Here is a 115343-nt window from a genome sequence, read left to right as displayed (position 1 = left end):
CATCGGCGTGCTCCCCGAGGGGCTGCGGCTGTTCGAGCGGCTGTCCGGCCGCGAGCTGCTCCTCTACAACGGCCGCCTGCGCGGCATCCCCAAGGCCGAGGTCGAGCGCCGCGCCGACGAGCTCCTCCAGGTGATGGACCTGACCGCCGCCGCGGGCAAGCTCGTCGTCGACTATTCCACCGGCATGCGCAAGAAGATCGGCCTGGCCGCCGCGCTGCTGCACAACCCGTCGGTGCTCTTCCTGGACGAGCCGTTCGAGGGGGTCGACCCGGTCAGTGCCAACACGCTCACCGAGGTGCTGCGCCGCTTCACCGCCTCCGGTTCCACCGTCATCTTCTCCAGCCACGTGATGGACCTGGTCGAGCGGCTGTGCGACTGGGTGTCGGTGATGAGCGGCGGCCACATCGTCGCCCAGGGCCCGATCGGCGACGTGCGCGCCGGGCGCAGCCTCAACCAGGCGTTCCTCGACCTGGTCGGCGGGCCGCAGGCGGCCGCGGGCGAGGGCCTGGGCTGGCTCGGCTCAGGAGAGCGCCGGTGAGCCTCACCCGCACCGTCGCGCTGTTCGCCGGGCTCAAGCTGCGCCTCATCACCGGCAACCTGCGCGGCGACACCGCCCGCCAGGTCGGCTTCGCGTTCACGCTCATCCTCGCCCTGGGGACCGCGGCGGGTGGCTTCGCCCTGGTCAGCCTGCTGCGGCTGGCCCCTCCTGACGTCGCGGTCGCGGTCGTCACGCTGCTCTTCACCGCGCTGCTCTTCGGCTGGATGGTCGTGCCGCTGCTGGCGTTCGGGCTGGACGACACGCTCGACCCGGCACGGCTGTCGCTGTTCCCGCTGCGCACCCGCGAGCTGGCCGTGGGCATGTTCACCGCCTCGGCGACCGGCGTGTGGCCGGCCGCCACGCTGATCGTGACCGCCGGGGCGCTGGTGGGGCTGGCCGGCGGCGTCGGCGGGGTGCTCGTCGGCCTGCTCGCGGTGCTCGCCCACTTCGCGCTCTGCCTGGTCGCCTCCCGGCTGGTCACCACCGCGCTGTCGGGCGCGCTGCGCTCCCGGCGCGGCCGTGACGCGCTCGCCGTCGCCGCCATCGCCGTCGTCCTGCTCTTCCAGCTCCCCAACCTGTTGATGAACCGCGGCTTCGGCGACCCGCAGGGGATGCTCCTCGACATGGCGGGCGCGCTGCGGTGGACCCCGTCGGGGCTGGCCGCCCACGCCATCGCCGGCGGCGGGCTCGCCGGGCTCGCCGAGGTGGCCGTCCTGGCCGCCCTGACCGTGGCCGCCGGCTGGCTGTGGATCAAGGCGCTGGGCCGCGCGCTCGTCACCGCCGACTCCTCGACCCAGGCCGCCTCGGTGCGCCGCGACAGCGGGCTCGCCGACCGGTTCCTGCCCGACGGGCCGCTCGCCGCCGTCGTGACCAAGGAGCTGAAGTACGTCCGCCGCGACCCGCGCTACCGCATCCTCTGGTTCGCCGCCGTCGCGGTCGTGCTGGTGATGGCGTTCTCCTTCACCGGCCAGGGCATGAGCGGCCCCGCGCTGCCCATCGGCATGACCGCGTTCTGCGGCATGATGATCGCCGTCCAGCTCGGCAACGCCTACGGGATCGACGGCCGCTCGCTGTGGATGAACACGGTGGCCTTCGGCGCGCAACGCCAGTTCGACCTCGACCTGGCGGGCCGTCACCTGGCCAACGCGCTGATAGCGGTCCCGGTGCTGGCGCTCGTCGCCGTCGCCTCCGCGCTGTTCGCCGGGGAGCCGGGGACGATCGGCTGGGCGCTGGCGGCAGGCACCGGCGTGCTCGGCGTCGGGTTCGGCGTCGGCTCGGTGACCAGCGTGCTCATCCCCTACACGGTGCCCGAGCGGATGAACGCCTTCACCGGCGCCGCGCCCGGGCAGGGCGGCCAGGCGTTCGGCTGCGCCCTGCTCGCCTTCGCCGGCGTGGGCCTGCTGTCGGCGCCGTTCGCCGTCGCCGTCGCGTTCGCCGGCCCGTGGGTGCTCGCCTTCGCCCCGCCGTACGGGCTCGCGATCGAGACGCTCGGCCGCCGCCTCGGCGCCAAGATCGGGTTCGCCCGGATGCCCGAGCTGCTGGCCGCCGTGTCCCGTCCCACGTGAGCAGTGGTCTAGTCCATTAAGTGAGACCGGTCTGCGCGTGTTCAGAGCGACTCGATACCCTTCGAAGCATGATTGACCAGGGGCTTGAGCACCGCAGCGCCGCCGTGACCGAGATGCCGGACGAGCTGCGCCGCGATGTGCGGCTGCTCGGCAAGCTGCTCGGCCAGGTGATCGCCGAGCAGGGCGGCGAGGACCTGCTGGCCGACGTCGAACGCCTGCGCAAGGCCGTCATCGCCGCCCGCCGCGGCGAGGTGTCCGGCGACGAGATCGCCGCCTTGGCGGCCGGATGGGAGATCGACCGCGCGGTCCAGGTCGCCCGCGCCTTCACCTGCTACTTCCACCTGGCCAACCTGGCCGAGGAGCACTACCGCATCCGCATCCTGCGCCAGCGCGACACCGAGGACGCGGTGCAGCGCGAATCGCTGGCCCAGGCCGTGGCCGAGCTCGGCCGCGACCGGGTCGCCGAGCTGGTCGAGGGCCTGGAGCTGCATCCTGTCCTGACCGCTCACCCGACCGAGGCGCGCCGCCGCGCCGTCGTCACCGCCATCCAGCGCGTCAGCGGCCAGCTCACCGAGTACAACGCGCCCGGCCGCGGCGCCTCCGAGCGCGCGGAGCTGGAGCGCCGCCTGCTGGAGGAGATCGACCTGCTGTGGCGCACCGCCCAGCTCCGCAACACCAAGCTCGACCCGCTCGACGAGGTGCGCACCGCGATGGCTGCCTTCGACGAGACCCTGTTCCGCATGGTGCCGCAGGTCTACCGCTCGCTCGACGCCGCGCTGAGCGACGCCACCGGCACCGAGCCGCCGCTGGCCAGGCCGTTCATCCGCTACGGGAGCTGGATCGGCGGCGACCGCGACGGCAACCCGAACGTCACCTCCAAGGTCACCCGCGACACCATCCAGATCCAGTCGGAGCACGTGCTCAACGCGCTGGAGACGGCCTGCACCCGCATCGCGCGCACGCTGACCGCCTCCGCCCAGTTCGCCCCGGCCTCGGCCGGGTTGCGCGCCGGGCTGGCCGCCGCCGTCGACGCGCACCCCGAGCTCGTCTCCGAGCTGGCGACCCGGTCGCCGTCGGAGCCGCACCGGCAGTGGCTGCTGTTCGTCGCCGCGCGCATCGCCGCGACCCGCCGCCGTGACCTGGACCTGGCCTACCGCACCCCCGACGAGCTGCTGGCCGACCTCCGGCTGGCCCAGGAGTCGCTGGCCGAGCACGCCGTACGGCAGGCGTACGGGGAGTTGCAGCATCTGATCTGGCAGGTCGAGACGTTCGGCTTCCACCTGGCCGAGCTGGAGGTGCGCCAGCACTCCCAGGTGCACGCGGCCGCGCTGGAGGAGCTGCGCGCGGGCGGCGAGCTGTCGGAGCGCACCGAGGAGGTGCTGGCCACGATCCGGGTCATCGCCTGGATCCAGGAGCGGTTCGGCGTCACGGCGTGCTCGCGCTACGTCGTGTCGTTCACTCGCTCGGCCGACGACATCGCCGCCGTGCACGAGCTCGCCTCCTACGCGCTGGGCGGGCGGTCCGTGGTGCTGGACGTGGTGCCGCTGTTCGAGTCGGGCCAGGACCTGGCCAACTCGCCTGCCGTGCTGGCGGGCATGCTGGAGATCCCGCAGGTCCAGGAGCGGCTGGCGGCCACCGGGCGGCGCATGGAGATCATGCTCGGCTACTCCGACTCGGCCAAGGAGCTCGGCCCGGCCGCCGCGACCCTGCGCCTGTACGAGGCGCAGGAGCAGCTCACCGCGTGGGCGGCGGCCAACGACGTCAAGCTGCGCATGTTCCACGGAAGGGGCGGCGCGCTCGGCCGGGGCGGCGGCCCCGCCAACCGGGCGGTGCTGGCCCAGGCGCCGGGCTCGGTCGCGGGCCGGTTCAAGGTGACGGAGCAGGGCGAGGTCATCTTCGCCCGCTACGGCCACATCGCGATCGCCCGCCGCCACATGGAGCAGGTCGCCAACGCCGTCATCATGGCCTCCTCGCCGTCGGTCGGCTCGCGCACCGCCGCCGCGGCCGACCGGTTCCGGCCGCTCGCCGAGCGGGTCGCCACCGCCTCCGAGCAGGCCTACCGCGCGCTCACCGAGGCGCCGGGCTTCCCCGAGTGGTTCGCGCTGGTCAGCCCGCTGGAGGAGATCGGCTCGCTGCGGCTCGGCTCGCGCCCGGCCCGCCGGGGGCTGGGCGCCCCGCGCTCGCTCGACGACCTGCGGGCCATCCCGTGGGTGTTCGCCTGGGCGCAGACGCGGGTCAACCTGCCCGGCTGGTACGGGCTCGGCACCGGCCTGGCCGCGGCCGACTCCCTGTCCGACCTCCAGGCCGCCTACGCCGAATGGCCGCTGTTCAACGCGATGCTGGACAACGCCGAGATGTCGCTGGCCAAGACCGACAGGTCCATCGCCGCCCGCTACCTGGCCCTGGGCGGGCGCAAGGACTTCGCCGACCAGGTCCTGGAGGAGTACGACCGGACCAGGGAGCTGGTGCTGAAGGTCACCGGCCACACCCGGCTGCTGGAGAACCGCAAGGTGCTCTCCCGGGCCGTGCAGCTCCGCGACCCGTACGTGGACGCCCTGTCGCACCTGCAGTTGCGGGCGCTGACGGCGCTGCGCACCGGCAACCCGACCGACCGCGAGCGCGAGCGGCTGTCAACGCTGCTGCTGCTCTCGGTCAACGGCGTCGCCGCCGGGCTGCAGAACACGGGCTGACCCCAGCACGCCCAGCACGATGAGGAGCTGGCCCAGGATGTAGGTGGTCATCAGCACGGTGCTCCGGCCGGGAAAGCCCATCCCGGCCACGCCGAGCCCGACGAGGAAGTCGGAGAAGGCGAACAGGGCCCCGCCGAGCCCGGCGACGAGGCCGAGCCCGCCGGCGAAGGCCGCCATCGTCATCAGGGCCAGCCCGTAGCCGAGCACGGGCGCGGCCAGGGCGCCCAGCGGCTCCCACAGCACCATCGCGGCGGCCACCCACACCAGCAGGTAGGCCGCCGCTCCCCAGCGCGGGCGCGACCCCTCGCGGACGAACACCACGATGTAGCAGATCTGCATCACCAGGAACGACGTCATCCCGGCGATGAAGGCGGCCTGCCCCTCGATGAGCAGGGCCACGTCGCCGGCCGCGGCGAACAGCAGCCCGACGGCAAGCAGCCGGCGTCCCGGCGCCCGCCGGATGACGTACGCGGCCAGCACCGGGCAGAGCAGCGGCTTGGTCGCCCACTCCAGCCATTCGATCCCCAGGGCCACGGAGAACACGTTGGCCACGGCCAGCCCGCCGAAGATAATGAGCACGCCTCACCTTAGCGCTCGGCGCAACGCCTGGTCAGGCGGCGATCGGGGCGGGCGGCTCGAAGGCCACGGCGTCGCGCACCGCGGCGTACAGGCGCCAGTTGAGCGATCCCCGGCGGGACACCACGGTGACCCCGACCCCCTGCGTGAGCAGCCAGACCGCCAGCTCGGTGAAGAACCCGTCGCCCGAGCCGATCACCACCCGGTCGAAGCGCTGCCCGAGGCGGTCCACGTACGCGGTCTCGACGAGGGCCCGGTCGGCGCCGTCGGGGCCGGATCTGACGAGCAGTTGCACGCCGCGGAACGCGATCCCGGCCTGGACCAGCGCCTTGTGGTTGACCGCCACGATGAACTGGTCCATCGGCCCGATCGGCACGATCGACCGGTACAGCGCCATCACGGCGGCGACCTCGGCGGTGGTCGGCAGGCTCGTCGCGGTCAGGTTCTCTATGTCCAGCAGGTGCACCGCCCTGCCTCGACACCACGTGGTGGGCTTCACGGCATCTGGCCCTTCCGTTACGTATGTCCAGTGAAGCATGTGTTGATGGAATCGACCAGCATTGGTTCTGTCGTTGTGTGACATGGGTAGGTTTTTGCCACGTCGTCGTTGAGGAGAGCTTGTGGACAGGGACGTCCAGGTGACCGCGGCGGACATCGCCAGGCTGGGCGACGTCGGCCGCGCCGCCGTGAGCAACTGGCGCCGCCGCCACGACGACTTCCCGCAGCCCGTCGGCGGCACCACCGCCAGCCCCACCTTCTCCCTGAAGGAGATCAAGGACTGGCTGCGCGCCCACACCGAGGCCAGGCCGCTGCCCAGGCGCGAGTGGTTCTGGCAGGAGCTGCGCGCCGGCGTCGCCGAGGACGAGCTGCCCGCCCTGATCGCCGACCTCGGCTCGTTCCTGCTGCGCGCCCGCCGGGGCGAGGCCCGCCCCGAGAACGACGCCCAGCGCGGGCTGGCCGAGCTCGCCGCCGTGACCGGCCCCGAGGAGACCTTCCAGTTCCTGTACGAGCGCTACGCCGAGTCGCAGCGCGCCAGCCTCACGCCCAAACCGGTCGCCGATCTGATCGCGGCGCTCCTGCCCGCCTCCGCCCGCCGCGTCCTCGATCCGGCCTGCGGCTGGGGCATGCTGCTGCGCGCCGTGCGCGAGCGGTCCGCCGGGCAGCTTCTCGGCCAGGACCTGAGCGAGGCAACGGCCCGCCTGACGGCGATCTCGCTGGCCTTCGGCCCCGGCGACGCCGACATCCGGGCGGGCGACTCGCTGCGGGCCGACGCGTTCCCCGGCGCCGCCATCGACGCCGTCGTCTGCAACCCGCCCTTCAACGACCGCAACTGGGGCTACGAGGAGCTCACCGCCGACGCCCGCTGGGAGTACGGCCTGCCGCCGCGCACCGAGCCCGAGCTCGCCTGGGTCCAGCACGCGCTGGCCCACCTGGTGCCGGGCGGGTTCGCGGTGCTGCTCATGCCGCCCGCGGCGGCCGGTCGCCGGTCGGGCCGGCGCATCAGGGCGCAGCTCCTGCGCCGGGGCGCGCTGCGCGCGGTGATCGCCCTGCCCGTGGGCAGCGTGCCGAACATGTCCGTAGGCCTCACGCTCTGGGTGCTGTGCCGGCCCGGCGGATCGGCGGCGCCCGGGGCCGTCCTGATGGTCGACACCTCCGCCCGGCAGGGCGACTTCGCCGCGACGGCGCTGGCCGCCTGGGAACGCTTCCGCCACGGCGACGGCGGCGACGAGCCGGGCGTGAGCCGCGCCGTGCCCGTCATCGACCTGCTCAACGACGAGGTCGACCTGCTGCCCGGCCGCTACCTGCCCGCCACGCCGTCCGGCCTGTCGCCGGAGCGGATCGTGCGCAGCCGCGACCGCCTGCACGAGACGCTCGCCGACACGCTCGCGCTGCTCCCCGGCATCGAACCGGCCCCCTCAGGCCGCGACCGCCCGCTCGTCCCGGTGGCCGAGCTCGAACGCCGCAACCTGCTCACCGTCCACCAGCAGGCCCCCGCCCGCCCCGGCGAGACCCCCGCCGTCCCCGCCGAGGCCCCCGTCCTCACGGCCGAGGACGTCGTACGCCGCCGCGCCGCCACCGGGCCGCCCGGCTCGGTGCGCAAGGAGCTCCGCACCCGCCCCGGCGACGTGCTCGTGCCACAGGTCGTCAGGACGCCGGTGGCGGTCGTGGTCTCCGGCGGCGGAGACGTCATCGGCACCCAGCTCCACCTGCTGCGCCCCGACCCGGAGCGGCTGGACCCGCACTTCCTGGCCGGGTTCCTCACCGCCCAGGGCAACCTGCGCCACTACGCCTCGATGTCCTCGACCCACCGGGTGGACGTCCGGCGCGCCGAGATCCCGCTGCTCCCCATCGAGGAGCAGCGGGCGTACGGCAGGGCGTTCCGGCACCTGCAGACGCTGACCGCGTCGCTCAGGCAGCTCGCCGAGCACGGCGCCGACCTCGTGCAGGACACCCTCGACGGGCTGACCGGCGGCCTGGTGCTGCTGTCGGCCGACGACCCGGCCTGGCGCGAGCCGGACTGATCACAGGGCCTCGAAGAACGCCCGGATGTCGTCCGTCAGGGCCTCGGTCGCGGTGTGAGCCGTGTAGTGGCCGTGCGCGGGGGCGGGCAGCGTCTTCCAGGAGACGATGTTCGCGTGGTCGCGCTCGGCGAAGCGCCGGATCGACTTGAAGTCGCCCTCGGCCATGGCCAGGCCGAGCGGCACGGTGGTGGGCTCCGTGACGGGCTCCATGCGGGCGTTCTCCCAGTACAGGCGCAGGGCGGAGGCCGCGGTGCCGGTGAACCAGTGGATGGCGGCGTTCGTCAGCACGAAGTCGTCGTCCAGGTCCTCGTCGAAGAGCTGGGCGAGCCAGCCGACCAGGCCGGCGGGGGAGTCGGTGACGGCGTGGGCCAGCGTCTGCGGCTGCTGCGACTGCAGGACGTTGAAGGCGCCCTTCTCCTTCCAGAACCAGTCGAGGACGGCCAGCCCGGCCTGGTCCTCCTCCGACAGGTCGGCGAACTCGGCGGGGTCGCCGGACGGGAAGGAGAAGACCTGCGTGACGTGCACGCCGACGACGTGCTCCGGGTCGACGCGGCCGACCTCGGGGGAGATCATCGAGCCGGCGTCGTTGCCGGCCGAGCCGTAGCGGGTGTAGCCGAGGCGGGCCATCAGCTCGGCCCAGGCGGCGGCGATGCGCCGGTTGTTCCAGCCGAGCTCCTTGGTCGGGCCGGAGAAGCCGTAGCCGGGCAGCGACGGGATGACCAGGTGGAAGTGACGCGACAGCGGCTCGACGGCGTCGAGGTACTCGGCGATCGAGCCCGGCCAGCCGTGGGTGAGGATCAGCGGCAGCGCGTCGGGGTTGCCGGAGCGCACGTGCAGGAAGTGGATGTCCTGGCCGTCGATCTCGGTGACGTACTGGGGGAGGGCGTTGAGCCTGGCCTCGACGGCGCGCCAGTCGAAGCCGTCGCGCCAGCGGGTGACCAGGCGCCGGACGCGCTCGACGGCGACGCCCTGCTCGGCGCCGGGGATCTCGTCGGCGAAGCGGGTCAGCCGCAGCCGGGCGGCCAGGTCGTCGAGGTCGGCCTGGGGGATCTCGACGCGGTAGGGGTGGATCACGGCGACCTCCGATGAGCTGGAACGGTTCGTTCTGTTCCGACTATAGCAGAACGGAACAGTTCATTCCACTCTGTTGGCGTCCGCGTAGACGTTGCACCGCTCGCCGCGCAGGAACCCGACCAGCGTCATGCCGAACTCCCTGGCCAGGTCCACCGCCAGCGACGAGGGCGCCGACACCGCGCACACCGCAGGCAGGCCCGCCGCCAGGGCCTTCTGCATGATCTCGTAGCTGGCCCGGCCGCTCACCATGAGGACGTGGCCGGACAGCGGCAGCCGCCCGTTCATCGCCGCCCAGCCCACCAGCTTGTCCACCGCGTTGTGCCGGCCCACGTCCTCGCGCACCACGACCGTCTCGCCCTCGGCGGTGAACAGCCCGGCCGCGTGCAGGCCGCCCGTCTTGCCGAACACCCCCTGCCCGGCCCGCAACGCGCCCGGCAACCCGTACAGGACCTCGGGGGTGAGCCGCAGGTCGCCGGGCGGGAGCGGGCGGCAACGGCCGCGCAGCGCGTCGAGGCTCGCCGAGCCGCACACGCCGCACGCGCTGGAGGTGAGGAAGTGGCGCTCCAGCGCGGGCAGCTCGGGCATCGGGCCGCGCAGCCGCACGGTGACCGTGTTGTAGCGGGCCTCGGGCGGCAGGTCCTCGTCGGTGCAGTAGGCGATCGAGGCGATGCCGTCGTCGTGCGCCAGCCCCTCGCCGTGCAGGAACCCGGCGGCCAGCTCGAAGTCGTGGCCCGGCGTGCGCATGGTGATGGCGATCGTCCGGCGCACGCCCCCCGCGGCCGTCAGGCGGATCTCCAGCGGCTCCTCGGTCGCCAGGTCGTCGCGCCGCTCCACCGCCGAGCCGCCCGTCAGCTCGCGCACGCGCACCCGCCTGCTCGGGCCCGGCCGGGTCACAGCGGCCGCACCGTGACGAGCGCGTTGTAGTCGGGGATGCGGGCCTGCGGGGAGCGCCGCGCCTCGTCCAGCAGCACGTTGCCCTCCGGCCAGTGGACCTGGAGGTTGCCCGGCATCAGCGGCGCCCGCAGCACCTTGCCCCGGTAGGCGCGCTCGCCCGAGCGCAGCTCGACGGGGGCGCCGTCGGGCAGGCCGAGCCGGTCGGCGTCGTACTCGCTCATCAGCACAGCTTCGCGCATCGCGCCGTTGAAGCCGTCGAGGCGCTCGTGGACCATGCTGTTGAACTGCTTGCCGCGCCGCGTCGCCACCATGAACGCGCCGTCGGGGCGCTCCAGCGCGGGCGGCTCGACGGGGGAGAAGCGGGCCAGGCCGTCGGGCGTGGGGAAGCGGCCGCCGGGGCACAGGTGGGCGCCGCCGTACTGGACGCTGTCGCCGAAGCGCTTGAGGCCGGCGATGCCCTCGTAGAACGGGACGGCCCGCTCGATCTCGGCGCGGATCTGCGGGGTGCCGGTGAAGCGCACGTTCGCCGCGATGCCGGGCCGGGTGCGGGCGGCCAGCTCGGTGAAGATCTTCCACTCCGGCCACGCCTCGCCGATCCGCGGCCCCTCCACCTCCGGCGAGAAGATGATCCGCCGCTCGGTCGAGGTCTCGGTCACGCCGCCGGTCATCTCGTAGCGGGTCTGCGCGGGCAGCAGCAGCACGTCGCCCTCGGCGGGCACCAGCATCTGCGACGACAGCACGATGTCGACGTGCACCCGCAGCTTGAGCCGCGCCAGGGCCTCCCGGCAGTAGGCGGGGTCGGGCAGCACCTCCAGGAAGTTGCCGCCGGAGGAGACGAGTGCGTCGAGCTCGCCCGCGTGGGCCGCGTCGATCATGTCGGTCGCGGTCAGCCCCGGCGTGGCGGGCACCTCGAACCCCCACATGCCGGTGAACTTCGCGGCGTTGGCCTCGGTGATCGGCAGCCCGCCCGGCAGCCCGGTCGCGTACGCCCCCATCTCGGCCCCGCCCTGCACCCCGCTGTGGCCGCGGATCGGCATCAGCCCGCACCCCTCACGCCCGACGAACCCGCGCGCCAGCGCCAGGTTGACGATCGCGCGCACGTTGTCCTCGCCGTAGGAGTGCTGCGTGATGCCCATCGACCACACCAGCACCGCCGACCTGGCCTCGGCCAGCAGCTCGGCCATGCGCCGCATGTCGGCGCGGGTCGAGCCGGACAGCGCCTCCAGCGTCTCCCACGACTGCCCGGCCACCGCCTCGCGCACGGCCTCGAACCCGGTGGTGTGCCGCGCCACGAACTCCTCGTCCACCGCGCCGGCCTCGATCAGATGCTTGAGCACCCCGTTGAGGAACCCGATGTCGCCGCCCACGTTCACGCCGAAGAATTCGTCGGTGATCTTCGTCCCGAACACCGCCGACTCGGCGTTGGACGGCACCCAGTAGCGTTCCATCCCCGGCTCGCGGTAGGCGTTGACCATCGCGATCCGGGTGCCGGCCTTCTTGGCGTGGTAGAGGTACTTCATCGCCACCGGCTGGTTGTTCGACGGGTTGGAGCCGATGAAGACGATCAGGTCGGAGCCGATCCAGTCCGTGTAGGAGCAGGTCGTGGCCGCCGCCCCGATCGCCTCCTTGAGCGCCACGGTCGAGGGCGAGTGGCAGATGCGGGCGGCGTTGTCGATGTTGTTGGTGCCCAGCGCCCGCACCGCCTTCTGGGCCGCGTAGTAGTTCTCGTTCGGCATGCCGCGGCTGGTCAGATAGGCGCCGAAGCGGGTGTCGCGCAGCCCGCCTGCGGCCACGCGCAGCGCCTCGTCCCAGGAGACGCGGGTGAAGCCGGGCTCGCCGGCACGCCGCAGCATCGGGTAGGGGAGCCGGCCCAGCTCGCGCAGCTCGGCGCTCTTCCTGCCGCTCAGCCCCGAGACGTCGCGCAGGAGCGACACGTCCAGCGCGGGCATCGTGTTGAGCGGCAGCAGCCGCAGCCTGATGTTGCACAGGTGGATCTCCGGCATGGTCCAGTCGCGCATGCCCTTGGTGCCCAGGGCGCAGCCGTCGCAGGTGCCCTGGTTGAGGATCCGCCACGCGTAGCGCCGGTTGCCCTTGACCGCCCGGAACGCCTCGACCAGCTCAAGGTAGTTGTTCGGCTTGCGCAGCCCCAGCCCGAACGGCCGCCACGAGGCCCAGTTGCGCGGATCCAGTCTCCTCATGTCCCCATCTTCTCCCCGGCACGGCCATGCCCCCGACCACGGCAAGATGGACGGGTGTCTCGTTACTCCGACCTCGACCGGCCGCCGCTCTCCGAGCAGGCGCTCAACCGAGCCCTGCTGCGGCCCGGCTCCCTGTGGACCGGCGTCACCGTCGTCGACAGCACCGGCTCCACCAACGCCGACCTGGCCAGGGCCGCCCGGGATGGCGCCGAGGAGGGGCGGGTGCTGGTCGCCGAGGAGCAGACCGCCGGGCGGGGCAGGCTCGGCCGCGCCTGGGGCGCCCCGGCCCGCGCGGGGCTGACCTTCTCCATCCTGCTCAGGCCCACCGTGCCGGTCGCCGCCTTCGGCTGGCTGCCGCTGCTGTTCGGGGTGGCCGCCGCGTCGGCGGTGCGCCGCCTGGCCGAGGTCGACGTACGCCTGAAGTGGCCCAACGACCTGCTCATCGGCGAGCGCAAGCTGGCCGGGGTGCTCGCCGAGCGGTCCGGTGACGCCGTCGTCATCGGCATGGGCCTGAACGTGCTGCTCACGCGGGACGAGCTGCCCGTGGAGACGGGCACGTCGCTGGTCGTCGAGGAGGCCGCCTGCCTCGACCGCGACCCGCTGCTGCGGGCGACGCTCCGGGAGATCGACGTCCACTACCGCGAGTGGACCGAGGCGGGCGGCGACGCCGACGCGTGCGGGCTGCGCGCCGCCTACCAGGCGTCCTGCGCGACGATCGGCCGCCGCGTGCGCGTCGAGCTGCCCGGCGGCGGCGCGCTCACCGGCCTGGCCACCGGCGTCGACACCGCCGGGCAGCTCCAGGTCGACACCGGCGCCGAGACCGCCGCGCTGAGCGCCGGCGACGTCGTGCACGTTCGGCCCGCGGCATAGCCGCCGGGGGCGGGGTGGTGGCAGCATGTCCGCATGACCATCCCCGACCATCACCTGACACAGGGTGAGCGGCGCGTGCGGTCCTTCCACCCTCACTGGAAGCGGCTGATCGTGCCTTTCGTCGCGCTCGTGCTCATCGCCGCGGCCACGGGCGCGGCGCTGTACTTCATCCCGGGCACCTGGGAGTACGCCTTCCACGCCCGCGTCGCGGTCGGCGTCATCGCCCTCCTCCTGCTGGTGATCTGGTCGTTCGTGCCCTACCTGCAGTGGAAGAACACCGGTTACGTGCTCACCACGCACCGCTTCTCGATCAGCACCGGCGTGCTGAACAAGTCGACGGACGAGATCCCCATGGCCAAGGTCAACACGGTCAGCTCCGACCAGACGTTCGCCGAGCGGCTGCTCGGCTGCGGCACGCTGGTCGTCGAGTCGGCCGGCGACCGGGGCCAGATCGTGCTGCGCGACATCCCACGCATCCAGGACGTCCGCATGGATCTGTTCCGCCTGGTGGAGGACGCTTCCGACGGCGAGGTCGACGAGCGCTAGCCTCCTGGGCGCGCATCCCTTGCGGAGATCATCCTCCTGACACAAGATGGCTGGCATGCCGTACGAAGTGCAGGGCGTCATCGCCACAGGCAAGGGCCGGGAAGTGGCCATCGAAACGGTGCTGGTGCCGGACCCGGGGCCCGGCGAGGCGGTGGTGAACGTGCAGGCGTGCGGCGTCTGCCACACCGACCTCCACTACCGGGAGGGCGGCATCAGCGACGACTTCCCGTTCCTGCTGGGCCACGAGGCGGCGGGCGTGGTCGAGGCCGTCGGCGAGGGCGTCACCGGACTGGAGCCGGGCGACTTCGTGATCCTCAACTGGCGTGCCGTGTGCGGCCAGTGCCGGGCGTGCCTGCGCGGCAGGCCGTGGTACTGCTTCAACACGCACAACGCCGCTCAGAAGATGACGCTCACCGACGGCACCGAGTTGTCCCCCGCGCTGGGCATCGGCGCGTTCCTGGAGAAGACGCTGGTGGCCGCCGGGCAGTGCACCAAGGTCTCCGCCGAGGCGCCCGCGTCGGTGGCCGGGCTGCTGGGCTGCGGCGTGATGGCCGGCATCGGCGCGGCGATCAACACCGGCGGCGTGACCCGCGGCGACAGCGTGGCCGTGATCGGCTGCGGCGGGGTCGGCGACGCGGCCGTGCTCGGCGCCTCGCTGGCCGGCGCCGCCAAGATCATCGCGGTGGACGTGGACGACCGCAAGCTGGAGTGGGCGCGCGGCTTCGGCGCCACCGACACGGTCAACTCGCGCGAGAGCGACCCGGTCGAGGCCATCCGCGACCTGACCGGCGGGTTCGGCGCCGACGTGGTGATCGAGGCGGTCGGCCGCCCCGAGACCTACAAGCAGGCGTTCTACGCCCGCGACCTGGCCGGCACCGTGGTGCTCGTCGGCGTGCCGACGCCGGAGATGACGCTGGAGCTGCCGCTGCTCGACGTGTTCGGCCGGGGCGGGGCGCTGAAGTCCTCCTGGTACGGCGACTGCCTGCCGAGCCGCGACTTCCCGATGCTCATCGACCTGTTCCTGCAGCACCGGCTGCCGCTCGACAGGTTCGTCACCGAGACCATCGGCCTCGACCAGGTCGAGGAGGCGTTCGCCAAGATGCACCGCGGCGACGTGCTGCGCTCGGTGGTGATCCTCTAGATGCTCGACAGGGTCATCACCTCAGGCACGTTCTCGCTCGACGGCGGCACCTGGGACGTCGACAACAACGTCTGGCTGGTCGGCGACGCCCGCGAGGTCGTCGTCATCGACGCCGCCCACGACGCCAGGGCCATCGCCGACCGGGTCGGCGACCGCACGGTCCGGGCCATCGTCTGCACCCACGCGCACAACGACCACGTCAACGCCGCCAAGGAGCTGAGCGACCTCACCGGCGCGCCGATCCGGCTGCACCCGGCCGACCAGGTCCTGTGGTCGCAGGTCTACGGGGACGAGGTCACGTACACGCCGCTGGGCGACGGCGAGAAGATCGAGGCCGGCGGGATCGCGCTGCAGGTCCTTCACACGCCGGGGCACGCGCCCGGCGCGGTCTGCCTGTACGCGCCCGAGCTGTGCGTGCTGTTCAGCGGCGACACGCTGTTCAAGGGCGGGCCGGGGGCGACCGGGCGTTCGCACTCGTCGTTCGGCACGATCATCGAGTCGATCCGCGACCGCCTGCTGACGCTGCCGCCCGAGACCGTCGTCCACACCGGGCACGGCGACTCCACCTCGATCGGCGCCGAGGCCCCTCACCTGGAGGAATGGATCACGCGGGGCCACTGAGGTGTGGCTTACCTAACATAGGCAAGCCTTACCGCGGTGGGCTATCTTAGGTGTGCCTTACCTACCCCACCCCTGAGAGGCTCCCCGCGGATGTACGTGTGTGTTTGTCGTGCTGTGACCGAAAACGAGGTCCACGACTGCATCGCCGCGGGCGCGCGGAGTGCGAAACAGGTTCGCGACACCACGGGCGCCGGGGGCGACTGTGCCTCTTGCGTACGGAAGATCTGTGCGATCCTGAAGCGGTCTGAGGAACTGACCACCGCATAGCACAAGGGGCCCGTTCATGCAGGGCGACAAGCAGATCATCGAGCTGCTCAACGAGCAGCTCACGGCGGAGCTCACGGCGATCAACCAGTATTTCCTGCACGCCAAGATGCAGGAGAACTGGGGATACACCAAGCTCGCCGAGCACACCCGCGAAGAGTCGATCGACGAGATGCGCCACGCCGAGCGCCTCACCGACCGCATCCTCTTCCTCGAAGGACTGCCCAACTACCAGCGGCTCGGCACCCTGCACATCGGGCAGACCGTCCGCGAGCAGTTGCAGGCGGACCTGGAGGTCGAGCTCTCGGTGGTGCAGCGGCTGCGGCCGGCCATCCAGCTCATGCGCGAGAAGGGCGACATCACCTCGGCGCGGATCTTCGAGGACATCCTCGCCGACGAGGAGCAGCACATCGACTACCTCGAAACCGAGCTCGGCCTGATGCAGACCCTGGGCGACCAGCTCTACCTGGCCCGCTACGCCGAGCCGCCGTCCGTCGACGACTGAGCCCGCCGCGTCCGATCGCCCGCCGCGCCGACGGCGGGCGCGCGCGTTTCTGGCGCCAACTTTCGCCGCGGGGAACCACGGGGGCGTAACCCTTTTACCCACGGCAATCGCGGTAATTTAATCATGACTAACCGATATTTAGCCGCGTTTGCCCAGGTCAATGGATAGGTCAACGACGAGTCAAACCGCGCGCTGTGCCCGGGAAACGATCGCTTAAGGTCCTACGATCGCTCCATGACCTGCGTACTTCTCGCCGAGGATGACACCTCGATTTCCGAGCCGCTCGCGCGCGCCCTGCGCCGCGAGGGCTATCAGGTTGAGGTGAGCCCCGACGGCCCGCAGGCCCTGGAGAGGGCTCTGTCGGGGGGCATCGACCTCATCGTTCTCGACCTTGGCCTGCCCGAGATGGACGGCCTGGAGGTGGCCCGGCGGATCCGTGCCGAAGGGCACGGCACCCCGGTGCTGATCCTCACCGCCCGCGTCGACGAGGTCGACACCGTCGTCGGCCTCGACGCCGGCGCCGACGACTACGTCACCAAGCCGTTCCGGCTCGCCGAGCTGCTCGCCCGGGTGCGGGCGCTGCTGCGCCGCGGCACCTCCGAGACCCCGGTCGTGCAGGGCGTCCGCATCGACGCCGACTCCCGCCGCGCCTGGATGGGCGAGAAGGAGCTGCACCTGACCACGAAGGAGTTCGACCTGCTCAGGGTTCTGGTCCGCGACGCCGGAAAGGTGGTGACGCGCGAGCAGATCATGCGCGAGGTATGGGACACCAACTGGTGGGGCTCCACCAAGACACTCGACATGCACATCTCGTGGCTGCGCCGCAAGCTCGGCGACGACGCGGCCAAGCCCCGCTACATCACCACCGTCCGGGGAGTCGGCTTCCGCTTCGAACGCGAGTAGGCATGCGCCGACGCCTGCTCACCTCAACCCTGGTGGTGGCGGTCATCGCCGTCCTGCTGCTAGGGGTTCCCCTCGGCATCGTGGTCAGCCGGCTGATCGTCGACGACGCGGCCCAGCAGCTCAGGTCGGAGGCGACCCGTCTGGTCGGGGAGGTCGAATACGCCCGTATCCAAGAGACCCCGCTCGACCCCAAGCAGCTGGAGCAGAAATACCCCGACCGCTACATCCAGATATTCGAGCGCGGAAACCCGCCCAAGGCCACGGTCGTCGGCTCGCAGCCGTCGTCCGGGGAGCAGATGACCGAGGACGCGGAGTCCGACAGCGGCATCTTCGTCCGGGTGAGCCGCGACCGGGCCCAGGTCGAGCAGGACGTCTACGCCCGCCTGCTGCTGATCGTGGCGCTGGCCGTCGCGGCTCTCGCCGTGGCCGTGGGCCTGGCCATCGTGCAGTCACGCCGCCTCACGCTGCCGCTGCAGGACCTGGCCAAGATCGCCGAACGGCTCGGCTCGGGTGACGCCCGGCCGAGCAAGCACCGCTACGGCATCCCCGAGCTCGACCAGGTGGCCCAGGTGCTCGACCGCAGTGCCACGCGCATCTCCGACCTGCTCACCCGCGAACGCGAGTTCGCCACCGACGCCTCCCACCAGCTCCGCACCCCCCTCACCGGCCTCACCATGCGCCTGGAGGAGATCGTCGCCGCCTCCGACCAGCCCGAGGTGGTGCGCGAGGAGGGTGAGGCCGCCATCGTGCAGGCCGAGCGCCTCACGGCGGTCATCGACGAGCTGCTGGCAGCCGCGCGCCGCCAGCGGCACGCCCAGGCCGAGCCGATCTCCATCGACGAGGTGCTCATCCAGCAGGTGACCGAGTGGCAGCCGGTCTTCCGCGGCGTGGGCCGCACGCTCGTCCTCGCCGGCTCGCGCGACCTCAAGGCGCTGGCCACGACCGGCGGCTTCGGCCAGGTCATCGCGACCCTGCTGGAGAACTCCCTGCGCCACGGCGGCGGCACCGTAACGGTCACCACGACCAGTGGTGACAGCTCCGTGGTGGTCGAGGTGGCCGACGAGGGCCCGGGCATCTCCGACGAGATCGCGCCCAAGATCTTCGAGCGCAACGTGAGCGGCGGCGGGGGCACCGGCCTCGGCCTGACGCTCGCCCGCGCGCTGGCCGCCGCCGACGGCGGCCGGCTGGAGCTGGTGCGGCGTCGCCCGGCGGCCTTCGCCGTCTTCCTGCGGCTGGCCGAGGACAACGGCCGCAACCGCGTCGTCAGCGGTCCCGCTTGAGCCGGCGGTCCCGCCCAGAGTCGGCGGTCCCGCCCTGAGTCAGCGGTCCTGCCTGATCCCCGTGTCGGGCAGCTCCGCGGGGATCGGCTCGGTGGCCTCCAGGAACACCCACTTCTTGTACGACCAGTAGCGGAACAGCGTGCCCAGGCCGACGCCGATGATGTTGGCGATGTTGGCGCTGACCGGGTCGTCCAGGTGCAGCGTGTAGGTGGTGAAGCCGATCACCAGCACGCCGAACAGCAGCGCGATGCCGTTGAGCAGGAAGAACAGGAAGTATTCGCGCCCCAGCCCGCTCTGCTCGCGGTGGCGGAACGTCCAGAACCGGTTGCCCAGGTAGGCGAACGAGGTGGAGATCGCCGTGGCGAACACCTTGGACGTCATCGGCCCGAGGTCGATCGCCAGCAGGAACAGGTTGTACATGCCCGTGTCGATCACGAAGGCGGCGGCACCGACGGTGCCGAACTTGGTCAGCTCATGGACCAGGGCGGCGAAACGCTGGTACAGGCCTTTGGCGAACTGCAGCACGCTCCTGCTCGCCCTTCCTTTTCGGCAGGCATGACGACTTCAGCGTACCGGTTGTCACAACGCCGGACGCGCCGCCCGGCAGGCGAGCTGGAGCGCCAACCTTTGCTGGGGATCGTCCAGGTCCGCGTGGAGCAGGGCTTCTATGCGGCGGATGTTGCGGCTCACGGCGTTTCGGTGCATGTGCAATTCCTCGGCGGCGCGGGCCGGGGAGCCGTGATGGTCCAGGTAGGCGCGCAGGATGCCGATCAGGTGGGCCGGGCGGTCGCCCTTGAGGTCGAGGATGGGCTGCAGCAGCTCCCTGACGGCCTGGTGGGCGGCGTCGGAGGCGTACCACTCCTCCAGCATGCGGTCCAGCCCGGCCAGGTCGTACACGGCGAGCGGGGCCGGGCTGCGCCTGAGCGCCGTGCGCGCCTCGGCGGCCGAGGTGCGCAGGCCGAGCAGGCCCCGGTGCGCGGTGCTCACGCCGCAGCGCAGCTCGGCGCCCGCCGGGCGGACCCGCTCCAGCAGGCGGGCCGCGTCGCGGACGGCCTCGCGCAGGCCGGCCCGGCCCTGGTCGCGGGGGAGCGAGCGGACGACGACCAGCGCGTCACCGGCCAGCGCGCCGTTCCACTCCGGGCCGACGATCTCGCGGGCCGCCCGGACCGCCCTGGCCGCCACCGCGTCGAGCAGGGCGTAGCGTTGCGGGCCCTCTTCCATCACCGGTTCGAGGCGCAGCACCACGTGCCAGTCGTCGACCGGCAGCCCCAGCGCGCGGGCGCGCGGGGCCAGCTCCTGGGCCTGCTTCTCCGGCGCGACCAGCAGCTCGGTGAGCAGCTGCGCCCGCGACCTGCCCGCCGGCTCGTCGGCCGGTCCGGCGGCGGCCGCCAGCTCGGCGAAGCGCGCCACGACCTCCACCGCCGTGCCCAGGTGGCCGCCGGGGGCGTCGGCGCCCTCCTCGGGGAGCGGGACGCCGAGGGCCCCGGTCGCCGCCTCGGCGATGCGCTCCGGGGTGCCGCCCGCCCGCAGGACGGCGCGTACGGCGGCGACGGTCCTGGCCAGGGCGTCGGAGGCGTCGCCCGCGACGGCGCGCTCCAGGCCGACGACCAGCGCGGCCAGGTCGCCTCCGGCGGCGTACACCCCGATCCCGCTCCGCTCGGCCAGCGTGGCGGCGCTGCGGCCGGCCTCCGCGAGGTCCGGCCCGGTGAGCACCAGCGCTGCGGCGCGGGCGGCGGCGGCGTCGCGCAGCGCGACGTCGAGGCGGTAGGAGCCCGCCGCGCGGGAGGCAGCGGCGGTGAGGACGGCGATCGACCCGGCGGGCAGGCGGGCCACCTCGCGCAGGTCCTCCACGAGCCGCACCCCGGAGAAGGGACCGGCCGGGACAGGCCCGGCCAACCTCTGCAAATCCTCCAGTATGTGTGCCACCCGCACACGATAGCCCCATAAAGGTGCCCCCAGCACACCACTGCTGACCTGCGATTTCGTACCGTGAACAGGTGGACATCGGAACCGGGCTGCTGCCCGCGTTCGCCAGAGGGTGCGCCGTGCTCGGCTCGGGCGGCGGCGGCCCCGTCGCGATCGCGCGCGCGGCGGCCATGCAGGCGCTGGAGGACCACGGCCCCGTCGCCGTCGTGCGGCCCGGCGACCTCGCCCCGGACACGCTCGTCATGCCCGTCGGCACGGCCGGCTCCTCGGCGGTGATGTCGGAGCGGATCTGCGGCGTTAACGAGCCCGTCCACCTGCGGGCCAAGGTCGAGGAGCTGTTCGGCGCGCCCGTCGGCGCCGTCATGGCCAGCGAGATCGGCGGCGCCAACGGCTGCCTGGCCGTCGCCTGGGCCGCCGTCACCGGGCTGCCGCTGGTCGACGCCGACGGCATGAGCCGCGCCTTCCCCGGCATGGACCAGACGGTCATGGAGCTGCACGGCGTCCCGCCCACGCCCGCCGTGGTGTGCGACGAGCGCGGGCGCACCCTCGTCATCGAGAACGTGACAGGCCGCTGGCTGGAACGGCTGGTCAGGGCCTCGCTGGAGGCGTTCGGCGGCCAGGTCGCCACCAGCGAGTACATCCTGCGCGGCGGCCAGGTCGCCGCCTGCACGGCCGTCGGCTCCGTCACCCGCGCGCTGCGGCTCGGGACCTCCCTCCCCGAGCCGCTCATCACCGGCAAGGTGGCGGAGACGTCCGGGACCATCCTCATCGAGGGCCTGGGCCGCGACCTGGGCCGGCTCGCCAGGATCGAGGCGGGCAGCGAGTTCCACGCGGTCATCGAGGACGGCGCGCCGCTGGCCCTGGTCCCCGACGTGATCGCGCTGCTCGACACCCGCACCGAGGAGGTGCTGCGGGTCGAGCAGATCCGCTACGGCCTGCGCGTCAGCGTCGTCACCGTTCCCTGCGACCCGATCTGGCACACCCCCGCCGGTCTGCGCCTCGCGGGCCCCGCGGCCTTCGGCCTGGCGGGGCTGACCGGCGAGGGGAGGCCGTCATGAGCCCCGGGGTCGAGCGGCGGCAGGTCGGCATGGTGCGGGCCGGGGTGGACGTCGGGCCGACCAACACCGACGCCGCCCTGCTCGACGACGCCGGGCGCGTGCTCGCCACCGTCAAGGTCGCCTCCGTCCCCGACGACCCGGTGGCCTGTGTACGCGCCGCGCTCGGGGCGCTGCCTCCGCACGAGTCCGCCCAGGTCGCGGTGGGCCTGCGCGGCGCGGCCACCGCCGTGACCCGGCGGCGCGGCCTGCGCCGGGTGGCGGTGCTGCGCATCAGCGGCGAGTCCGGCCGCGCCGTACGCCCCCTGTCGGGCTGGCCGGAGGACCTGCGCGCGGCCGTCAGCGCCGGGACGGCCACCGTCGCCGGAGGCGGCGGCCTGGACCGGGAGGACTGGACCCCGCTGGACCGCGACGCCGTGGCCCGCTTCGCCGCCTCGGCGGCGGGCGCCGCCGAGGCCGTCGCCGTCACTGGGCTGTTCTCCCCGCTGGACGGCCGCCAGGAGCGGGAGGCCGCCGAGATCATCCGGGCCGAGGCCGGCGACCTGCCGATCTCGCTCTCCGCCGAGCTCGGCTCGATCGGCCTGCTGGAACGCGAGAACGCCACCGTGCTGGACGCCGCCCTCTCGGGCTTCGCCGGAGCCGTCGCCGAAGGGCTGGCCGAGGCGCTGTCGGGCCTGTGCCCCGGCGCGGCGGTGTTCGTGACGCGCGGCGACGGCACGCTGATGAGCCTGGAGCACCTGGCCAGGCATCCCGGGCTGAGCCTGGGCAGCGGCCCCGCCAGCGTGCTGCGCGGCGCGGGCGTGCTCGCCGGCCTGCATGACGCCGTGGTCGCCGACGTGGGCGCGGCCCGCGTCCGCGTCGGCGTGCTGGCCGGCGGCTTCCCCGAGGAGGCGGTGCGCGGGGCCGGGATCGGCGGCGTGCCCGTGGGCCTGCGCATCCCCGGCCTGATCCGGGTGCCGCGCCCGATCGACCCCGCCGAGCTGGCCGAGGCCGTCGACCGGCTGCAGCCCGGCCCGGCGCGGCTCCCGCTCGTCGTGGTCGGCGGCGGCGCGCACGCCGTCCCCGGCGGCCTGCACCCCGCGCACGGGTTGTGCGCCGGCGCCATCGGCGCGGCCGTCAGCCCCGTCGGCGGCCAGTACGAGCGGATCGTCCGGCTGCCCGGCGCCGCCGCGCGTGAGGCCGTCGCCGAGGAGGCCAGGGCCGCCGCCGTGCGCGCCGGGGCCGACCCGCGCGACGTGGCGCTGGTCGAGGTGGCCGAGACCCCGCTCGACTACCTGCCCGGCTCCTTCGTCAGGCTCCGCGCCCGCGCGGCCGGCCGCCCCTCGCATCTGTGAACCCCCCTGAGAAAGGCGAGCACGTGACCACCGACTCCGACTATCCCCTTGAGCGGGTGCCGCAGAGCGCGCGGTACCCGTGGTTCAACGTGGCCGTGCAGCGGTTCGGCCAGCTCTCCGACCTGACGCAGTTCCTGCTCGGCGCGACCCTCGGCGCCGGCCTGTCGTTCTGGGGGGCGTTCTGGGCGTTCACCCTCGGGTCGGTCATCCTGGAGGTCGTCTGCATCTTCGTCGGCATCGCCGGCATGCGCGAGGGCCTGTCGACGTCCATGCTGGCCCGGTGGACCGGCTTCGGCCGCTACGGGTCCACGCTGATCGGGATCGTCATCACGCTGAGCCTGTTCGGCTGGTTCGGCGTGCAGACCGCGGTGTTCGCGGCCGGGCTGCACTCGATCATGTCGTGGCTGCCGCTGTGGGCGTGGTCGCTGATCGCCGGGATCGGCGTGACGCTGCTGGTCATCCGCGGGTTCAAGGCCATGGGGATGACCGCGTTCATCACCGTGCCGGCGTTCCTCGGGCTGGCCGGGTGGGCGATGTGGGTGGAGATCTCCCGCCACGACCTGGGCACGCTGGTGGCCTCGCCGCCGTTCGGCGAGCCCATCAGCATCGCCACCGGCGCCACCATCGTGGCCGGCTCGTACATCGTCGGCGCCGTCACCACGCCCGACATGACCAGGTTCAACCGCAACACCGGCGACGTGGTCAAGCAGACGCTCGTCGGCATCTCGCTCGGCGAGTACGTGCTCGGCCTCGCGGGCGTGCTGCTGGCCTACGCGGTCAAGACGTCGGACGTGATCGCGATCATCACGGCGTCGTCCGGCGTGGTCGGCGTCATCGTGCTCATCTCCGCCACCGTCAAGATCAACAACTGGAACCTGTACTCCTCCACGCTCGGCCTGCTCAACGCCGTCGAGACCACGACCGGCGTGCGGCTGAACCGGGTCACGGTCACGATCGGCGTCGGCGTCCTCGGCAGCGTGCTCGCCGCCCTCGGCATCCTGGAGCGGTTCACCGACTTCCTGCTGATCCTCGGCGTCGTCACGCCGCCGATCGCCGGGATCATGGTCGCCGAGTACTTCGTGGTGCGCCGCTGGCGGCCGGTGCTCGACGCCTCACGCGCCGCCGGGCGGCTGCCCGACACCGAGCCCGCCTGGGTGCCCGCCACGCTCGTCATCTGGGCTGCCGCCGCCCTGTTCGGCTGGCTCAGCGAGCACTACCAGTGGATCGGCATCCCCGCGCTCAACTCCCTCCTGCTCGCCGGACTGGCCTACGTCGTCGCCGGCCGGCTCGGCCTGGTCCGCGCCAGCCGTGAACAGCCCGTCCTCGCCTAGAAAGTCCCGTACATGCGCATCGGCATCGACGTCGGCGGCACCAACACCGACGCCGCCCTCATCGGCGACGGCGGCCAGGTGCTCGCCACCGTCAAGTCCCCCACCACCGAAGACGTCACCGGCGGCGTCGCCGCGGCCATCGCCGGGCTCGGCGCCACCGAGGCGTCGGCCGTGATGATCGGCACCACCCACTTCGTCAACGCCCTCATCGAGGCCGCCCGGCTGGAGCCCGTCGCCGCCGTCCGGCTCGGCCTGCCCGCCACGGCCGCGCTCCCGCCCCTGGTCGACTGGCCCGACCGGCTGCGCGAGGCCGTCGAGGGCGCCGTCTACCTGTGCCACGGCGGCCACGAGTACGACGGCACGCCCATCTCCGCCCTCGACCCCGGCGAGCTCCGGCGGGTCGCCGCCGACATCCGGGCCCGCGGCCTGCGGACGGTCGCGATCTCCTCGGTGTTCTCCCCGGTCAGCGCCGACTCCGAGCGCCAGGCCGCCGACATCCTGGCCGCCGAGCTGGGCCCCGAGGTCCACCTGTCGCTGTCCCACGAGATCGGCAGGGTCGGCCTGCTGGCCAGGGAGAACGCCACCATCGTGAACGCCGCCCTGCGCCCGCTCGCCGGCCGTACGGTCGCGGCGTTCGCCGAGGCGCTGGCGGTGGCGGGCATCCGGGCGCCGCTGTTCCTGTCGCAGAACGACGGCACGCTCATGGACGTGGACCACGCCCGCCGCTACCCGGTGGCCACGTTCGCCTCCGGGCCGACGAACTCCATGCGCGGAGCCGCGTACCTCTCGGGGCTGACCGACTGCGCGGTCGTCGACATCGGCGGCACCACCACGGACGTCGGCATCCTGAACGGCGGCTTCCCGCGCGAGGCCGCGGGCGAGGCGCTGGTCGCCGAGGTGCGCACCAACTTCCGCATCCCGGACGTGCTGTCCATCGGCATCGGCGGCGGCTCGATCGTCGCCCCCGACGGCAGCGTGGGCCCGCGCAGCGTCGGCTACCGGCTCACCGCCGAGGCGCTGGTGTTCGGCGGCGGCACGCTGACCGCGACCGACCTGGCCGTGGCCGCCGGGCAGGCCGTCGTCGGCGACCCCGCCCGCGTCACCGGCGTGGACCACGAACGCCCGCTGAAGATCATCGCCGAGCGCGTCGCCGAAGCGGTGGACCGCATGCGCACCAGCGCCGCCCCGCTGCCCGTCGTCCTCGTGGGCGGCGGCAGCATCCTCGTCGGCGAGCTGCCCGGCTTCGCCGACGTGCGCCGCCCCGACCACTACGAGGTGGCCAACGCCGTCGGCGCGGCCATCGCCCAGGTCGGCGGCGAGGTCGACCGGGTGTTCTCGGGCCCGCGCGAGAGCGTGCTGGCCGAGGCCAAGAACGAGGCGGTCGCGCGGGCCGAGCGCGCCGGGGCACGCGCGGGCAGCGTGCGGATCGTGGACGTGGAAGAGCTGCCGCTCGCCTACCTGCCGGGTGACGCCACCCGGGTCAGGATCAAGGCCGTCGGCGACCTGGACCTGGAGAAGATCGATGCGTGAGATCGGGATCGACCGGCTCGACGACCTGGCGCGCGGCGCCGGCATCCTCGGCACCGGCGGCGGCGGCGACCCGTACGTGGGCAAGCTGCTGGCCCGCGAGGCCATCCGCAGGCACGGCCCGGTGACCGTGTACGACATCGACGAGGTGCCCGCCGACGCCACCGTCGTCGCCGTGTCCGGGATGGGCGCGCCGACCGTGCTGCTGGAGAAGCTGCCCGCCGGCACCGAGGAGCTGACCGCGCTGCGCGCACTCGAAGCCGTGCTCGGCCGCCCCGCCACGCACATCGTGCCCATCGAGATCGGCGGCGTGAACTCGATGATCCCCATCGCGGCCGCCGCCCAGGCCGGGCTGCCGCTCGTCGACGGTGACGCGATGGGCCGGGCCTTCCCCGAGGCCCAGATGGTGCTGCCCACCCTCATGGGCGTGCCCAACACGCCGATGGCCGTCGCCGACGACAAGGGCAACACGCTCGTCGTCGACACCGTGTCCAACCAGTGGGCCGAACGCATCACCCGGGCCGCCTGCGTGCAGATGGGCTGCCAGGTCTCCTGCGCCGACACCGTGCTGCGCGGCGACCAGCTCCGCGACGGCCTGGTCCCCGCCACGCTGACGCTCGCCGAGAACCTCGGCAAGGCCGTGCGGCGGGCCCGCGCCGCCAACGCCGACCCGGTGCGCGCCGCCCTGGACGTGCTCGGCGGCGTCAAGCTGTTCACCGGCAAGGTCGTCGACGTCGAACGCCGCACCACCGGCGGCTTCGCCCGGGGCAACGCCCGACTGGAGGGCACGGGCACGCTGGAGCTCAGCTTCCAGAACGAGCACCTGCTCGCCCGCCGCGACGGCGAGATCGTGGCGACCACCCCGGACCTGATCTGCGTCCTCGACACCGACTCCGGCGAGCCCGTCACGACCGAGGCCATGCGCTACGGGCTGCGCGTCACCGTCATCGCCGCGCCGTGCGACCCGCGCTGGGCCTCGCCCGCCGGGCTGGAGCTCGCGGGGCCCCGCTACTTCGGCTACGACTGCGACTACCTGCCCCTTCGGGGTAGGTATGCTCAAGTCACGTGAACGCATACAGTCCCATCGGCCCCGTGGTCGGCATCGTCGGCGCGGGACAGCTCGCCAGGATGACCCAGCAGGCCGCCATCGCGCTCGGGGTGGAGCTCCGGGTGCTGGCCAACGCCCCCGGAGAGAGCGCCGCCCGGGTCATCGTCGACACCCGCATCGGCGACTACCGTGACCTGGCCGACCTGCGGGAGTTCGGCAAGGGCTGCGACGCGATCACGTTCGACCACGAGCACGTGCCCACCGAGCACATCCGGGCGCTGGCCGCCGGCGGCCTCCAGGTCCACCCCGGCGCCGACGCGCTCGTCCACGCCCAGGACAAGGCCGTCATGCGCGAGCGGCTGACCGCCATCGGCGCGCCCTGCCCGGCGTGGGCCCGCGTGTCCGACGCCGCCGAGGCCGTCGCGTTCGCCCAGGAGCACGGGTGGCCGTTCGTGCTCAAGGCGATCCGGGGCGGCTACGACGGGCGCGGTGTGTGGGTGTGCCGCACCGAGGCCGACGTGACCGAGGCGTTCGCGGCCGGGGTGCCGCTGATGGCCGAGGCGTTCGTCCCGTTCGAGCGGGAGCTGGCCGTGCTCGTCGCCCGCTCCCCGCACGGGCAGGGCGTCAGCTACCCGGTCGTCGAGACCGTGCAGCAGGACGGCATCTGCGTCGAGGTGCTCGCCCCCGCCCCCGGGCTCGACCCGGAGGAGGCCGCCCAGGCGCAGCGGGTCGCGCTCAACATCGCCCACGAGCTCGGCGTGACCGGGCTGCTGGCCGTCGAGATGTTCCGGACGGCCGGCGGGCTGGTCGTCAACGAGCTGGCCATGCGGCCGCACAACAGCGGCCACTGGACCATCGAGGGCGCCCGCACGTCGCAGTTCGAGCAGCACCTGCGGGCGGTGCTCGACCTGCCGCTCGGCTCGCCGTCGATGACCGCGCCCGTGGTCGTGATGGCCAACCTGCTCGGCGGCGACGACCCCGACCTGTTCAAGCGGTACGAGCACGTCATGGCGCACGACCCCGGCGTGAAGGTGCACTTCTACGGCAAGGAAGTGCGTCCCGGGCGCAAGATCGGGCACGTCACGGTGACGGGCGACGACCTCGACTCCTGCCGCGCCCGCGCCCGCCACGCCGCCGTCCACCTCACCACCGGGGAGTACGCATGATCGGCATCGTCATGGGAAGCGACTCCGACTGGCCGGTGATGAAGCTGGCCGCGGAGGCCGTCGCCGAGTTCGGGGTGCCGTTCGAGGCCGACGTCGTGTCGGCCCACCGGATGCCCGCGGAGATGATCGACTACGGCACGCAGGCGGCGTCCCGCGGCATCCAGGTGATCATCGCCGGGGCCGGCGGGGCCGCCCACCTGCCCGGCATGCTCGCCTCCGTGACGCCGCTGCCCGTCATCGGGGTGCCGGTGCCGCTGAAGTACCTCGACGGGATGGACTCGCTGCTGTCCATCGTGCAGATGCCCGCCGGGGTGCCCGTCGCCACCGTGGCGGTAGGCGGCGCCCGCAACGCCGGGCTGCTGGCCGTACGCATCCTGGCCGCCTCCGACGCGGGGCTGCGGGAGCGGATGGTGACCTTCCAGGAGACGCTGAAGGAGCAGGCGCACGCCAAGGGCGCGCGGCTGCGCGCCGAGGCGGCGTCGCTCGCAGAGACGCGGCCGCTCTCGTAGGGGCCGCGTCACACCACGTACCCGGCGCGCTGCGTGAGTGGCGCGCCGGAGGTCTCAGGGGCGGCCGAGAGCCCGGTAGTGCCAGCCCGCCGAGCGCCACGCCTCGGCGTTGAGCGCGTTGCGCCCGTCGACGATCCTGCGCGTGGCCACGACCGAGCCGAGCTCCTCCGGGTCGAGGGCCACGAACTCGTCCCACTCGGTCAGCAGCAGCACGACGTGCGCCCCGCGCACCGCCTCCACCGCCGACGCGCCGTAGTTGAGCTCCGGGTGCGCCTTGCGCGCGTTGTCCAGCGCGATCGGGTCGTAGACCGTGACCTGGCCGCCCTGGTGCCCGATCGTCACGGCGACGTCCAGCGCCGGTGAGTCGCGGATGTCGTCGGAGTTCGGCTTGAAGGCCGCGCCGAGCACGCCCACCGTGCAGCCCCGGAACGAGCCGCCGGCCAGCTCCCTGGCCAGGTCCACCATCCGCGCCCGGCGGCGCATGTTGATCGCGTCGACCTCGCGCAGGAACGTCAGCGCCTGGTCCGCGCCCAGCTCGCCGGCCCGCGCCATGAACGCCCTGATGTCCTTGGGCAGGCAGCCGCCGCCGAAGCCGAGCCCCGGGTTGAGGTAGCGCCCGCCGATGCGGTCGTCGTACGACAGGGCCAGCGAGAGCTGCTGCACGTCGGCGTGGGCGGCCTCGCACACCTCGGCCATCGCGTTGATGAAGGAGATCTTGGTGGCCAGGAAGGAGTTGGCCGCCGTCTTGACGAGCTCGGCCGTGGGGAAGTCGGTGACGACCATCGGCACCTCGCCCAGCGGCTCGTACACCTCGCGCAGCATCTTCTCGGCCCGCTCGCTGCGTACGCCGATCACGATCCGGTCGGGGTGGAGCGTGTCCTGGACCGCGAAGCCCTCGCGCAGGAACTCGGGGTTCCAGGCGAGCTCGGCCTGGGTCCCGGCCGGGGCCAGCATGGCGAGCTTGTCGGCCAGCCGTCCCGCGGTGCCCACCGGCACGGTCGACTTGCCGACCACCAGGCACTCACGGTCGAGGTAGGGGGCCAGCGACTCGATCGCGGCGTCCGTGTAGGACACGTCGGCGGCGTACTCGCCGCGTTTCTGCGGGGTGCCGACGCACACGAAGTGCACGTCGCCGAAAGCGCCCACCTCCTCGTAGGAGGTGGTGAACCGAAGCCGGCCGGATTCGAGCCCCCGGCGCAGCACCGGCTCCAGGCCGGGCTCGTGGATCGGGAGCTCACCGTTGTTGAGACGGCGGATCTTGTCGGCGTCGATGTCGAGGCCGAGGACGTCGTATCCGAGATCAGCCATGCAGGCCGCATGGGTGATGCCCAGGTAACCGGTCCCGATCACCGTGAGGCGATATGGCACGAGTGAACTCCTTTCGATCGCCGTGGCATGCTACCGGCTCTTGGCTACCCCCTTCGTGCCACCTGGGCATACCCCGCAAACCGTACCGACTGGTAACAAGATGCTCGGACGTCCTAGTATCTCTGTATGGACTTTCCTCTGTACGCGCCCGCCGAAGAGCACGACATGCTCAGGGACACGGTCAGGGCCCTCGCCGACGAGAAGATCGCCCCGCGTGCCGCCGAGGCGGACGAGAACGAGGAGTTCCCCTGGGACGTCTACAAAGCCCTGGTCGCCGCCGACCTGCACGCCGTCCACGTACCTGAGTCCTACGGCGGAGCCGGGGCCGACGCCCTCGCCGCGGTCATCGTCATCGAGGAGGTCGCCCGCGCGTGCGCCTCCTCCTCGCTGATCCCCGCCGTCAACAAGCTCGGCACCGTCCCGCTGCTGCTGTCGGCGTCGGAGGAGCTGAAGTCCGCATACCTCCGCCCCGTCGCCACCGGCGAGGCGATGTTCTCGTACGCGCTCTCCGAGCCGGAAGCCGGATCCGACGCCGCCGCCATGAAGACCCGCGCCGTCAAGGACGGTGACCACTACGTCCTCAACGGCACCAAGATGTGGATCACCAACGCCGGCGTGTCCGAGTACTACACCGTCATGGCCGTGACCGACCCGTCCGCCGGGGCGCGCGGAATCTCCGCCTTCGTCGTGGAAAAGTCCGACGAAGGCGTCTCCTTCGGCCCCAAGGAGCGCAAGCTCGGCATCAAGGCGTCACCCACCCGCCAGGTCATCCTCGAGAACGTCCGCATCCCCGAATCCCGCATGATCGGCGAACCCGGAACCGGCTTCAAGACCGCCCTGGCCACCCTCGACCACACGCGCGTCACCATCGCCGCCCAGGCGCTCGGCATCGCCCAGGGAGCCCTCGACTACGCCGTGGGCTACGTCAAGGAGCGCAAGCAGTTCGGCCGGCCCGTGGCGGACTTCCAGGGGCTGCAGTTCATGCTGGCCGACATGGCGATGAAGCTGGAGGCCGCCCGGCAGCTCACCTACCACGCGGCGGCCAAGTCCGAGCTCGCCATGCACGGCAAGCCGCAGAAGGACCTCACGTTCCTGTCCAGCGCCGCCAAGTGCGCGGCCTCGGACGCCGCCATGGAGATCACCACCGACGCGGTGCAGATGCTGGGCGGGTACGGGTACACGAAGGACTTCCCGGTGGAACGCATGATGCGCGACGCCAAGATCACGCAGATCTACGAGGGCACCAACCAGATCCAGCGCATGGTCATGGCCAGGCAGCTCCTCAAGTAGGCCCTGAACTGGGATACCCCCGCCTGCGTGAAGCTGCAAGCGAGGGTGTCTCAGTTCTGGCGCGCTGCCAAAAGGATCACTGTTCCGTACCCGTTCCGTGGGTTAGGAAGCGGGCAGAGTGGTTTCCTGTCGGCCATCCATGTGTGACGTGACCGCGGCCTACCGCTTGAGCACCGCATGTATGGCAGCAGTGGCTGCGATCCATAGTCCTGTGCATCCGCCGGCAGCCTTCGCGCCGAAGATGATGGCTTCGACGACCGCGTCCCCGTTGCCCAGGGCAAGCAGGGAACCGGCAACGCCGATCAAGAGTGAGAGCAGGGCGCCCACGATGGCCCACCAGATGAGGTTTGCCTTGCTCACGCCTCATTCCCCTCTTGGGTGATGGCCCAGCATTTGCTGCCTCTGGGCGCTATGCGGAATTTCATGAGAGTACGAGTAGCAGAGCGTAAGCCGGACGCACTCAACGTTGATCAAACCCGGATGTGGACGAGTCCTCTCCGGACGCCCAGGCCGATGCTCCGGATGCGAGCGGACGTATCCGGAAGCATCGGGGCGATTAGATCAACTCGGGTATGTCGGGCGCGGCGTGGTGAACCTCTACGAGCCTGACCTGTGGGACCATAGTTACTTCTCGGGCTCGAGGGTGGAGTGCACCTTCCTCCGTCTCGGCCTAACCCCTTCCGCCCGCAATGGGCACACGATCCTGAACAGGTTGGATCATGAATGGAGCCAGCCCAGGCGGTACCCGCCTAGCGTTGCTTGCGACGCGGATGAGAAAGCTGTACTACGTCGAAGCGGGTCAGCCGTCGTATCAGATGCTCTCCAGGGAAGCTGAACGCGTCATCGCCGAGGCGGATGAGGAAGACGGTGACTGGCTCCGACATCTCCCGCGAGCCACCGCTTGTGACCTCATCAGTGGGAAGTCCAAGAGGACTCCCGACTGGTTGCTTGTCCGCATGCTGGTGGTTGTGTGCCACCGCATCGCCGTCAAGTCGAATCTCGACATTGCTCCCCAAGAGTCCCTGGTGAGGGAGTTCGGTCAGCTCTGGCGGGCCGCGAAGGCGGAGGAGGAGGGCGACTTATCCGCGTCGCAGCTTTACGTCGCGATGCACGGTAGCGGCGGGGAACCCGCGGGCGCCCCGATCGCGGATGACGTCTTGGAGCCGGCTCCTGGAGAAGGCCCTTCGCGGAGGACCTCACCGCTTGATGAACGCATACCAGGCAGTTGGGGGCGTTTGGGTAGCCGACGACTCAAGCAGGCTGAAGATGGAGATGCTCAGGCTGCCTACGAGTTGGCTGTCCTGTTGGCATGCGAGGCCGTCGGGCTGGAATGTAGCGGCACCGATCCGGAGGAGGTGGCGTACTGGCGGGACAAGGACCTTTGTGGTCGTTGAGAGGTGAACCAGGTCCCATGGGCGAGCGCGACAAAGGCAGGGACGACGGTCGATCCTGGCAATAGCAGCGCCGTACGGCGCAGTCCACAGGAAGGCTCACCCCCGCAGAGCATGACGAAGCCCGGTGAAGCGTTCCGCCTAATCTCTGGAGGTTCTCCATGTCCGATATGGCCGGCCGCCTAGGGTGGACCGCGATGGTCCTCGCCCTTCCGGTGACCGTGGTCACCATCGGCGTTGTCCTGGTAGCTGTGGCTGCCCTGATGGCTCGGACGCCCGCGACCAGGCGCCACTACCTCAGTGTCCTACGGCACCTGACGCAGTACGTGACCACCCTTCGGAGCAAGCGATGAATGCGCCCCCTGCCATGTCCCGGGAGACAGCGCGCATTACTCACGTCACCAGCTTGCGAGGTGCCTCTGACGGTGGTACCCGCCCGCTGGCCGATGTCGTCCGCAGCAACCTAGAACATCTGTGGCAGCACGGCGGCGAGAAGGGAAGTACGCGGGCGGGGCGCCGACCCGAATGGATTTACATCCGGCCGGCCTTCATGGTGGTCTTACCCGGAGACAACCGCGATCCAGCCCTTCCCCGCCTGGTCAAGTCGAAGGGAGTGCAACTCCGACTGGAACTGCTGTTGCTCTTCGACGCTCAATGCCGGCACACGCTTGGCGAGCAGGTCCGCAACGTCCGGCACATCACGCCGCACGCGGACGAGAAGTATGCATCCTGGCGCCAGCTCATGCTGACCGCAACCGACCCCACCCGGGGCACTGGCCGCGGCCCGGGAGACCTGCGGGCCCGGCAGCTCACCGAAGCGCTGCGCGCTTTGGAGGAGCACCGCTTGCTGATCATCCCCCGCGATCCCGGCGGTCGGCGACGCCGCTACAACGATCTCCAGTTGCTGTCCGAAGGCAGCACTCCTGAGGAGTACCCCCGCTACACCGTGCCCGATCGAGGCATCCCCTTACCCCGGAAATTCTTCACCAACCTATGGGTCTTTGCACTGACTGACACCGAACTGGCAACATTCCTGCTGCTGTCGTTCCTGCGTTCCAGTTTTCCTCAGCGGCACGCCGAAGACGGGATATTCCTCACCGCCGAGATGCGCAAGGAAATTTTCAGAATCACCCGTACTACCTGGCGGAGCGCCGACATGCTTCACCGATTTCGGCTCATCGATCGGATGCCGGACTCGCGGCGGAATTTTCGCACTGGCAAGGTAGGAGGCTACGAGACTCGGTGGGCGAACCGTGAGGTTGCGCCAGCTCATTTCAAGATCAATGATGAAGGGCTAGAGCAGTCCGCACTTGAGGTAATCCATCAGGTCCTCACCGCCCCGACCATACGCGACCAAGTACGTCGGGAAGGATGGGAGGGCCTGCTACCTCCTCTCGGACAGAAGCCCACAAGTTGAACCAAGCCGAGTTTGGCGGATGCTCTGATGAGCCCGGGGCATGTACGGGATGACCATGTGGGCTGCTCAGGCCGAGGGGACGGCCGCTCCTCCTAGCCTAAGTTTCGATTAGCTGATGCGGTGACGGTTGCCTACCTCGGCGGTCGCCATTCGTGGCGGCTAACGTGACGACTACGCTGGCGGAAGCGTCCTCTGCTGACCGATCTCGCTACGGTTTTGCTAACGCCCGGCCTGGACGGCCTGGTATATGTACGGACTCGAACTGTGCGATCAACGCGCGTGACCAGCGCCTCGAGGCGTCTCTGAATGATAGCGGACAAGCTGGAATTGGCTACGGCTCAGAACGTTAGGGATTCGACTCCTATTGACCGCGCTCCAGGTAAAGGGCCAAGCGGCATCGTCCCGAGGGCCTTTTGTGGGCTATACAGGCCTCTGAACGAGCTTGAGGTCAGAATTCGACAGGCTGCCGATGGGCGGGCCTGATGTGGTGCTAGAAGCCGAGCTGCCAGCGGATGCTGAGGCGGGTCCGCTCATGGAAGGGGTCGTCGGGACCCTTCTCCGGAGGTTTCACGTTCTCCGGACGGAGGTTCACGTGAGAGAGGTTCTCGACAGGTGTCTCGTCCATTAGACCGTTAATCAGTTCCAACACAAGAGGGAGCAGTCTCTCCAGCAGCGTTCCCGGGTCTACATGGGGTCGATCTGGAAGCGCGTGGCTCATGCCCCATAGCTTCTCGCCACCCAAGGCTCTCATAGCGGCGCGGATCTCAGCCATCTGCGCTTTGGGAAGGCCCAGGAGGGTTTGGAGCGGTTCGGCTCCCTTGCGGAAGCTGAGCGCTTGCAGCGCGGAGCCATGCACCGAGTTGCGCAGGTGCTTGAGGATTGTCAGCACGTGCTGACCCGGGCTGTCGTTGGTCACAAGGGAGGCCAGCTTGGGACATGCCTTCTTGAGTTCCCTTTGCCAGTTCTTCTGATGCCATGCGGCGGTGTGTAGCTTGTCCGAGGCCATGGCCAAGACTGTGTGCGCTACTCGTGCGGCTGCATCCAGAGCGCCCATCAGTAGGAGGAGGACTGTGTCCAGACTGGCCAGTGCCGCGTCTGCCGTGTCGTTGTTCTGGGGTTGGTTGAGCGCCCTGTGTACATCGTCCCGTGCCTGGAGCGCACGTTCTACTCGCTGGAGAACGGAGCCACCCAGGTAGGACAGTACATCGTCGCCAGTACCGAAGGAATGCTGAACGCAGGCGTAGAACCAGCGCCATGCCGATGGCACCAGTTCGCGCGTGCCTACCCAGAAGAACAAACCGCGGTTCATTTGGCAGGTCCCCGTGCCGTCTGGAGATCTCCAATAGAGGTGCTCATGCTGTGATCGCAGAAAGAGCCCTACAAGCGCGAGGCACTCATCCACGTCGCAGATGGTGAGGCCCGAGTTCCTCGCCCATTTGCTTTCGGTCACGTAGGGGCGATGGGTGACGAAGATGTCCGCACCGATGACCTCGGCCACGCTCACAGCAAGGGCGTCGGCTTCTCTTTTCTCGGCCGCCTCCTCGGGAGGGAGTTGTCGGTAGGCCTTCGCCTGCGTGTGTGAGCGGGCCACCTCGGCCGCGTTGCCTACGACGGCGCCGTAGTGGATCTGGTGCTCGTTCGCGTAGGAGACGGGCTGAGCGAAGCCGTCCTCATCGCGTTTTCCCAGGACAGCCCAGTCCTTGAGACCAGTCCAGAGTTCCATGCTCACGCGGGTCGCTTCGGCAGGTGGACCCTCGTCCGCATACCAATAGCGGGCTATGTAGGGGTGTGTGAGGAGCCCCTTTAAAATCAAAGATCGATTCCACTCGGGAGGATTATCGAGTGCAAGGGTGTCCGCATCCACGAGAACGGTCAGCTTCCGCAGGGGTGGCCGCTCCTGGAATAGCGCCCCAGCGGCCGAAAGGCGGTCCACGGGTTCCGGCCACTCTGGGCTGCGCCGCGAAGAGGAGCGTGGCATCTCCATCCTGGGGATCATGCTTGTGACGGTAGCCGACTGTTTAGATCTGCAAGGACGTTTTAGCCGCGCTGACGGCGATCGGGCCGCCGGCTCTGGGTTTGAGTCGCTTGCCGAGAAGGAGTTCTGCGATCCGCAGGTCGCCGACTGCCGACACGGATCATGTTGAGGTGTAGTCCTGAGGATGATGTGAGCGGCTTCTACGCGGGTACGGTCGCTTCCAGTGCGTGCCCTTCCCCGTTCCGTCACTGTTCCGTGGGGGCGCCAGAATCAATGAGAGACGACGAGAACCAGCCCCAGCCGTAATCCCTTGTCAGCCTCCTGATCGTCGGGATTCCCCAGTTGGTTGCGCGGGGCGTCGGAGATCACCCAGATCTACGAGGGCACCAACCAGATCCAGCGCATGGTCATGGCCAGGCAACTCCTCAAGTAGGCGCCCAAAGGCAGGGCCTTCGCCGGCGAGGCGCTTCGCGCCGACGAGCTCAGGCGTGCATATTGGGGGGCACAGCCCCCCAAACCCCAGACCGCCGATGCGTCACGCGGGGCGGTCCCTCTTGGCGTTCGCCCGTGCCGTGGAATCAGGTACGCGTGCTTGTGAGGTCCCAAGCGCGGGTTGCGTCTTCTCGGCGGACTCGCGCTGGTGGCCGGCCATGTAGGCATCCAGGTGCGCATCGGCGGCGGCCTGCCGCTGGGGGTCGGCCAGTTCGGGGTACAGCCGGTGCGCTTCCGCCTTGGCCTCACGCCAGTTGCGTCCTGGGCTCATCGCTTGTCCTTCCTCGTGCCGGCGCGACATCAGAAGCGTGGCGGATTCCGAGCTGCTCTCGCAGCATTTGAGGAGCCATCACTACGACTGGCCCGAACGTTCTGGCTGCGTGGTGCTGGTTTAGGTTGGGCGGGTGGGGACTTATGGGGATCTGCCGGCTGAGCTGGTGACCGAGCGGTTGCGGTTGCGGGCCTGGGTGCCGTCGGATGCCGAGGGCTACCACGGGTTGTGGCTGGAGCGGGATCCCCGGGTGCCGTCGGCGCGGCGGGTCGACGACGAGGGGCGGCCGACGGTCGAGGACCTTCGCGGCCGGATCGTGGACGATCCGCGGGGAGCGGAGCCCGGGCTCGGGTTGTTCCCGGTCGAGCTGCGGGACACCGGGGAGTTCATCGGGTACTGCGGGCTGATCGTCGGCCAGGCGTCCTTCGACGAACCCGAGATCGCGTACGAGCTGGCGCGGCGGGCGCACGGTCATGGGTACGCGACGGAAGCCGCCCGTGCGGTCCTGGAGGCGGCGGTCCGGACGGGGCGGCGACGGCTCTGGGCGACCGTGCGGGAGTGGAACGCGCCCTCGTTCCGCGTCCTTGAGAAGCTCGGGTTCCACCCCAGTGGCCGCGTCACCGAGGACGCCGAGCACGGCGACTCGATCTGGATGACGCGCGCACTCGACCCGAGGTAGCGGCGCGAGCGTCTCCAGAAGCCCCTATCGGCGGCCCGCCACGCGGACGGCCAGGCCCAGAGCTCGGCTCCGGTCGCGCCCGGACTGAACGGGAGCGCCCGGGGCGACATGACAGATGTCATGTCGAGGCGTGACATCCCCATGCGCTCACCTGCGGTTCCGGCACTACTGACACCTGTGCGGCTCCTCCAGAGTGGTCCTCATGGATACCCCCACTCCGTACCGACGGAGCTCACCCGTGAACGGCGCCCCGAAGTGGATCTCCTGGCTGTTGCGGCGCTGGCCGACGGCGCTGGCGCTGGCGGCGACAGCGCTGACGTTCGGCGGGTCGTCGTCCGGCGACGGCGTCGCCGGTCTCGCTCACGCCCTCATGCTCCTCCCGCTGCTCTACCTGGTGGTGGCCAAGCTGCGACGGCGCGCGGCGACCTGGCCCGGGCTGGGGATCGGCATCGTCGGCGTCGTCGGCCTGCGGGCGCTGGACGTGATCCAGCCCGCGGCCGTCATCACCGCGATCGCGCTGGTCGTGCTGGTGTGGGGCGCGGTGGACGGGCAGCTCCGGCGCGACGGGACGTTCCGCGTCCAGGCGCTGGGCATGCTGGTGTTCGGCGGGCTGGCGCTGGCCGGGCTCGCGGTCGACCCGGATCTGGGCCGCTACCTCGTGGCCGCCGGCTGGTTCTTCCACGGGGTCTGGGACTTCGTCCACCTGAAGATGGACAAGGTCGTGGCCCGCTCTTTCGCCGAGTGGTGCGGGGTGGTGGACGTGGCCATCGCGGCCCAGCTCGTCCTGATGTTGTGACCGGGCGGAATAGCGCCGCCCCAAGCGGGGGATGCCACGGGGCATGGGTCGAACCTTGATCATCCTGCGGCGGGCGGCGTGCGTCGCCACGCTCGCCCTCCTGTTCCTCCCGGCCGTCGCCGCCCTCCCGGCGTCGGCCGAGCCCCGTAAGCGCTCGACCGCCGAGGCGTCGGCCCGGCGGATGCTGGCCCAGCTCAAGGTCGCCCGGCCGTTATCCATCCGCGGCTACAGCCGCAAGCGGTTCCAGCCCCGGTGGGCGCACCACAAGGGCACGTGCAGCGTACGGGAGACGGTCCTGGCCCGTGACGGGCGCCGCGTCCGCCGCAACGCCGCCTGCCACCCCGTCAAGGGCCGCTGGTACAGCCCGTACGACGGCAAGTGGCTCAAGAGCGAGAAGTACGTGGACGTCGACCACGTCGTGCCGCTCTCCTACGCCTGGCGCTCCGGGGCCAAGCGGTGGAGCCAGGCCAAGCGCCGCGCCTTCGCCAACGACCTGCGCCGCCCCGAACTGCTCACGGTCAGCCACTCCTCCAACATCGCCAAGGGCGGCCAGGGCCCGCAGAGCTGGCGCCCGCCGCGGCGCGCGTACTGGTGCCGGTACGCGACCTCGTGGATCACCGTGAAGCGGCACTACCGGCTCTTCGTGACCCGCAACGAGCGCACGGCCCTGCTCAACATGCTCCGCACCTGCTGAGGCGCACGAAGATACAGAAGTACAGTTCTCAGAACTGTACTTCTGTGTGTGAGAGGGGCGGGCTCCGGCTTCACGGATGAGCTCGGCGGGCCCGCCGGGCCTACGACGCGGCGGGTCAGGGGCCGCGGTGGCGGGTTACGGCGGCGGCGGTGCGGTCGACGTCGCCGGCCGCGATCGCCTCGACCAGCTCGGCGTGGATCTCGGCCCGTTCGTCCAGGTAGCCGGCGGGGTGGGTGGCCCCGGCTCCGGTGGACAGGTCGGCGATGCACCGCGTCATGCTCTGGTAGACGGCCTTGGCCAGCGGGTTCGGGCTGATCTGGGCGATGCGCTCGTGCAGGGCCCAGTTGGCGCGCAGGAAGCGTTCGGCGTCGCCTGTCGACTTCCTGAGCCGCGCCACGAGCCGGCGCAGCGCCGTGACGTCGGCGGACGTGCGGTGGCGGGCGGCGTCGGCGGCGATCAGGGGCTCCAGCGACTCGCGTACGGCGATCGCGTCGGCCACGGTGGTGGGCTCGCGGCGGACGGTGAGCAGGGTGTGCCGGAGCCGGACGACGGGGTTGGGTTCGGCGACGAACAGGCCGCCGCCCCGGCCGGGGCGGATGTGGACGCTGCCTCGGTCGCTGAGGAGGCGCACCGCCTCGCTGATGGTGGCGCGGCCGAACCCGGAGCGGTCGCGGAACTCCTCCATGGTGCCGATCAGGTCACCGGGCCCGAGACCCCGTTCGGTGATCATGGCTTCGATGTCGGCGGCGAGGGCTTCGGCCCGCGTCAATGGGGAAACCACCGGACAAAAGTAGCAGATCGCGCTACGCTCCAGCGTTGACAAACCTTCGAAAGGTACGGGTGTTTTGATGCCGAGCGATCCGTTACTCCAGCAGGTGCTGAACGGCGTCGACGGGACCGACGATCGGGTCAACGAGATCGTCTCGTCGCTGATCTCCCACCTGCACGCCTTCGTCGCCGAGGTGCGCCCCACCGAGCGGGAGTGGCTCGCCGGGCTGGACTTCCTGGCCGAGACCGGGCAGCGGTGGTGCGGGCCGCACCGCAACGAGTTCATCCTGCTGTCGGACATGCTGGGTCTGACCACCGCCGTCGACGACGTGAACCACGCCGGCCCCGAGGGCATGACGCCCTCCTCGGTGCAGGGCCCGTTCCACTCGCCGGCCCCGGCGCGCGAGCTCGGCGACTGGATCGCCACCGGCCCGGAGCGCGAGCGCGGCACCCCGGCCGTGGTGCACGGCCGGGTGCTCGGCACCGACGGCACGCCCGTGCCGGGCGCGCTCGTGGACGTCTGGCAGGCCGATGACGCCGGCCTGTACGACAGCCAGGACGAGGAGCAGGAGCTGGGCAACCTGCGCGCCCTGCTGACCGCCGGCCCCGACGGCGGCTACTGGTTCCGCACGATCCGGCCCAGCAGCTACCCGGTGCCGGTCGACGGCACCGCGGGCCGGCTGCTCCGGGCGATCGGACGGCACCCGATGCGCCCCGCGCACGTGCACCTCCAGGTGTCGGCGCCCGGCTACCGGACGCTGACCACGCACGTGTTCCTGGCGGGCGACCCGTACCTCGACTCCGACGCCGCCTACGCGGTCAAGCCCGAGCTGGTCCGTGAGCCGGTGCGGCGGGAGGGCCCGGACGAGCGGTGGGGGATGGACACGCCGTTCGAGGAGCTGGAGTTCGACGTGCGGCTGGTGCGCGAGGAGGCGCGGTGAAACTCGTTGGAGTGATCATCAACGGGCGGCCGTGGGTGGCCCGCCTGGACGGCGACCTGGACAAGGGCCTCGACGGCGCCGAGGTGCGGCCGATCGCCGAGGTGGACGCGTTCTGGGCCGACACCGCGCGCTCGCTCGCCGCCGAGCCCGGCGCGCCCGTGGCCGCTGGTGAGGTGGAGCTCGTCCCGCCGGTGCCTGCCGGTGCCCGGGTCATCTGCGTCGGGCTGAACTACCGGGCCCACGCCGCCGAGGGCGCGTTCGCCGTACCGGAGCATCCGACGCTGTTCGGGCGCTGGACCGCGTCGCTGAGCGTCGGCGGGGTGCCCGCGCCGGTGCCCGCCGACGAGGCCGGGCTCGACTGGGAGGGCGAGATCGCCGCGTACGTCGGCGCGCCCCTGCGCGAGGCCGACGCCGACACCGCGCGGGCCGCGGTCCTCGGCTACTCGGCCTTCAACGACCTCACCGCCCGGCGCGCCCAGAAGCTGACCACGCAGTGGACGCTCGGCAAGAACGGCGACCGCACCGGCCCGCTCGGCCCGCTGGTCACCGCCGACGAGGTCGGCGACCTGCGTGACGGGCTGCGGCTGCGCACCCGCGTCAACGGCACGCTGGTGCAGGACGGCAACACCAAGGACATGATCTTCGAGGTGGGCGAGGTGCTGTCGCTGATCAGCCGCACCCTCACCCTCCACCCCGGCGACGTGCTCGCGACCGGCACCCCCGAGGGCGTCGGTTACGTACGCACGCCGCCCTGGCTGCTCGGCCCCGGCGACGTCGTCGAGGTCGACGTCGAGCGCCTGGGGGTCCTGCGCACGCCCATCGTCGGCTCCTCAGCGAAGGACACCCCGTGACGGAAACCGAGGTCGTCATCGCGGGCGGCGGGCTCGTCGGCCTGACGCTCGCCCACGAGCTGGGCTCGCGCGGCATCGGCTGCGTGCTCGTGGAGCCGCGTACGGAGGCCGGGAACGGCTCGCCGCGCTGCAAGCAGATCAACCCGAGGTCGATGGAGACCTTCCGCAGGCTCGGCGTGGCGGCGGACATCCGGGACAACGCGCGGCTGCCGTTCGGCTGGGCGGACTCGGCGGTGTTCTGCGCCAGCCTGACCGGGCACCGCATCGAGCGCTTCGACGGCATCTTCGGCCTGACGGACGTGCGGCGCGACGAGCTGGCCGAGCCGGCCCAGTGGTGCGGGCAGAACCGGGTGGAGGAGGCGCTGCGCGCCACCCTGGCCCGCCGCCCCACGGTCGAGGCCCGCTGGGGCCGCAGCGTGACCCGGGTCGAGCAGGACGCGGGCGGCGTCACCGCCGAGACCGTCGACGAGCACGGCCGCCGCGAGCTGGTCCGGGGCCGCTACCTGGTCGGCGCCGACGGCGGGCGCGGCGTCGTCCGGGGCGAGCTGGGCATCCGGCTGTCCGGCGAGACCCACGCCGTGCGCAACGTGCAGGCGGTCTTCCACGCGCCGGGGCTGACCGAGGCGCACCCGCACGGTCCCGCCGTGCAGTACTGGGTGGTCAATCCCGAGGTCAGCGGCCTGATGGGCCCGCTCGACACCGAGGGCGCCTGGTGGGCGATCATCATCGGCGCCCCGGAGGACCCGGACCCGGCGTGGGTGGAGCGGGCGCTGCACACGATGATCGGCCGCGAGCATCCCGTGGACGTGCGCCTTCTCGACCCGTGGACGGCCCGCATGCTGGTGGCCGACCGCTACCGGGAGGGCCGCTGCTTCCTGGCCGGTGACGCCGCCCACCTCAACCCGCCGTGGGGCGGCTTCGGCGCCAACACCGGCATCGGCGACGCCGTCGACCTCGGCTGGAAGCTGGCCGCCGAGCTGCGCGGCTGGGCCGGAGCCGGGCTGCTCGACAGCTACGAGGCCGAGCGCCGCCCGATGGCCGAGCGCACGATCGCCGAGGCCGCCGCGAACATGCGCGTCCTCACCGGCGAGCTGGCCAGGCCCGGCCTCGACGACGACTCCGACGAGGGCGCGCAGGCCAGGCTCAAGGCCGCTGAGCTCATCAGGCAGACCAAGGCCAACGAGACGTACACGCTCGGTTTCGTGCTCGGCGCCCGCTACGCGGGCTCGCCGCTGATCGCCGCCGACGACGGGCCCGCCCCCGTGTCGAGCACGTCCGTCTACCGCCCGTCCGGCGCGCCAGGCTCGCGGCTGCCGCACTTCTGGCAGGCCCGCGACCGGTCGCTGTACGACGCGCTCGGTCCCGGTTTCACGCTGCTGGAGATCGCCACCGACCCTGCGGACGCCGCCTGGGAGGAGGCCGCCGCCGCGCGCGGCATCCCCTTCACCCGCCACCACCTGCACCGCCCCGACCTCCTGGAGCTGTACGGCGCCCGCTATGTCCTGGTCCGGCCGGATCACCACATCGCCTGGCGCGGAGACGCCCCTTCCGACCCCGGAACCCTCCTGGATCACGCCCGAGGTTCCTGAGAGAGGTTAGATCGTCTTCGCCCGGGATAAAGGAACGCCCGACAACCGGCATGGAGGTGTGCATGAGGAGCAGACGCAACGCGGTGGCGGCCGCCGCTCTGGCCGCCGTCGTGGGCCTGACCGGGGCGTGCGGCAACGGTGACGGGGACGGCGACGACGATCCGGACATCGTCAACACTCAGGTCCCGGACGACGGCAACGATCAGGAGGGCGACGGCGACTGAGCGTCCCATGACCGCGGGAATCGCCGGAGTGGGGGTTCGGGACGTCGGGCCCGGCTGTTAGGGTCGGTCCCCTTCCCCCATGAACGAGTAAAGATTCCTGCATCGGAGGGTCATGAGGACTGTAGGAAAGGCCGCCGTCGTGGTCTCCGCCCTGGCCACGGCGGTGGCGCTCGCCCCCGTGGCGCAGGCCCAGGCCGCGCCCGCGTTCGTCGCCTACCACGGCGCGACGCCGAGCCAGCAGACGGCGAACTTCACCAAGCTGCGCGACCAGGGCTACCACCCGGTGACGGTGAACGTCTCCGAGGGGCCCCGCTACGCGGCCGTGTGGCAGAAGGGCTCGTCGCCGGGCTGGCTGATGTACCAGGGGATGTCGGCGAGCGGCCTCCAGTCGCGCTTCGACGCGGCGCTGGCGAAGGGCTACCAGCCCATCTCGATCTCCGGCACCGGTTCGGGGAGCGACGCGGTGTTCGCCGCCGTCTTCGAGAAGAGGAGCGGCAAGTTCTTCGCCAGGCACGGGCTGGACGACGCGCAGTTCGCCGCCGCCAACCGCAAGGCCGCCGACGACGGCTACGTGCTGTCGTCCGTCGACGTGTACGGCACCGACGGCGACCGGCGTTACGTGGCGGTGTGGACGGTCAACCCGGGCGGGAGCTGGTACTTCAGCTACGGCAAGTCGGCCGCGGCGCACCGGGCCGAGTTCGACAAGCGGGTCGGCGCGGGCTACAGGCCGACCAGCGTGGCCGTGGGCCCCGACGGCACCTACGCCGCAGCGTGGCGCAAGGACGGGCTGAAGTCGTGGGCCCACTACATCGGGATGACCGCCTCCGGCTATCAGTCGCGCTTCGACCAGCTGAACGCCAAGGGCCTCTACCCCGTCCAGGTCAACGCCGAGAACGGCGTCTACACGGCCGTCTGGGTCAAGAACTGACCAGCCGCACGTCGCCGGTCGAGCTCCTGGCCACGATGGTGTGCCGGGAGCCGCCGGCGTCCTTGAGCTCGGACCGGACCCGGCCGTGGGTGCTGCTGGCGGTCACGGCGTAGTCGCCGCGCGGCACGGTCGCCGTCACCCGCCCGTGCTGTGACCTGACGTCCAGCCCGGCGGGCCGCTCGGCGAACGTCAGGTTGATCGTGCCCGTGGTGGTGCGCGCCTCGACGTCCGCCGAGCGCAGGCGGGTGCCGGCGATCACCTCGTGGTCGCCGCGCAGCTTCAGCCGTCCCGAGGCGTCGTAGACCCTGATCGGCCCCGAGGTGGACACGTCGACGTCCTGCGGCAGGTCGCGCAGGATGACGCCGTCGTCGCCGCCCCGGACGACCAGCCGCACGCCGGGCGGCACCCGTACGTGATAGCGGGCGCCGCAGTCGCCGAACACCACCGTGCAGTCGACGTCGAGGCGCAGGGTGCCGTCGGCGAGCCGCCAGGAGTTGTTGCCGTCGTCGGCGGCCTTGCCGCGCAGCCACCGGTCGACCTGGACGCCGGGGCCGGCGGCCGGCAGGACGCGCAGGCCGCCGATCGGCGACTCGATCGTGAGCGTGGTCCCGGAGTGGGGGAAGGCGCGTGCGGAGTGGACCTCGTCCGCGTCCAGGCTCACGCCGCAGCCCGTCAGACCGGTGAGCACGAGCGCCGCCGCTGCCGTGATTCGCTTCATGGCTCGATCGTGGCGTGGCCGCCCTGGCGGGGAGATCGGCCTTTCGGCCGATGGCCGTCGGTCAAAGAGCCGAAAGTGCCGGGGGAGAGGCGGTCAGGCCCTCCAGTAGTAGCGGTGGAGGCGGCCGACCTCGGCGTAGCCGGCCCGGAGGAAGGCGGCGGCCGTCGGGGTGTTGGCCACGTCGGTGGCGGCGACGACGCGCTCGACGCCGGCCTCGGCGAGCGTGCGGGTGCCGTGGGCGAGCAGGTCGTCGACGTAGCCGTGGCCCCGGTGCTCGGGCACGACGCCGATGTAGGCGATGGAGTGGTCGTCCGGCGCCACCAGCCCCACGGGCGAGTCGCCGGCGTAGCCGATCACGAACCAGCCGGGCTTGGCCTTGCGGCTCATCAGGTCGTCGTACATCCACCGGGCCTCGTGCTCGGCGCCGGAGGTGGCCAGCTCGACCCGGGTGTCATGGTCGAGCGAGCCTTCGGAGATGCGGATCAGCACGTCGAGCACCTCGGCTTCGCCGAGGTCGCGCGCGGGGCGGTAGCGCAGCCTGCCGGGCTCCTCGGGCAGGTCGCTGCCGGCCCGCCATTCGAGCATCAGCCGCTCGACCTCCAGCGCGAACCCGGCCCCGAGCAGCGCCTCGTGCTCGACGGCCCGGTCGACGACGGGGGTGAGGCCGGGCGGCAGCGCGATGTCGTGAATGATCTTGGTGAGCTTGAGCGTCGCCAGCCCGCGCCGCAGCAGCCGGGAGGCCACCTCCGGGTCGGGGCCCGGCTCGAACTGCCAGGTGATCACCGGCTCGGCGCCGGGGAACGGCGCCCAGAACGCCAGCCGTGCGCGCCCGTCCACGAAGCACCACTCCGGCCTGGTCCTGCCCTCCTCGAAAGCGGACACGAGCTGGGAACGAGCAGGCTCGGGGAAATCGTCGAACAAGTGCCGGCCTCCACACCGCGGGAACGATGCGGACATCGTCTCGCACCGGCGCGTCACGCCGTCACGCGGCGGTGGTCAACGCCGCCTGCGCCTCTTCCCGGGACGGGCTCGTCTCGAAGTGCCGGTCCAGGTTGGTGATCGTGAGCAGGTGGCTGATCATCCCGGGGGCCAGCACCAGGATCATCCGCCCGCGCGTGCGCCGTACGTGGTTGTGCGTGGCCACCAGCACCCCGAGCCCCACCGAGTCGCAGAACGGGACCGAGGTCAGATCGATGACGAGCTTGACCGGCTCGGAGCCGGACAGGGCCTGTTCGAGCTCGGCCCGCACCCGTGGAGCGCCGTAGACGTCGAGGTCACCGGCGATGTGCAGAACAGTGCAGGGTTCCTCCCGCCAACTCCTGACCACCATGGGGCTAGCGTGCCCCAATTAGAGGTTGTTATTACTATTTCTTGCATATGTTCTGAGTAGCGGTCTCCGTGACAGGGGTGGCGCTCGGCTTCGCCGAAGGCTTGGCCGTGGACTTGGGCTTGGCCACCTTGAGCTGATCGCGCCCCAGGATGACCTCGATGCCCTTGATGTCCACCTGGCGCAGCTCCGCCCCCGGGATCGCCGCCGCGACCGTGCGCGCCGCCTCCGCCTGATCCGCGCCGTGGCGCACGACCGTCTTCTCGTGGTCCTTGCGCGTCGTGTTGCCCGCCGTGTCGGGGACCTTGAAGCCGTACGCGATCAGCGCCGTCCGGGTGCGCGCGCCGATGCCGGAGATCAGCGTGCCGTTGAGCACCTTGAGCGAGATCTGCTGCGGCGGGACCGACGCCTTCGCCGACGGCTTGGCGGACGGCTTGGCCGACGGCGTCGGCTCGCCGGGGTCACGGTCGGCCTCGATGCTGCGGAACAGGTCGCGAGCCGCCGCCTTGTCCCACAGCACCGCCGACTCCCCGGTGGGCGTCTTGAAGTCGACGTCGTCCAGCGGCACGTCCACGAACTGCACGTTGTCCAGCTTGACGTCACGCAGCTGGGTGGCCAGCCCCAGCAGGCCGTCGTCCGGGTCGACCTTGATGGTGCCGAGCGTGGTGTTGACGAACGTGGCCAGCTTGGCCGGGTTGGCCAGCGTGCCCGCGCTCAGCGCCCGGTCGAGCAGCGCCGAGATGACCTGCTGCTGGCGGTCGATGCGGTCGAGGTCGGAGCGGGCGGTGGCCCGGGTGCGCGCGTAGCCGAGCGCCTGCGCGCCCTTGAGCTCGTGGGTGCCCGCCGCCAGGTTGAGGCCCGTCTTCGGGTCGTTGATCGGCACTGGCGTGCACACGGTCACGCCGCCGAGCGAGTCGACCACGTCCACGAAGCCGAGCACGTTGACCTCGATGTAGCGGTGGATCTCCAGGCCGGTGGCCTGCCGCACGGTCTGCAGCGCGAGCTTGGGGCCGCCGAACTGGTAGGCCGAGTTGATCTTGTGTTCGCCCTTGCCGGGAATCGTCGTCCAGGTGTCGCGCGGCAGGCTCACCACCGTGACCTTGCTGTGGTCCTCCGACAGGTGGATGAGCATCATCGTGTCGGTGCGCTGGCCGGACTCGCGGCCCAGCTTGAGCTCGTTCTGCTTCTTGCGGGTCAGGTCGTCGCGCTTGTCGACGCCGACCAGCAGGATGTTCTCGGCCCCGCGCGGCGCGGTCTGCGTGACGCCCGCGTCGACCGAGCCGATCGTGCGCGGCGTCGCCCACACCACCCCGGTGCCGACCAGCACTCCCGTCGACAGCAGCCCGGCGATGATCGCGTTGCGCCGCCGCGCTCTGGCGCTCTTGCGCGGCCTGCGCGGGCGGCCGGGTGCGAGCCTGACGCCGCCGTAGGCGTCGCCGCCCACGTGCACACCGGCGTCCTCCTCGCTCGGGTCGCGCATTGCCGTCCCCCTCTGTGGCGCACGGAGGATCGGGCCATCGATTGCCCTCCTCCCCTGCCCGTACAGTAGCGTGAGCCCCGCCATGAAGCAGTTCCCCGACTCGCCGCACGCGCCAGCGGAGACGCGTGGCTGGCCGCCCATCTCCGTCGTCATGCCGGTCCTCAACGAGGAACGGCACCTACGCGAAGCCGTCCACCAGGTGCTCGCCCAGCACTACCCGGGTGAGATCGAGGTCGTCCTCGCCGTAGGCCCCTCCCACGACCGGACCCAGGAGGTCGCCGACGCCATCGCCGCGTCCGACCGCCGGGTCACCGTCGTGCCCAACCCCACAGGCCGCACCCCCAACGCGCTCAACGCCGCCATCGGAGCCTCGCGCAACGGCATCATCGCCAGAGTCGACGGGCACGCCATGCTGCCCCCCGACTACCTGCGTGTCGCCGTCGAGACGCTGGCCGAGACGGGCGCCGACAACGTCGGCGGCGTCATGGCCGCCGAGGGCGTCAGCCCGTTCGAGCAGGCGGTCGCCTGCGCCATGACCTCAAAGATCGGTGTCGGTGCCGCCGCCTTCCACGTGGGCGGCACCGCGGGTCCCGCCGACACCGTCTACCTGGGAGTCTTCCGGCGCAGCGCGCTCGACCGGGTCGGCGGCTACGACGAGCACTTCCAGCGGGCCCAGGACTGGGAGATGAACCACCGCATCCGCCAGACCGGCGGCCTGGTGTGGTTCCAGCCGCGGATGCGCGTCTCCTACCGGCCCAGGCCCAACGTCAAGGCGCTGGCCAAGCAGTACTTCCACTACGGCCGATGGCGCCGGGTCGTCGCCCGCACCCACGAGGGCACGATCAACCTGCGCTACCTGGCGCCCCCGGCCGCCGTGCTGGCGATGCTGCTCGGGCTCGTCGTCTCGCCGTTCTTCCCGCTCGGCCTCGTCATCCCGGGCGGCTACGCGCTGGCGATCGTGGCCGGGTCGGTGCTGACCGGCAGCGGGCTGCCCGCGGCGGCCAAGCTCAGGCTCCCGATCGTCTACGCGACCATGCACCTGTCGTGGGGCTGGGGTTTCCTCACCAGCCCACGCAAACTGGCCCGCCCGCCCCGCTGACCACCGCCGCCCGCCCCGCTCAGGGGCGGGCGCCCGACACCAGCGCGTCGAGCAGCGCGCCCTCGTCCTGGGAGCTCACGCAGGCGACCCGGACCCCGGCCCACTCCGCGGCCAGCGACCTGGCCAGCTCGGCGGTGGCCGCGCGCACCGGCGCGTGCAGGGGCCCCGCGCCCGGGGCGGTCCGCAGCACCAGCCGGCCGCCGCTCTCGCGCAGCGCCGGATATGCGGCCCGCGCCACGTTCCACGGACCCAGGTAGGCGGCGGCCTCGTCGCCGTCGCGCGCCGGCACGCCCAGATGCACGACGGCGTCCACGGCCGCCACGTCCGCCAGCGCCTTGGCGACCGACTCGGGGTCGGCGACCCGTACCTCCTCGCGCGGGAAGGACCGCACCCGCGCGCCGTACTCGGCCGCCAGCGGGAGATCGCCGCCGAAGACCACCACCGAGAGCCCCACCAGGCCGTCGCGGCGGCCCGGCACGGCCGCGGGCGGCGCCGACGGCGTCAGCAGCCGTTCGGCGATGGCCAGGTCGATCGGGTGCGTGACCTTCATGTTCCGCTCGCTGCCCGCCACCAGGAAGATCGGCACGTCCGGCAGGTAGCGCAGCACCACGCCGCAGTCGTCGGTCGCCGGCCGGTCGCCGAAGCCCGGGTCGGCGAACGCCAGCTCGTACGCCTTCCTGATGACCGACAGGCGGAAACCCTGGGGCGTCTGCGCCCGCCGCAGCCGCGAGCGGTCCAGCACGTCGCCGACCACCTCGCCGCCGTCGCCCGGCGCGGCCACGAGCACCGTGTCGGAGCTCGGGATGACCACTTCCACGGCCTCGCGCGTCTCCAAAGCCCTGACACAGTCGGTGATGATCCGGGGCTCCAGCAGCGGGCGCACGGCGTCGTGCAGGAGCACGTTGCACTCCTGGGTCCCCAGTGCCTGGAGTGCCCGCCAGGTGCTCTCGGTGCGGCTCGCCCCGCCGTCGACGACCTGGGTCACCTTGCCGAACCCGGCGCGCCGCACCAGCTCGCGCACCTGACCGCCGAACCCGGGCGTCATCAGCACCACGACCTCGTCGACCTCGGCCGACGCGTCGAACACCGCGATCGTGTGCTCCAGGATCGTCCGCCCGGCGAGCTCGATGAGCTGTTTGGGCGTGTCGCGCCCCACTCGCTGTCCGACGCCGCCCGCCAGCACCACCGCGACAGTGCGCAGCCGAGAATTCATACTTCGAGGGTAACGGTCCTGTTCCGTGATATCACGTTGCGCGATCGCTACGCTGAGTCCACGCACTCCCTCTGAGAACGGGAGGACCTGCGCTTTGCCCGACTCACTGACCCGAGTGAGCACCACCACCTCCGTGGTGCTGCTCGCCACGACACCGGCGTGCAGGCTCTCCTGCGACGGCGGCACCCTGCTCGACCGGCTGCACGACCAGCTCGCCACGCTTCCCGTGCGCGAGGTCCAGGTCGTCACCGCCGGCGGCGGGCTCGGCGCCGACCTGCGAGGCGTGGCGAAGATCGCCCGCGTCTCGTCCGGCGCCCTCGCCGTCGTGCCCGCCGACCTCGTCGCCCACACCGAGTCGCTGGCCCTGCTGCTGGAGCATCCCGCGCGCGACACCCGCGCGCTCGTCTCCCACGGCGCGGCCGGCGGCCCCATGCGGCCTCCCGTACGGATGGAGGGCGGCCGCATCGTGGCCGCCGGCAGCTCCTTCCACACGGTCCCCGAGGCCAACGCCACGTTCGCCGGCGTGCTCCAGGCGGGCGAGGCCGACCTGGCCACGCTCGCCGACCTGGCCGAGGAGCTGGCCGAGCTGGCCGACGCCGGCCGGCTCGGCCCCGTCACCCCGGTGGAGGCCGTCGACCTGCTGCTCGTCGGCCTCGTCCGGTCGGGCGTCGCCGTGCGCGCGGCCACGCTCGGCGAGCTGCACTGCGACCGCGTCACCGGCCAGGGCTCCGCCGACGCCGCCGTCCAGCGGCTGGCCGAGGTGGACGAGGCCAAGGTCAGGCTCGACACCTCGGTCAAGGGCGACGACGGCTTCTTCACCACGTTCTTCGTCTCGTCGTGGACCCGCCACCTGATCAAGCCGGCCGCCGCCGCCAAGCTCACCCCCAACGCCGTCACCGGCATCTCGGTCGGCCTGGCGGTGCTGGCGGCGATCTGGTTCTCGGCGGGCTCGCCGGGCGGGCGGCTGGCCGGGGCGGTGCTGGTCTACCTGTCGTTCGCGCTCGACTGCCTCGACGGGCAGCTGGCCCGCTACACGCGCGGCTTCACGCCGCTCGGCGCGTGGGCCGACGGGATGGCCGACCGGCTCAAGGAGTACGTCGTCTACGTCGGCCTGGCCCTCGGCTACGTCGCCGCCCAGCCGTTCCCGAGCGGCAACCCCGGCGGGATCTGGTTCCTCGCCGTGGGGGCGATGATCCTGCAGGCGGTACGGCACGCCATCCACTACTCCTACGCCGGGGCGGTGGCCGACGCCCGCCGGGTCGGCGCGCTGTGGGCCAGACCGGTGCGCTCGCTGCTGGAGCCCGCCGACGCGGGCCGCAGGCGCGAGCCACGGCAGGGCGTGCTCAAGATGGCCAAGCGGATGGAACGCGAGAGCGTCGTCCACTGGCTCCGGAAGATGATCGTGCTGCCGATCGGCGAGCGGATGGCGCTCATCGCCGTCACCGCGGCGCTGTTCGACGCCCGGGTGACGTTCGTGGCGCTGATCGGCTGGGGGAGCGTCGCGGCGCTCTACCAGCTGGCCGGCCGGATGGTGAGGTCGGCGGAATGATCGCGGTGCACATGACCCCGGTGCCGGGCAGCAAGGTCGTCACCTACCGGGACGACGGGCCCCTCTCGCGCGGCATGGGCCTGCTCGTGGCCGGGCAGCTCCCGCCGCTGCCGCCGCTGATCGCCGGGGCGTTCGTCACCGGCGTGCTGCTGCTCATCGGCGTGGCGGCCTCCGACGGGCTCGCGGTGTTCGCGCCCGCCGTGACGCTGCTGCTGGCCGGGCCGGGCAGCTCCCACCCGCACGACGGCAGGCTCGACTGGCTCGCGCCGCCCATCCTGCGGGCCATCGAATACTCCTTCATCGCCGCCTGCGGGTTCTCCCACGGGGTGCCGCCGGTGCTGATCTTCCTGCTGCTCGGCGCCATCGCCTTCCACCACTACGACCTGGTCTACCGGCTGCGGCAGCACGTCTACCCGCCGCCGTGGCTGTCGAGCCTGGGGCTGGGCTGGGAGGGCCGCACGCTGCTGATCGGGCTGGCCGCGCTGGCCGGGTGGGTGCCCGCCGGGTTCGCGCTGCTCGCGCTCTATCTGTGGGGGGCGTTCGGGTGGGAGAGTCTCACGTGCTGGCTCGCCGCACCGCGATCCGGGGTGGAAGCCGCGGATGCGGGAACGCAAGACTAACGGCGGATTACCCGCACAGGGCCTAAAGCCAACTAACCTTTGGGCCTAGTAGTCATGCTCGACTGAGGAGTGCACGTTGCTGGGAATGGTGCTGGCCGCTGGAGCCGGACGTCGCCTGCGGCCGTACACCGACACGCTGCCGAAGGCGCTCGTGCCGGTCGACGGTGAGACCACGATCATGGACATCTCGCTGCGCAACCTCGCCGAGGTGGGGCTGCGCGAGGTCGTGGTCGTCATCGGTTACGCCGCGCAGGCCGTCCACGATCGCAAGCGTGAGCTGGAGGAGCGCCACGGCGTCGAGCTCACCCTCGTGCACAACGACAAGGCCGAGGAGTGGAACAACGCCTACTCCCTGTGGTGCGCCCGCGATTACTTCAAGCAGGGCGCGCTGCTGGTCAACGGCGACACCGTGCACCCCGTCTCGGTGGAGAAGACGCTGCTGGCCGCGCCGGAGACCAGCGAGATCCTGCTGGCCGTCGACGACGTCAAGAAGCTCGCCGACGAGGAGATGAAGGTGACGCTCTCCCCGGAGGGCTCGCTGCGCCGCATCACCAAGCTGATGGACCCGTCCGACGCCTACGGCGAGTACATCGGCGCCACCCTGATCCGCCCGGGCGCCGCCGCCAAGCTGGCCGACGCGCTCCAGGCCACCTTCGAGCGCGACCCGCAGCTCTACTATGAGGACGGCTACCAGGAGATGGTCGAGCGGGGCGAGCAGATCCACGTCGCCCCGATCGGCGAGGTCGACTGGGTCGAGGTGGACAACCACGACGACCTGGCCAAGGCCCGCACCATAGCCACCCGCTACTGAGGGGGCCGGATGCCGCTTCTCGCGAGGATGCTGCCCGCGCCGCTGACCATGGACGTCCGGCGCGGTGCGGTGGCGCAGCTCGGCGCGCTGCTCGCCGACAGCCGGGTGGCCACCTCCGGCCGGGTCGCGGTCGCCGTCGGCCCCGGCCAGGGCGACCACATCGAAAGCCTGATAGCGCCGACGCTGGACGAGGCCGAGGTGTTCCGCGTTTCCGACGGGAGCGTCGACGCCGCCGTCTCGCTCGGCGCCGACCTGCGCAAGGGCGCCTACGAGGTGGTCGTGGGCGTCGGCGGCGGCAAGACCATCGACACGACGAAGTACGCCGCCTCGCTGGCCGGCATCCCGATGGTCGCCGTCGCCACCAACCTGTCCCATGACGGCATCTGCTCGCCGACGGCGTCGCTGCTGTACGAGGGCGGCAAGGGCACGTTCGGCGTGCCGATGCCGCTGGCGATCCTGGTCGACCTGGACTTCGTGCACAGCGCGCCGAAGTCGCTGGTGCGGGCGGGCGTGGGCGACGTGGTGAGCAACCTGTCGGCGATCGAGGACTGGCAGCTCGGCAACGTCGAGCGGGGCGAGCCGCTCGACGGGCTGGCCTGCTCGATGGCGCGCACGGCCGCCGAGGCGCTGATCGGGCGGACGGACTCCATCGAGTCGGACGCGTTCCTGACCGTTTTGGCCGAATCGCTGATTCTGTCGGGCATGTCGATGGTGGTCGCGGGCTCATCTCGGCCCGCGAGCGGTGGAGACCATGAAATCATGCATGCCGTGGACCAGCTCTTCCCCGGCACCTCCAACCACGGCGAGCTCGCCGGGATCGGCACGGCCTTCTGCTATTTCCTGCGGGAGGACGAGGCGCGGCTCCGGCAGGTCACCGAGTGCCTGCGCCGGCACGAGCTGCCGGTCTCGCCCGGCGACATCGGGCTGACCAACGAGCAGTTCGTCCAGGCCGTGGTGCTGGCCCCGGCCACCCGCCCCGGCCGTTACACGATCCTGGAGCACCTGCGTCTGCCCGAGTCCGAGATTCGCGATCGAGTGGAGGACTATGTCCGGGCCTTCGGTAGCTGAGCTGCGGCGGGTCGCTCAGCCCGCGGGTCATCTGGAGCGCCGCAACGGCGAGCACTGGGCCGGCGTGCTCTACATGCGCCGGCTGTCGATCTACGCCACCTGGGCGCTGAGCAAGACGCCGGTCACGCCCAACCAGCTCACCTGGGTGATGACGGTGGCCGGGGTCGTGGCGGGCGTGGTGCTGGCCCTGCCCGGGCTGTGGGCGGCCGTGTTCGCCGCCCTGCTCGTGCAGGTCTACCTGCTGCTCGACTGCTCCGACGGCGAGCTGGCCCGCTGGACCGGCAAGACCTCGCTGGCGGGCGTCTACCTCGACCGGGTGGGCGCCTACTTCACCGAGGCCGCGCTGCTGGCGGGGCTGGGCTGGCGGGCGTCGCAGGTGCTGCCCGACTGGTACACGGTGATGGGGTTCGCGGCCGCGCTGGGCGCGATCCTCATCAAGGCCGAGACCGATCTGGTGGAGGTGGCGCGGGCCAAGGGCGGGCTGCCTGCGGCGAGCGACGCCTCCGGCACGCAGTTCCGCTCGGGGCTGCTGGGGCTGGGCCGCAGGGTGCTGGCGGCCACGAAGTTCCACCGGATCGTGCAGCCGATCGAGCTGTCGCTGCTCGCGCTGGCCACCGCGGTGGTCGACGTGGTGACCGGCGACCTGACCGCCACCCGGGTGCTCGTCGTGGCCTGTGTGGTGGCGGCCGCGCTCCAGACCGTGCTGCATCTGATCAGCATCATGGCGTCGAGGCGGCTGGCGTGATCACATCCCGGAACCGGCAAGGCTCCCCGTCCGTCGTATTGATCAGACGTCCGCGGTTCGGTGGGGGTTCACTACCGGTTCCGATACGCTTAGCTCCACCAATATCAGGAAATAGGCAGACCAGCAGACTCGGTGATCATGAAAGAATGCTCCGCTCGTGCTCTCAACGCGTCAGGACGATGATTCGTTGAAGATCTCGTGCGTCATCCTCACCATGGGCAACCGGGTCGCGGAGCTGAACCGGGCGGTCGAGTCCGCGCTCAACCAGGTCGACGGCGACGTCGAGGTGGTGATCGTGGGCAACGGCGCCGACGTGCCCGAGGTGTCGGCGACGCCACCCGTTGGCTCGTCCGCGACCGTGAAAACGATCCGGCTCGACCAGAACACCGGCATCCCGGCAGGCCGTAACCGCGGCGTCGAGGAGTGCTCCGGCGACGTGGTGCTGTTCCTCGACGACGACGGCTGGTACGCCAGCCAGAAAGTCGTGGCGCACGTGCGCGACCGCTTCGCCACCGAGCCCGACCTGGCCGTGATCTCCTTCCGGGTGATGGACCCGGACGGCGGCATCGGCCAGCGCCGGCACGTGCCCAGGCTGCGGGCCGGCGACCCCGAGCGGTCCTCGCCGGTCACCACGTTCCTGGGCGGCGCCTCGGCGATCAGGCGCTCGGCCTTCCTCCAGGTGGGCGGGCTGCCCGAGCGCTTCTTCTACGCGCACGAGGAGACCGACCTGGCCTGGCGGCTGCTCGGCGAGGGCTACCGGATCGAGTACGACGCCGACACGGTCATGTATCACCCGCAGGTGCCGCCGACGCGCCACGCCGACTTCTACCGGCTCAACGCGCGCAACCGGGTGTGGCTGGCCCGGCGCAACCTGCCGTGGCCGCTGGCGGTCCTCTACCTGCTCGACTGGATCGTGCTGACGCTGATCCGCGAGCGGCGCTCGACGGTGGCGCTCAAAGCGTGGTTCACCGGCTTCTTCGAGGGGCTGCGCACCTCGGCGGGCGAGCGCCGGCCGATGGCCTGGCGCACCGCCTGGCGCATGGTCAAGCTCGGCCGCCCGCCGATCGTCTGACGCCCAGGCCCGCCCACGGGTCTGACGCCCAGCCTGCCGGTCGGCCGTGCGGTCACGGCAGGGTTTGGGCGTCGTCCAGGCTGACCATGGCGTGCGCGGCCGTCGCGGTCAGCAGCGGGCGCCTGGGCAGCCCCAGCTCGCTGAGCTCCTTGGCGATGGGGTGGTTGCCGAGCCGGATGAGCGCCCCGCCCGGCCTGACCCGCACGCCCCGCGCCCGGAACCGCCACGGCACCCGCCGGGTGACGCCGTCGCGGTGCGTGAAGGCGTCCAGCGCGAGACCGGGGCCTGCCACCGGGACCCCCGGCCGCACCAGCAGGTCCAGCACCAGCCTGCCGTCCTTGCGCAGGATGCAGCGCTTGTAGGGAGAGGACAGGCGCAGGTCGATGTCGGCCAGCTCCTTCGGGAAGCCCCACAGCGCCCGCCCGGCCTCCAGCGTGAAGCGCCCGTCGACCGGCAGCCAGTGCACGAACAGCCCCGCCCGCCCGGTGTCGGGCCGCCGGATCACGAACGCCATGCCGAACTCGTGGTAGGCGTCGAGATCCCCGTCGCGGTAGTCGGCGAACAGCAGCACGCACACGGCCTTGCCGGGCAGGACCTCGGCCGCGTCCAGCCCGGAGTACGCGATCACCGCCCGGGCCGCGTCGGCCCGCACGGCGTAGGCGGCGGCGCACACCGCCACGTCGCGGATCCGGACAGGCATGCCCACCGTCCGGCCCTGGATCAGATGCGATGCCATGCTCCCCAGTCAATCAACAGCCGGCTGTCGGCACCATTCGGCGTACGCGTTTCTAGACGGCGGGGGAGGGCTTCTCCCCGGAGGCGGCGGCCAGCGGGCGGGAGCGCACGGCCACGCCCGCCCAGCCCTCCATCCGGGCCACGAACGCGGTGGCGTGGTCGGGCCAGTGGTGGCGGGCCAGCGCCCGCGCGTGCCCGGCCGCGCCGAGGGCCAGCCGCCGCACCGGGTCCTCCTTGAGGTCGAGGACGGCGTCCAGGACGGCCTCCACGTCCAGCGGTACGACGAAGCCGCACCCGGTCTCCTCGACCGGCCCGGCCCCCGGCGAGGTCGTGATGACGGGCAGCCCGCGGCCCATGTAGTCGAGGATCTTCGTCGGCGTCACACCGGGCCCCGCGGACAGAGACAGCCCCGCCAGGGCGCCCTCGGCCATCCGCAGCGCGTGGCGGTTGGGCACGTACCCGAACCAGTCGAGCAGGCCGACCCGTTGCGCGTCGCGTAGCAGCGGCCGCACGCCCGGGGCGGCGGCGCCGATCAGGTCCAGCCGGATGCCGTGCGGGACGAGCCGCTCGGCCAGCGCGACGAGCTCGCTGACGCCGCGGTCGGCCGACAGCAGGCCGAGGTGCACCACCCTGGTGTCGCCGGGAGGGGGAGGGCTGGGCGACACCAGGGTGGCTTCGGGCACCACGGCGGAGGTGACGACGTGGTGCCGGCGGCCGGCCCGCGCGAGCCGCGCGCCGGAGACCTCCTCGCGCACGTCCCAGACGACGGGCGGGCGGCGGTACGGCAGCGCGCGCAGCAGCCGCTGCTCGTGGACGATCAGCAGGTCCGCGCCCCTGACGCCGCGCCTGAGCGCGGCGCGCGCCCGGCCGTAGGCGGCGTGGCGTGCCACGTCGAGCGCGGTGAGCCCGGCGGCCGGCGTCACGTTGTAGTACGTGAACGGCGCGACGTAGGTCACCTCGTGGCCCGCGTCGAGCAGCGCCCGGATCTGCCGGTGCATGATCCGGGCGTCCTCGGGATGGTGGACGGTCGTGGCAACGCATACCCGCATGCGTCGATGCTCAATGCCTACCAGGGCATTGGCGTAAATGCGGGTGAAACGGTCGCTTAACTCCTGGACCTGGATGGGCGGCGGTAGAGCCAGGTGAGGCGCGGCTCCAGCACCCACTTGAAGACCGTGCGGGTCTCCGGCAGGCAGAGCACGATCGCCAGCGCGAAGCAGCTGAAGCTGATCGCCAGCACGCCCAGCGGCCCGTGCAGCCACGGGAACTCCAGCCAGCCCATCTCCTTGGCGATGAGCACCGGGATGCCGTGGAGCAGGTAGCAGTAGAGGGTGCGGGTGCCGAGGTCGGTGTACCAGGTCTCGCGGCGCGGCACCAGCGCCAGCACCGCTAGGCACAGCGCCAGCGCGCACAGCAGCAGCCCGGTGCGCACCCCGAGGCCCATGTACCAGGACAGGTCCATCTTCTCGTAGCTGTTCTTGTAGTAGAACGGCGCGAGCGGCGCCTTCGGCGCGATGTAGATGGCCACGGCGGCGGCAGCGGCGATCACGAACCCGGACAGGATCTTGATCCAGCGGCGGTTGAGCAGCTCGAAGTGCTCCGGCTGCATGACGAGCCCGATGACGAAGAACGGCATCAGGCCGAAGAACCGGTCCATGCTGAAGTCGCCCGAGATCTCCGAGAACCCGGCGAACAGGTAGATGGCGATCGCCACCGGCACGGGATACTTCATCCGCTTCCACACCGGTGTGGACAGCCGCCAGAACAGCAGCGCCAGCAGGTACCAGTTGAGCCAGGCCGGATCGATGATCGTCAGGCTCCACTTCTGACCCAGTGCGAAGCGCAGCGCGGCATAGCCGACCTCGACGATCACGTACGGCACCAGGAAGGTGTCGACGAGCTTGTTCGTCTTCGCGTTGGAGTTCCAGAAGTTTCTGGACAGGTAGCCGCTGATGACCACGAACAGCGGCATGTGGAAGGTGTAGATGAAGATGTACGCGGCGCGGGCCGAGTCGGCGCTGAGCGTCGGCACCAGGGAGTGGCCGATGGGCACCAGCGCGATCAAAATGAACTTGACGTTGTCCAGATAGGGATCGCGCTTGCGCTTGGGCTGCTCTTCGGGAGCGGGCTCCTCGGCGACCTCCCGGAGACTCTGCGGCGGCTCGCCGCGAGGGTCGGTCCGCTCACTCCAGAAGGCCTCCTCCGGCAGCGGCCATCGGGCGCCTGTGTTGGCGGGCCCGTCGTTCGCGGCCGTGACCGGGGGAGAGTGCTTGGTGTCAGACACAGGGGAGTCGCTCAGCTTCGCTCGGGGCCGGGGAACACGACAGACGACACGCGTGACGCGCCTTCACGGCGCGGGCGAGCCCAGTCGCCGACCCGAACCACGATATCCCGGTCCGGACGGTCCTGTCCTCCGGCGAGCCGGGTACACAGGCAACTTGGAGGGTCACACGCAGACGTTCTTCTGCTCCGATGCCTTGATCGTGGAGTTCTCCACGCTCTCGGAAAGTTTGGTCACCTTGACCGCCTTGAAGTCGGCTCCCACGATCAGCTGGACGACCGGGGCCCGCTTGGCCGTGGGCGTCGCCGCGCCGGTGGTCTGGGTCCCGGTGTAGGGCTCGGTGGTGGTCGCCCTGACCTTGCCCGCCTTGGCCTGGGGCGCGGGCGTGAGCTCGTCCGCGAGCGCGTCGGCGTAGTCGGCTCCGGTGGCCGCCGTCTTCGGGTAGTGCACCTCGGTCTTGGCCAGGCTCTGGCCGTCGGGCGACTGGTAGTTGCCGAGCTGGACGACCTTGAAGCCCTGCTTGGTGAGCTGGTCGGCGACCTCGCGGGCCTTGCCGGGCGTGGTGGTGCCGTTGAGCACCTGGACCTGCACCTGCTCGGGCTTGAGCGCGAGCTTGGGCTTGGCGCTGGCCGTCGGCTTGGGCTCGGCCTCCTCGATCTGCGTGTCGTTGATGATCGACTGGAACAGCTCGTTGGCGTCGGGCTGCTTCCACACCACGCGGTTCTCGTCCTCGGGGTCGGGGATCCACGGGATCGTGGTGAACTTGACGTCCTTGGCGGTCAGCTCCCTGGCGCTCATCGCGATGTCGATGAGCTTCTGCGGGTTGTTGGCCAGCTCGGGGTCCATCGTGACCGACTTGGCCGCCGCCGTGACGAACGAGGTGAGCTTGCCCGGGTCGGTGAGCAGGTCACCGCTCGTGGCCTTGGCGACGACCTTGCTGAGGAAGATCTGCTGGCGCTTGATGCGCTGGATGTCGCTGTTGTCGCCATACTTGCGCAGCCGTACGTAACCCAGCGCTTGCTCGCCCATGAGCAGGCTCTTGCCGGGCGGCAGCTTCAGCTTGGAGTCCTTGTCGTCGACGCCGGACTTGAGGCAGATCTCGATGCCCCCCAGCGCGTCGACGATGTTCTTGAACCCGCTGAAGTCGACCTCGACGAAGTGGTTGATGCGGATGCCGGTGAGGGTCTCCAGCGTGGCGATCGTGCAGGCGATGCCGCCGGAGTTGTAAGCGGAGTTGATCATCGCCCGCTGGGGCGGCATCTCCTGCTTGGTCGTCTCGTTCTTGCACTTGGGGATCGTCACCATCGAGTCGCGCGGGAAGCTGATCAACCGCGCGGCGTCCCGGTTGGGGGAGATGTGCATGACGATGATGGTGTCGGTGCGCTTGCCGCCGGCATCGGCGGTGCGGGCCAGCTCCTGGCCGTATCGGGCGTTGCCCTCGCCGGCGCGGGTGTCGGAGCCGACGAGCAGGACGTTCAGCGCGCCGGTGTCGCGGGGGCGCTCGGTGAGGATGTCGTCCTTGACGGGCTTCTGGTTGATGCTGCCGAAGGCGTCGCGGTAGACGGTGTAGCCGGTCAGGGAGCCGGCCACCATGACCGTGGTGGCGGCGATGCTCACCCAGGCGAGCATCCGCATCTTGTTGCCGCCGTTGCCGCGCCCCCTGCCCCGGTGGCCGCGCGGCGGATCCTCGGGCGGCGGCGGTGGGGCCGCCGCGGCCTGCCTGCGGGCCATGCGGCTTCCGGGCTGCGTCGAGGCGACCCTGCGGTCCTGCACGGACGCGCTCCTGTAGTCACTCATGCGCCCCCTAGCCTCGTCCTGGCTTGGTCGTACTGCGCCACGAGACTAGGTCACGTTCGGCGTGCCCGGGGCCATGACCGCGCGAAACGGCCGTGACACGGGCGTGATGTTTACCGGCCAAAGCATACTCAGAGGTGGACATTTCGGGGAATATTCTTTAGGAACTCTGAGGATTCCTACAGGTTAGCGCCGCCGCCAAACAGGCGAGCGGCACGACCGGCAACACGTAGCGATAGTCGAACTCCGCCACGGCCGGCGGTGTGACCAACAACACAACCGCTGCCGCCCACGGGGCCAGCCAAGGCGCCGGGCGCGTCGCGGCGCGCGTCCCCGACCACCTCCTGCGCGCCGCCACGGCGGGCGGGACCAGCAGGATCACCAGCAGCGCGGTGCCGGGCAGCCGGGCCACGTCCTGGTAGGCGCGCATCCAGCCCGCGTACGGCTCGGCGACCCGGGTGCCGATCTCGCCCCGCTCGTAACGCCGGGCGAGCTCCGCGCCGTGCCGCGCCGGATAGCGGCCGGGCTGAGGCGGTGAGACCGACGGGAACTGGTAGTAGCCGTAGATCTCCTGGTCGGGGTAGACCGGGCGGCCCCACACGAACGAGCGGCCCAGCTCCGACAGCACCGAGCCCGCGTAGTCGAGCGGCTGCGAGCGGACGGCCAGGAGCGCGAACCTGCCCGCCAGCGCGTCCGTCTCCCGCGTGAACGTGATGCCAGGCAGCTTGACCAGCGGCGCGTCCTTGGCCCAGATGTACTCCTGCGACGGCGGCCGCTGCTCCGGCGGCCGGGGATCGCACAGCACCCGCAGGTCCGGCGGCGGGTCCATCCGCTCGCAGTCGGCGAACGACATCGTCCGGGCATAGAGGAAGACGCCGTTCGCCCCCACGATGCCGACCCGCTGGTAGGTGGCGTAGAACCAGGCCCCGTACGCCACGACCGGCACCAGCGCCGCCGCCAGCATCACCACGGCCGGGCGGACCTGCCGCCGCAGCAGGAACCAGCCCGCCAGCAGCGCGATCAGCGGCAGCCCGACGGTCCTGGTCAGCGTGGCCGCGGCCAGCAGCAGGCCGATCGTGACCACCTTCGGCCGGTCGGCCAGCGCCAGCACGACCGCGAGCACGACGAGGAACATGAACAGCGTGTCGGAGACCAGCAGGTGCTCCAGCTCCACCTGGTAGGCGTCGAGCAGCACCGGCGCCGAGGCCAGCACCGCCGCCCACCGCCGCACCCGCCGCGCCGCCGCCCAGTAGACCAGCGCGCCCGTCGCCAATCCCAGCAGGTGCTGCACCGCGACCACCGCGCCGAAGGAGTGGAACGGCTCCAGCAGCTTGACGAACATCGAGTAACCGGCGGGACGCACCAGGTCCGGGCGCGGATGGAAGACGGTGACGATGTAGGTGTAGGAGTCGGGGAACCACAGCGCCGGGCGGAAGCCCAGCATCGTGACCACCCTGAGCAGCGCCCCGGCGGCCAGCACCCCCAGGAACCACCGGTGACGCCGCCCGAACCGACCCGCCACCCGCACGACCTCCCGCATGTCCGGCACGCCGGTACGCTACCGGGCTTCCACCTGCGGGGCGTCATCGTGATGCCGTCGACGTGATGCCGTCGTGATGTTGGATACGCTCGCTGGTCGATGGAACTCGCCCGGACGCGCGCCCCGGCGGCGGGCCGGGTGCTCGCCGTGGTCACCGTGCTGCCCGCGCTCGCCGTGGCCGGGTGGCTGCTGGCCGGGCTGGGGCTGCTCCTCGCTGACGGCTTCCGGCCGCTGCCCGCGTTCCTGATCGGGCTGCCGGGCGCGGCTGTGCTGTGCTGGGCGGGCGCGCGGCGGGCCGCTCCGCTCACCGCCACCGCCGGGCAGACGGCCACCGTGCTCGCCGTGGCGCTCGGGTCCGGGGTGTTCAACGCCGTCCTGCACAGCGAGCAGCTGCTCGTCCGGCGCGACCCGGCCACCTACGCGCAGTACGCCGTGTGGCTGGCCCGGCACGGCTCGCTGCCCATCGACCCGCGGGCGGAGGCGTTCGGCGGGCCGGACCCGGCGCTGGTGTTCGACAGCATCGGCTTCTACCGGGGCGACGGGGCGGTGGTGCCGCAGTTCATGCCGGGGCCGCCGCTGCTGTACGCGCTGGGGGAGTGGCTGGGCGGCATGCTGCTGACGCCCGCCGTGCTGGGGGCGCTGGCGGTGCTCGTGGTCGGCGGGCTGGCCGCGCGCCTGGTCGGCGGCTGGTGGGCGCCCGTGGCGGCGCTCGCGTTCGCGGTCAGCATGCCGGTGCTCTACACGTCGCGGGCCACGTTCAGCGAGATCCCGTCGGTGATCCTGCTGTTCGGCGGGCTGGCGCTGGTGCACGACGCGCTGGAGCGGGAGCGGCGGGCGCTCGCGGCGCTGGCCGGGCTGGTGTTCGGGCTGAGCGTGCTGGTCCGGGTCGACGGGCTGCGCGACGTGCTGCCCGCGCTCGCGTTCGCCGGGCTGCTCATCGCGCTGCGGCGGCTCCCCGGCCGCACCGGACGGCTCGCCCGCGGCTCGGGGGCGGGGCTGCCGCTGCTCGCCGGGCTGCTGGCCGGGGCCGGGGCCGGGCTGCTCGCCGCCTACATGCTGTCCCGCCCCTATCTGGACTACCTGTCGCGCTCGGTCGAGCCGCTGCTGCTGATCTGCGGCGCCGTGCTGTTGCTGACCGCCGCCGGGACGGCCGCCGCGCCCGCCCTGGCCCGGGTACGGCTGCCGCGCCGGCTGCCGGAGGCCGGGGCCGCGCTGGTCGTGCTCGTCATGGCGGGCCTGGCCGTACGCCCCTGGGTGCAGACCGTGCGCCGCGAGCCCGACAACGTCGACGACCGGCGGACCTTCGTCTTCATCGAGCAGATCCAGAAGGCCAACGGCCTGCCGCCCGACGGCTCCCGCCTCTACTTCGAGAACTCGCTGCACTGGGTGGGGTGGTACATCGGCGTCCCGGCGGTCGTGCTGGCCACGCTGGCCGCGGCGGTGCTGCTGCGCCGGCTGCTGCGCGGCAGGGAGACCGCCTGGCTGCTGCCGCTGGCGGTGATCGGCTGGACGACCCTGACGACGCTGCTGCGGCCGGAGATCACCCCCGACCACCCGTGGGCGGCCCGCCGCCTGGTGCCCGTGGTGATCCCCGGCCTGGTCCTGCTGGCCGTGTGGGGCGCCCGATGGCTGGCCCGGCGCTTCCCCCGGCGGTGGGCCGCCCCGGTGCTCGCGCTGCTGGTGCTCGCGCCGCCGGTCTTCACGTCGATCGGCACCGCGTTCACCCCGGTCGAGCGCGGCGAGGCGGCGGCGGTGGCGCGGATGTGCGCGCGCATCCCCGACGACGCCTCGGTGGTGATCGTGGAGCGGGTCACCGGCGACCGGTTCACCCAGGTCGTACGCGGCATGTGCGGGGTGCCCGCCGCCAAGGCGGACGAGGCGTCCGAGGACGACGTGCGCCGCGTGCTCGCCCGGGTGCGCGCGGCCGGCCGCACCCCCGTCGTGCTGGCCGCCGAATCCGGCCAGGTCGCGCCCTACGGCACGCCCGAGCAGGTCATGGCCCTGGTGACGCGGCAGGACGAGCGCTCGCTGACCAGCCGCCCGGACGGCACCTGGTCGCTCCGCGTCAACGTCTGGATGGCGATCCCTTGACCTGATGTGGACCCGCGTTTCTGCGGGGCAGAGTACCCTCGACGCACGTGAGCACGCCTGAGACCCCCCAGAGTGGAAACGCCGTGGAAGAAGCGCCATACGTCACGATCGTCCTGCCCTGCTACAACGAGCAGGACCACGTCATCGACGAGGTCGAGCGCATCACCAAGGCCATGGACTCCAGCGGCTACACCTATGAGCTCGTCGCCGTCGACGACTGCTCGACCGACGAGACGCTGGCCAGGCTGCGTGAGGCCGCGCCCGGCTACCCGCACCTGCGCATCCGCGCCTTCCACCGCAACGGCGGCTCCGGCACCGTGCGGCGGATCGGCACGCAGGAGGCCAGGGGCGAGATCGTCGTCTGGACCGACGCCGACATGACCTACCCCAACGAGCGCATCCCCGAGCTGGTGCAGCTCCTGGAGAAGGACCAGACGATCGACCAGGTGGTCGGCGCGCGCACCAGCGAGGAAGGCTCGCACAAGCTGCTGCGCGTCCCGGCCAAATGGGTGATCCGCAAGGTGGCCGAGATGCTCGCCGGGCAGAAGATCCCCGACCTCAACTCCGGGCTGCGCGCCTTCCGCAAGTCGGTGGCCAGGCCCTACCTGCGGCTGCTGCCGCCCGGGTTCTCCTGCGTCACGACGATCACGCTGTCGTTCCTGATGAACCAGCACGACGTCCACTACGTGCCGATCGACTACGCCAAGCGGGCGGGCAAGTCGAAGTTCAGCTTCGTGTCCGACGCCTACCGCTACATCCTCCAGGTGCTGCGGATGATCATGTACTTCAACCCGCTCAAGGTGCTCATGCCGCCCGCGCTGTGGCTGGTCGGCATCGGCATCGCCAAGGGCGTGTGGGACATGATCGACACCCCCTTCTACCTGCCGTCCAACACGGTGATGATCTTCCTGTCCGGCCTGCTCATCGGCTCGGTGGCACTGCTGGCCGACCTGATCGTGCGGTCGCGGGGCGACTAGCGTGCGCATCGCGATCGTCGGCCCCACCTACCCGTACAAGGGCGGCGGGGCGCAGCACACCACCGAGCTGGCCCACCGGCTCGCGGCGCTCGGCCACGACGTGGTCATCGAGTCGTGGCGGGCGCAGTACCCGTCGTTCCTCTACCCGGGGCAGCAGACGATCTCCGCCCCCGAGGGCGTCCCGTACCCGAACACCCGGCGTGACCTCGACTGGCGGCGGCCGGACGGGTGGGTCGCCGCCGGGCGGCGGCTCCGCTCGGCCGACCTGGTGATCCTCGCCGTGCTCAGCCCGGTGCAGGTCCCCGCCTACCTCGGGATCCTGTACGGCATCCGCCGCAAGGCCCGGACCGTCGCGCTCTGCCACAACGTGCTGCCGCACGAGCGCAAGCCGTACGACCAGCCGCTGATGAAGGCGCTGCTCAAGCGGGTCGACGGGGTGCTGACGCACTCCGAGGAGCAGGCGGGGCTGGCCCGCGGGCTCACCGGCGGCCCGGTGCGCGTGGCCGCGCTGCCGCCGCACCTGCCCTCCACCCACGCCGGACGTTCCGAGGAGGTGCACCGGCGGCTGCTGTTCTTCGGCATCGTCCGCCCGTACAAGGGGCTCGACCTGCTGCTGCGCGCGCTGCCCGAGGGGATCGGGCTGACCGTCGCCGGGGAGTTCTGGGGCGGGCTCGACGAGACCCGGGCGCTGATCGACGAGCTGGGCCTGGCCGACCGGGTCGACCTGCGGCCCGGTTACGTGGCCGCCGACGACGTGCCGAAGCTGTTCGCCGAGGCGGACGCGCTCGTGCTGCCCTACCGCAACGCGACGGCCAGCCAGAACGTGTGGCTCGGGCACGAGCACGGCGTGCCCGTGATCGCCACCCGGGTCGGCGCGCTGGCCGACCACGTGACCGACGGCGTCGACGGGCTGCTGGTCGAGCCGGGCGACGTCGGGGCGCTGCGGGCGGCGATCGAGCGCTTCTACGCCTCCGGCGAGCCCGAGAGGTTGCGGTCGGGGGTCAAGGCCGTCGACCCGGCGCCGTTCTGGTCGGCGTACACCTCGACGCTCCTCGACGCCTGACGGCCCAGCAGGAACGCCAGCCCGGCCGCCGTCGCGTCGGCCAGCGTGAACGCCAGCCGCGACACCACGGCCACCGCGAGCGCCGCGCCGGTGCCGATGATCGGCTGCAGCACGAGCACCAGCGCGCCCTCGCGCACCCCGACCCCGGCCGGCACCACGAACGTGAGCAGCCCGGTCGCCCAGGCGAACGCGTACGCGCCGGTCGCGACCACGTAGAGGTCCCACCGGCCCGCGAGCAGCCAGGTGTGAAGCCCGTACACCAGCCAGCCCAGCGTGGTCCACGCCACCGCGACCAGCACCGTGCGACCGGGCAGCACGCTGTCGAGCGTGTCGCGGCGCGCCACCCGCAACGCCAGGTTGAGCCCCCACGTCAGCACCTTCGGGTGCAGGCACACGATGATGACCGGCACGAGCAGCAGCAGATACCACGCCTGGCGCACCGCCTCCTGCGACGCCAGCGTGGCCGCCGCGATCGCCAGGCCCACCCCCAGATTGATCACCAGCGCCAGCGAGATGCACGCGAACGTCCGGCGCGGCGGGCTCCCGTGGTCACGGCCGAGCTCCATCATCGCCGCGTACGCCCACACCGCGCCCGGGATGTACTTGCCGAGCTGCCCGACGAACATGATCCGCCCCGCCACCCGCACCGGCAGCGGCGACCCCAGCCCGGCCAGCACCTGCCGCCAGGCCAGCAGCATGCAGAACTGCCCGGCCAGCACCGCGCCGAACGCCCCCGCCACCGCCCACGGCGAGATCCCCGCCACGGCGTCACGGGTCGCGTCCCAGTTGCTCGCCAGGCCGTAGCCGAGAAAGCCGAGTGCGACCAGGGCCAGCACAACGCGCAGCAGTCGGCGGATCACCCGCCCAAGGCTACTTCAGCAACGGTGCCCGAGATAGGCCCACGAACGCCGTGACCAGCACGTCCTCGAAGCGCCCCGGCCGGCGATTCCCCGGCGGGCCGCCGTACCGAAGCCCCGTTCGACGGCCGGGGGCGGCGAGCGCGGGTACTGTTGGGCGGCGTGGGAAAGCAACGGGTCGCGCAGCTGGAATACTCCGAGTTCCAGTCCGCGATGCTCGACGAGGCGAAGCGCAGGCGCAAGGCCGCGAAGATCATCGCGGTGCTTGAGCACTTCCACGGACCGCTCGGCGGGCTGACCGTGGGCGACGTGGGCTGCTCGGCCGGGTTCATCGCCGACGAACTCGCCGCAGCCGGGGCCGGGCACACGCTCGGCATCGACATCGACGTGCCGGGGCTGCGCAAGGCCGCCGACCGGTTCGGCGAACGGGTCGCCTTCGTGTGCGGCGACGGCACCGCGCTGCCGTTCCCCGACGGGTCACTCGACGTGCTCGTGTTCAACCACATCTACGAACACGTGGTCGACCCCGACGCCGTGGTCGCCGAGATGCACCGGGTGCTCTCCGACGACGGCGTCCTCTACCTGGGGCTGGGCAACCGGCTCGGCATCATGGAGCCGCACTACAAGCTGCCGTTCCTGTCCTACCTGCCGCCCGCGCTCGCCGACCGCTACGTGCGCGCCTTCGGGAAGGCCGACCACTACTACGAGCGCTTCCGCACCCGGCGCGGGCTGCGCCGCATGCTGCGCGCCTTCCACGTGTGGGACTACACGTTCCCGGTGCTGGCCACGCCTGGCCGCTTCGCCGGAGGTGAGCTGTTCCCCGGCGCCCTGGGGCGGCTCGCCCAGACCGTGCTGGCCCGTACGCCCCGGGCGGCGCTGCGGCTGCTGCTGCCGCTCGTGCCCACCTACCTCTGGGTCGCCACCAAGCGCCCCCGCCTCCCGGCCGGCGCCCCCCTCCCACAGCCCCCGGAGCGGATCCCCCCACTGTGACCCGCCCCGACGACCCCACCCCCGCTCCCCGGCCCGTCCCCCCGACCACGGACGCCCCTTGGGGAGAGGGCGCCCCATCGGGTGAAGCACGGCCCCTCACGGATGCGAAACCCCACGGGGACACGACGCCACCTGCGGGCGCTCGCCCTCTCGGGGAAGCGCGACCCCGCGCCGACGTGGGACCCAGCGGGGAGGCGGAGCCCTCCGGGACTGCCCCGTCCACAGGGGAGGGCGCGCCCTCCCCGGAGGGCCAGTCCCGTTGGGAGGGGGAGCCCTCTGATGAGGGGTCAGGGCGTCCGGGCCGGAAGGGACGGGGGCTCAAGAGGGCGGTGCGGCTGGGGTTCCTGGGGGTGGCGCTCGGGTTCGGCGGGTGGGCCGTGGCGTCGCAGTGGGATGCCGTGGCGGCAGGGTTCGCCGCACTGAGCTGGCCGATGCTGGGCGGGGCGCTGGTGGCCGTGGTGGGCGCGCTCGTGGGGGCGATGCTGACGTGGCGGACGCTGCTGGCCGACCTGGGGTCGAGGCTGCCGCTGCGCCCGGCGGCGAAGGTGTTCTTCGTGGGCCAGCTGGGCAAGTACATCCCCGGCGCGGTGTGGCCGATGCTGGCGCAGATGGAGATGGGCCGCGACCTGGGGGTGCCGAGGGCGCGCAGCGCGGCGGCGTTCTTCCTGATGATGCCGATCCAGCTGGCGACGGGCCTGCTGGTGACGCTGGTGACGCTCGGATGGGACCGGTTCGGGTGGCTGCTGCTCCTGGTGCCGGTGCTGCTGGTGCTGCTGGAGCCCCGGGTGATCAACGGGGTGATCGGGTTCGGGCTGCGGAGGTTGCGGCGGGAGCCGTTGGAGCGGCCGTTGACCCGGCGGGGGATGCTGACGGCGCTGGGCTGGGCGGTGGCGGGGTGGACCTGCTACGGGGTGCACCTGTATTTCATCACTCCGGATGTCGGCCTGGTGTTCGCCGTCGGGGCTTTCGCGTTGTCGTGGTGCCTGGGCATCATGACGTTCGTGGTGCCGGCGGGGGCGGGGGTGCGGGAGGCCGCGATGGTGGTGGCGCTGGCTCCGGTGATGGACAGCGGGCGGGCGATCGCGGTGGCGCTGTGCTCGCGGGTGGTGATCGTTCTGGGCGATCTGATCTGTGCCGGGCTGGCGGGAATCGCTGCACGGCGGGACTCAGTGTGATTTGGGCCACGATTTAGGGGACGCTGGTCATAAGCTGAACGAAGAGGGGGACGTGGAGTCCCGACGTTGATCTTGAGGGGAGAAGATCTACGTAATGCCTCGAGTGCTCGTCGACGCGGCGGCGGTCCCGGCCGACCGCGGCGCGCTGATCAGGTACGTGGACGGTCTGGTGTCGGCTCTCGACCGGGCGGGAGCCGATCTTGCGGTGGTCTGTCAGCGGGCCGACGCCGAACGCTACACCCGGCTCGCGCCTTCTGCCCGGATCATCCCGGGCCCGGTCTCCATCACCAACAGGGCCGCGCGGCTCGCGTGGGAGCAGACGGGCCTGCCGCTGCTGGCCCGCCAGGCGGGGGCCGAGGTGATCCACGCTCCTTATTACTCGATACCGCTCCGGTCGGGCCTGCGGACGGTCGTCACGGTGCACGACGTCTCCTGGTTCACCGAGCCCGACCAGCACAGCGCGGTGAAGGCGTCGTTCTTCCGGTCGGCGACGCGCACCGCCGTGCGGCACGCCAACCGGGTGATCGTGCCGTCGAAGGCGACGCGGGACGAGCTGGTGCGGGTGCTGGCCGCCGACCCGACCCGCATCGACGTCGCCTACCACGGGGTCGACCAGGAGCTGTTCCATCCGCCGACGGAGGCGGAGGTGCGGCGGGCGGCCAGCCGGTTCGGCCTGCACGGCCAGTCGTACGTGGCGTTCCTGGGGGCGCTCGACCCGCGCAAGAACGTGCCGAACCTGGTGCGGGGCTTCGCCGCGGCGGTGGCGGGCCTGGCGGATCCGCCGGCGCTGGTGCTGGGCGGCGGCGTGCACGAGGACGACGTCGACGCCGCCTGCCGGGAGGTGGAGGCCACGGTCAAGGTGGTGCGGCCGGGCTTCCTGCGGGCGCCTGACCTGCCGGGATTCCTCGGCGGGGCGCTCGTGGTGGCGTTCCCGTCCAGCAGTGAGGGGTTCGGGCTGCCGGTGCTGGAGGCGATGGCCTGCGGCGCGCCGGTGCTGACCACCCAGCGCACCTCGCTGCCCGAGGTCGGCGGCGACGCGGTCGCCTACACTGAGCCGGACGCCGACAGCATCGCCTCCGCGCTGGCCCAGCTCCTGGCCGCGCCGGAGCGGCGAGCGCAGCTTCGGGAGGCGGGTCTGGCCAGGGCCAGGGAGTTCACCTGGGAGGCCTCCGCGGAGGCGCACCTCAGCTCTTATCAACGCGCAGTCGAATAGTTGGGTACCCTCGCACAGTTATGGAGAGCTCTTTGCCGGATCTAGAGGCGATCCTCCTGGTCGGGGGACAGGGCACGCGCCTGCGTCCGCTCACGCTGGGCACGCCGAAGCCGCTGCTGCCGACCGCCGGAGTGCCGTTCCTGGCCCACCAGCTGGCGCGGGCGCGCTCGTTCGGGGTGCGCCGGATCGTCTTCGCGACCTCGTACAAGGCGTCGATGTTCGAGCCGGTGTTCGGCGACGGGTCGGCCCTGGGGCTCTCGCTGGAGTACATGACGGAGGAGACGCCGCTGGGCACGGGCGGCGCGATCCGCAACGCCGCCGAGGCGCTGTCGTCGCCGCCCGACGCGCCGGTGCTCATCCTCAACGGCGACATCCTGTCCGGCCATGACATCGGTGACCAGGTGCGCGCGCATCTGGAGCGGGAGGCGGCCGTGACGCTCCACCTGACCGAGGTGGAGGATCCTACGAGGTTCGGCTGCGTGCCCACGGACGGCGACGGGCGGGTGACCGCGTTCCTGGAGAAGACTCCCAACCCGGTCACCAACCGGATCAACGCGGGCTGTTACGTGTTCACCCGGTCGGTGATCGACCAGATCCCGCGTGACGAGGTGGTGTCGGTCGAGCGCGAGACGTTCCCGGGGCTCATCGAGTCGGGGCGGCTCGTGCTGGGCTACGCCGACCGCACGTACTGGCTCGACGTGGGCACGCCGAGCGCGTACGTGCAGGGGTCGCGTGACCTGGTGCTCGGCAGGCTGGCGTCGCCGGCGCTGCCGGGGCCGGCGGGCGAGTGGCTGGCGCTCGACGGCGCGCTGGTGTCGCCGGAGGCGAAGGTGCAGGGCGGCACCGCGGTCGGCGCCCGCACGGTGGTCGAGGCGGGCGCGACGGTCGTCGGGTCGGTGCTGGCCGACGACTGCGTGGTCGAGGCGGGCGCGATCGTGACCGACTCGGTGCTGGGGCAGGGCGCCCGCGTGTGCGCCGGCACGGTGGTGCGTGACGCCGTCATCGGCGACGGGGCCGTGGTGGGGCCGGGCAACGAGCTGCAGGCCGGGGTGCGCATCTGGCCGGGCATCGAGCTGCCGGAGCGCGCGGTCCGCTATTCGAGTGACGTCTGACCTGCTCGTTCCGTGCCGCAGACTGGATGGGTGAGGGAGCGTAGCTGGGCGCCCGCCGGGCCGCTCGACGTGGGCCTGGCGTTGGCGGCGCACAAGCGCGGCGGGGGCGACCCGGCCTGGTGCCGGACCCCCGACGGGGCCGTGTGGCGCACCTCCCGCACCCCTGACGGGCCGGTCACGCTGCGGGTGACGGTGGCCGGCGGCCAGGTGCACGGGCGGGCGTGGGGGCCGGGCGCGGAGTGGGCGCTGGAGTCGCTGCCCGCGCTCGTGGGCGCCGACGACGACCTGTCGGGTTTCACCGCGCGGCATCCGGTCCTGGTCGAGGCCATGCGCGCGCACGCGGGCGTGCGCATCGGCCGTACGGGCCGCGTCATGGAGGCGCTGGTCCCGGCGGTGCTGGAGCAGAAGGTCGTCGGCCAGGAGGCGTGGCGCGCCTGGCGCTACCTGCTGCGCCACTTCGGCGAGCCCGCCCCGGGCCCCGCGCCCGACGGGATGCGGGTGGCGCCCGAGCCGCAGGTGTGGCGCGAGATCCCGTCCTGGCACTGGCACCGGGCCGGGGCCGAGGCGGTGCGCGCCCGCACGATCGCCACCGCCGCCTGGCACTCCGCCAAGCTGGAGGCCGCCGCGACCAGCGAGGAGCTCGACCGGCTGCTGCGCGCGCTGCCGGGCATCGGCGTGTGGACCTCCGCCGAGGTGCGCCAGCGGGTGTTCGGCGACCCGGACGCCGTCAGCGTGGGCGACTTCCACCTGGCCAAGATCGTGGGCTACGCGCTGACCGGGGAGAAGACGGACGACCCGGGCATGCTGCGGCTGCTGGAGCCCTACCGGGGCCACCGGCACCGGGCGGCGATGCTCATCACGCTCACCGGCCGCCGCCCGCCGGCCCGCGGCCCGAGGATGGCCGCGCGCGACTATCGGTCCTTCTAGAAGCCCTGGGTGCGGTACGAGAACTCAGCGCGTCGTAGTGTGCCGCTATGAGTCTTGTCAGTGATTCCGCGTTCCGCCGCGCGCTCGCCCGTGCCCGTGACGGCAAGTCGCTCGACGCCGCCGAGGCCACCGTGCTGCTGCAGGCACGCGGCGACCACCTGGACACCCTGCTCGACCACGCCGCCCGCGTACGGGACGCGGGGCTCGCCGCCGCCGGCCGCCCGGGGGTGATCACGTACAGCAGGAAGGTGTTCATCCCGCTGACCAGACTGTGCCGGGACCGGTGCGGCTACTGCACGTTCGCCACCGCGCCGCACAAGCTGGAGGCGCCGTTCCTCAGCCCGGACGAGGTGCTGGAGATCGCCCGGCAGGGCGCGGCGATGGGCTGCAAGGAGGCGTTGTTCACGCTCGGCGACCGGCCGGAGGACCGGTGGCACCAGGCGCGCGAGTGGCTCGACGCGCACGGCTACGACGACACGCTGTCGTACGTGCGCGCGATGGCGGTGCGGGTGCTGGAGGAGACCGGGCTGCTGCCGCACCTGAACCCGGGTGTGCTGAGCTGGCGTGACCTGCAGCGGCTCAAGCCGGTGGCGCCGTCGATGGGCATGATGCTGGAGACGACCTCGCGGCGGCTGTTCGAGGAGAAGGGGCAGCCGCACTACGGCTCGCCCGACAAGGACCCGGCGGTGCGGCTGCGGGTGCTGGAGGACGCCGGGCGCAGCAACGTGCCGTTCACCACCGGCATCCTGATCGGCATCGGCGAGACCGTCGAGGACCGGGCCGAGTCGCTGTTCGCGATCCGGAAGGTGGCGCGCGAGTACGGCGGCGTCCAGGAGGTCATCGTGCAGAACTTCCGCGCCAAGCCGGACACGGCGATGCGCGGGCTGCCGGACGCCGACCTGGAGGAGCTGGCCGCGACCATCGCGGTCGCCCGGCTCGTGCTGGGCCCGCGGGCGCGGGTGCAGGCGCCCCCGAACCTGGTCGACGCCGAGTACGCGCTGATGATCCGCGCGGGCATCGACGACTGGGGCGGCGTGTCGCCGCTCACCCCCGACCACGTCAACCCCGAGCGCCCCTGGCCGCAGATCGACGAGCTGGCCGCAAGGACCGCCGAGGCGGGGTTCCGGCTGCGCGAGCGGCTGACGGTCTACCCGGAGTACGTCAGGGCCGGGGAGCCGTGGCTGGACCCCCGCGTCATGGCGCACGTGGCCGCGCTGGCCGACCCGGAGACCGGCCTGGCCAGGCAGGACGCGGTGCTGCAAGGGCTGCCGTGGCAGGAGCCCGACGGCGGGTTCGCCCCCACGGGCCGGGTGGACCTGCACGTCGAGGTGGACACCACGGGCCGGACCGGCGACCGGCGCGACGACTTCGACCACGTCTACGGCGACTGGGAGGCGCTGCGTGAGCGGCTGCCGGCCGCCTCCGGGCGCGGCGCCGTGCCGGGCGACGTCAGGGAGGCGCTGCGGGCCGCCGAGCGCGACCCGGCGGGGCTGACCGACGAGCAGGCGGTGGCGCTGCTGTCGGCCGACGGCGACGCGCTGGAGGAGCTGGCCGGGATCGCCGACGAGCTGCGCCGCCAGGCCGTGGGCGACGACGTGACGTACGTGGTCAACCGCAACATCAACTTCACGAACGTGTGTTACACCGGCTGCCGGTTCTGCGCGTTCGCCCAGCGCCGCACCGACGCCGACGCCTACACGCTGAGCCTGGAGCAGGTCGCCGACCGGGCCGAGGAAGGCTGGCTGGCCGGGGCCACCGAGGTGTGCATGCAGGGCGGCATCCACCCCGACCTGCCCGGCACCGCGTACTTCGACCTGGCCAGGGCGGTCAAGGAGCGCACGCCGGGCATGCACGTGCACGCTTTCTCCCCGATGGAGGTCATCAACGGCGCAAGCCGGACGAACCTCTCCATCGAGGACTGGCTGCACGCCGCCAAGGAGGCCGGGGTCGACTCCCTGCCCGGGACGGCCGCCGAGATCCTCGACGACGACGTGCGCTGGGTGCTGACCAAGGGCAAGCTGCCCGCCAAGGAGTGGATCGAGGTCATCACCACCGCGCACCGCGTCGGCATCCCGACGACCTCGACCATGATGTACGGGCACGTGGACGACCACCTGCACTGGGTCAGGCACATCAAGCTGATCAGGCGGCTGCAGGAGGAGACCGGCGGGTTCTCCGAGTTCGTGCTGCTGCCGTTCGTGCACACCAGCGCGCCGATCTACCTGGCCGGCGTCGCCAGGCCCGGCCCGACCGCCCGCGAGAACCGGGCCGTGCACGCCCTGGCCAGGATCCTGCTGCACGGCGCCATCGCCAACATCCAGTGCTCGTGGGTCAAGCTCCAGGACGACCTGTGCCGCCAGGTGCTCCAGGGCGGCGTGAACGACCTCGGCGGCACCCTCATGGAGGAGACGATCAGCCGGATGGCCGGCTCGGAGAACGGCTCGTACAAGACCATCAGCGAGCTGCGCGCGATGGCGGAGGTCACCGGCAGGCCGGTCCGGCAGCGCACCACCGAGTACGGCGTGCCGAGCGCGGAGCGGCTGGCCGCCTCGGCCGCCAGCGACGGCGTGTGCCAGAGCGTCAGGCGGGTCCTGCCGCTGGCCTAGATATAACAAGTTCTATCGCCTCTTGCGCCGGTCGTGGGAGGCGCTGGGACAATCGACACCCCCCTTCAAGTGAGGTGCACCGTGCGGTTAGGGCGACACCGCGCCGCGCTGTCTCCCAGGCAGAGACGGAGGAAGGCGCTCCAACGCGGCATGCTGGCCGGCCTGGCGGCCGTGGCCGTGCTGGCCGGCGGGATCGTCCTGGTGTCCGGCGGCACGGGCGCGCTGTGCACCGCGCGAGAGCCTGTTCTGGTCGACGTGGCGGCGGCGGTGGACGTGGCGCCCGCCGTGATGGAGGCGGCGGGGCGGTTCAACGGCACGCGGGCGAGCGTGGGCGGGCGCTGCGTGCTCGTCCAGGTGACCGAGCAGCCGCCCGCCACCGTGCTGCGCACGCTGATCGGCGACCGGGCGGGCGTGCTGCGCGAGCGGCCCGACGGCTGGATCACCGACTCGTCGGCGTGGATCCGGCTGGCCCGCAAGCAGGGCGCGCGGTCGCTGCCGGCGGGCGAGCGGGTGGTGGCGACCTCGCCGCTGGTGTTCGCCACCCGGTCATCGCTGGCCGAGCGCTTCGCGGTGGGCAACACGGAGATGAACTGGCGGATGGTGTTCCCGCCGACGCTGCGCGGCCGGCTGACGCCGACCGAGGAGGAGCCCGACGTCGTACGGGTGCCGGACCCGTCGCTGGCCGGGGCCGGGATCGCCACGGTGGCGGCGGCCCGCGACGTCGTCGGCGCCGGGCCGGAGGCCGACAAGGCGCTGACGGCGTTCGTGCGGTGGGCCCAGGCCGGGTCCGCGCCCGACTACCGCAGCATGCTGGAGGCCGTCGACGACCGCACGTTCTGGAAGCGGCCGGTCGTCATCGTGCCGGAGCAGTCGGTGCGCGAGCACACAGGCCGGGGCCCGTCGGCCGATCCGGTCGTCGCCCTGCACCCGCGCGAGGGCACGATCACGCTCGACTACCCGTACGTAGTGACCGCGACCGACCCGGCCGTCGCGGAGGCGTCCGCCGCCTTCGCCGCCTGGCTGGGCGAGCCGCAGGCGCAGGAGATCGTCCGCCGGGCCGGGTTCCGCTCCGGCGACGGCTCGCAGGGGCCGCTCGCGCCCGGCCCGGACGCCACGCCCCGGGTGCGGCCCTCGGTGTCGCCGGAGGACATCGACGAGGCGCTGCTGGCCTGGAGCAGGCTGGCCCCGCCGACGAACATCCTGGTGCTCAGCGACACCTCCAAGCACATGGCCGAGCCCCTGGGCGACACCACCCGCGTCGAGGTGGCGCTGGCCGCCGCCAGGACCGGCCTGGCGCTCTTCCCGAACTCGACGCACATGGGCCTGTGGGAGTTCGCCGACCGGCTCGGCGGCAGCGAGGACCACCGGGAGCTGGTGAGCCTGGGGCCGATCGACCGGCCAGAGAGCGGCCAGGTCGTCAGGCGCAGCCGGCTGAACGAGCTCACCGGCACGATCACCGCCCACCCCAAGCGCGGCAGCTCGCTGTACGAGGCGATCCTGGACGGCTTCCGCAAGGTGGGCGCGGCGTACCGGGAGGACATGAACAACACGCTGCTGGTGATCACCGCGGGCAGGGACGACGGCGGCGGGGTCTCCCAGGCGGAGCTGCTGGCCGAGCTGCGCGAGGAGTGGGACGCGGACCGGCCGGTGCAGATCGTCGTCATCGCCTTCGGCAAGGACGTCGACCGCGCCGGGCTGACGGCCGTCACCTCGGCCACCAACGGCTCCCTGCACGTGGCCCAGGAGCCGGGCGAGATCATCGACGTGTTCCTCGCCGCCCTGGCCCGGCGCCTGTGTCACCCGACCTGCCGGCCGGGGGCGTGACGAACCCGGGCATGGAGAAGGGGGCGCCCAGGTGGGCGGGCGCCCCCTTCGGTCATTTCAGGTCAGACCCTGCCCCATAGGGCGGGGACGTTGGGCGGCTCCCAGCCGTTGATCGCGGTGTGCGGCTGGAGGCAGCGGTAGGTGGCGCCGCCGTAGGTGACCGTCGAGCCCGCGGTGTACGCGGTGCCCGCGGTCCAGGTGCCGCCCGGGGGGTTGGTGGGCGTGTCGGTCGGCGTCGGGGTCGGGGTCGGGGTGGGCGTGGGCGTCGGGGTGCCGGGGCCGCCGCCGCCGACCTGGAGGTCGATGCAGGCGTAGAAGGCCATGGCGGTGTCGGCGATGTTCCAGATGGCCAGCACCTTCTGCCGGCCGGGGAACTGGCTCAGGTTCACAGTGTGTGACACCGATGCCGGGGGTCGCTTGCCGCCGTCGTTGAAGACGGCCACCCGGGTGCCGCCGACGTAGTACTCCCACGTGCTGGTGGCGTGCTGGACGGTGAGCCGCCAGTTGAAGTTGACGCTGGTGCCCACCGAGGTGACGGGCCACGGCTTGCTCTCATCGCTGAGCTGGGCGAACCGCCCGACTCCGCCGTGGCAGTTGCGCTGGCCCTTGGGGCCTTCGACGCTCTGCGGCTCGTAGATGATGTCGCCGCAGTTGGCGACGCGCCCCTGGGCGCAGTGGGCCTGGCGGCTGGGCGGCGAGTTGACGTACCCGTGGGCCAGGGCCGGTGAGGTGTTGAAGACCACCGTGGCGACCGCAATCGCCACGACGGAGAGTAACGTGAGCAACCTCTTCATCTAGTGGCTCCTCTACTTGGGGGGATGGCCCAAATGTAAAGGAAAGTTTCCTAACGGTAAACCGTTACGTGACTGTGGCTCGAAATATCAGTCAGCGGGACACGATGAAGTCCAGCGCGTCACGCGGCGCCCGGTCCCGCGGCGGCGCGGCGGCATGGCCCACCGCCACACAGCCCATCGGGTCCCACTCCTCCGGCAGGTCCAGCACCTCCCGCACCACCGGACGGCAGAACATCGTCGACGACACCCACGCCGACCCCAGCCCCTCCACCGCGAGCTGGACCAGGAAGTTCTCCACGCCCGCGCCCATCGCCACCACGAACATCTCCCGCTCCGCAGCGTTGCGCCGCTCGTCGCGGTAGGTGTGCGAGCCCTCCATCACCAGGCACGGCACCACCAGATAAGGCGCGTTGCGCAACACGTCACCCCGCCTGACCCGCTTGGCGATCGACTGCTCGGAGAAACCGTCGCCGCGCAGATCCTCGATCCACGCCTCCCGCATCGCGTCCACCAGCCGCAGCCGCGTCTGCGCCGACTCCACCAGCACGAACCGCCACGGCGTCGTGTGATGCGGCGCCGGCGCCGCGATCCCCGCAGCCACCGCCCGCCGCACCGCATCCGGATCCACCGGCCGGTCGCCGAACTCCCGGATCGTCCGGCGCGCGAACACCACGTCCCGCGACCCGTACCGGAACAGGTCCTCGTCCGCCGGACGCACCAGCGGACGCACCCCCGGCCCGTCCTCCTCCGTCACCAGATGCCCCAGCCCCCGCACGATCGCCACCGGAACGCCGTCCAGCTTGCCCTTGACCAGCTCCGCGGCGGCCGCGATCTCGTCCACCAGCGCCGTCACCGTCGCACTCAGCGGATTGCCGTACGCGTCCCGCGAACCCCGGAAGTCGGCCGTCGTCACCACGCCCGCCGACCCGATCGCCACGTCCGTCAGCCCCTGCCGCCACGGCCTGCCGAACGTGTCGGACACGATCACCCCGACCCGGCCGCCCAGCCCCGCCCGGATCCGCCGCGCCGACGCGTCCGGATCCTCCGGCAACAGCAGCACCGTCCCCGGGTCGGTGTTGGACGCGTCCACCCCGGCGGCGGCCATCACGAAACCGTGGCGCGTCTGGGCGATCACCGTGTCGCCGCGCCTCGCGACGACCCGGTCCGTCTCGTCCTCGATCGCCTTCGCTCGGTCCGGCGCCTCCCTGACCCGCCCCTCGGCCTTGCTCACGATCTTGGACGTGACGACGACGATGTCCCCGTCGCGCACCCCGGGGACGAGCGCCGCGAGGTCGTCCCCCGGCCGCACCTCTCCGATCCCCACCACCGGCACCACCTCGACCCGCTCACCCGCGGCCCCCTCCCAAAAGGAAGGCGCATTCTCTGCGGCGGGTGCGGGGGAGGTGCCCTGCGCTTCCTCTCCCGGGGAAAGCGCACCCCGTGCGGCCGGGGAGGGCGTACCGGACGGGTGGGCGCCTGCCGGTGCGGGGGTTGCCTGGGGCTGCGTGGGGTGGGTCATGAGGTGAGCTCCTGGGCGAGGTCGAGGGCGGCGCGGGCGAGGGCGGCCGTGGCCGCGGGGTCGGACATGAGCAGGGGCCGGGCCTCGACGCGTACGCCGTCGAGGGCGACGCCGGCGTCCTCCGGCGCGACCAGCCAGCCGTCGAGCAGGTCGGACCCGTACAGGGAGAGGACCGCCTGGGCGCTGGTCTCGACGCCGATGGCGGTCAGGCAGGCGTCGGCCATGCCGCGCACGGGGGCGCCGCCGATGATGGGGGAGACGCCCACGACGGTCTTGGGGAGCAGGGCGTCGCGGATGCCCGGCACCTGGAGGATGGTGCCGATGCTGACGACGGGGTTGGACGGCGGCAGGATGACCACGTCGGCGTCGGCGATCGCCTCGAGGACGCCGGGGGCGGGCTTGGCCGACTCGACGCCGACGAGGGCGATCGACTCGGCGGGGACGGAGGCGCGCAGGCGCACCCACCATTCCTGGAAGTGGACGGCGCGCCGGCCGCGCTCGTCGTCGATGACCACGTGGGTCTCGCACCGGTCGTCGGTCATGGGCAGCAGCCGTACGCCGGGCTGCCAGCGGGCGCACAGCGCCTCGGTGATCTGGGAGAGCGGGTAGCCGGCTTCGAGCATCTGGGAGCGCACGATGTGGGTGGCGAAGTCGCGGTCGCCCAGCCCGAACCATTGGGGTTCGACCCCGTAGGCGGCCAGTTCGTCCTTGACGACGTGGGTCTCGTCGGCGCGCCCCCAGCCTTGTTGCTCGTCGATGCCGCCGCCGAGGGTGTACATGACGGTGTCGAGGTCGGGGCAGACGCGCAGGCCGAAAAGGGTGATGTCGTCGCCGGTGTTGCCGATGACGGTGATCTGGTCGGCGGGCGCGGTCGTGCGGAGTCCACGCAGGAAGCGGGCGCCGCCGATGCCGCCGGCGAGGGTCACGATGTGCATGCGGAACAGTCTTCCACCCCCCGTCCCGGGACCGTTTTTCCCCTTTTCTTGACGGCCCGCAAAACCCTGATATGCGGGGAAAAGAGCGACTATTGAGATCTGCGAGCTTCCTGGGACTCCCGCCGGACAAGTCGGTGATGTGGCAAACTCCCTTCGGGCTAAAGGGTCCGATGGGGGTACTTGTGAGCAACTTTGACGTCGCCAGGCTGAAGGAGCCGGCCGCCTGGATCATGCTGGCCGCCGGTGGCCTGGACATCCTGCTGACCATCGGCCGGATTCTGATCGGCTCGTCCAGCGCGGACTTCACCGAGCGCGCCTACATGCACTTCTCCGGCCTGACCAGCCCGGTGATCACCGCGCTGCTGCTCGGCGCGGTGCTGCTGCTGACCAAGGTCGGCCCGCCGTCGGCCAAGGCCAAGCCCGTCGCGTACATCGCGGCCGGGGCGCTGGCCGCGGCGGCCGTGTTCGGCGCGCTGTCGCTGCTGCTCGGCCTGTTCGCGGGCAACACCGCGCGTTCGACCGTGGAGTTCCTGCTGACGGGCGTGCCGATGCTGGCGCTGACGGCCCTCGCGCTGGTGTACCTGCTGCCGCAGGTCATGCCGGAGCGCCGCCCGGCGGCCCCGTACGGTCAGGGCTTCCCCCAGCAGGGGTACGGCCAGCAGGGCCAGTTCCCGCAGGGCCAGTTCCAGCAGCCCGGTTACGGTCAGCAGGGCTTCCCGCAGCAGGGTTACGCCCAGCAGCCTCCGTCGCAGGGCGGCCAGGAGTACGGCCAGCCGGACTACGGCCAGCAGCCCGCCCCCCAGCAGGCCCAGGCGGACTACGCGCAGCCCCAGCAGGGGATGCCGCAGCCCGGCCAGCAGCCCACCCCGCAGTCCAACCAGCAGTCCAACCAGCAGCCCGCGCCCCAGGCCGCCCCGCAGCAGGGTTACGGTCAGCAGCCGCCGAGCTACGGCGGCCAGCCGGAGCAGCCCCCGTACCAGCAGCAGTCCTACAGCCCGCAGCCGCCGTCCGGCGCGCAGGAGCAGCCGCAGCAGGACGCCTACCAGCCGCCGGTCCAGCAGCCCCAGCCCCAGCAGGCCGCCCAGCAGTATCCCCAGCCCCGGGCGGCCCTGCCCGCGGCCCCGTCCGACCAGCAGCAGGACTCCGGCGGCTACGGCCCGCCCGCCCAGGACCCGTACAGCCCCCAGTACGCCCAGGACGCGCCCCCGTACGCCCAGGAGACCCCGCAGTACGGCCAGGACCAGCACTACAGCCAGGACCCCTACGCCGCGCAGGCGCAGGAGGCCCCGCAGTACAACCAGGACCCGTACAGCCCGCCCGCCCAGGACCAGCAGTACGCCACCCCGGCCGCGGACCCGTACGCCCAGCCCGCCCAGGAGCAGTACGCCCCGCCCCCCACCGAGGCGTTCCCCCCGGCGCAGAACCCGTACGCCCCGCAGCAGCCCGCGCACGCGGCCTACACGCCGTCGGAGACGATGCCGGACTCGGGCTACCAGCCCCCGTCGGAGTATCAGCCGGCCCCGTACGTCCCGGCCGACAGCCAGCCGAACGTGCACAACCAGCCCAACCCGTACGCCCCGTCGTACCCGTCGGGCGAGACCGCGCCCAGCGTGCCGTACCCGGACCAGCAGCAGCCCTACTACGACCGCCAGTCGGCGTTCGACCAGCAGGGCCAGCAGAACCCGGGCCAGCAGCACGGCCAGGGCGGCCAGCCGTTCACCGGCTATTCGGGCCACGAGTTCGGGGCGCCGCAGCACGAGCCGGACCCGCCGGTGGACCCGCGCTCGCAGCAGCTCCTGGACGCCTACCAGCAGGCCGACTCCTACCAGTCGGGCGTGGGCACCGCGCCTGACCTGCGCGTCCCGGAGTACGGCCAGCCGCAGCGGCACGACGACGTGTTCGGTCACCCGCAGCAGCCGCAGGCCGCCTACGAGCCGCAGCAGGGCCAGTATCAGCAGCCCGGCTGGGGCCAGCAGCCGGCGGATTCGACGATCCGCCTGGACCAGCAGGCGATCCGCGGTGACGCGCTGGGGGACCAGCCGCGCCAGGGTGACGACCCGATCGACCCGACCGCCATATACACCCCGAATGAGCCACGCAGGTAAGGAACCGGCAAACGACGGCTAGAGAAGAGGTGGCCCGGAGGGCGGGGCTCATCCCGCCCTGATACGGTTCCGACCGCTGACAGCGTTGAACACGCCCGGCGCAAACCGGGCGCGAACATCTGATGCCAGGCACGACCGGGGCGAGAGCTGGTCTTCCCCCGGATACCGGCATGCCGCTTGACGCCACGTACGGCACACGCGTGTAATTACAACCATGTTGTTACGCCTTCCCGTGGGTGGGTACAAGGAAGGCGTTCCATGGGGGGCTCCATTGCGGGCGGGCGGCAGGGAGGTGTGCAGTGACCGATCTGGTCATCGCACAGGATCAGCTTGACGCTGAAGAACTCGGCTGGCAGGAGCGCGCACTCTGCGCGCAGACGGATCCAGAGGCGTTCTTCCCGGAAAAGGGCGGCTCCACCCGAGAGGCCAAGAAGGTGTGCCGATCGTGCGAAGTGCGTGCGGAGTGCCTGGAATACGCACTCGAGCACGACGAGCGCTTCGGCATCTGGGGTGGGCTGTCCGAGCGGGAGCGCAGACGGATCAAGCGCCAGGCCGTTTAGGGATAGATGTGGAAAGGGTCACGCGGTCACCCGTGTGACCCTTTTCCGTATCCGTGGGCGGTGCGACCGGTAAGGTGGCGGCGTTTGATCACCGCCCAATGGAGCCGCATGTCCCGTCCCTTCGTCACCGTGATCGTCGTCGCACACGACGGCGGGCGCTGGCTCGGGGAGACCTTGAAGGCCCTGGCGAGCCAGAGCTACCGCCCGGACCGGGTGGTGGGCGCCGACAACGGCAGCCGCGACGGCTCGGCCGACCTGCTCACGCAGGCGCTCGGCTCCGCCAACGTGCTCAGGCTGCCCCGTTCGGCGAGCTTCGGCGACGCCGTGGCCGAGGTGCTCGGCAAGCTGCCACCGGGCGTCGACGGCGAGTGGCTGTGGCTGCTGCACGACGACTGCGCCCCCGACCGCCGCGCCCTGGAGGCGCTGCTGCGCGCCGCCGACGAGGACCGCAAGGCGGCGGTGCTCGGCCCGAAGCTGCGTGACTGGCTGGACCGGCGGCTGCTGCTGGAGATCGGCGTGACCGTCGGCCGCACCGGCCGCCGCGACACCGGGCTGGAGGCCCGCGAGTTCGACCAGGGCCAGCACGACGGCACCCGCGAGGTCATGGCGGTGTCCACCGCCGGCATGCTGATCAGGCGCGACGTGTGGGAGGCGACCGGCGGGCTGGACCCGTTCCTGCCGATCTTCCGCGACGACCTGGACCTGTGCTGGCGGGTGCGCAACGCCGGGCACCGGGTGCTGGCCGTCACCGAGGCCGTGGCCTGGCACGCCGAGGCGTCGGCCCGCCGCAGACGGCGCATGACGGTCAGCGGCGACCATCCGCGCAGGCTCGACCGGCGCAACGGCATCTTCGTCGTGATGGCGAACCTGCCGTTCCTGGCGATGCTGTGGGCGCTGCTGCGCAACGTGGCGGGCTCGCTGACGCGCACGGTGCTGTTCGTGCTGGGCAAGCAGCCGGCGAACGCCCTGGACGAGCTGGTCGCGCTCGGCTCGGTCCTGGCGCACCCGGTGCGGCTGGCCAAGGCTCGGCGGGCCAGGCGCGAAGGCCGCAAGAAGGGCTACAAACGCATCAGCCGCCTGCTCACGCCGCGCGGCGCGGGCCTGCGCCGCCTCACCGACATGGTGCAGAGCTTCCTGGCGGGCGAGGGGCCGGTCGACTCGGCGGGCCGCCACCACCACGCCGCCCCGGAGGAGGAGGTGATCGCGCCCGCGCCGGCGCCGCAGGGCAACCCGGTCAAGCGCTTCCTCGGCCGGCCCGGCGTGCTGCTGGTGTTCGGGCTCACGCTGGTCGCGCTGGTGGCCGAGCGGTCCCTGCTGGGGGCCGGACGGCTCGGCGGCGGCGCGCTCGTGCCGGTGACCGGCGGCGCGGGCGACCTGTGGGCGTTCTACACGGGCGGCTTCCACGACCTCGGGCCCGGCTCGGCCGACTGGGCGCCGCCGTACGTGGCGGTGCTCGCGGCGCTGTCCACGCTCGCCTTCGGGCAGACCTCGACGGCCGTGTCGGTGCTGCTGCTCGGCTCGGTGCCGCTGGCGGGCGCCTCGGCCTACCTGGCGTCGCGGCGGCTGGTGCCGGACGCCACCGAGTCGGGCGTCGGCGTCCGCGTGTGGGTGGCCGCCACGTACGCGCTGCTGCCGGTCGCGACCGGCGCGGTCGCGTCGGGACGGCTGGGCACGGCGGCGGTGCTGGTGCTGCTGCCGGCCTGCGCGGTGCTCGCCGCCCACCTGCTCGGTCCGGACGCGCGCCGATCGCGCCGGGCGGCGTGGGGGTTCGGGCTCGTGCTGGCGGTGGGCGCGGCGTTCGTGCCGCTGCTGCTGCCGATGGCCCTGGTGCTCGGCGTGCTCGCCGTGGTGCTCTTCCGCACGGCACGGCCTGGCGTCCTCGTGCCGGTGGGCATCGCGCTGGGCGTGCCGGTGGCGCTGCTGCTGCCCTGGCTGGGCGGGCTGGTGCTGGACCCGGGCAGGTTCCTGCTGGAGGCCGGGCTGCACGACCCGGCCCTGGTGAGCCCGGCGCTCGGCGCCCGCGACCTGCTGACGCTCAGCCCCGGCGGGCCCGGCCTGCCGCCGTTCTGGGTGACGGGCGGGCTGCTGGCGGTGGCGCTGGGCGCGCTGTTCGTCCACCGCGCCCGCGCCGGACGGCGGGCCAAGCCGGACCCCCAGGCCGAACGCGGCCGGATCGTCGTGCTGTCCGGCTGGGGGATCGCGCTGTTCGCGCTGGTGATCGCCCTGGTCGCGGGCCGGGTCGGCGTGGCGGGCGCACCCACGTGGCCGGGCGTGCCGCTGGCCGTCGCCGGGGCCGCGCTGATCGTGCTCGCCGCGCTCAGCGCCCCCCGCCTGGACGCCGCCCGCGCCCGGGGCGGCCCGCGCAGGATCGCCGCCTGGCTGGTGGCGGCGGTGGCGTTCAGCACGCCGCTGCTGGCCGCCGGGCACTGGATCGTCCAGGGCGTACGCGGGCCGCTCGACGGCGACGCACGCGACCCGCTGCCCGCCCTGGCCGTCATGAACTCCCGCCACGGCGAGCGCACCCTGCTCATCCGGGGCGCCGAGTTCACCGTGCTGCGCGGGCGCACCCCGCTGATCGGCGAGGCGGAGCTGCCCGTCGCCTCCCCCGAGCGCGCCAAGGTGGCGGCCGCGGCGCAGGGCCTCGCGGGCGGGCGCGGCGGTAACGACGCCGAGGTCCTGGCCCAGCACGGCGTGGCGATGGTGGCGGTGGCGCCGCCGGTCGGGCCCGAGCTCGCCAGGACGCTCGACTCGCAGCCCTCGCTCCAGCGCATGAGCCTGTCCGACAGCGGCGGCCTGTGGCGGATCGCCGAACCCCTCACGCCGGTCCCCGCCCGGCCCGCGCACTTCATGCACACGCCCTGGCTGTGGCTCCAGGGCGCGCTGGTGCTGGTCGCGGTCGTGATGGCCGCGCCCGGCCGGCGCGAGCCCGCCGAGGAAGCCGCCCGGACCCCCGACCCGGCCCTGGCGGGCGTCTCATGACGGCGATCCTGCGCCACCGGTTCGCGCCGCTCGCCGCCGTCCTGGCCGCCCTCCTGGCCCTGTACGGGATCGCGTACGTGACCGAGCCCGCCCCGGCCGGACGCGCGGCGGCCAAGCCCGAGCGGGTGGGCGTCGAGTCGGCGACCGCGGTCTGCCCCGGCGTCAAGGGCGCCGACGTGGCGGTCTACCTGCCCGGGACGATGTCACGCGAGACCATGAAGGACGCCGAGCCGTACACCGTGACCGGGCCAGGCGGCCTGGAGGCGGGCTTCGTCACCCGTGCGCTCTCGGGCGCCCGGCGCGGGCTGGCCGGGGTGCGGTGCGCCGAGCCGGCCGCCGAGACCTGGCTGGTCGGGCCGGGCCCGGCCAACGCCGAGGTCACGCTGCACCTGACGAACGCCGCCAAGACGCCCGCCATGGCCGACGTCCAGGTGTGGGCGGCCGAAGGGCTGGTGTCCGGCGAGGCGGGCCTCGGCCTGGAGGTCGCGCCCGGCAAGAGCCGGAAGATCGACCTGCGCGACCTGGCGCCGTCCGCCGACGTGATGGCGGTCAGCGTGACCTCCCTGGTGGGCCGGGTGGCCGTGGCCGCGAGCGCCGCGCCGGAGACGGGCGGCGCCGACTGGCTGCCGGCCGCCGCCGCGCCCGCCACGAAAATCGTCGTGCCCGGCATCCCCGGCGGAGGCGGCAGGCGGGAGCTGCTGGTCGCGGCGCCGGGCGAGGCCGACGCGACCGTGCACATCACCGCCGTGACCGAGGGCTCCCGCTACGCGATGAAGGGCCGCGAGAGCGTCGACGTGCCCGCGGGCGGGGTGCTGGCGATCGACGTCACCACCGGCATCGGCGGCGAGTCGGCCGGGCTGGTGCTCGACTCGACCGCCCCCGTCGTCGCCGGCGTGGTGATCACCGGGACCGGTGGGCGGCAGGACGTCGCCTACACCGCCGGGACGCCGCCGCTCGACCTGGGCAGCGCCGTCGCGGCCAACGGCACGGGCTCGCGGCTGCTGCTGACCGCGCCGGGCGCGGCCGGCCGGGTGCGGGTGCAGATCGTGCCGGCCCGCGGCGAGCCGGGCAGCCCCGCCGAGGTGGAGGTCCCCGCCGGGCGCACCACGAGCGTGCCGCTGAAGGCCAAGGGCGCGTTCGGCGTCGTCGTGACCCCGGTCTCCGGGCAGGTCTACGGCGGCCGGGTCATCGAGGAACGGCAGCGCGCCGGCCTGCTCCTCACCGCCCAGCCGCTGGCCCAGGCCCGGACGTGGACGATGCTGCCGCCCCTCGCCGACACCCCGCTCGCCGTGCTGCCCTGACCGGGCTCAGCGCTCGTCGTAGCCCGGGTCGACCGTCTCGGGCGACAGCCCGAGCAGCGTCGCCACCTGCTCGACCACGGTGTCGTGCACCAGCGCGCCGAGCGTCTCGCGGTCGCGGGCCCGCGCCTCCAGCGGACGCCGGTAGACCACCACCGAGGCAGGGTCCTGGCCCTTGGCCGTGTCGGCCCGGCCGAACGGGATCGGACCGCCGCCGAACCCCGGCCCGTCGCTCAGCTCGCTCAGCGGCGGCACGTCCTCCACCGCGAACTCCACCGCCGCGAGCTGCCTGCCCCACTTGGGCCGCAACCGGTCGACGGCGTCGAGCACCAGGTCGTCGAAGCGTTCGGAACGGGCCCGGGACATGGGCACGTACGAGGGCGCGAGCGGCCCGCGCAGACCACGACCGTGCCGGTCACGACGCCTGGGACCGCGCTTGAGAGTCACACGGCAAGTCTAAAGGCAGGCCCCATCGGGGCATGTGGGTGGAAAGGCTGCGACAGGTGTCCGAATTGTGGCGACACGCTCGTTAAGAGCGCTCAGGTAGTGGCGCCTCGCACTCTTACCAGATACGGTCCCTCCGTGAGCCCCGTCCGCCGCTGTTCCCGCACTGCTTGCAGTCAGCCTGCCGTCTTCACGCTCACGTACGTATACGCCGACTCGACCGCTGTACTAGGCCCTCTGGCGACGTACGCCGAGCCACACTGTTATGACCTGTGCGCCGAACACGCCGAGCGGCTGACCGCCCCCCGAGGCTGGGAGGTCGTGCGGCTGCCGACCGACGGCGCTTCCCCCAGCTCCGACGACCTCGAAGCGCTGGCCAACGCGGTGCGCGAGGCGGCCAGGCCCAGCGCCGCGCGCGGCGTCGAGCCGGTCGGCGACGCCGTCGAGGTCGGCCGGCGGGGCCACCTCCGCATCCTGCGCTCCACCCAGCCCAACCGCGATCGCTGACGCGCCGCCTGCCGTCGCGCCGGGTACAGTCGAGGCACCTGTCCGCGGCCGATTCGTAGGAGCTCCGATTAATCGCAAGTTCTCCCTGGTCGCCTTCGACCTGGACGACACGCTGGCGGTGTCCAAGTCCCGCATCGACGACCGCATGGCGGGGCTGCTGGCCCGGCTGCTCGACCTGGTCGACGTGTGCGTGATCTCGGGCGGGCAGTATTCCCAGTTCCAGGCGCAGGTGCTGCGCCACCTGCCGATCGACGACGCCCAGCGCGCCAGGCTGCACCTGATGCCGACCTGCGGCACGCGCTACTACCGCTGGCAGAACTCCGACTGGCACCTCGTCTACGCCGAGGACTTCACCGCTCCCCAGAAGGCGGAGATCATCGAGGCGCTCACCCGCAGCGCCAAGGAGCTGGGCCTGTGGGCCGATGACCCCTGGGGGGAGATCATCGAGGACCGCGGCAGCCAGATCACCTTCTCCGCGCTCGGCCAGCAGGCCCCGCCCGCCGCCAAGTACGCCTGGGACCCCGACGGCGCCAAGCGCCGCCTGCTGTGCGCGCACGTGTCGGAGCGGCTGCCCGGCCTGGAGGTGCGCAGCGGCGGCTCGACCTCCGTCGACATCACCCACAAGGGCGTCGACAAGGCCTACGGCATCGGCCGGCTCCTCGACGCCCTCGGGCTGACGATCGACGACGTGCTGTTCGTCGGCGACCGGCTCGACGAGGGCGGCAACGACTACCCGGTCAAGGCGATGGGCGTGGAGTGTGTGGCGGTCGAGGGCTGGGAGCAGACGGCGGCGTTCGTCGAGGACTATCTCGGCATTGAGACTCGATGAACCGGCGGCCGAAAGGCCGCGCAATCCACCGGACCAGTGGTGCCGTGATGTTACGGTCGGTTTTGGCGATGGCGAGCGAGATAGGTGGACGAGTGAAGATCGACGACTGGCTGCTGGAGATCCTGGCCTGCCCGGCGTGCAAGTCACCGTTGCGTGTCGAGAGCGACTCCGAAGAGCTCGACTGCACCGGCTGCGGCCTGATCTATCCGGTCCGGGATGACATCCCCGTGCTGCTCGTCGACGAGGCCAGGAAGCCGTGACCTGGGAGCCGGAGCGGCTCGACGACCAGCGGCACCTGAGCGAGGGCGACCCGGGTGGCATGCTGCTCGCGGTGGCCGCCTCGGCGGCGCAGGTGCGCACCGGGCTCCGGTGCGCCGTCGAGTCCGGCGTCGACCGGCTGGCCGGTGACCTCAGGCCGCGCGCGGTCGTGGTCACGGGCATGGGCAGCTCCGCGCTCGCGGGCGACATGCTGGCCGCGGTCTGCGGCAACAGCGCCCCCCTGCCCGTCGTGACGCTGCGCTCCTACCAGCTGCCCGGCTGGGTGGGGGCCACCGACCTGGTGGTCGCGATCTCCTGGTCGGGCGAGACGGAGGAGACGCTCTCGGTGGCCGCCGAGGCGGTGCGCCGGGGCTGCGCGCTGCTGGCGCTGGGCGCGCCGGGGTCGCCGCTGGAGGCGCTGGCCACGCAGGCGGGCGCCGTCTACGTGCCGCTGCCGGTGGCCGGGCGCGACCGGGCCGACCTGTGGCTGGTGACGATCCCGCTGGTCGTGGCCGCCGCCGCGCTGGGGCTGGCGCGGGCCGACGAGGGGCTGTACGAGCGGGTGGCGGAGATGCTGGAGGGCATCTCGCACCGGTGCCGGCCGTCGAGCGAGTCGTTCATCAACCCGGGCAAGTCGCTGGCCCTCGACCTGGCCGAGAGCGTGCCGGTGATCTGGGGCTCGTCGCGGCCGACCGCCGTGGCCGCCTACCGGCTGGCCTGCCGGCTCAACACCGACGCCGGTTATCCGGCGATCTCCGGTGAGCTGCCGGAGGCCGCGCACAACCAGGTGGCCGTCCTCGACGGGCCGCTGGCCGGGCGCGACATCTTCTCCGACGACGACACCGGCCGTACGGTCCGGCTGGTCGTGCTGCGCGACACCGAGGAGCACCCTCGGGTGGCCGAGACGCGGGAGGCGGTGCTGCGGCTCGCACAGGACCGGGGCGTGCCGGTGAGCGAGCTGGCCGCCGAGGGCGCGCACCCGCTGGAGCGGATGGCCTCGCTGGTCGGGCTGGCCGATTACGCGGCCACGTACCTGGCGCTCGGTTATGGAATCGATCCGACTACTGTTGCACCCATTGCCGAGCTGAAGTCCAGGATCACCCAATAGGATCCCGGTTCGGGCATCAGTAGTGATCGTATGACTGGAGAAGACCGGTGAGTGCTAGCGGCGGTACGAAAGCGATTGTTGCGGCGTTGGCCGCGAACCTCTCCATCGCGGTGGCGAAGTTCGTGGCCGCAGCGGTCACCGGTTCGTCCTCGATGCTGGCCGAGGGCATCCACTCGGTGGCCGACTCGGGCAACCAGGCGTTGCTGCTGCTGGGCGGCAAGCGGGCGCAGCGGGAGAGGGACCAGAAGCACCCGTTCGGCTACGGGCGTGAGCGCTATTTCTACGCGTTCGTGGTGGCCGTGGTGCTGTTCGCGATCGGCGCGCTGTTCTCGCTGTACGAGGGCTGGCACAAGCTGTCCGATCCGCACGCGTCGGTGGAGTCGCCGCAGTGGGCGTTCGGGGTGCTGATCTTCGCGATCATCGCCGAGGCGTTCTCGTTCCGCACCGCGATCAAGGAGTCCAACGCGGTGCGCGGCAACCAGTCGTGGGTCGCGTTCATCCGCCGGTCCAAGTCGCCGGAGCTGCCGGTCATCGTGCTGGAGGATCTCGGCGCGCTGCTCGGCCTGATCTTCGCGCTGTTCGGCGTCTCCATGGCGGTCATCACCGGCGACGTCTGGTGGGACGCCGTCGGCACGCTGATGATCGGTGTGCTGCTCGCCGTCATCTCGGTCGTGCTGGCCATCGAGACCAAGTCGCTGCTGGTCGGCGAGGGCGCCGCGCCGGAGGTGGAGACCCAGATCCGGGCCGCCCTGGACGCCACGCCCCAGGTCGACCGCGTGATCCACATGCGGACGCTGCACATCGGCCCGGAGGAGCTGCTGGTGGCCGCGAAGATCGCGGTCACCCACAACGACACGGCGGCCGAGGTCGCCGCGGGCATCGACGAGGCCGAGCGGCGCATCCGTGAGGCCGTGCCGATCGCCCGGGTCATCTACCTGGAGCCCGACCTGGACCGGTCGCCGAGCAACGCCTGACCGGGCTCACTCGTGGCCGGTGCGGCAGGACGTGCCGGCGTCGGACATGTCGAACAGGCAGCGGCCCTTCTTGTCCAGCGTGACGACCTTCTTCACGCTCCGGAACTGCTTGAGCGTCACGTCGATCGTGCGCAGGATGCGCGCGTCGCCGCCGACGCCGTTGCCCCAGACGGTCCGGCAGAAGCGGAGGGTCGCCGTACCCCTCTTGATCGTGAGAGAGAAGTCGGCGCCGCAGTCGGAGCCGCCGCGGATCTGCTTGCCCAGCTCGGAGCGGAGGCCGCGGCGGTGCTCGGCGGCGGTCGGGCCCTTGATGAGCTGCTCGACGGCGAACCGGGCGACGCCCGAGTGGGGCGCGATCCGCTTGACCGCGACGACCTTGCCGGGGAAGCCGTGCCCCGTGGAGAAGTAGACCTTGACGGTGGTGCCGGGCGCCTGCACCGGCGACAACGCGAGCACGGTGGCCATCAGGAGCTCTTTCATGTCCTCTATGACGTCCGCCCGGAGCCCGGGGTTCGCAGCAGCCGCAGGGCCTTCTCCTTCTCGAAGTCCAGCGCCCGGCGCGGCACCTGGATGCGGCCGATCCGTACGCCGAGGTCGCGGACGGCGGCGGCGACGGCGGGCTCGCTGAGCGCGCGCAGGGCGAAGGCCAGCTCGGCGGGGGAGACGTCGAAGCGTTTCTCCAGCTCCACGCCCTGGGCGACGGCGGCGAGCTCCTCGGGGCCGAAGCGGCGGTGCGCGCCCTGCTCGCGCACGGGAGGCAGCAGGCCGAGCGCCTCCCGGTAGCGGAGCATCCTGGGAGACATGCCGAGCCGTCTCGCGGCTTCCGTGATGCGCATCCTTACATTCTTACGTCAGGTTAGCTCTCTGTGAGATGCGATCGGGGCGGGGAGACGCCTAAACTCGTCGCGACAACATTGTGATGCGAGGGGAACCCCGATGGACTTCAAGGTCGCCGACCTTTCACTTGCCGACTTCGGCCGCAAGGAGATCCGGCTCGCCGAGCACGAGATGCCCGGCCTCATGGCGATCCGCAAGGAATACTCGGCCTCCCAGCCCCTTCGCGGCGCGAAGATCATGGGCTCGCTGCACATGACGATCCAGACCGCCGTCCTCATCGAGACCCTGGTCGCGCTCGGCGCCGAGGTCCGCTGGGTGAGCTGCAACATCTTCTCCACCCAGGACCACGCCGCCGCGGCCGTCGTCGTCGGCCCCGACGGCACGCCCGAGGACCCCAAGGGCGTCCCGGTCTTCGCCTGGAAGGGCGAGACGCTGGAGGAGTACTGGTGGTGCACCGAGCAGGCGCTCACCTGGCCCGGCGGTGACACGCCCAACATGATCCTCGACGACGGCGGCGACGCCACGCTCCTCGTCCACAAGGGCGCCGAGTACGAGAAGGCCGGCGCCGTTCCCCCCGCCACCGCCGACGACCCGGAGGAGTGGCACGTCATCATCGACCTGCTCACCCGCACGGTCGGCGACGACAAGCGCTGGACGAAGATCGCCGAGAGCATCAAGGGCGTGACCGAGGAGACCACCACCGGCGTGCACCGCCTGTACGAGATGCACAAGAACGGCCAGCTGCTGTTCCCGGCGATCAACGTCAACGACTCGGTCACCAAGTCCAAGTTCGACAACAAGTACGGCTGCCGCCACTCGGTCATCGACGGCCTCAACCGCGCCACCGACGTGCTCATCGGCGGCAAGGTCGCGGTGGTCTGCGGCTACGGCGACGTCGGCAAGGGCTGCGCCGACGCGCTGCGCGGCCAGGGCGCCCGCGTCATCGTCACCGAGATCGACCCGATCTGCGCCCTCCAGGCGGCGATGGACGGCTTCCAGGTCACCACGCTGGAGGAGGTCGTCGGCATCGCCGACATCTTCGTCACCACCACCGGCAACTTCAACATCATCCGGGCCGACCACATGGCCCAGATGAAGCACCAGGCCATCGTGTCCAACATCGGCCACTTCGACAACGAGATCGACATGGCCGGCCTGGCCAAGACCCCCGGCATCGAGAAGCGCAACATCAAGCCGCAGGTCGACGAGTGGGTGTTCGCCGACGGCCACTCGATCATCGTGCTGGCCGAGGGCCGCCTGATGAACCTGGGCTGTGCCACCGGCCACCCGTCGTTCGTCATGTCCAACTCCTTCACCAACCAGGTGATCGCGCAGATCGAGCTGTTCACCAAGACGGCCGAATACCCGATCGGCGTCTACACGCTGCCCAAGCACCTCGACGAGAAGGTGGCCCGGCTGCACCTCGACGCGCTGGGCGTCAAGCTCACCGAGCTGACCAAGGAGCAGGCCGCCTACATCGGCGTCCACGTGGAGGGCCCGTACAAGAGCGACCACTACCGCTACTGACAGCAAGCCCCGGAGGAGCCGGTGCGCGGTGCGCGCCGGCTCCTCCGTCGTAAGGAGAGTCGATGGACCTGGGGGAGAGCGGGGAGCGGCAGATCAGCTGGGCTGCCCGGGCGATGCCGGTGCTGACCGCCATCGGGGAGCGGTTCGCGGCCGAGCGGCCGCTCGCCGGGCTGCGGATCGCGGCCTGCCTGCACGTCACCGCCGAGACGGCGGTGCTGATGGGGGCGCTCAAGGCGGGCGGGGCCGAGATCGCGCTGGCCGCCTCCAACCCGCTGTCGACGCAGGACGACGTGGCCGAGGCGCTGCGCTCCTACGGCGTGGCCGTGCACGCGCGGGCGGGCGTCGACCGCGCCGCCTACTACCGGCACATCCACCGGGCCCTCGACCTCGCCCCCGACCTGGTGCTCGACGACGGCTGCGACCTGGTCAACATCCTGCACACCGAGCGGACCGACCTGCTCGACGGGGTGAGCGGCGGCTGCGAGGAGACCACCACCGGGATCATCAGGCTCCGGCAGATGGCCGCCGAGCAGGCGTTGCGGTTCCCGGTCGTGGCGGTGAACGACACCCGCACCAAGCGCATGTTCGACAACCGGTACGGCACCGGGCAGTCGACGCTCGACGGGATCATGCGGGCCACCAACACCATGCTGGCCGGGCGCACGGTCGTGGTGGCCGGGTTCGGCTACTGCGGGCGCGGCGTGGCGGAGCGGGCCAAGGGGCTCGGCGCGCGGGTGATCGTGACGGAGATCGACGCGGTCAAGGCCCTCGACGCCACCCTCCAGGGGTACGAGGTGCGCCCGATGGAGCAGGCGGCCGTGACGGGCGACCTGTTCATCACCGTGACGGGCAACCGCGACGTGATCCGGGCCGAGCACCTGGCGGCGATGAAGGACGGCGCGATCCTGGCCAACGCCGGGCACTTCGACGTGGAGATCGACGTGCGGGCGCTGGACGAGCTGGCCGAGGAGGTGCACCGGGCGGTGCGCCCCAACACCGACGAGTACGTGCTGCCCGGCGGGCGCAGGCTGCTGCTGCTGGCCGAGGGCCGGCTGGTCAACCTGACCGCCGCCGAGGGGCATCCGGCCGCCGTGATGGACATGTCGTTCTCCGCGCAGGCCCTGGCCGTCGCCTGGCTCGCCCGGGAGCGGGCCGGGCTCGCGCCGGGCGTGTACGACGTGCCGGAGGACATCGACCAGGAGGTGGCGCGGCTCAAGCTGGCGGCGGCCGGGATCGCCATCGACGAGCTGACCGGTGAGCAGGAGACCTACCTGCACTCCTGGCGCTCGGGCTCCTAGCCGGCCTGCATCTCCCGCATCCGGCCGATCTCGGCCGTCTGGGTGACGGCGACGTCGTTGGCCAGCTCCTCGATCCTGATGTGCGAGCCGCCGGTCAGCACGCGCTCGGACATCTGGATCGCGCCCTGGTGGTGGGCGATCATCAGCCGCAGGAACAGGGCGTCGAACTCCTTGCCGGTGGCCGCCTTGAGCTGGTCGAGCTGCTCGGGCGTGGCCATGCCGGGCATGCCCGCGTGGGCCGCGTGGTGGTCGGGGACGCGCTGGCCCTGCTCCTGGAGCCAGGTGCGCATCCACTGGATCTCCGGGCCCTGGGTGTCGGCGATGCGCGAGGCCAGGCTCTTGAGTTTGGCCGACTCCGCCCGGCTGGGGGCCAGGACCGCCATGTCGAGCGCCTGCTGGTGGTGGACGATCATGTCCTGGACGTAGGTGACGTCGGGGGCGTTCGCGCTCGGCGCGGGGACGGCGGTGGCGGCCTCGGAGGGGGACAGAGTTCTGGCCTCCTCGCCGGGACGGCCCGGCGCGATCACGGGGGCGGTGGAATCCGCCCGGGGCGGCTGCGGCTCGTCGCCGGAGGTGCAGCCCGACAGGGCGATCCCCGACAGGACGATCAGCGTGCCCGTGGCGACGACGTTGAGCGCGGCGCGCACCCAGCCTCCTGACTGATTTCGGTCGGAACTGCGGATTCTAGATCGTAAGAATGATCGTTATAAGAGGGCAAACCGGCATATCTTTTGACATCTTGCGCGCTGGTCGGCGCGGCCGTCACGGGTGACGATTTCATTCATTTATGTCCCCTTTATAGGAGGATAGGTGTTGGCATCCCGACGAGCCCTCACGCTGGTGGGAGCGGTGATCGCGTTGGCGATGGCCGGCCTTCCCGCGCAGGCGGCTGACATCCCGGCTCCCGGCGAGATCGTCATGAGCCCCAACATCGCGCACGTCACGAACGTGCCCAAGCCCGAAGCCCTGGCCGACATCAACACCGACATGGCCTTCCAGGGCGACTACGCCTACGTCGGCAACTACTACGGCTTCTCCATCTACGACATCCGCAAGCCGAAGCGGACCTCGCTGGTCAGCTCCGTGGTCTGCCCCGGCGGCCAGATGGACGTGTCGGTCCACGGCAACCTGCTCTTCGGCTCCGTCGACTCCTCGCGCAGCGACGACTCCTGCAGCAGCACGGGTCAGAGCGCCTCGATCAAGGAGTCGTGGGAGGGCGTCCGGATCTTCGACATCAGCGACAAGGCCAACCCGCGCTACATCAAGTCGGTCGAGACCAACTGCGGCTCCCACACGCACACGCTGGTGCCCGACCGCCGGGGCCGCAACGTCTACATCTACGTCTCCTCCTACAGCCCGAACGCGAACTTCCCCGACTGCCAGCCGCCGCACGACCTGATCTCGATCATCAAGGTGCCGCTGCGCGACCCGGCCGCCGCGTCGGTCATCTCGGCGCCGAACCTGTTCCCCGACGGCGGCTTCCCCGGCGTGCCCGGCCAGTACCCCGACGGCAAGTCCGCCACCACCGGCTGTCACGACATCACCGCCTACCCGGAGAAGGGCATCGCCGCCGGAGCCTGCATGGGCGAGGGCATCCTGATGGACATCCGCGACCCCGAACGCCCCCGCGTGACCGCCACCGTCAGGGACGAGACGAACTTCGCCTTCTGGCACTCGGCCACGTTCAACAACAGCGGCACCAAGGTCGTCTTCACCGACGAGCTCGGCGGCGGCTCCCGCGCCACCTGCAACCCGGAGATCGGCCCGACCCGCGGCGCCAACGCCTACTACGACATCGTCCGAGGCCAGCTCGTGTTCAAGAGCTACTTCAAGATTGCCAGGCACCAGGACGCGACCGAGAACTGCGTGGCGCACAACGGCTCGCTGATCCCGGTCAAGGGCAAGGACATCATGGTCCAGGCGTGGTACCAGGGCGGCATCTCGGTGGTCGACTTCACCGACTCGGCCAACCCGCAGGAGATCGCCTTCTTCGAGCGCGGGCCTGACAACACCGCGCCGCCGCTGTCCGGCGGGTTCTGGTCGGCGTACTACTACAACGGCTACATCTACGGCTCCGACTTCAACCTGGGCCTCGACGTGCTCAAGATCAACGACCCGCGGACCAACCGGGCGAACGGCGTACGGTTCGACGACCTGAACGCGCAGACGCAGGAGTCGTACCGGGAGCGGGGGCACCACCACTAGCCCTGACATTTCCTGACATAGTGGGGGACCTCTCGATCATCGTGCACCTGGGAGGTCCCTCCGTGACGTCCAGACCCGTCCGCGCCCTGGCGCTGGCAGGAGCGGCGCTGATCCTGACGTCGTCCCCGGTCCACGCGGCCGACGACGTCCGGACCAGCGCCAACGTCGAACACGTGGCCAACGTGCCCAAACAGGCCCCGTTCGCGTCGCGGCAGGCGAAGCAGAGCGACCTCGCCTTCCAGGGTCACTACGCCTACCAGGGCAACTACCACGGCTTCACCGTCTACGACATCGCGAACCCGGCCAAGCCGAAGGTCGTCAGCCGGGTCTCCTGCTACGGCGCCCAGGGCGACATCACGGTCAGGGACGACCTGCTCTTCCTGTCGGTGGACGAATCGGTCGCCGGCGACTCGTGCCGCACCACCGGCGCCTCGGCCACCGAGAAGGGCGCCTGGGAAGGCATCCGCATCTTCGACATCAGCTCCAAGAAGCGGCCGAAGTACATCAAGTCCATCGAGACCGCCTGCGGCTCCCACACCCACACGCTGGTGCCGGGAAAGTCCAAGGACACCGTCTACCTGTACGTCTCCTCCTACGGGCCCGGCGACATCTTCCCCGACTGCAAGCCGCCCCACGACCGGATCTCCATCGTCAAGGTGCCGCTCAAGAAGCCCAAGACCGCCAAGATCGTGGCCAGGCCGGTGCTGTTCCCCGACGGCGGCAACGAGCGCGGCGACGGCGCCACCACCAGCGGCTGCCACGACATCACCGTCTACCCGTCCAGGAACCTGGCCGCCGGGGCCTGCATGGGCGACGGCGTGCTGATGGACATCTCCGACCGCGAACACCCGAAGGTCACCGCCCGGGTCACCGACGCGAACTTCGCCTTCTGGCACTCGGCCACGTTCAACAACAGCGGCACCAAGGTCGTCTTCACCGACGAGCTCGGCGGCGGCTCGACGGCCACCTGCCTCAAGAGCACCGGGCCGGAGCGCGGGGCCAACGCCGTCTACGACATCACCGGCGGCAAGCTCGTCCACCGCAGCTACTACAAGATCCCGCGCGAGCAGGGCAGGTCCGAGAACTGCGTCGCCCACAACGGCTCGCTCGTCCCCGTCAAGGGCCGGGACATCATGGTCCAGGGCTGGTACCAGGGCGGCGTGTCCGTCTGGGACTTCACCGACTCGGCCCGGCCGCAGGAGATCGGCTACTTCGACCGGGGCCCCTTCAAGCCGCGCGACATGGCGGGCTCCTGGTCGGCGTACTACTACAACGGGCACGTCTACAGCAGCGACATCCAGCTCGGCCTGGACGTGCTGCGCATCCGCGACCCGCGCACCGACCCGGCCGCCGGGGCCCGGCTCACGTCGCTCAACGCCCAGACGCAGTACGCCTACTGAGCGTGCCTATTGGGGCGGGACGAACCCGCCCGGGGTGCTCCCGGACGGCTCTCCGGCGCCCGCTGGGGGTGGGTAGGGCGCGGGCGGGCCCGTCGGAGGGGCCGGGGGCCCGGCGGGCGGGAACGGCGCGTACGGGGCCGTACCGGGCTGCCATGCCGGGACCGGCGGGCTCTGGGGGCCGAGACGCTGGGCGAGCCGGGCCTGGTCGCGGCGGCGGCGCTCGGCCAGGACGGCGCTGAGGTAGGCGTGCGGCGGGACGCCCGCCGGCGCCGCCGGTGAGACGTACGCGGCCGTCTGGGTCGCGATCCGCACCCCCATCTCGTGCTGCACCTGCGGCGACAGCTCGTGCCAGCGCATCAGGTACTGCCGGGCGGCGGCGGCCACCTCCACGGGGAGCTGCGACAGCTCCAGGGAGGCCGCCCACGCGGCCAGCGGCGGCGGCATGACGATGGCCTGGCTCGCGTCGCGCGGCCCGCGCTCGGAGATCACGATGGTGCCCGCGAACAGATCGCCCAGCCGCTTGCCCCGCTGCGAGATCAGCGAGGTGATCAGCGCCGGGGCGCCGGAGAACATCCAGAACTCCATCACGCCCGCCAGCCCGCGGAACAGCGCCTGCCGGAACCGCTCGGGGCTGCCGTCGTCGCTCACCACGCGCAGCCCGAGCGCCAGCTTGCCCAGGCTGCGGCCCCGGCTGACGGTCTCGAAGATCACCGGATAGCCGACCAGGACCAGCACCAGCATCGCGATCGCCACGGCGCCGAACATCGCCGGGTCGGAGACGATCGCGAACGCCTCCAGCAGCACGAACGCGACGACCAGCACGGTGACCTGGACGAGCATGTCGATGAGCAGCGCCAGGAACCGCGAGGGCATCTGCGCCACCCGCACTTCGAGGACGACGGCGTCACCGGTCACAACCTCCGACATATGTGGAGCCTAACGGCAATGGGCAGCCGACAGACCAGCCACAATGGTCGGGTGGACATCGACGCCTTCGTCACCGCGCACCGCCCGGTCTGGGAGCGGCTCGATCAGCTGATCAAGCGCCGCTCCTCGCTGACAGGGGCGGAGGTCGACGAACTGGTGGACCTCTACCAGCGGGTGTCGACCCACCTGTCGATCGTCCGCTCGTCCACGCCCGACGCGATGCTGGCCGGGCGGCTGTCGGCGCTGGTGGCGCGGGCGCGCTCGGCCGTCACGGGCACCCGCACCCCGGCCTGGCGGGAGCTGGTCCGCTTCTTCACCGTGTCGTTCCCGGTGGTCGCCTACCGGACGCGCTGGTGGTGGCTGGGCACGTCGCTGGCGTTCCTGGCGGTCTCGTGGGTGATCGGCGCCTGGGTGGCGGCCAACCCCGACGTGCAGGCCGCGATCGCCTCCCCGGAGGAGATCACGCAGCTCGTCGAGCACGACTTCGCCGACTACTACTCGGAGCACCCGGCCGCGTCGTTCGCCAGCCGCGTGTGGATCAACAACGCGTGGGTGTCGCTCCAGGTCATCGTGTACGCGATCTTCCTCGGCATCCCGATCCCGCTGGTGCTGTTCCAGAACGCGGCCAACGTCGCGATCTCCGGCGGCCTCATGGCCTCGCGCGACAAGCTGGACATCTTCTTCGGCCTGATCACCCCGCACGGCCTGCTGGAGCTGACCGCGGTGTTCCTCGCGGCGGCGGCCGGCATGCGGCTGGGCTGGGCCGTCATCGACCCGGGCCACCGCAGGCGGGCCGAGGTCATGGCCGAGCAGGGCCGCGCCGTGATGGCGGTGGCGCTCGGCCTGGTGGCGGTGCTGTTCGTGTCGGGGCTGATCGAGGCGTTCGTCACCCCGTCCGGGCTGCCGACCGCCGCCCGCGTGGGCATCGGGGTGCTCGCCGAGCTCGTCTTCCTCGCGTACGTGATCTTCTTCGGCAGGCGGGCGGCCCGCGAGGGCGAGACGGGCGACCTCGAACGGGCCCCGGACGTGGCCCCGAGCGCCTGACCTCCTCCTACAGGCGTCCGGCGGCCTTCAGCGCGAGGTAGTGGTCGGCCAGGGCCGGGGCGATGTCGTCGGGCAGCGCGTCGACCACCTCGACGCCGTGGCGGCGCAGCCGGGCCGTGATGCGGCGCCGTTCGAGCAGGGCGCGCTCGGCCGCCGCCGCGTCGTACGCCTCCTCGGCGGTGCCGCGCCGGCCGGCCATGGCGGCGACCAGTGGGTCGGAGACGCCGGCCACCAGCACCAGGTGGCGCGAGGAGAGCTGCGGCAGCACCGGCATCAGCCCCTCGTCCAGCGCGGCCGAGTTGAGGTCGGTGAGCAGCACCACCAGGCAGCGGCGCTTGGCCCGCGCCAGGATCGCGGCCACCATGCCCTGCGAGTCGGCCTCGATGAGCTCGGCCTCGATCGGCGCCATCGCGTTGACCAGCGACGACAGCAGCTCGGTGCGGGACGCGCCGGTCACCCAGGAGCGCACCGCCCGGTCGTAGGCCAGGAAGTCCACCTGGTCACCGGCCCGGGCGGCGAGCGCGGCCAGGAGCAGCGCGGCGTCCATCGACCAGTCGAGGCGCGGCCAGCCGGGCACCGGGCGCGGGTCGGGCCGCGCCAGCAGGCCGCCGCCCTCGGTGGCGGCTCCGGCCAGCGGGATCGGCGCCTCGCCCACGCGGCCGGCAGAGGTGCGGCCGGTGTCGAGCACGATCAGCACGCGGCGGTCGCGTTCGGGACGCCAGGTGCGCACGACCACGTCGTGGCGGCGCGCGGTGGCCCGCCAGTCGATCGAGCGCACGTCGTCGCCCACCACGTACTCGCGCAGCGAGTCGAACTCGGTGCCCTGCCCGCGCACCAGCGCCGGGTGCCGGCCGTCGAGCTCGCGCAGCCTGGCCAGGCGCGACGGCAGGTGCTTGCGCGACAGGAACGGCGGCAGCACCCGCACCGACCAGGGCGAGCTGTGACTGGCCTGCCGGGCGGCCAGCCCGAGGGGGCCGAGCGAGCGCACGGTCACCGAGACCGACTCGCGGTCACCGCGCCTGGCCGGGTCGAGCGTCACGACGAGCCTGCGCCGCTCGCCCGGCGGCACGTCCAGCTTGAGCACGCGCGGCGTCGCCCCGGCGGAGGGCGGCCAGGCGTCACGCAGCACGCCGCGCACCCGCCTGCGGCCCGGGTTCTCCACGACCAGCTCGACCGTGGCCCGCGCGCCCAGCCGTACCAGCCGCTCGCCCGAACGGTGCAGGCGCAGCGGACGCACCGCGCCCGCCAGCGCCAGGTCCGCGACGATCGCGGCGGCCAGCAGCAGGCACACCCCGGCCACGGCGGGCCCCGGCGACGGCGCCAGCAGCACCGCCACGATCCCGAGCGCCGCGAGCAGGCCGGCGCGCCCCGTGAGAGCCATCAGCGCGGGACCGGCACCGACGCCAGGATGCCGTCGAGCAGGCCGTCGGCGGTCGCGCCCTCCAGCTCGGCCTCGGGCCGGAGCTGCACGCGGTGCCGCAGCGCGGGCCTGGCCAGCGCCTTGACGTCGTCGGGCGTCACGTACGCGCGCCCCGACAGCCACGCCCACGCCCGCGAGGCCGCCAGCAGCGCGGTCGCGCCACGCGGCGAGACGCCGAGCTGCAGCGACGGCGAGTTACGGGTGGCGCGGGCCACGTCGACGATGTAGCCGAGCACCTCGGGCGCCACGTGCACGGCCGAGACCGCCTCGCGGCCCGCCGCCAGGTCGGCCGCCGTCGCCACCGGCTTGACGTGCGACAGGTCGCGCGGGTCGAAGCCGAGCGCGTGCCGCTCCAGCACCGCGATCTCCTGCTCGCGCGGCGGCAGCGGCACCGTCAGCTTCACCAGGAACCGGTCGAGCTGCGCCTCGGGAAGCTGGTAGGTGCCCTCGTACTCGACCGGGTTCTGCGTCGCGCACACCACGAACGGGTCGGGCAGCAGCCGGGCCGTGCCCTCCACGCTCACCTGGCGCTCCTCCATCGCCTCCAGCAGCGCCGCCTGCGTCTTGGGCGGCGTGCGGTTGATCTCGTCGGCGAGCAGCAGGTTCGTGAACACCGGCCCCTCGCGGAACTCGAACTCCGCCGTCTTCGTGTCGTAGATCAGCGAACCGGTCACGTCGCCCGGCATCAGGTCCGGCGTGAACTGCACCCGCTTGAAGTCCAGCGACAGCGCCGCAGACAGCGTGCGCACCATGAGCGTCTTGGCCACGCCCGGCACGCCTTCCAGCAGCACGTGCCCCCGGCACAGCAGCGCGATGACCATCCCGGTCACCACCGCGTCCTGCCCGACCACGGCCTTGGACACCTCGGCGCGCAGCGCCCCCAGCGCCTCCCTGGCCGAGTCCGCGGAACCGGTCACGCGGGCGGTCTCCTCAAAGTTCACGGACCTTCCTTTCGATGGAATCCAAGTATCCGGCCAGCGCGACCAGCTCCGCGTCGCCGGTGGGCGGCGGCCCGTACAGCGCGCCGCCGACCTCCCGCGCGTCCAGCCCGGTCCGTACGGCCAGCGCGGCGACGACCTCCTGCGGCCCGGCCCCCGAGGCCAGCCCGAGCCGGGGCGTCAGCCGGTCGATCGTGCCCGCACGCAGCGAGTCGGCGGCCCTGGCCCTGGCCCGCCTGGCGCGGTAGAGGCGCCCGCGGCCCTCGACCGTCTCCGACGCGCGCACCACCACGGGCAGCCGCTCGGTCACGACCGGGCCGAGCCGCCTGCCCCGCCAGAACGCGACCACCAGCACCGTGAGGCAGGCCATCAGCACGGCCCACGGGATGCTCGGCGGCATCAGGTCGTACACCGAGTCGCCCTCGGGCCCGGCCAGGTCGCCCGTGCCGGGGTCGTCCGGGGGGACCAGCCAGGTGACGGGCTTGCCGGTGGCGAGCAGGTTGAGCGCCAGGGCGGCGTTGCCGTCCTCGGCCAGGCGCTGGTTGGTCATGAACTCGCCGCTGCCGACGACCGTGGTGGTGCCGCTGCCGTTGGGGAAGCTGATCAGCGTCCAGCCGTCGCCCGCCGGGTAGCAGCCGGTGGTGCCGCGCGGGGCGGAGTAGGCGATGCCGCCGAGGTGGACGCTGCCCGCGGCCACGGCGGCCGGCAGCGAGCACTCGGGCTCGCGCGAGCGCTGCCTGGCCGCGCCGACCGGGTTCACGCCGGCCATCTCCGCCGCCCCGAACGGGTCGCCGACGATCAGGCGGTCGCCCCCGATGGCGGCGAGGTCGTCCGGGGACGTGCGCAGGCGGTCGGTGACGACCAGCGTGCGGTCGCCGCCCAGGGCTGCGGCGGCCTCGACGGAGTCGACCCGGTCGACGGTGACGCCGCGCCGGCGCAGCAGCTCGGCCAGGGCCTTGGAGCCCTGCAGCGACGTGTCGGCGGGGTCGAGCGGCCGGGCGGCCTCCTGCTCGGGGCCGAGCAGGACGGTGCCGGCGGCGACGAGCACGATGAGCGCCCCGAGCAGCGCGATCCAGCGCCCGCCGCGCCACCGGGCCTTCGCGGTGGGCGTGGTGGGGCGCGACTCCACCGCCTGCGCGGTCATGACAGGCCGCCCAGCGGCACCGGGCGGGCGGCGCGCAGCCGCTCGTCGAGGCTGGTCATCGTGTCGTAGGTCTCCCGGACGCCCGGGACGCCGCCGTAGGTGACGTCGTCGAAGGAACGCGCCGCCGCGGCCAGCTCGCCGGCGAAGGCGGGCATGGCCCGGCCGGCCTCGGCCGCGAGCTCGTCGGCCGTGCGGCCGGGCATGCCGTCGACCAGCGCCCGCTCCTCCAGGTCACGGGCGATGGCGCGCAGGCGCTCCTGGATGGCGGCGGTCCACTCGCCCTCGGCGGCCAGCCGCTCCGCGGCCGTGCGGTGCTCGGCGGCGGTGAGCGCCCGTTCGCCGAACAGCGCGCCGGGGGCCTGCGCGTTGCGCCTGCTGGTGCGGCGCAGGTGGTAGGCGACCAGCGCGGCCACCGCGACCAGGATCAGGCCGATCAGCACGGCCGCGATGACGCCGCCGGCCGAGCCGCCGCCCGCTGCCGCGTCCATCAGGTCGCCGACGAACTGCGTGAAGTAGCGGTAGAGCCGGTCGAGCAGCGGCTCGTCGGCGTACTGCGGATCGAGGAGCTCGCGCGCCGCCTCCCCGGCGGCCTCCTCCCGGCCGACCGGGCTCACGGCCTGGCGGAGTGGGACGGGTGCCAGAGGTCGTCGGCGGAGTCGTGCACCCAGCCCTGGCGCTGCTGCTCGATCGCGGCCGTCTGCAGCACGAGGTCGAACGCCTCGGCGCGCATCCGCCGGTCGGCGTAGAGCAGGCCGGCCACGCCCGCCTCGAACGGGTAGGTGATCATGGCGCCGACGGTGGCGCCGACGGCGATCAGCACGGCGGCGGCCACGACGGTCCACACCCCGCCGCCGCCGAGCATGCCGAGCACGGTGCCGACCAGGGTGAACGGGATGTTGAGCACCGTCGCCACCATGCCGACCACGAACGAGGTGAGCAGCAGGATGCCGAAGACTCGCCAGAAGTCGCCGGTCACCAGGCCCCACGAGCGCCGCATCGCCTCGACCGGGCCCCGGCCCTCCAGCACCACGGCGGCCGGCGCGAAGGCGAAGCGGGTGCGGAAGAACAGCGCGTAGCCGAGGTAGAGCAGGAGCAGCAGCAGGAAGAGCAGGATGAGGCCGCCGGCCGACTCGGGCGTGCCGCCGAAGCCGCCGGCGACGAGCGCCACGACCAGGAGCACGATCAGCGCCAGCGGCGCGAGCATGATCAGGGTCATCAGGCCGACCACGCCGAACAGGGCGGGCATCCGGCTCCTGGTCGCCTGCCAGGCCTCTCCGGCGGTCATCTTGCCGCCGAAGACGGCCCGGCCGAGGATGCGGGTGAGCACGCCGGTCAGCACGGTGACGACGATGAAGCTGACCAGGTAGGAGACGATCGTGCCGCCGTACTGGCCGACGAAGCCGCCGGTGATGTCGGCGGGGTCGGTCACCGACCGCGGGTCCTGGATGGCCGCGCCCATGCTCTCGAGCATGATCGCCTGGCCCACGGCCAGCGGCACCGAGCCCACCAGCGCGCCGATCGCCGACAGGCCGAGCACCGCCTTGGGGTTGGACCTGATCAGCTTGATCGTGCCGTCGTAGAGGTCGCCCAGGCGCAGCGGGCGCAGCGGGATGATGCCGGGGCGCATCGCCTGCGGGTGGGGCCCGTAAGGGGCGTAGGGCGCCTGACCGTAACCTTGGGGAGGCGGCGGGAACGGGGTGCCGGGAGGCGGAGGGATCTGTTGCTGTCCGGGGGCGGTCCACGGAGAAGCCGGAGGCGCGCCGTAGGGCGGGGGCTGCTCCGCGGCCCAGCCTCGGGGCGTCTCGGGAGTGGGACCGTGACCGTCTGACATATCCCAATCCTGGCATGCTGGGCGGGTCGGTGGTGTCGGGGCGTCGATTCGTGCCACGGATATCGCGCAGGGATGGCCGAAGGACGCTCCGTTACCGCAGACTGAGATTGCGGTCGCGGGGGCGAGCTTGAAACATCGCCTTAACCGGTGTCATGTCCCACACATGAGCCGACCAAGGGTAACCTTCAGCGATCGTGCTGATATGTCCCAGAATGCGTAGAACGAATGAGGGGCCATGAAAGGTCGCGTGCTGGTCGTCGACGACGATGCCGCTCTCGCCGAGATGCTGGGCATCGTGTTGCGCGGTGAGGGCTTCGAACCATCCTTTGTCAGCGACGGCGACAAGGCGCTGGACGCGTTCCGCGACACGCGCCCTGACCTCGTCCTGCTCGACCTGATGCTGCCCGGCGCCGACGGCATCGACGTCGCGCGCAGGATCAGGGCGGAGTCCGGGGTGCCGATCGTCATGCTCACCGCCAAGAGCGACACGATCGACGTAGTGCTCGGCCTGGAGTCCGGCGCCGACGACTACATCGTCAAGCCGTTCAAGCCGAAGGAACTGGTGGCCCGGGTCCGCGCGCGGCTGCGCCGCACCGACGAGCCGACGCCGGAGATCCTCCAGATCGGCGACATCACCATCGACGTGGCCGGCCACTCGGTCAAGCGCGGCGACGAGACCATCAACCTGACCCCGCTGGAGTTCGACCTGCTGGTCGCCCTGGCCCGCAAGCCGCGCCAGGTCTTCACCCGCGAGGTCCTGCTGGAGCAGGTCTGGGGCTACCGCCACGCCGCCGACACGCGGCTGGTCAACGTGCACGTGCAGCGGCTCCGGGCCAAGATCGAGAAGGACCCCGAGCACCCCGAGATCGTGGTGACGGTTCGCGGCGTCGGCTACAAAGCCGGCCCCGCCTGACCTGCCCTGACGCCCCCGCCATGCCCCCGACGACGACCAGGCGCACGCGCCGCCGGACACTCCGCCAGATCCTCGGCGGAGTCCGCCGGCGGGCCAGGCGTGCGGCGGGCAGGGCGCGGCGGATCTGGCGCCGCTCCCTGCAGCTCCAGGTCGTCACCAGCACGCTCGTCATCTCGGTGATCGTGGTGGTGGTGCTCGGCACGTTCCTGTCGGACCAGATCAACAACTCGGTGATCGAACGCCGCCAGCAGTCGGCCGCCAGCGACGCCTCGGCCGACCGGCTGCGCATCGCCGACGCGCTCAGCCGGCACGAGGACGACCAGTCCAAGCCCGCCGAAGCCGGCAAGACCGTGCCGCCCGACCCGCTCGACGAGGTGATGGACGCCATCATCGGCTCCGGCGGCGACGGCTCGAAGAAGCGCTACGAGGTGCTGATCCTCAACGTCGCCGAGCCCGGCCAGTCACGCGCCTCCGGCAACGTCACGCCCGCCGACGTGCCCCCGGCGCTGCGCCAGAAGCTGCAGCGGCAGGTGGAGAAGTTCATCGACACTCCGCAGCGCTTCACCGACCGCATCCAGTTCGCCGGCGAGACCCAGCCCCGCCAGACGCTCGTCATCGGCGCCGTCATCAGCGCCTACGGCGGCTACGAGGTCTACCACTTCTTCCCGTTCACCGACGAAGAGCAGATGCTGTCCAACGTCCGGCTGGCCATCGTCGTGGTCGGCTTCGGGCTGGTGCTGCTGCTGGCCGCGATCGCGTACCTGGTCACCCGGCAGGTCGTCAGCCCGGTCCGGCTGGCCCGCCAGGCCGCCGAGCGGCTGGCCGCCGGCAAGCTCGACGAGCGGCTCAAGGTGCGCGGCGAGGACGACCTGGCCCGGCTGGCGACCTCGTTCAACGAGATGGCCGCCAACCTGGCGCTCAAGATCCACCAGCTTGAGGAGCTCTCGCAGGTCCAGCGGCAGTTCGTCTCCGACGTCTCGCACGAGCTGCGCACCCCGCTGACCACCGTCCGGATGGCCGCCGACCTGCTGTACGACGCCCGCGAGGACTTCGAGCCGATGGCCTCGCGCTCGGCCGAGCTCATGCAGGCCCAGCTCGAACGCTTCGAGTCGATGCTCGCCGACCTGCTGGAGATCAGCCGCTACGACGCCGGCGCCGCCACCCTCGACCTCGACTCCGTCGACCTGCGCGACGTGGTGCTGCGCGCCATCGCCGACTCCGAGGCGCTCGCCGAACGCCACAGCACCCGCTTCGAGCTGCGGCTGCCCAACGAGCCGTGCATGGCCGAGATCGACAACCGCCGGGTCGAGCGCATCCTGCGCAACCTGCTGTTCAACGCCATCGAGCACGGAGAGGGCCGCGACATCGTCGTCACCGTCGGCGCCGACCGCGACGCGGTGGCCGTCGCCGTGCGCGACCACGGCATCGGGCTGAAGGGCGGCGAGGACACGCTGGTGTTCGACCGCTTCTGGCGGGCCGACCCGTCCCGGGCCAGGACCATCGGCGGCACCGGGCTCGGCCTGGCCATCTCCCGCGAGGACGCCACGCTGCACGGCGGCTGGCTCCAGGCGTGGGGACAGCCGGGCGAGGGCTCGCAGTTCCGGCTCACGCTGCCGCGCCGCGCCGGGATCGACCTCAAGGGCTCACCGCTGCCGCTCGTGCCGCCCGAGATCGAGATGCGCCGCACCTGGCGGGGCCAGATGACCCCCGTGCTGCTGCCCGCGACCGGCGACGGGGGCGCGCATGGCGAGAGCTAACCGGCTGTGCGCCGCGGCCGCCGCCGCGGTGCTGGCCCTGTCGGGCTGCGCCGTCATCCCCGTGGGCGGGCCGTTCCCCATCGAGGAGGCGGGCAGTGGCGACTCCGTGACCGTGCCCTTCCAGCGCCTCGTCGCCGTCGAGCCCCAGCGCGGCTGGAGCGCCCAGCAGGTCGTCGAGGGCCTCCAGGCCGCCATGGCCGCCTATGCCGACGACCCCGGCATCCTGCCCAAGTACCTGACCGAGGAGGCCAGGCGGGTCTGGAAGGCCGACGGGCCCGTGACGGTGATCGACAACGGCTTCCGCTTCGACGACGTCGTCGAGAACAAGGAGAAGAAGGAGACCATCGTCACGATCCTCGGCACCAAGATCGCCCAGATCAACGAGGACGACACGTACGTGCCCGTCGACCCCGCCGACGACAACAAGGTCAGCCGGGCGATCACCCTGGTCAAGGACCGCAACGGCGACTACCGGGTCAACCTGCTGCCCCAGGGCCTCCTGCTCACCGACGCCGACGTGCGGCGCGCGTACCGGCCGACGAACCTCTACTACCTCAACGGCACCGCCGCCGGCACGCACGAGCCCGACCGGCTCGTGGCCGACCGCGTACGGCTGCGCATCAAGGCGACGGAGAGCTTCGCCGAGACCGTCGTCGAACGCGTCATCCAGGGCCCCACCAGCGCGTTGCAGGGCGCGGTCGGCAACGAGTTCCCCGCCGGGGCGCGGGTGCTGTCGATCAGGTCCAGCGAGGACCGCGTGATCATCAACCTGGCCGGCCCGTTCCGGCCCTCCGACACCTTCCGCGAGGGCCTGGAGGCCCAGCTCAGGGCCAGCCTCAGCGTCAACGGCCTGGCCAACGGCCGCAGCCTGGAGATCCAGGTCGAGGGCGAGCCGTTCTTCTCCACCGGGCCGCTCATCGTGCCCGCCAACCTGCCCGAGCGCTGGCTGGCGGTCGAGGACCGGCAGGTCTTCTACACCAGCAAGGGCGCCGTCCACCTGCTCGGCAACGACGGCGAGGGCCGCCCGCTCGCCGGGCCCGCCGGGCAGCCGGGGGAGACCTACTCCGGGTTCGCCGTGTCCAAGGACCGCGACCGCGTCGCCGCCCGCTCCACCGAGGGCGGCATCTGGGTCACCCGGCACGCCGCCGACGGCCGCTGGCAGCAGTCCATCCCCGGCGAGAAGCTGACCGACCCGTCCTGGCACCGCGACGGCTCCCTGTGGACGTACGACCAGCAGAGCGGCAGCGTGCTGCGCTCCTACCCGTCCGTCAGCCGCGGCCCCGAGCACGTCGCCGCCCCCGCACTCCAGGGGCTCGACGTCACCTCGCTGCGGATGTCGCGCGACGGCGTACGGGTCGCCGTGCTCGTCGGCAAGAAGCAGGTCCAGGTCGGCGCGCTGGCCGGCGGCGGCGCGGGCGCGATGCTGAGCAACTTCCAGACGCTCATCTCGGCCGAGGGCGAGGACGAGATCCGCGACATCGCCTGGAGCGACGGCGAGCACCTGCTCGTCCTCGTGCGCACCAAGGCCGGGCAGGTCGTCAAGGAGATCAACGTGGGCGACGGCGAGACCCTCCAGCTCCCCACGACCAGCAAGCCCCTCGAACACCTCGCCGCCCAGGGCGACGTCATCCTGGCCACCACCGAGGACGGCAACGAGATCCTGGAGTACGGGCGCGACAAGCAGACCTGGGCGCCCAAGCCCGCCACCGCCGTCGAGAAGCCGATCTTCGCCCTGGGCTGACCCCGGCCGGGTTGTCGGCACCGCCCGGCATCATGGCGGCGTGCTCGGTCCTGTGCTCGGTCCTGTGGTCGGCCCCTGGCTCGATCTCGTCCTGCCCCGCCCGTGCCTGGGGTGCGGCGCCGCCGGGGCGCGGCTGTGCGAGGGCTGCCTCGGCCGCCTGGCCGACCCCGCCCGCCGCACGCCCGACCCCGTCCCGGCCGGGCTGCCCGCCTGCTGGTCGGCGGGCCCGTACACGGGGGCGCTGCGCACGGCGCTCGTCGCCTGCAAGGAGCGCGGCGAGGCGTCCCTGGGTGCCGCCCTGGCGGACCTGCTGGCCTTCACCGCCCTCACCGCTCTTACCGCGTCGGGCGACGCGGCCGTCACGGTGGTGCCGGTGCCGAGCGCGCGGCGGGCGATCAAGGGGCGGGGGCACGACGTGGTCGGGGCGCTCGCCGCGCCCGTCGTGCGGCAGTTGCGGGCCCACGGAGTCGCCGCCACGCTGTGGCCGGGGCTCGGGCAGGTCCGGCGGGTGGCCGATCAGGCGGGCCTGAGCTCCACGGAGCGGGCCGCCAACCTCGCGGCCTCACTGGGTGTCCGGCGCGCCGCCGGGACGCCGCCAGCGGCCCCTGTGCTGCTCGTGGACGACATCGTCACCACCGGGGCCACCCTCGCCGAGGCCGCCAGGGCGCTGCGGGCCGCCGGGCTCCGGGTGCCGCTCGCCGTCACCGTCGGCGCGACACGCCGTTCTACCCGGCCTCACGTGGCGACACGCCGAAGAGTTTCGGAATGACTACGATTACCGTCGGTAAAGAAAGATCCAAGCCTGCCGCCTGCCCCGGGGGCCACATGTCCGTAACCCTCCGCGCGAGGTAGGCAGCTCAGGAGCCCGATGTCCCAGACGCGCAAGGGCTGCCGGGAGCCCTAACCGGCCATCCGTCACGCCCGTAACACCGTACGAAAATCACAGAAAGTGATCCTTTGCCCGATCCTCCGGCTGACATTCGCCGCCGATCCGGATAGCGTCTGAACATGGCACCCGTTCGGGTCCGTGGTTGCGCAGAGCCGGGAGTCCCGGCTCTGCTAGCCGATGCCAGCCGCAGGCAAAACGGTCCACGTAAGGCGACTCTTTGTCGACCGATCACGGTGCGGCTTAGGGGTAAGTCCTGCCTCCCCGGGGGTCCAGATGTCCCCCGTCAGGAGAGAAGGGCAGTAGTGGCGACAGAGCTGCGAAATCCTCAGCAGGCGAATGTGGGGTCGAAGACCAGGTCGGCCGGGCGGGTGCCGCCCGAGTTCCCGGTGACGAGTCGGCGGAAGAGGGTAACGGTGACAGAGAGGCAGACAGAAGACCCCGCCCGGCAAGCACGTCGTCGTCGGGCGCTCTTTCTCAGTCGTTAGACCGAAGGGGGGCTGTTGCATGGACATCATCGTCAAGGGCCGGCACACAGGAGTGAGTGAGCGGTTCCGCGACCACGTGACGACCAAGCTGGCCAGGATCGAGCGTCTGGACAACAAACTCATCCGAGTCGATGTGGAGGTGTCGAAGGAGCGCAACCCGCGCCTCGCCGACCAGCGTGAGCGCGTCGAGCTCACCATTCACTCGCGAGGGCCCGCCATCCGCGCCGAGGCCTCCGCCGACGACCGATTCGCCGCCCTCGACCTCGCCATGGACAAGCTGGAAGGCCGCCTCCGGCGCCTCGCCGACCGGCGCAAGGTGCACCACGGCAACCACGCCCAGCCCTCCGTGGCGGAGATCACCGCGACGCTGCCCGACCTGCCCGCCCCACCGCGGCAGCAGCCTGCCGCCCCCGCGCAACCCGAGCCCGAGGAAGACCGGCTGCCCGACGACGAGCAGTACGACGACATCGTCCCCATCGAGATGGACGGCGACGGGCCGCTCATCGTGAGGGAGAAGTTCCACAAGGCGGAACCCATGACCATCGATCAGGCTCTGCTGGAGATGGAGCTGGTCGGCCACGACTTCTACCTGTTCCGTGACAAGGAGAGCGGCCAGCCGTGCGTCGTCTACAACCGGCGCGGCTACAACTACGGCGTGTTGCGGCTCGTAGAACCCTGATCGCGGGCCGAAAGATCTTCTCGACCACCCGAGGACCCGGGACCCGTGTCATCATGGCGGTCCGACGGCTCTGGCCCCCCGACGAGGAGGAGACGTGAGCGAGCTCAGTCAGGCGCAGGTGAGCGAGCGAAACGCGCGCACAGCGGTCGCGAGGCGGATCAGGGAGGCTTCGTGACGGAGTCCGGCGAGGCCCGCCCCGCAGACGGCGAGCCGATCCGCGTGCTGATCGTGGACGACCACGAGCTGATCCGGCGGAGCCTGGCCCTCGCGCTGGCCGCGGAGCCCGACATCGAGGTGGTCGGCGAAGCGAGCGACGGGCAGGAGGCGGTCGAACTGGCCGACCGTCTCATGCCCGACGTGGCGCTGATGGACGTCCGCATGCCCCGCCAGGACGGCATCGAGGCCACCAAGGGCATCAAGGCCTCGGTGCCGAGCACCCGCATCATCATGCTGACCGTCAGTGACGAGGAGGAGGACCTCTTCGAGGCCATCAAGGCCGGCGCGACGGGCTACCTGCTCAAGGACGTCCAGATCAACGACGTCCCGGCGGCGGTGCGTGGCGTGCACGAAGGACAGTCGTTAATCAACCCGGCGATGGCGGCCAAGCTCATCAGCGAGTTCGCGAACATGAGCCGCAAGGAGACCGAACGGCCGCCCCAGCTCCCGGTGCCCCGGCTGACCGAGCGTGAGATGGAAGTCCTGCGCCTGGTGGCCAAGGGCATGAACAACCGCGAGATCGCCAAGCAGCTGTTCATCTCTGAGAACACCGTGAAGAACCACGTACGCAACATCCTGGACAAACTGCAGCTGCACTCGCGCATGGAAGCCGTCGTCTACGCGGTGCGCGAGCGCATGCTGGAGATCACCTGAGGCATCCGGGCCGCCTCCACCCGGGCAGGAAGTAGGGCCCCAGGCGGGCGCACCCCCTGGCGGCCGGGCACGACACCGGTGGAGGCGGCAGGGCCGCACGCGACCCGGGCCCCTCCACCCGCGCCCCGGCCCGAGGAGCCCCATGCCCGCCTGCCCCCGCCCCGCCGCTTCCCTCAGGCCCGAGGTTTCGGCCTGTGGAGCCGTTGCGCCCGTGCCGGCCCTTCCCGCCCGAGCCGCCGTGGTGGAGGCCGCTGCGGTCGCCCTGGTGGTTCCTGTGGCGGCCGCTCTGGTGGCCCTCACCGGCTGCTCCGCCGCCAACCCTCCGGCCCCGACCTCGGAGTCGGCGGGGTCGTCCGGTGCCACCGTGCAGGGTGGCGGCCCCGTCCGTTCCCTGGGGGAGAACCGCAGTCTGTCCGGTACGGCCGCGGACGGGCATGAGCTGGCCGCTTGCCGGGACGGGGAGTGCGAGGTCGTGGTGAAGGCCGGGGACGCCCTCGACCTGGACGGGCGGCACGGCGTGGACCAGCTCACCGTCGCGTCCCTCGCCGGAGAGGGCGACGGCGGGGTGCGGATCGAGTTGCGCGGGTCGTCGGGGTCGCTGAGCGTGCAGGGCACGGGCGTCAGCCTGAGCAGCGTCTGCGACGGCGGCCAGTGCCGCGACGTGGGCGCGCTGACCGTAAGGCCGGACGCGCCCGCCAGGATCAACGGCCTGCGGCTGCGCCTGGGCGACCGGACCGCCGACGGCGCGGTTCTCGTGCTGTCGCCGCGCTGACGGCCGCCGTCACGGCAGGATCGGGAAGCGGCCCGAGAGGCCGGAGACGCGCAGCAGCCGCGTCATGAACGGGCGCAGCCCGGTCAGGGTGAGCGTGATGCCACGGGCCTTGGCGCGGCTCTGCGTGCCGATGAGCACGGCGAGCCCGCCGGCGTCGCAGAAGGTCACCTGGGACATGTCGAGGACGAGCACGCCGGTGCTGTGGTCGAGCGCGTTGAACAGGCGCTGGCGCAGCGCCGGGCTGGTGAACAGGTCGATCTCACCGGACAGGCGCAGGACGGTGGGAGCGGACGAGCCGACGCCGGCAATGGGGGCCGTGTTGATCGGGGTCGTGTTGATCGATGTTGTGTCGAGAAGCTGCATGGTGTCTCCGTTCGGAGATGCGAGATGGGATGAGCTGCCGGGAGCCGGAGAGCGGTTCGTCGCCCGGTCGGGCGATGCGCTCCATCCGGCTCTGAGGACGGCGCGGGCCTTCGTGGTGGCCCCTCAGCGGGCGGGCCGGTGAAACCCTGGTCTGCCGCAGCGAGTGGGACGGTCGTGGCGGCGGCGTGCGCCGAGGTCCGGCGCGGGATGAGAAGTGAGCGTCGGCGTCATGCTCGCCTGCCCTGTCCGGTCCCGCGGGGCGGGACCGATCGCGGTGCTTCGCCGGGGGCGTCGCCGACCTGGGTGCCAACGCGCGAGATGTCCTCGGTGCCTCCAGACTATCCCACGGTTCGGGAACCGGCCATTTCCGGGCGCCGGCGGCCCCGATCAGGCGCCGCCGGTCATCGTCAGCAGCGGGGCGAGCTCCGGGGGGTCGGTGCGCTCGACGCGGACGGCGTCGCAGCCCACCCATTCGGCCGCCGACCACAGGGCGTCGCGCAGCGCGTCGACCCACTTGGCGCTGGTCAGGCCGGGCTCCAGGCTGAGCTGGCGGGCGACCAGGGTGGAGCCTTCGCGGGCCGGGTCGACCCGGCCGATCAGGCGGCCCCCGGCCAGCACCGGCATGGTGAAGTAGCCGTGCACCCGCTTGTGCTTGGGCACGTACAGCTCCAGCTGGTAGTTGAAGCCGAAGACGCGCTCGGTGCGGCCCCGGTGCCAGATGAGCGAGTCGAACGGAGACACGAGCGTGGTGCGGTGGCGGCCACGGGTCTCGGACTCCAGGAGGGCGGGGTCGGCCCAGGCGTTGGGGGACCCGGCAGCCTTGGGGGCGGCGGGCCAGCCCGCGACGCGTACGGGGACCAGGCCGGCGGCGCCGCTGCGCAGGGCCTCGTCGAGGATGGCGCTGTGGCGGCCCGTGAGGCGGAGGAAGTCGATCAGGTCGCCGCGGGTCGCGACGCCGAGCGAGCGGCCGGCGACGGCGGCCAGGCGGGTGATGCACTCCTCGTCGGTGAGGTCCTGGTCGAGGAGCTCGGCGGGGACGACGCGCTCGGCGACGTCGTAGACGCGGCGCCAGCCGACCCGGCGGGCGCAGACGAGCTCGCCGATGTCGAGCAGCCACTCCAGGCCGATCTTGGACTCGGACCAGTCCCACCAGGGGCCGCCGTTCTTGGCGCCGCCGACGTCGCTGGTGGTCAGCGGGCCGGAGTCGCGGGCCTGCTGGAGCAGCTTGTCGACGTGGTCGGGCACCTCGTGCCAGCGGAAGCGGCGCTCACGGTAGGCGCGGCGGCGGAACGCGAACAGCGGCCAGTGCTCGATGGGCAGGATGCACGCGGCATGGCACCAGTATTCGA

104 protein-coding genes and 1 pseudogene (2 of these 105 only partly in view) are annotated in these 115343 nt (G+C 72.0%); 68 read left to right on the top strand and 37 right to left on the bottom strand.

Translation table 11 applies throughout. From position 1 onward, the window contains the following. From ACBI99_RS12075 to ACBI99_RS12065, 3 genes are all read left to right on the top strand, one after another. Positions 1-538, top strand: partial view of an ABC transporter ATP-binding protein gene (locus ACBI99_RS12075; RefSeq protein WP_375072314.1) — the 3' portion only. It extends 233 nt beyond the left edge of the window; only the last 538 of its 771 coding nucleotides appear in the window; the start codon falls outside the window, past its left edge; the stop codon is at positions 536-538. Further along, positions 535-2103, top strand: coding sequence for a hypothetical protein (locus ACBI99_RS12070; RefSeq protein WP_375072313.1), 1569 nt, complete (start codon positions 535-537; stop codon positions 2101-2103). The genes ACBI99_RS12075 and ACBI99_RS12070 overlap by 4 nt, the downstream gene beginning before the upstream one ends. A gap of 68 nt (positions 2104-2171) precedes the next feature. Further along, positions 2172-4793: a phosphoenolpyruvate carboxylase gene (locus ACBI99_RS12065; protein WP_375072312.1), complete on the top strand. Its 2622-nt coding sequence runs from the start codon at positions 2172-2174 to the stop codon at positions 4791-4793. Here the strand turns inward: ACBI99_RS12065 and ACBI99_RS12060 are convergent. Together ACBI99_RS12060 and ACBI99_RS12055 are read right to left on the bottom strand one after the other, a co-directional pair. Then, entirely contained in the window at positions 4734-5372 is a 639-nt protein-coding gene (locus ACBI99_RS12060) for a lysoplasmalogenase (protein ID WP_357584099.1), read from the bottom strand. The genes ACBI99_RS12065 and ACBI99_RS12060 overlap by 60 nt on opposite strands. Positions 5373-5403: 31 nt before the next feature. Next, positions 5404-5868: a hypothetical protein gene (locus tag ACBI99_RS12055; RefSeq protein WP_219499784.1), complete on the bottom strand. Its 465-nt coding sequence runs from the start codon at positions 5866-5868 to the stop codon at positions 5404-5406. A 121-nt stretch (positions 5869-5989) separates the two neighbouring features. Between ACBI99_RS12055 and ACBI99_RS12050 the strand changes: the two genes are divergently transcribed. After that, positions 5990-7891 carry an N-6 DNA methylase gene (locus ACBI99_RS12050; RefSeq protein ID WP_375072311.1) on the top strand — a complete coding sequence of 634 codons (1902 nt, stop codon included), beginning with the start codon at positions 5990-5992 and terminating at the stop codon, positions 7889-7891. Here ACBI99_RS12050 and ACBI99_RS12045 read toward each other — a convergent pair whose 3' ends face one another. The 3 genes from ACBI99_RS12045 to ACBI99_RS12035 are packed head-to-tail and all read right to left on the bottom strand — an operon-like array spanning position 7892 to position 12057. Beyond that, positions 7892-8965 carry an epoxide hydrolase family protein gene (locus ACBI99_RS12045; protein WP_375072310.1) on the bottom strand — a complete coding sequence of 358 codons (1074 nt, stop codon included), beginning with the start codon at positions 8963-8965 and terminating at the stop codon, positions 7892-7894. A 60-nt stretch (positions 8966-9025) separates the two neighbouring features. Then, entirely contained in the window at positions 9026-9859 is an 834-nt protein-coding gene (gene fdhD / locus ACBI99_RS12040; RefSeq protein ID WP_219499782.1) for a formate dehydrogenase accessory sulfurtransferase FdhD, read from the bottom strand. Next, positions 9856-12057: an FdhF/YdeP family oxidoreductase gene (locus ACBI99_RS12035; RefSeq protein ID WP_375072309.1), complete on the bottom strand. Its 2202-nt coding sequence runs from the start codon at positions 12055-12057 to the stop codon at positions 9856-9858. The genes fdhD and ACBI99_RS12035 overlap by 4 nt, the downstream gene beginning before the upstream one ends. A 54-nt stretch (positions 12058-12111) precedes the next feature. Here ACBI99_RS12035 and ACBI99_RS12030 point away from each other — a divergent pair, with 54 nt between their 5' ends. From ACBI99_RS12030 to ACBI99_RS11995, 8 genes are all read left to right on the top strand, one after another. Then, positions 12112-12927 (top strand): biotin--[acetyl-CoA-carboxylase] ligase, encoded by an 816-nt coding sequence (locus tag ACBI99_RS12030; RefSeq protein ID WP_375072308.1) that lies wholly within the window; start codon positions 12112-12114, stop codon positions 12925-12927. 33 nt (positions 12928-12960) lie between these two features. Then, positions 12961-13473, top strand: coding sequence for a PH domain-containing protein (locus ACBI99_RS12025; protein ID WP_219499775.1), 513 nt, complete (start codon positions 12961-12963; stop codon positions 13471-13473). 55 nt (positions 13474-13528) lie between these two features. Beyond that, a complete protein-coding gene (locus tag ACBI99_RS12020; RefSeq protein WP_219499773.1) occupies positions 13529-14614 on the top strand; it encodes an S-(hydroxymethyl)mycothiol dehydrogenase in 1086 nt (361 codons plus the stop codon). After that, positions 14615-15235, top strand: coding sequence for an MBL fold metallo-hydrolase (locus tag ACBI99_RS12015; RefSeq protein WP_219499771.1), 621 nt, complete (start codon positions 14615-14617; stop codon positions 15233-15235). A 90-nt stretch (positions 15236-15325) separates the two neighbouring features. Then, positions 15326-15502 (top strand): bacterioferritin-associated ferredoxin, encoded by a 177-nt coding sequence (locus ACBI99_RS12010; protein ID WP_082310492.1) that lies wholly within the window; start codon positions 15326-15328, stop codon positions 15500-15502. 16 nt (positions 15503-15518) lie between these two features. Further along, positions 15519-16004: a bacterioferritin gene (gene bfr, locus ACBI99_RS12005; protein WP_219499769.1), complete on the top strand. Its 486-nt coding sequence runs from the start codon at positions 15519-15521 to the stop codon at positions 16002-16004. A 234-nt stretch (positions 16005-16238) separates the two neighbouring features. Continuing rightward, positions 16239-16907: a response regulator transcription factor gene (locus tag ACBI99_RS12000; protein ID WP_043620820.1), complete on the top strand. Its 669-nt coding sequence runs from the start codon at positions 16239-16241 to the stop codon at positions 16905-16907. Between the two features lie 2 nt (positions 16908-16909). Continuing rightward, positions 16910-18187 (top strand): ATP-binding protein, encoded by a 1278-nt coding sequence (locus ACBI99_RS11995; protein WP_219499767.1) that lies wholly within the window; start codon positions 16910-16912, stop codon positions 18185-18187. 39 nt (positions 18188-18226) lie between these two features. On the opposite strand, the gene ACBI99_RS11990 is transcribed toward ACBI99_RS11995, so the two are convergent. Both ACBI99_RS11990 and ACBI99_RS11985 read right to left on the bottom strand, forming a co-directional pair. Next, a complete protein-coding gene (locus tag ACBI99_RS11990; protein WP_308125589.1) occupies positions 18227-18712 on the bottom strand; it encodes a GtrA family protein in 486 nt (161 codons plus the stop codon). A gap of 54 nt (positions 18713-18766) precedes the next feature. Then, a complete protein-coding gene (locus tag ACBI99_RS11985; protein ID WP_375072307.1) occupies positions 18767-20113 on the bottom strand; it encodes a PucR family transcriptional regulator in 1347 nt (448 codons plus the stop codon). 71 nt (positions 20114-20184) lie between these two features. Between ACBI99_RS11985 and ACBI99_RS11980 the strand changes: the two genes are divergently transcribed. The 7 genes from ACBI99_RS11980 to purE are packed head-to-tail and all read left to right on the top strand — an operon-like array spanning position 20185 to position 28083. Further along, complete coding sequence (locus tag ACBI99_RS11980) at positions 20185-21171, top strand: DUF917 domain-containing protein (RefSeq protein ID WP_219499763.1); 987 nt, start codon at positions 20185-20187, stop codon at positions 21169-21171. Next, entirely contained in the window at positions 21168-22502 is a 1335-nt protein-coding gene (locus tag ACBI99_RS11975) for a hydantoinase/oxoprolinase N-terminal domain-containing protein (RefSeq protein WP_375072306.1), read from the top strand. The genes ACBI99_RS11980 and ACBI99_RS11975 overlap by 4 nt, the downstream gene beginning before the upstream one ends. Positions 22503-22525: 23 nt before the next feature. Further along, positions 22526-23833 (top strand): cytosine permease, encoded by a 1308-nt coding sequence (locus ACBI99_RS11970; protein WP_357584085.1) that lies wholly within the window; start codon positions 22526-22528, stop codon positions 23831-23833. A 12-nt stretch (positions 23834-23845) separates the two neighbouring features. Then, positions 23846-25363 (top strand): hydantoinase/oxoprolinase N-terminal domain-containing protein, encoded by a 1518-nt coding sequence (locus ACBI99_RS11965; RefSeq protein WP_375072305.1) that lies wholly within the window; start codon positions 23846-23848, stop codon positions 25361-25363. After that, complete coding sequence (locus ACBI99_RS11960) at positions 25356-26429, top strand: DUF917 domain-containing protein (protein ID WP_219499750.1); 1074 nt, start codon at positions 25356-25358, stop codon at positions 26427-26429. Before ACBI99_RS11965 ends, ACBI99_RS11960 begins: the two co-directional genes overlap by 8 nt. Continuing rightward, positions 26426-27574: a 5-(carboxyamino)imidazole ribonucleotide synthase gene (locus ACBI99_RS11955; protein ID WP_375072304.1), complete on the top strand. Its 1149-nt coding sequence runs from the start codon at positions 26426-26428 to the stop codon at positions 27572-27574. The genes ACBI99_RS11960 and ACBI99_RS11955 overlap by 4 nt, the downstream gene beginning before the upstream one ends. Beyond that, positions 27571-28083: a 5-(carboxyamino)imidazole ribonucleotide mutase gene (gene purE, locus ACBI99_RS11950; protein WP_219499746.1), complete on the top strand. Its 513-nt coding sequence runs from the start codon at positions 27571-27573 to the stop codon at positions 28081-28083. The genes ACBI99_RS11955 and purE overlap by 4 nt, the downstream gene beginning before the upstream one ends. Before the next feature lie 54 nt (positions 28084-28137). Here purE and ACBI99_RS11945 read toward each other — a convergent pair whose 3' ends face one another. Then, positions 28138-29451, bottom strand: coding sequence for a UDP-glucose/GDP-mannose dehydrogenase family protein (locus ACBI99_RS11945; protein ID WP_364173150.1), 1314 nt, complete (start codon positions 29449-29451; stop codon positions 28138-28140). A 126-nt stretch (positions 29452-29577) separates the two neighbouring features. Between ACBI99_RS11945 and ACBI99_RS11940 the strand changes: the two genes are divergently transcribed. After that, positions 29578-30741, top strand: coding sequence for an acyl-CoA dehydrogenase family protein (locus ACBI99_RS11940; RefSeq protein WP_219499742.1), 1164 nt, complete (start codon positions 29578-29580; stop codon positions 30739-30741). A gap of 159 nt (positions 30742-30900) precedes the next feature. Here the strand turns inward: ACBI99_RS11940 and ACBI99_RS11935 are convergent, their stop codons facing one another. Continuing rightward, a complete protein-coding gene (locus ACBI99_RS11935) occupies positions 30901-31101 on the bottom strand; it encodes a hypothetical protein (protein WP_375072303.1) in 201 nt (66 codons plus the stop codon). A gap of 410 nt (positions 31102-31511) precedes the next feature. On the opposite strand from ACBI99_RS11935, the gene ACBI99_RS11930 reads away from it, so the two are divergent. Both ACBI99_RS11930 and ACBI99_RS11925 read left to right on the top strand, forming a co-directional pair. Next, positions 31512-32135, top strand: a complete 624-nt coding sequence (locus ACBI99_RS11930; protein WP_375072302.1) for a hypothetical protein — start codon at positions 31512-31514, stop codon at positions 32133-32135. A 346-nt stretch (positions 32136-32481) separates the two neighbouring features. Then, positions 32482-33549 (top strand): hypothetical protein, encoded by a 1068-nt coding sequence (locus tag ACBI99_RS11925; RefSeq protein WP_375072301.1) that lies wholly within the window; start codon positions 32482-32484, stop codon positions 33547-33549. A 490-nt stretch (positions 33550-34039) separates the two neighbouring features. Here ACBI99_RS11925 and ACBI99_RS11920 read toward each other — a convergent pair whose 3' ends face one another. Further along, the gene (locus ACBI99_RS11920) at positions 34040-35545 is read right to left on the bottom strand and encodes a hypothetical protein (protein WP_375072300.1); all 1506 of its coding nucleotides are present in this window, start codon (positions 35543-35545) and stop codon (positions 34040-34042) included. 875 nt (positions 35546-36420) lie between these two features. On the opposite strand from ACBI99_RS11920, the gene ACBI99_RS11915 reads away from it, so the two are divergent. The 3 genes from ACBI99_RS11915 to ACBI99_RS11905 all read left to right on the top strand — a co-directional run bounded on the left by ACBI99_RS11915 (position 36421) and on the right by ACBI99_RS11905 (position 38456). Next, positions 36421-36966, top strand: coding sequence for a GNAT family N-acetyltransferase (locus tag ACBI99_RS11915; protein ID WP_375072299.1), 546 nt, complete (start codon positions 36421-36423; stop codon positions 36964-36966). A gap of 238 nt (positions 36967-37204) precedes the next feature. Continuing rightward, entirely contained in the window at positions 37205-37762 is a 558-nt protein-coding gene (locus ACBI99_RS11910) for a hypothetical protein (protein ID WP_308125587.1), read from the top strand. A gap of 43 nt (positions 37763-37805) precedes the next feature. Then, positions 37806-38456: an HNH endonuclease family protein gene (locus tag ACBI99_RS11905; RefSeq protein ID WP_219499737.1), complete on the top strand. Its 651-nt coding sequence runs from the start codon at positions 37806-37808 to the stop codon at positions 38454-38456. Positions 38457-38571: 115 nt separating this feature from the next. Here the strand turns inward: ACBI99_RS11905 and ACBI99_RS11900 are convergent, their stop codons facing one another. Then, a complete protein-coding gene (locus ACBI99_RS11900; protein ID WP_375072298.1) occupies positions 38572-39237 on the bottom strand; it encodes a FadR/GntR family transcriptional regulator in 666 nt (221 codons plus the stop codon). 67 nt (positions 39238-39304) lie between these two features. Here ACBI99_RS11900 and ACBI99_RS11895 point away from each other — a divergent pair, with 67 nt between their 5' ends. The 5 genes from ACBI99_RS11895 (at position 39305) to ACBI99_RS11875 (ending at position 43757) form a co-directional block, all read left to right on the top strand. Then, positions 39305-40165, top strand: a complete 861-nt coding sequence (locus ACBI99_RS11895; protein WP_219499735.1) for a dioxygenase — start codon at positions 39305-39307, stop codon at positions 40163-40165. Continuing rightward, entirely contained in the window at positions 40162-41016 is an 855-nt protein-coding gene (locus ACBI99_RS11890) for a fumarylacetoacetate hydrolase family protein (protein ID WP_219499733.1), read from the top strand. The genes ACBI99_RS11895 and ACBI99_RS11890 overlap by 4 nt, the downstream gene beginning before the upstream one ends. Beyond that, a complete protein-coding gene (locus tag ACBI99_RS11885) occupies positions 41013-42605 on the top strand; it encodes an FAD-dependent monooxygenase (protein WP_375072297.1) in 1593 nt (530 codons plus the stop codon). Before ACBI99_RS11890 ends, ACBI99_RS11885 begins: the two co-directional genes overlap by 4 nt. A gap of 62 nt (positions 42606-42667) precedes the next feature. Then, positions 42668-42829, top strand: a complete 162-nt coding sequence (locus ACBI99_RS11880) for a hypothetical protein (protein ID WP_357584078.1) — start codon at positions 42668-42670, stop codon at positions 42827-42829. 112 nt (positions 42830-42941) lie between these two features. After that, entirely contained in the window at positions 42942-43757 is an 816-nt protein-coding gene (locus tag ACBI99_RS11875) for a hypothetical protein (RefSeq protein WP_219499727.1), read from the top strand. On the opposite strand, the gene ACBI99_RS11870 is transcribed toward ACBI99_RS11875, so the two are convergent. From ACBI99_RS11870 to ACBI99_RS11855, 4 genes are all read right to left on the bottom strand, one after another. Next, positions 43747-44475 (bottom strand): DUF4097 domain-containing protein, encoded by a 729-nt coding sequence (locus ACBI99_RS11870; RefSeq protein WP_219499725.1) that lies wholly within the window; start codon positions 44473-44475, stop codon positions 43747-43749. The two genes, ACBI99_RS11875 and ACBI99_RS11870, sit on opposite strands and share 11 nt — an antisense overlap. Positions 44476-44568: 93 nt before the next feature. After that, positions 44569-45396, bottom strand: a complete 828-nt coding sequence (locus ACBI99_RS11865; RefSeq protein WP_357584074.1) for a GNAT family N-acetyltransferase — start codon at positions 45394-45396, stop codon at positions 44569-44571. Positions 45397-45457: 61 nt separating this feature from the next. Beyond that, a complete protein-coding gene (locus tag ACBI99_RS11860) occupies positions 45458-45805 on the bottom strand; it encodes an STAS domain-containing protein (RefSeq protein ID WP_219499721.1) in 348 nt (115 codons plus the stop codon). 34 nt (positions 45806-45839) lie between these two features. Further along, the gene (locus ACBI99_RS11855) at positions 45840-47282 is read right to left on the bottom strand and encodes an LCP family protein (RefSeq protein ID WP_219499719.1); all 1443 of its coding nucleotides are present in this window, start codon (positions 47280-47282) and stop codon (positions 45840-45842) included. An 82-nt stretch (positions 47283-47364) separates the two neighbouring features. Here ACBI99_RS11855 and ACBI99_RS11850 point away from each other — a divergent pair, with 82 nt between their 5' ends. Beyond that, positions 47365-48381 carry a glycosyltransferase family 2 protein gene (locus tag ACBI99_RS11850; protein ID WP_364173117.1) on the top strand — a complete coding sequence of 339 codons (1017 nt, stop codon included), beginning with the start codon at positions 47365-47367 and terminating at the stop codon, positions 48379-48381. A gap of 19 nt (positions 48382-48400) precedes the next feature. Here ACBI99_RS11850 and ACBI99_RS11845 read toward each other — a convergent pair whose 3' ends face one another. Further along, entirely contained in the window at positions 48401-49594 is a 1194-nt protein-coding gene (locus ACBI99_RS11845; RefSeq protein ID WP_375072296.1) for a 2-C-methyl-D-erythritol 4-phosphate cytidylyltransferase, read from the bottom strand. A gap of 115 nt (positions 49595-49709) precedes the next feature. Between ACBI99_RS11845 and ACBI99_RS11840 the strand changes: the two genes are divergently transcribed. From ACBI99_RS11840 to ACBI99_RS11815, 6 genes are all read left to right on the top strand, one after another. Next, positions 49710-51143 carry a CDP-alcohol phosphatidyltransferase family protein gene (locus tag ACBI99_RS11840; RefSeq protein WP_308125585.1) on the top strand — a complete coding sequence of 478 codons (1434 nt, stop codon included), beginning with the start codon at positions 49710-49712 and terminating at the stop codon, positions 51141-51143. Beyond that, complete coding sequence (locus ACBI99_RS11835) at positions 51140-51763, top strand: DUF5941 domain-containing protein (protein ID WP_219499712.1); 624 nt, start codon at positions 51140-51142, stop codon at positions 51761-51763. The genes ACBI99_RS11840 and ACBI99_RS11835 overlap by 4 nt, the downstream gene beginning before the upstream one ends. Positions 51764-51839: 76 nt before the next feature. Continuing rightward, positions 51840-52574 (top strand): sugar phosphate nucleotidyltransferase, encoded by a 735-nt coding sequence (locus tag ACBI99_RS11830; protein WP_219499710.1) that lies wholly within the window; start codon positions 51840-51842, stop codon positions 52572-52574. Between the two features lie 27 nt (positions 52575-52601). After that, entirely contained in the window at positions 52602-53642 is a 1041-nt protein-coding gene (locus ACBI99_RS11825; protein ID WP_219499958.1) for an iron-containing alcohol dehydrogenase family protein, read from the top strand. After that, positions 53620-54387, top strand: a complete 768-nt coding sequence (locus ACBI99_RS11820; protein ID WP_219499708.1) for a CDP-alcohol phosphatidyltransferase family protein — start codon at positions 53620-53622, stop codon at positions 54385-54387. The genes ACBI99_RS11825 and ACBI99_RS11820 overlap by 23 nt, the downstream gene beginning before the upstream one ends. Positions 54388-54574: 187 nt before the next feature. Further along, positions 54575-55459 (top strand): glycosyltransferase family 2 protein, encoded by an 885-nt coding sequence (locus tag ACBI99_RS11815; protein WP_219499706.1) that lies wholly within the window; start codon positions 54575-54577, stop codon positions 55457-55459. Positions 55460-55511: 52 nt separating this feature from the next. Here ACBI99_RS11815 and ACBI99_RS11810 read toward each other — a convergent pair whose 3' ends face one another. The 5 genes from ACBI99_RS11810 to ACBI99_RS11790 all read right to left on the bottom strand — a co-directional run bounded on the left by ACBI99_RS11810 (position 55512) and on the right by ACBI99_RS11790 (position 61809). Continuing rightward, on the bottom strand, positions 55512-56195 hold the full coding sequence (locus ACBI99_RS11810) for an acetoacetate decarboxylase family protein (protein WP_357584068.1): 684 nt from the start codon (positions 56193-56195) through the stop codon (positions 55512-55514). A 52-nt stretch (positions 56196-56247) separates the two neighbouring features. Further along, a complete protein-coding gene (locus tag ACBI99_RS11805) occupies positions 56248-57243 on the bottom strand; it encodes a glycosyltransferase (RefSeq protein ID WP_219499702.1) in 996 nt (331 codons plus the stop codon). Between the two features lie 56 nt (positions 57244-57299). Beyond that, positions 57300-58478, bottom strand: a complete 1179-nt coding sequence (locus tag ACBI99_RS11800) for an acyltransferase family protein (protein WP_375072295.1) — start codon at positions 58476-58478, stop codon at positions 57300-57302. Positions 58479-58640: 162 nt separating this feature from the next. Continuing rightward, positions 58641-60272 carry an LCP family protein gene (locus tag ACBI99_RS11795; protein WP_375072294.1) on the bottom strand — a complete coding sequence of 544 codons (1632 nt, stop codon included), beginning with the start codon at positions 60270-60272 and terminating at the stop codon, positions 58641-58643. Between the two features lie 157 nt (positions 60273-60429). After that, the gene (locus ACBI99_RS11790; protein WP_375072438.1) at positions 60430-61809 is read right to left on the bottom strand and encodes a hypothetical protein; all 1380 of its coding nucleotides are present in this window, start codon (positions 61807-61809) and stop codon (positions 60430-60432) included. Between the two features lie 99 nt (positions 61810-61908). Between ACBI99_RS11790 and ACBI99_RS11785 the strand changes: the two genes are divergently transcribed. The 3 genes from ACBI99_RS11785 (at position 61909) to ACBI99_RS11775 (ending at position 65940) form a co-directional block, all read left to right on the top strand. Continuing rightward, entirely contained in the window at positions 61909-63900 is a 1992-nt protein-coding gene (locus tag ACBI99_RS11785) for an ArnT family glycosyltransferase (protein WP_375072293.1), read from the top strand. Positions 63901-63983: 83 nt separating this feature from the next. After that, the gene (locus ACBI99_RS11780) at positions 63984-64877 is read left to right on the top strand and encodes a glycosyltransferase family 2 protein (protein WP_308125584.1); all 894 of its coding nucleotides are present in this window, start codon (positions 63984-63986) and stop codon (positions 64875-64877) included. A 1-nt stretch (position 64878) separates the two neighbouring features. After that, positions 64879-65940, top strand: coding sequence for a glycosyltransferase family 4 protein (locus ACBI99_RS11775; RefSeq protein WP_357584064.1), 1062 nt, complete (start codon positions 64879-64881; stop codon positions 65938-65940). Here ACBI99_RS11775 and ACBI99_RS11770 read toward each other — a convergent pair. Continuing rightward, the gene (locus ACBI99_RS11770; protein WP_375072292.1) at positions 65841-66800 is read right to left on the bottom strand and encodes a YbhN family protein; all 960 of its coding nucleotides are present in this window, start codon (positions 66798-66800) and stop codon (positions 65841-65843) included. The two genes, ACBI99_RS11775 and ACBI99_RS11770, sit on opposite strands and share 100 nt — an antisense overlap. A 159-nt stretch (positions 66801-66959) precedes the next feature. On the opposite strand from ACBI99_RS11770, the gene ACBI99_RS11765 reads away from it, so the two are divergent. The 7 genes from ACBI99_RS11765 (at position 66960) to ACBI99_RS11735 (ending at position 76644) form a co-directional block, all read left to right on the top strand. Continuing rightward, the gene (locus tag ACBI99_RS11765; RefSeq protein WP_219499682.1) at positions 66960-67787 is read left to right on the top strand and encodes a class I SAM-dependent methyltransferase; all 828 of its coding nucleotides are present in this window, start codon (positions 66960-66962) and stop codon (positions 67785-67787) included. A gap of 329 nt (positions 67788-68116) precedes the next feature. Then, positions 68117-68962, top strand: coding sequence for a lysylphosphatidylglycerol synthase domain-containing protein (locus ACBI99_RS11760; RefSeq protein WP_219499680.1), 846 nt, complete (start codon positions 68117-68119; stop codon positions 68960-68962). Positions 68963-69056: 94 nt separating this feature from the next. After that, entirely contained in the window at positions 69057-70175 is a 1119-nt protein-coding gene (locus ACBI99_RS11755) for a glycosyltransferase family 1 protein (protein ID WP_246643764.1), read from the top strand. A gap of 20 nt (positions 70176-70195) precedes the next feature. After that, a complete protein-coding gene (locus ACBI99_RS11750; RefSeq protein WP_375072291.1) occupies positions 70196-71287 on the top strand; it encodes a sugar phosphate nucleotidyltransferase in 1092 nt (363 codons plus the stop codon). Between the two features lie 30 nt (positions 71288-71317). After that, positions 71318-72214, top strand: coding sequence for a DNA-3-methyladenine glycosylase family protein (locus ACBI99_RS11745; protein ID WP_375072290.1), 897 nt, complete (start codon positions 71318-71320; stop codon positions 72212-72214). Positions 72215-72261: 47 nt separating this feature from the next. Then, entirely contained in the window at positions 72262-74820 is a 2559-nt protein-coding gene (locus ACBI99_RS11740; protein ID WP_375072289.1) for a bifunctional FO biosynthesis protein CofGH, read from the top strand. A 150-nt stretch (positions 74821-74970) separates the two neighbouring features. Then, positions 74971-76644: a substrate-binding domain-containing protein gene (locus ACBI99_RS11735; protein ID WP_219499672.1), complete on the top strand. Its 1674-nt coding sequence runs from the start codon at positions 74971-74973 to the stop codon at positions 76642-76644. A gap of 62 nt (positions 76645-76706) precedes the next feature. Here the strand turns inward: ACBI99_RS11735 and ACBI99_RS11730 are convergent, their stop codons facing one another. From ACBI99_RS11730 to cofD, 3 genes and pseudogenes are all read right to left on the bottom strand, one after another. Next, positions 76707-77438 (bottom strand): lytic polysaccharide monooxygenase, encoded by a 732-nt coding sequence (locus ACBI99_RS11730; RefSeq protein ID WP_219499670.1) that lies wholly within the window; start codon positions 77436-77438, stop codon positions 76707-76709. Positions 77439-77529: 91 nt separating this feature from the next. After that, a pseudogene (locus ACBI99_RS11725) lies at positions 77530-78792 on the bottom strand (coenzyme F420-0:L-glutamate ligase); the annotation flags it as partial. A 161-nt stretch (positions 78793-78953) separates the two neighbouring features. After that, positions 78954-79892: a 2-phospho-L-lactate transferase gene (gene cofD, locus ACBI99_RS11720; protein ID WP_219499666.1), complete on the bottom strand. Its 939-nt coding sequence runs from the start codon at positions 79890-79892 to the stop codon at positions 78954-78956. 182 nt (positions 79893-80074) lie between these two features. Here cofD and ACBI99_RS11715 point away from each other — a divergent pair, with 182 nt between their 5' ends. The 4 genes from ACBI99_RS11715 to ACBI99_RS11700 all read left to right on the top strand — a co-directional run bounded on the left by ACBI99_RS11715 (position 80075) and on the right by ACBI99_RS11700 (position 86837). Then, entirely contained in the window at positions 80075-81997 is a 1923-nt protein-coding gene (locus tag ACBI99_RS11715) for a hypothetical protein (RefSeq protein ID WP_375072288.1), read from the top strand. A gap of 299 nt (positions 81998-82296) precedes the next feature. Next, the gene (locus ACBI99_RS11710; RefSeq protein WP_049564653.1) at positions 82297-82557 is read left to right on the top strand and encodes a WhiB family transcriptional regulator; all 261 of its coding nucleotides are present in this window, start codon (positions 82297-82299) and stop codon (positions 82555-82557) included. Positions 82558-82665: 108 nt separating this feature from the next. Beyond that, entirely contained in the window at positions 82666-85536 is a 2871-nt protein-coding gene (locus tag ACBI99_RS11705; protein WP_375072287.1) for a glycosyltransferase, read from the top strand. Beyond that, positions 85533-86837 (top strand): DUF5719 family protein, encoded by a 1305-nt coding sequence (locus ACBI99_RS11700; protein WP_375072286.1) that lies wholly within the window; start codon positions 85533-85535, stop codon positions 86835-86837. Before ACBI99_RS11705 ends, ACBI99_RS11700 begins: the two co-directional genes overlap by 4 nt. A gap of 6 nt (positions 86838-86843) precedes the next feature. Here ACBI99_RS11700 and ACBI99_RS11695 read toward each other — a convergent pair whose 3' ends face one another. Further along, entirely contained in the window at positions 86844-87281 is a 438-nt protein-coding gene (locus ACBI99_RS11695) for a metallopeptidase family protein (RefSeq protein ID WP_308125583.1), read from the bottom strand. A 135-nt stretch (positions 87282-87416) separates the two neighbouring features. Between ACBI99_RS11695 and ACBI99_RS11690 the strand changes: the two genes are divergently transcribed. The 5 genes from ACBI99_RS11690 to ACBI99_RS11670 all read left to right on the top strand — a co-directional run bounded on the left by ACBI99_RS11690 (position 87417) and on the right by ACBI99_RS11670 (position 90954). Further along, entirely contained in the window at positions 87417-87785 is a 369-nt protein-coding gene (locus ACBI99_RS11690) for a DUF3499 domain-containing protein (RefSeq protein ID WP_219499649.1), read from the top strand. Further along, complete coding sequence (locus tag ACBI99_RS11685) at positions 87778-88614, top strand: HAD-IIB family hydrolase (protein ID WP_372455325.1); 837 nt, start codon at positions 87778-87780, stop codon at positions 88612-88614. Before ACBI99_RS11690 ends, ACBI99_RS11685 begins: the two co-directional genes overlap by 8 nt. A gap of 92 nt (positions 88615-88706) precedes the next feature. Then, complete coding sequence (locus tag ACBI99_RS11680; RefSeq protein ID WP_219499647.1) at positions 88707-88874, top strand: Trm112 family protein; 168 nt, start codon at positions 88707-88709, stop codon at positions 88872-88874. After that, on the top strand, positions 88871-89980 hold the full coding sequence (locus tag ACBI99_RS11675; protein WP_219499644.1) for an SIS domain-containing protein: 1110 nt from the start codon (positions 88871-88873) through the stop codon (positions 89978-89980). Before ACBI99_RS11680 ends, ACBI99_RS11675 begins: the two co-directional genes overlap by 4 nt. Before the next feature lie 47 nt (positions 89981-90027). Then, positions 90028-90954: a cation diffusion facilitator family transporter gene (locus ACBI99_RS11670; protein WP_219499642.1), complete on the top strand. Its 927-nt coding sequence runs from the start codon at positions 90028-90030 to the stop codon at positions 90952-90954. 6 nt (positions 90955-90960) lie between these two features. Here ACBI99_RS11670 and ACBI99_RS11665 read toward each other — a convergent pair whose 3' ends face one another. Both ACBI99_RS11665 and ACBI99_RS11660 read right to left on the bottom strand, forming a co-directional pair. Further along, on the bottom strand, positions 90961-91434 hold the full coding sequence (locus tag ACBI99_RS11665) for a GerMN domain-containing protein (protein WP_219499640.1): 474 nt from the start codon (positions 91432-91434) through the stop codon (positions 90961-90963). A 5-nt stretch (positions 91435-91439) separates the two neighbouring features. Continuing rightward, positions 91440-91790 (bottom strand): MerR family DNA-binding transcriptional regulator, encoded by a 351-nt coding sequence (locus ACBI99_RS11660; RefSeq protein ID WP_219499638.1) that lies wholly within the window; start codon positions 91788-91790, stop codon positions 91440-91442. 100 nt (positions 91791-91890) lie between these two features. Here ACBI99_RS11660 and ahcY point away from each other — a divergent pair, with 100 nt between their 5' ends. Continuing rightward, positions 91891-93318 (top strand): adenosylhomocysteinase, encoded by a 1428-nt coding sequence (gene ahcY, locus ACBI99_RS11655; protein ID WP_357584045.1) that lies wholly within the window; start codon positions 91891-91893, stop codon positions 93316-93318. A 62-nt stretch (positions 93319-93380) separates the two neighbouring features. Further along, on the top strand, positions 93381-94616 hold the full coding sequence (locus tag ACBI99_RS11650) for an adenosylhomocysteinase (protein WP_357584043.1): 1236 nt from the start codon (positions 93381-93383) through the stop codon (positions 94614-94616). On the opposite strand, the gene ACBI99_RS11645 is transcribed toward ACBI99_RS11650, so the two are convergent. Then, positions 94613-95263 (bottom strand): DUF305 domain-containing protein, encoded by a 651-nt coding sequence (locus tag ACBI99_RS11645; RefSeq protein ID WP_357584041.1) that lies wholly within the window; start codon positions 95261-95263, stop codon positions 94613-94615. The two genes, ACBI99_RS11650 and ACBI99_RS11645, sit on opposite strands and share 4 nt — an antisense overlap. A 163-nt stretch (positions 95264-95426) precedes the next feature. Here ACBI99_RS11645 and ACBI99_RS11640 point away from each other — a divergent pair, with 163 nt between their 5' ends. Both ACBI99_RS11640 and ACBI99_RS11635 read left to right on the top strand, forming a co-directional pair. Then, on the top strand, positions 95427-96821 hold the full coding sequence (locus ACBI99_RS11640; protein ID WP_219499631.1) for an LVIVD repeat-containing protein: 1395 nt from the start codon (positions 95427-95429) through the stop codon (positions 96819-96821). A gap of 62 nt (positions 96822-96883) precedes the next feature. Further along, positions 96884-98221, top strand: coding sequence for an LVIVD repeat-containing protein (locus ACBI99_RS11635; RefSeq protein ID WP_375072285.1), 1338 nt, complete (start codon positions 96884-96886; stop codon positions 98219-98221). 6 nt (positions 98222-98227) lie between these two features. On the opposite strand, the gene ACBI99_RS11630 is transcribed toward ACBI99_RS11635, so the two are convergent. Continuing rightward, complete coding sequence (locus tag ACBI99_RS11630) at positions 98228-99148, bottom strand: RDD family protein (protein ID WP_219499629.1); 921 nt, start codon at positions 99146-99148, stop codon at positions 98228-98230. A 51-nt stretch (positions 99149-99199) separates the two neighbouring features. Here ACBI99_RS11630 and ACBI99_RS11625 point away from each other — a divergent pair, with 51 nt between their 5' ends. After that, positions 99200-100192: a stage II sporulation protein M gene (locus ACBI99_RS11625; protein ID WP_357584033.1), complete on the top strand. Its 993-nt coding sequence runs from the start codon at positions 99200-99202 to the stop codon at positions 100190-100192. A 7-nt stretch (positions 100193-100199) separates the two neighbouring features. Here the strand turns inward: ACBI99_RS11625 and ACBI99_RS11620 are convergent, their stop codons facing one another. The 5 genes from ACBI99_RS11620 to ACBI99_RS11600 are packed head-to-tail and all read right to left on the bottom strand — an operon-like array spanning position 100200 to position 105321. Beyond that, positions 100200-101573: a DUF58 domain-containing protein gene (locus ACBI99_RS11620; RefSeq protein ID WP_219499625.1), complete on the bottom strand. Its 1374-nt coding sequence runs from the start codon at positions 101571-101573 to the stop codon at positions 100200-100202. After that, positions 101573-102529, bottom strand: a complete 957-nt coding sequence (locus ACBI99_RS11615) for an AAA family ATPase (protein WP_375072284.1) — start codon at positions 102527-102529, stop codon at positions 101573-101575. Before ACBI99_RS11615 ends, ACBI99_RS11620 begins: the two co-directional genes overlap by 1 nt. Before the next feature lie 13 nt (positions 102530-102542). Continuing rightward, positions 102543-103694 carry a DUF4350 domain-containing protein gene (locus tag ACBI99_RS11610; RefSeq protein ID WP_357584029.1) on the bottom strand — a complete coding sequence of 384 codons (1152 nt, stop codon included), beginning with the start codon at positions 103692-103694 and terminating at the stop codon, positions 102543-102545. Then, on the bottom strand, positions 103691-104308 hold the full coding sequence (locus ACBI99_RS11605; protein WP_219499618.1) for a DUF4129 domain-containing protein: 618 nt from the start codon (positions 104306-104308) through the stop codon (positions 103691-103693). Before ACBI99_RS11605 ends, ACBI99_RS11610 begins: the two co-directional genes overlap by 4 nt. After that, positions 104305-105321: a hypothetical protein gene (locus ACBI99_RS11600; RefSeq protein ID WP_219499616.1), complete on the bottom strand. Its 1017-nt coding sequence runs from the start codon at positions 105319-105321 to the stop codon at positions 104305-104307. The genes ACBI99_RS11605 and ACBI99_RS11600 overlap by 4 nt, the downstream gene beginning before the upstream one ends. A 439-nt stretch (positions 105322-105760) precedes the next feature. Here ACBI99_RS11600 and mtrA point away from each other — a divergent pair, with 439 nt between their 5' ends. The 7 genes from mtrA (at position 105761) to ACBI99_RS11565 (ending at position 113631) form a co-directional block, all read left to right on the top strand. Next, positions 105761-106438, top strand: coding sequence for an MtrAB system response regulator MtrA (mtrA, locus tag ACBI99_RS11595; RefSeq protein WP_090763607.1), 678 nt, complete (start codon positions 105761-105763; stop codon positions 106436-106438). Between the two features lie 20 nt (positions 106439-106458). Further along, a complete protein-coding gene (gene mtrB / locus ACBI99_RS11590; protein WP_219499615.1) occupies positions 106459-108195 on the top strand; it encodes an MtrAB system histidine kinase MtrB in 1737 nt (578 codons plus the stop codon). Beyond that, entirely contained in the window at positions 108182-109936 is a 1755-nt protein-coding gene (locus tag ACBI99_RS11585) for an LpqB family beta-propeller domain-containing protein (protein WP_219499613.1), read from the top strand. The genes mtrB and ACBI99_RS11585 overlap by 14 nt, the downstream gene beginning before the upstream one ends. 40 nt (positions 109937-109976) lie before the next feature. After that, positions 109977-110705 (top strand): ComF family protein, encoded by a 729-nt coding sequence (locus ACBI99_RS11580; protein ID WP_375072283.1) that lies wholly within the window; start codon positions 109977-109979, stop codon positions 110703-110705. Positions 110706-111329: 624 nt separating this feature from the next. Next, positions 111330-111989 carry a ribosome hibernation-promoting factor, HPF/YfiA family gene (gene hpf, locus ACBI99_RS11575; protein WP_219499608.1) on the top strand — a complete coding sequence of 220 codons (660 nt, stop codon included), beginning with the start codon at positions 111330-111332 and terminating at the stop codon, positions 111987-111989. A gap of 171 nt (positions 111990-112160) precedes the next feature. Next, entirely contained in the window at positions 112161-112859 is a 699-nt protein-coding gene (locus ACBI99_RS11570; protein WP_219499605.1) for a response regulator transcription factor, read from the top strand. A gap of 211 nt (positions 112860-113070) precedes the next feature. Then, on the top strand, positions 113071-113631 hold the full coding sequence (locus ACBI99_RS11565) for a hypothetical protein (protein ID WP_375072282.1): 561 nt from the start codon (positions 113071-113073) through the stop codon (positions 113629-113631). Positions 113632-113640: 9 nt separating this feature from the next. On the opposite strand, the gene ACBI99_RS11560 is transcribed toward ACBI99_RS11565, so the two are convergent. Both ACBI99_RS11560 and ACBI99_RS11555 read right to left on the bottom strand, forming a co-directional pair. After that, positions 113641-113994, bottom strand: coding sequence for an STAS domain-containing protein (locus ACBI99_RS11560; protein ID WP_375072281.1), 354 nt, complete (start codon positions 113992-113994; stop codon positions 113641-113643). A gap of 387 nt (positions 113995-114381) precedes the next feature. Continuing rightward, positions 114382-115343, bottom strand: partial view of a winged helix-turn-helix domain-containing protein gene (locus ACBI99_RS11555; protein ID WP_219499599.1) — the 3' portion only. 235 nt of this gene lie beyond the right edge of the window; the window shows 962 of its 1197 coding nt (coding positions 236-1197); the start codon falls outside the window, past its right edge — the gene reads right to left on this strand; it ends in the stop codon at positions 114382-114384.

This window comes from Nonomuraea sp. ATR24 (assembly GCF_041950485.1).
GTDB lineage: Bacteria > Actinomycetota > Actinomycetes > Streptosporangiales > Streptosporangiaceae > Nonomuraea > Nonomuraea ceibae.
The sequence above is the reverse complement of the archived record's forward strand: the minus strand, read 5'-3'. Positions and strand labels throughout refer to the sequence as shown.

What these genes read in the sequence shown, in the direction of transcription:
- ACBI99_RS12065 (WP_375072312.1), top strand. Translation starts at nt 2,172, where the DNA reads ATGATTGACCAGGGGCTTGAGCACCGCAGCGCCGCCGTGACCGAGATG.
- ACBI99_RS12035 (WP_375072309.1), bottom strand. Translation starts at nt 12,057, where the DNA reads ATGAGGAGACTGGATCCGCGCAACTGGGCCTCGTGGCGGCCGTTCGGG.
- ACBI99_RS12025 (WP_219499775.1), top strand. Translation starts at nt 12,961, where the DNA reads ATGACCATCCCCGACCATCACCTGACACAGGGTGAGCGGCGCGTGCGG.
- ACBI99_RS12020 (WP_219499773.1), top strand. Translation starts at nt 13,529, where the DNA reads ATGCCGTACGAAGTGCAGGGCGTCATCGCCACAGGCAAGGGCCGGGAA.
- ACBI99_RS12015 (WP_219499771.1), top strand. Translation starts at nt 14,615, where the DNA reads ATGCTCGACAGGGTCATCACCTCAGGCACGTTCTCGCTCGACGGCGGC.
- ACBI99_RS12010 (WP_082310492.1), top strand. Translation starts at nt 15,326, where the DNA reads ATGTACGTGTGTGTTTGTCGTGCTGTGACCGAAAACGAGGTCCACGAC.
- bfr (WP_219499769.1), top strand. Translation starts at nt 15,519, where the DNA reads ATGCAGGGCGACAAGCAGATCATCGAGCTGCTCAACGAGCAGCTCACG.
- ACBI99_RS12000 (WP_043620820.1), top strand. Translation starts at nt 16,239, where the DNA reads ATGACCTGCGTACTTCTCGCCGAGGATGACACCTCGATTTCCGAGCCG.
- ACBI99_RS11995 (WP_219499767.1), top strand. Translation starts at nt 16,910, where the DNA reads ATGCGCCGACGCCTGCTCACCTCAACCCTGGTGGTGGCGGTCATCGCC.
- ACBI99_RS11975 (WP_375072306.1), top strand. Translation starts at nt 21,168, where the DNA reads ATGAGCCCCGGGGTCGAGCGGCGGCAGGTCGGCATGGTGCGGGCCGGG.
- ACBI99_RS11965 (WP_375072305.1), top strand. Translation starts at nt 23,846, where the DNA reads ATGCGCATCGGCATCGACGTCGGCGGCACCAACACCGACGCCGCCCTC.
- ACBI99_RS11960 (WP_219499750.1), top strand. Translation starts at nt 25,356, where the DNA reads ATGCGTGAGATCGGGATCGACCGGCTCGACGACCTGGCGCGCGGCGCC.
- purE (WP_219499746.1), top strand. Translation starts at nt 27,571, where the DNA reads ATGATCGGCATCGTCATGGGAAGCGACTCCGACTGGCCGGTGATGAAG.
- ACBI99_RS11940 (WP_219499742.1), top strand. Translation starts at nt 29,578, where the DNA reads ATGGACTTTCCTCTGTACGCGCCCGCCGAAGAGCACGACATGCTCAGG.
- ACBI99_RS11930 (WP_375072302.1), top strand. Translation starts at nt 31,512, where the DNA reads ATGAGAAAGCTGTACTACGTCGAAGCGGGTCAGCCGTCGTATCAGATG.
- ACBI99_RS11925 (WP_375072301.1), top strand. Translation starts at nt 32,482, where the DNA reads ATGAATGCGCCCCCTGCCATGTCCCGGGAGACAGCGCGCATTACTCAC.
- ACBI99_RS11920 (WP_375072300.1), bottom strand. Translation starts at nt 35,545, where the DNA reads ATGATCCCCAGGATGGAGATGCCACGCTCCTCTTCGCGGCGCAGCCCA.
- ACBI99_RS11905 (WP_219499737.1), top strand. Translation starts at nt 37,806, where the DNA reads ATGGGTCGAACCTTGATCATCCTGCGGCGGGCGGCGTGCGTCGCCACG.
- ACBI99_RS11895 (WP_219499735.1), top strand. Translation starts at nt 39,305, where the DNA reads ATGCCGAGCGATCCGTTACTCCAGCAGGTGCTGAACGGCGTCGACGGG.
- ACBI99_RS11880 (WP_357584078.1), top strand. Translation starts at nt 42,668, where the DNA reads ATGAGGAGCAGACGCAACGCGGTGGCGGCCGCCGCTCTGGCCGCCGTC.
- ACBI99_RS11875 (WP_219499727.1), top strand. Translation starts at nt 42,942, where the DNA reads ATGAGGACTGTAGGAAAGGCCGCCGTCGTGGTCTCCGCCCTGGCCACG.
- ACBI99_RS11870 (WP_219499725.1), bottom strand. Translation starts at nt 44,475, where the DNA reads ATGAAGCGAATCACGGCAGCGGCGGCGCTCGTGCTCACCGGTCTGACG.
- ACBI99_RS11860 (WP_219499721.1), bottom strand. Translation starts at nt 45,805, where the DNA reads ATGGTGGTCAGGAGTTGGCGGGAGGAACCCTGCACTGTTCTGCACATC.
- ACBI99_RS11855 (WP_219499719.1), bottom strand. Translation starts at nt 47,282, where the DNA reads ATGCGCGACCCGAGCGAGGAGGACGCCGGTGTGCACGTGGGCGGCGAC.
- ACBI99_RS11850 (WP_364173117.1), top strand. Translation starts at nt 47,365, where the DNA reads ATGAAGCAGTTCCCCGACTCGCCGCACGCGCCAGCGGAGACGCGTGGC.
- ACBI99_RS11845 (WP_375072296.1), bottom strand. Translation starts at nt 49,594, where the DNA reads ATGAATTCTCGGCTGCGCACTGTCGCGGTGGTGCTGGCGGGCGGCGTC.
- ACBI99_RS11835 (WP_219499712.1), top strand. Translation starts at nt 51,140, where the DNA reads ATGATCGCGGTGCACATGACCCCGGTGCCGGGCAGCAAGGTCGTCACC.
- ACBI99_RS11825 (WP_219499958.1), top strand. Translation starts at nt 52,602, where the DNA reads ATGCTGCCCGCGCCGCTGACCATGGACGTCCGGCGCGGTGCGGTGGCG.
- ACBI99_RS11820 (WP_219499708.1), top strand. Translation starts at nt 53,620, where the DNA reads ATGTCCGGGCCTTCGGTAGCTGAGCTGCGGCGGGTCGCTCAGCCCGCG.
- ACBI99_RS11810 (WP_357584068.1), bottom strand. Translation starts at nt 56,195, where the DNA reads ATGGCATCGCATCTGATCCAGGGCCGGACGGTGGGCATGCCTGTCCGG.
- ACBI99_RS11805 (WP_219499702.1), bottom strand. Translation starts at nt 57,243, where the DNA reads ATGCGGGTATGCGTTGCCACGACCGTCCACCATCCCGAGGACGCCCGG.
- ACBI99_RS11795 (WP_375072294.1), bottom strand. Translation starts at nt 60,272, where the DNA reads ATGAGTGACTACAGGAGCGCGTCCGTGCAGGACCGCAGGGTCGCCTCG.
- ACBI99_RS11790 (WP_375072438.1), bottom strand. Translation starts at nt 61,809, where the DNA reads ATGCGGGAGGTCGTGCGGGTGGCGGGTCGGTTCGGGCGGCGTCACCGG.
- ACBI99_RS11785 (WP_375072293.1), top strand. Translation starts at nt 61,909, where the DNA reads ATGGAACTCGCCCGGACGCGCGCCCCGGCGGCGGGCCGGGTGCTCGCC.
- ACBI99_RS11755 (WP_246643764.1), top strand. Translation starts at nt 69,057, where the DNA reads ATGCCTCGAGTGCTCGTCGACGCGGCGGCGGTCCCGGCCGACCGCGGC.
- ACBI99_RS11750 (WP_375072291.1), top strand. Translation starts at nt 70,196, where the DNA reads ATGGAGAGCTCTTTGCCGGATCTAGAGGCGATCCTCCTGGTCGGGGGA.
- ACBI99_RS11740 (WP_375072289.1), top strand. Translation starts at nt 72,262, where the DNA reads ATGAGTCTTGTCAGTGATTCCGCGTTCCGCCGCGCGCTCGCCCGTGCC.
- ACBI99_RS11735 (WP_219499672.1), top strand. Translation starts at nt 74,971, where the DNA reads ATGCTGGCCGGCCTGGCGGCCGTGGCCGTGCTGGCCGGCGGGATCGTC.
- ACBI99_RS11730 (WP_219499670.1), bottom strand. Translation starts at nt 77,438, where the DNA reads ATGAAGAGGTTGCTCACGTTACTCTCCGTCGTGGCGATTGCGGTCGCC.
- cofD (WP_219499666.1), bottom strand. Translation starts at nt 79,892, where the DNA reads ATGCACATCGTGACCCTCGCCGGCGGCATCGGCGGCGCCCGCTTCCTG.
- ACBI99_RS11705 (WP_375072287.1), top strand. Translation starts at nt 82,666, where the DNA reads ATGTCCCGTCCCTTCGTCACCGTGATCGTCGTCGCACACGACGGCGGG.
- ACBI99_RS11700 (WP_375072286.1), top strand. Translation starts at nt 85,533, where the DNA reads ATGACGGCGATCCTGCGCCACCGGTTCGCGCCGCTCGCCGCCGTCCTG.
- ACBI99_RS11665 (WP_219499640.1), bottom strand. Translation starts at nt 91,434, where the DNA reads ATGAAAGAGCTCCTGATGGCCACCGTGCTCGCGTTGTCGCCGGTGCAG.
- ACBI99_RS11660 (WP_219499638.1), bottom strand. Translation starts at nt 91,790, where the DNA reads ATGCGCATCACGGAAGCCGCGAGACGGCTCGGCATGTCTCCCAGGATG.
- ahcY (WP_357584045.1), top strand. Translation starts at nt 91,891, where the DNA reads ATGGACTTCAAGGTCGCCGACCTTTCACTTGCCGACTTCGGCCGCAAG.
- ACBI99_RS11650 (WP_357584043.1), top strand. Translation starts at nt 93,381, where the DNA reads ATGGACCTGGGGGAGAGCGGGGAGCGGCAGATCAGCTGGGCTGCCCGG.
- ACBI99_RS11630 (WP_219499629.1), bottom strand. Translation starts at nt 99,148, where the DNA reads ATGTCGGAGGTTGTGACCGGTGACGCCGTCGTCCTCGAAGTGCGGGTG.
- ACBI99_RS11620 (WP_219499625.1), bottom strand. Translation starts at nt 101,573, where the DNA reads ATGGCTCTCACGGGGCGCGCCGGCCTGCTCGCGGCGCTCGGGATCGTG.
- ACBI99_RS11610 (WP_357584029.1), bottom strand. Translation starts at nt 103,694, where the DNA reads ATGACCGCGCAGGCGGTGGAGTCGCGCCCCACCACGCCCACCGCGAAG.
- ACBI99_RS11600 (WP_219499616.1), bottom strand. Translation starts at nt 105,321, where the DNA reads ATGCGCCCCGGCATCATCCCGCTGCGCCCGCTGCGCCTGGGCGACCTC.
- mtrA (WP_090763607.1), top strand. Translation starts at nt 105,761, where the DNA reads ATGAAAGGTCGCGTGCTGGTCGTCGACGACGATGCCGCTCTCGCCGAG.
- mtrB (WP_219499615.1), top strand. Translation starts at nt 106,459, where the DNA reads ATGCCCCCGACGACGACCAGGCGCACGCGCCGCCGGACACTCCGCCAG.
- ACBI99_RS11585 (WP_219499613.1), top strand. Translation starts at nt 108,182, where the DNA reads ATGGCGAGAGCTAACCGGCTGTGCGCCGCGGCCGCCGCCGCGGTGCTG.
- hpf (WP_219499608.1), top strand. Translation starts at nt 111,330, where the DNA reads ATGGACATCATCGTCAAGGGCCGGCACACAGGAGTGAGTGAGCGGTTC.
- ACBI99_RS11560 (WP_375072281.1), bottom strand. Translation starts at nt 113,994, where the DNA reads ATGCAGCTTCTCGACACAACATCGATCAACACGACCCCGATCAACACG.